The 113,110-nt window shown below is 67.0% G+C and carries 106 protein-coding genes and 1 tRNA gene (1 of these 107 cut by a window edge); 52 read left to right on the top strand and 55 right to left on the bottom strand.

What is annotated here, in order from left to right:
• The 4 genes from U1703_RS02145 to U1703_RS02160 form a co-directional block, all read left to right on the top strand.
• Positions 1–105, top strand: a 105-nt coding sequence (locus tag U1703_RS02145) for an integrase core domain-containing protein (protein ID WP_332784707.1), incomplete at its 5' end; no start/stop codon positions are given.
• A 314-nt stretch (positions 106–419) separates the two neighbouring features.
• Positions 420–1,148: a 4-hydroxy-tetrahydrodipicolinate reductase gene (gene dapB / locus U1703_RS02150; protein ID WP_332784411.1), complete on the top strand. Its 729-nt coding sequence runs from the start codon at positions 420–422 to the stop codon at positions 1,146–1,148.
• Between the two features lie 5 nt (positions 1,149–1,153).
• Positions 1,154–1,810, top strand: coding sequence for an endonuclease III (gene nth, locus U1703_RS02155; protein ID WP_332784412.1), 657 nt, complete (start codon positions 1,154–1,156; stop codon positions 1,808–1,810).
• 63 nt (positions 1,811–1,873) lie between these two features.
• Positions 1,874–1,950: transfer RNA gene (locus tag U1703_RS02160), tRNA-Arg, on the top strand.
• A 190-nt stretch (positions 1,951–2,140) separates the two neighbouring features.
• On the opposite strand, the gene U1703_RS02165 is transcribed toward U1703_RS02160, so the two are convergent.
• The 5 genes from U1703_RS02165 to U1703_RS02185 form a co-directional block, all read right to left on the bottom strand.
• Complete coding sequence (locus U1703_RS02165; RefSeq protein ID WP_332784413.1) at positions 2,141–2,971, bottom strand: 23S rRNA (adenine(2030)-N(6))-methyltransferase RlmJ; 831 nt, start codon at positions 2,969–2,971, stop codon at positions 2,141–2,143.
• Between the two features lie 172 nt (positions 2,972–3,143).
• Positions 3,144–3,713 (bottom strand): pseudouridine synthase, encoded by a 570-nt coding sequence (locus U1703_RS02170; RefSeq protein ID WP_320451741.1) that lies wholly within the window; start codon positions 3,711–3,713, stop codon positions 3,144–3,146.
• A 43-nt stretch (positions 3,714–3,756) separates the two neighbouring features.
• On the bottom strand, positions 3,757–5,019 hold the full coding sequence (locus U1703_RS02175) for a DUF3526 domain-containing protein (RefSeq protein WP_332784414.1): 1,263 nt from the start codon (positions 5,017–5,019) through the stop codon (positions 3,757–3,759).
• Positions 5,019–6,455 (bottom strand): ABC transporter permease, encoded by a 1,437-nt coding sequence (locus U1703_RS02180; RefSeq protein ID WP_332784415.1) that lies wholly within the window; start codon positions 6,453–6,455, stop codon positions 5,019–5,021. The genes U1703_RS02175 and U1703_RS02180 overlap by 1 nt, the downstream gene beginning before the upstream one ends.
• Positions 6,452–7,198 carry an ABC transporter ATP-binding protein gene (locus U1703_RS02185; RefSeq protein WP_332784416.1) on the bottom strand — a complete coding sequence of 249 codons (747 nt, stop codon included), beginning with the start codon at positions 7,196–7,198 and terminating at the stop codon, positions 6,452–6,454. The genes U1703_RS02180 and U1703_RS02185 overlap by 4 nt, the downstream gene beginning before the upstream one ends.
• Positions 7,199–7,324: 126 nt before the next feature.
• Here U1703_RS02185 and U1703_RS02190 point away from each other — a divergent pair, with 126 nt between their 5' ends.
• Positions 7,325–9,433 carry a TonB-dependent siderophore receptor gene (locus U1703_RS02190; RefSeq protein ID WP_332784417.1) on the top strand — a complete coding sequence of 703 codons (2,109 nt, stop codon included), beginning with the start codon at positions 7,325–7,327 and terminating at the stop codon, positions 9,431–9,433.
• A complete protein-coding gene (locus tag U1703_RS02195; RefSeq protein WP_332784418.1) occupies positions 9,430–11,346 on the top strand; it encodes a TonB-dependent receptor in 1,917 nt (638 codons plus the stop codon). The genes U1703_RS02190 and U1703_RS02195 overlap by 4 nt, the downstream gene beginning before the upstream one ends.
• 33 nt (positions 11,347–11,379) lie before the next feature.
• On the opposite strand, the gene U1703_RS02200 is transcribed toward U1703_RS02195, so the two are convergent.
• Both U1703_RS02200 and U1703_RS02205 read right to left on the bottom strand, forming a co-directional pair.
• A complete protein-coding gene (locus U1703_RS02200) occupies positions 11,380–11,847 on the bottom strand; it encodes an Lrp/AsnC family transcriptional regulator (protein WP_332784419.1) in 468 nt (155 codons plus the stop codon).
• A gap of 59 nt (positions 11,848–11,906) precedes the next feature.
• Positions 11,907–13,127, bottom strand: a complete 1,221-nt coding sequence (locus U1703_RS02205) for a methionine gamma-lyase (RefSeq protein WP_332784420.1) — start codon at positions 13,125–13,127, stop codon at positions 11,907–11,909.
• Positions 13,128–13,468: 341 nt separating this feature from the next.
• Here U1703_RS02205 and ptsP point away from each other — a divergent pair, with 341 nt between their 5' ends.
• The 7 genes from ptsP to U1703_RS02240 all read left to right on the top strand — a co-directional run bounded on the left by ptsP (position 13,469) and on the right by U1703_RS02240 (position 23,778).
• Positions 13,469–15,742, top strand: a complete 2,274-nt coding sequence (ptsP, locus tag U1703_RS02210) for a phosphoenolpyruvate--protein phosphotransferase (protein WP_332784421.1) — start codon at positions 13,469–13,471, stop codon at positions 15,740–15,742.
• 91 nt (positions 15,743–15,833) lie between these two features.
• Positions 15,834–16,781, top strand: a complete 948-nt coding sequence (locus tag U1703_RS02215; protein ID WP_320451750.1) for a helix-turn-helix domain-containing protein — start codon at positions 15,834–15,836, stop codon at positions 16,779–16,781.
• A 93-nt stretch (positions 16,782–16,874) separates the two neighbouring features.
• Positions 16,875–17,822, top strand: a complete 948-nt coding sequence (locus tag U1703_RS02220; RefSeq protein WP_332784422.1) for a tetratricopeptide repeat protein — start codon at positions 16,875–16,877, stop codon at positions 17,820–17,822.
• Positions 17,823–18,041: 219 nt separating this feature from the next.
• Complete coding sequence (tilS, locus tag U1703_RS02225; RefSeq protein ID WP_332784423.1) at positions 18,042–19,034, top strand: tRNA lysidine(34) synthetase TilS; 993 nt, start codon at positions 18,042–18,044, stop codon at positions 19,032–19,034.
• A gap of 123 nt (positions 19,035–19,157) precedes the next feature.
• The gene (gene ftsH, locus U1703_RS02230) at positions 19,158–21,125 is read left to right on the top strand and encodes an ATP-dependent zinc metalloprotease FtsH (RefSeq protein ID WP_320451753.1); all 1,968 of its coding nucleotides are present in this window, start codon (positions 19,158–19,160) and stop codon (positions 21,123–21,125) included.
• Positions 21,126–22,225: 1,100 nt separating this feature from the next.
• On the top strand, positions 22,226–23,122 hold the full coding sequence (locus tag U1703_RS02235) for a dienelactone hydrolase family protein (protein ID WP_332784424.1): 897 nt from the start codon (positions 22,226–22,228) through the stop codon (positions 23,120–23,122).
• Between the two features lie 32 nt (positions 23,123–23,154).
• On the top strand, positions 23,155–23,778 hold the full coding sequence (locus tag U1703_RS02240; protein ID WP_332784425.1) for a glutathione S-transferase family protein: 624 nt from the start codon (positions 23,155–23,157) through the stop codon (positions 23,776–23,778).
• Positions 23,779–23,814: 36 nt separating this feature from the next.
• On the opposite strand, the gene U1703_RS02245 is transcribed toward U1703_RS02240, so the two are convergent.
• From U1703_RS02245 to pgi, 3 genes are all read right to left on the bottom strand, one after another.
• The gene (locus tag U1703_RS02245; RefSeq protein WP_320451757.1) at positions 23,815–23,982 is read right to left on the bottom strand and encodes a hypothetical protein; all 168 of its coding nucleotides are present in this window, start codon (positions 23,980–23,982) and stop codon (positions 23,815–23,817) included.
• A gap of 165 nt (positions 23,983–24,147) precedes the next feature.
• Positions 24,148–25,497, bottom strand: coding sequence for a glutathione-disulfide reductase (gene gor / locus U1703_RS02250; protein ID WP_332784426.1), 1,350 nt, complete (start codon positions 25,495–25,497; stop codon positions 24,148–24,150).
• A gap of 229 nt (positions 25,498–25,726) precedes the next feature.
• On the bottom strand, positions 25,727–27,220 hold the full coding sequence (pgi, locus tag U1703_RS02255; RefSeq protein WP_332784708.1) for a glucose-6-phosphate isomerase: 1,494 nt from the start codon (positions 27,218–27,220) through the stop codon (positions 25,727–25,729).
• 203 nt (positions 27,221–27,423) lie between these two features.
• Between pgi and U1703_RS02260 the strand changes: the two genes are divergently transcribed.
• Positions 27,424–28,296 (top strand): energy transducer TonB, encoded by an 873-nt coding sequence (locus U1703_RS02260; protein WP_332784427.1) that lies wholly within the window; start codon positions 27,424–27,426, stop codon positions 28,294–28,296.
• Between the two features lie 42 nt (positions 28,297–28,338).
• Here the strand turns inward: U1703_RS02260 and U1703_RS02265 are convergent, their stop codons facing one another.
• Complete coding sequence (locus U1703_RS02265; protein ID WP_332784428.1) at positions 28,339–28,944, bottom strand: GNAT family N-acetyltransferase; 606 nt, start codon at positions 28,942–28,944, stop codon at positions 28,339–28,341.
• Positions 28,945–29,100: 156 nt separating this feature from the next.
• On the bottom strand, positions 29,101–31,065 hold the full coding sequence (sppA, locus tag U1703_RS02270; protein ID WP_332784429.1) for a signal peptide peptidase SppA: 1,965 nt from the start codon (positions 31,063–31,065) through the stop codon (positions 29,101–29,103).
• Between the two features lie 222 nt (positions 31,066–31,287).
• Here sppA and groES point away from each other — a divergent pair, with 222 nt between their 5' ends.
• Complete coding sequence (gene groES, locus U1703_RS02275; RefSeq protein WP_332784430.1) at positions 31,288–31,575, top strand: co-chaperone GroES; 288 nt, start codon at positions 31,288–31,290, stop codon at positions 31,573–31,575.
• A 58-nt stretch (positions 31,576–31,633) separates the two neighbouring features.
• Complete coding sequence (gene groL / locus U1703_RS02280; RefSeq protein ID WP_320451763.1) at positions 31,634–33,274, top strand: chaperonin GroEL; 1,641 nt, start codon at positions 31,634–31,636, stop codon at positions 33,272–33,274.
• A 573-nt stretch (positions 33,275–33,847) separates the two neighbouring features.
• Here groL and U1703_RS02285 read toward each other — a convergent pair.
• Genes U1703_RS02285 through U1703_RS02295 form a run of 3 tightly spaced genes read right to left on the bottom strand, consistent with a single transcriptional unit; the run spans position 33,848 to position 35,852 of the window.
• A complete protein-coding gene (locus U1703_RS02285) occupies positions 33,848–34,606 on the bottom strand; it encodes a DsbA family protein (protein WP_332784431.1) in 759 nt (252 codons plus the stop codon).
• A 29-nt stretch (positions 34,607–34,635) separates the two neighbouring features.
• On the bottom strand, positions 34,636–35,337 hold the full coding sequence (locus U1703_RS02290; RefSeq protein WP_332784709.1) for a DsbA family protein: 702 nt from the start codon (positions 35,335–35,337) through the stop codon (positions 34,636–34,638).
• Positions 35,337–35,852, bottom strand: a complete 516-nt coding sequence (locus U1703_RS02295; protein WP_320451765.1) for a DUF721 domain-containing protein — start codon at positions 35,850–35,852, stop codon at positions 35,337–35,339. The genes U1703_RS02290 and U1703_RS02295 overlap by 1 nt, the downstream gene beginning before the upstream one ends.
• A 26-nt stretch (positions 35,853–35,878) precedes the next feature.
• Between U1703_RS02295 and mutY the strand changes: the two genes are divergently transcribed.
• Genes mutY through nudC form a run of 3 tightly spaced genes read left to right on the top strand, consistent with a single transcriptional unit; the run spans position 35,879 to position 39,107 of the window.
• Entirely contained in the window at positions 35,879–36,928 is a 1,050-nt protein-coding gene (mutY, locus tag U1703_RS02300) for an A/G-specific adenine glycosylase (RefSeq protein WP_332784432.1), read from the top strand.
• 8 nt (positions 36,929–36,936) lie between these two features.
• On the top strand, positions 36,937–38,253 hold the full coding sequence (locus U1703_RS02305; RefSeq protein WP_443025755.1) for a serine hydrolase domain-containing protein: 1,317 nt from the start codon (positions 36,937–36,939) through the stop codon (positions 38,251–38,253).
• A gap of 2 nt (positions 38,254–38,255) precedes the next feature.
• Positions 38,256–39,107, top strand: a complete 852-nt coding sequence (nudC, locus tag U1703_RS02310; protein WP_443025756.1) for an NAD(+) diphosphatase — start codon at positions 38,256–38,258, stop codon at positions 39,105–39,107.
• Positions 39,108–39,230: 123 nt separating this feature from the next.
• Here nudC and U1703_RS02315 read toward each other — a convergent pair whose 3' ends face one another.
• The gene (locus U1703_RS02315; protein WP_332784435.1) at positions 39,231–40,121 is read right to left on the bottom strand and encodes a prephenate dehydratase; all 891 of its coding nucleotides are present in this window, start codon (positions 40,119–40,121) and stop codon (positions 39,231–39,233) included.
• Between the two features lie 127 nt (positions 40,122–40,248).
• On the opposite strand from U1703_RS02315, the gene U1703_RS02320 reads away from it, so the two are divergent.
• The 4 genes from U1703_RS02320 to U1703_RS02335 all read left to right on the top strand — a co-directional run bounded on the left by U1703_RS02320 (position 40,249) and on the right by U1703_RS02335 (position 43,997).
• Complete coding sequence (locus U1703_RS02320; protein WP_332784436.1) at positions 40,249–40,959, top strand: c-type cytochrome; 711 nt, start codon at positions 40,249–40,251, stop codon at positions 40,957–40,959.
• Between the two features lie 8 nt (positions 40,960–40,967).
• Positions 40,968–42,008 carry an NAD(P)H-dependent flavin oxidoreductase gene (locus U1703_RS02325; protein ID WP_332784437.1) on the top strand — a complete coding sequence of 347 codons (1,041 nt, stop codon included), beginning with the start codon at positions 40,968–40,970 and terminating at the stop codon, positions 42,006–42,008.
• 43 nt (positions 42,009–42,051) lie between these two features.
• On the top strand, positions 42,052–43,113 hold the full coding sequence (locus tag U1703_RS02330; protein WP_332784438.1) for a sialidase family protein: 1,062 nt from the start codon (positions 42,052–42,054) through the stop codon (positions 43,111–43,113).
• A gap of 65 nt (positions 43,114–43,178) precedes the next feature.
• Positions 43,179–43,997, top strand: a complete 819-nt coding sequence (locus tag U1703_RS02335) for a shikimate 5-dehydrogenase (RefSeq protein WP_332784439.1) — start codon at positions 43,179–43,181, stop codon at positions 43,995–43,997.
• Between the two features lie 21 nt (positions 43,998–44,018).
• On the opposite strand, the gene U1703_RS02340 is transcribed toward U1703_RS02335, so the two are convergent.
• Positions 44,019–44,420, bottom strand: a complete 402-nt coding sequence (locus U1703_RS02340; RefSeq protein ID WP_332784440.1) for an EVE domain-containing protein — start codon at positions 44,418–44,420, stop codon at positions 44,019–44,021.
• Positions 44,421–44,570: 150 nt separating this feature from the next.
• On the opposite strand from U1703_RS02340, the gene U1703_RS02345 reads away from it, so the two are divergent.
• Entirely contained in the window at positions 44,571–44,957 is a 387-nt protein-coding gene (locus tag U1703_RS02345; RefSeq protein WP_320451775.1) for a hypothetical protein, read from the top strand.
• An 83-nt stretch (positions 44,958–45,040) separates the two neighbouring features.
• Positions 45,041–45,319 carry a DUF3297 family protein gene (locus tag U1703_RS02350; RefSeq protein ID WP_332784441.1) on the top strand — a complete coding sequence of 93 codons (279 nt, stop codon included), beginning with the start codon at positions 45,041–45,043 and terminating at the stop codon, positions 45,317–45,319.
• A 230-nt stretch (positions 45,320–45,549) separates the two neighbouring features.
• Here U1703_RS02350 and U1703_RS02355 read toward each other — a convergent pair whose 3' ends face one another.
• The 4 genes from U1703_RS02355 to lipB form a co-directional block, all read right to left on the bottom strand.
• On the bottom strand, positions 45,550–47,412 hold the full coding sequence (locus U1703_RS02355; RefSeq protein WP_332784442.1) for an ABC-F family ATP-binding cassette domain-containing protein: 1,863 nt from the start codon (positions 47,410–47,412) through the stop codon (positions 45,550–45,552).
• 191 nt (positions 47,413–47,603) lie between these two features.
• Positions 47,604–48,311 carry a hypothetical protein gene (locus U1703_RS02360; RefSeq protein ID WP_320451778.1) on the bottom strand — a complete coding sequence of 236 codons (708 nt, stop codon included), beginning with the start codon at positions 48,309–48,311 and terminating at the stop codon, positions 47,604–47,606.
• Positions 48,312–48,537: 226 nt separating this feature from the next.
• Positions 48,538–48,810, bottom strand: a complete 273-nt coding sequence (locus U1703_RS02365) for a hypothetical protein (RefSeq protein ID WP_332784443.1) — start codon at positions 48,808–48,810, stop codon at positions 48,538–48,540.
• A 90-nt stretch (positions 48,811–48,900) separates the two neighbouring features.
• Positions 48,901–49,572, bottom strand: a complete 672-nt coding sequence (gene lipB / locus U1703_RS02370; RefSeq protein ID WP_332784710.1) for a lipoyl(octanoyl) transferase LipB — start codon at positions 49,570–49,572, stop codon at positions 48,901–48,903.
• A 167-nt stretch (positions 49,573–49,739) separates the two neighbouring features.
• Here lipB and U1703_RS02375 point away from each other — a divergent pair, with 167 nt between their 5' ends.
• Positions 49,740–50,588, top strand: coding sequence for a hypothetical protein (locus U1703_RS02375; RefSeq protein ID WP_332784444.1), 849 nt, complete (start codon positions 49,740–49,742; stop codon positions 50,586–50,588).
• Positions 50,588–51,334, top strand: coding sequence for a hypothetical protein (locus tag U1703_RS02380; RefSeq protein WP_332784445.1), 747 nt, complete (start codon positions 50,588–50,590; stop codon positions 51,332–51,334). The genes U1703_RS02375 and U1703_RS02380 overlap by 1 nt, the downstream gene beginning before the upstream one ends.
• Here the strand turns inward: U1703_RS02380 and U1703_RS02385 are convergent.
• The 7 genes from U1703_RS02385 to petA form a co-directional block, all read right to left on the bottom strand.
• Entirely contained in the window at positions 51,324–51,917 is a 594-nt protein-coding gene (locus U1703_RS02385; RefSeq protein ID WP_332784446.1) for a GNAT family N-acetyltransferase, read from the bottom strand. The genes U1703_RS02380 and U1703_RS02385 overlap by 11 nt on opposite strands.
• A 4-nt stretch (positions 51,918–51,921) precedes the next feature.
• Positions 51,922–52,782: an oxygen-dependent coproporphyrinogen oxidase gene (hemF, locus tag U1703_RS02390; RefSeq protein WP_332784711.1), complete on the bottom strand. Its 861-nt coding sequence runs from the start codon at positions 52,780–52,782 to the stop codon at positions 51,922–51,924.
• Between the two features lie 35 nt (positions 52,783–52,817).
• Entirely contained in the window at positions 52,818–53,273 is a 456-nt protein-coding gene (locus U1703_RS02395; RefSeq protein WP_332784447.1) for a tRNA (cytidine(34)-2'-O)-methyltransferase, read from the bottom strand.
• Positions 53,273–53,821: an adenine phosphoribosyltransferase gene (locus U1703_RS02400; RefSeq protein WP_332784448.1), complete on the bottom strand. Its 549-nt coding sequence runs from the start codon at positions 53,819–53,821 to the stop codon at positions 53,273–53,275. The genes U1703_RS02395 and U1703_RS02400 overlap by 1 nt, the downstream gene beginning before the upstream one ends.
• Before the next feature lie 148 nt (positions 53,822–53,969).
• Positions 53,970–54,818 (bottom strand): cytochrome c1, encoded by an 849-nt coding sequence (locus U1703_RS02405; protein ID WP_320451787.1) that lies wholly within the window; start codon positions 54,816–54,818, stop codon positions 53,970–53,972.
• Positions 54,819–54,844: 26 nt separating this feature from the next.
• On the bottom strand, positions 54,845–56,128 hold the full coding sequence (locus U1703_RS02410) for a cytochrome b (protein ID WP_332784449.1): 1,284 nt from the start codon (positions 56,126–56,128) through the stop codon (positions 54,845–54,847).
• Between the two features lie 14 nt (positions 56,129–56,142).
• Positions 56,143–56,736: a ubiquinol-cytochrome c reductase iron-sulfur subunit gene (gene petA, locus U1703_RS02415; protein ID WP_320451789.1), complete on the bottom strand. Its 594-nt coding sequence runs from the start codon at positions 56,734–56,736 to the stop codon at positions 56,143–56,145.
• A gap of 336 nt (positions 56,737–57,072) precedes the next feature.
• Between petA and U1703_RS02420 the strand changes: the two genes are divergently transcribed.
• Positions 57,073–57,579 (top strand): hypothetical protein, encoded by a 507-nt coding sequence (locus U1703_RS02420; protein WP_332784450.1) that lies wholly within the window; start codon positions 57,073–57,075, stop codon positions 57,577–57,579.
• 15 nt (positions 57,580–57,594) lie between these two features.
• Here U1703_RS02420 and U1703_RS02425 read toward each other — a convergent pair whose 3' ends face one another.
• The 8 genes from U1703_RS02425 to radC form a co-directional block, all read right to left on the bottom strand.
• Entirely contained in the window at positions 57,595–58,047 is a 453-nt protein-coding gene (locus tag U1703_RS02425; protein ID WP_320451791.1) for a MaoC family dehydratase, read from the bottom strand.
• A 10-nt stretch (positions 58,048–58,057) separates the two neighbouring features.
• Positions 58,058–59,359, bottom strand: coding sequence for an alkaline phosphatase family protein (locus U1703_RS02430; protein ID WP_332784451.1), 1,302 nt, complete (start codon positions 59,357–59,359; stop codon positions 58,058–58,060).
• A 268-nt stretch (positions 59,360–59,627) separates the two neighbouring features.
• Complete coding sequence (locus U1703_RS02435) at positions 59,628–60,020, bottom strand: BLUF domain-containing protein (RefSeq protein ID WP_332784452.1); 393 nt, start codon at positions 60,018–60,020, stop codon at positions 59,628–59,630.
• An 83-nt stretch (positions 60,021–60,103) separates the two neighbouring features.
• Entirely contained in the window at positions 60,104–61,204 is a 1,101-nt protein-coding gene (gene ychF, locus U1703_RS02440; RefSeq protein ID WP_320451794.1) for a redox-regulated ATPase YchF, read from the bottom strand.
• A 129-nt stretch (positions 61,205–61,333) separates the two neighbouring features.
• On the bottom strand, positions 61,334–61,528 hold the full coding sequence (locus U1703_RS02445; RefSeq protein ID WP_332784453.1) for a hypothetical protein: 195 nt from the start codon (positions 61,526–61,528) through the stop codon (positions 61,334–61,336).
• Positions 61,529–61,683: 155 nt separating this feature from the next.
• Positions 61,684–62,286, bottom strand: coding sequence for a TIGR02466 family protein (locus U1703_RS02450; RefSeq protein WP_332784454.1), 603 nt, complete (start codon positions 62,284–62,286; stop codon positions 61,684–61,686).
• On the bottom strand, positions 62,283–62,858 hold the full coding sequence (pth, locus tag U1703_RS02455; protein ID WP_320451797.1) for an aminoacyl-tRNA hydrolase: 576 nt from the start codon (positions 62,856–62,858) through the stop codon (positions 62,283–62,285). The genes U1703_RS02450 and pth overlap by 4 nt, the downstream gene beginning before the upstream one ends.
• Before the next feature lie 174 nt (positions 62,859–63,032).
• Positions 63,033–63,722 (bottom strand): RadC family protein, encoded by a 690-nt coding sequence (radC, locus tag U1703_RS02460; protein ID WP_332784455.1) that lies wholly within the window; start codon positions 63,720–63,722, stop codon positions 63,033–63,035.
• Positions 63,723–63,862: 140 nt separating this feature from the next.
• Here radC and U1703_RS02465 point away from each other — a divergent pair, with 140 nt between their 5' ends.
• From U1703_RS02465 to uvrC, 10 genes are all read left to right on the top strand, one after another.
• A complete protein-coding gene (locus U1703_RS02465; RefSeq protein WP_332784456.1) occupies positions 63,863–67,048 on the top strand; it encodes an intermembrane phospholipid transport YdbH family protein in 3,186 nt (1,061 codons plus the stop codon).
• Positions 67,049–67,077: 29 nt separating this feature from the next.
• The gene (locus U1703_RS02470) at positions 67,078–67,266 is read left to right on the top strand and encodes a YnbE family lipoprotein (protein WP_320451800.1); all 189 of its coding nucleotides are present in this window, start codon (positions 67,078–67,080) and stop codon (positions 67,264–67,266) included.
• A 2-nt stretch (positions 67,267–67,268) separates the two neighbouring features.
• Complete coding sequence (locus tag U1703_RS02475) at positions 67,269–67,649, top strand: YdbL family probable chaperone protein (RefSeq protein ID WP_332784457.1); 381 nt, start codon at positions 67,269–67,271, stop codon at positions 67,647–67,649.
• Positions 67,650–68,003: 354 nt separating this feature from the next.
• Positions 68,004–68,321 (top strand): AtpZ/AtpI family protein, encoded by a 318-nt coding sequence (locus U1703_RS02480; RefSeq protein WP_175311518.1) that lies wholly within the window; start codon positions 68,004–68,006, stop codon positions 68,319–68,321.
• A 33-nt stretch (positions 68,322–68,354) separates the two neighbouring features.
• A complete protein-coding gene (locus tag U1703_RS02485; protein ID WP_056431901.1) occupies positions 68,355–69,146 on the top strand; it encodes a F0F1 ATP synthase subunit A in 792 nt (263 codons plus the stop codon).
• 81 nt (positions 69,147–69,227) lie between these two features.
• Entirely contained in the window at positions 69,228–69,455 is a 228-nt protein-coding gene (locus U1703_RS02490) for a F0F1 ATP synthase subunit C (RefSeq protein ID WP_007406947.1), read from the top strand.
• Positions 69,456–69,514: 59 nt separating this feature from the next.
• Positions 69,515–70,009 (top strand): F0F1 ATP synthase subunit B family protein, encoded by a 495-nt coding sequence (locus U1703_RS02495; protein WP_332784458.1) that lies wholly within the window; start codon positions 69,515–69,517, stop codon positions 70,007–70,009.
• Positions 70,002–70,664 carry a F0F1 ATP synthase subunit B family protein gene (locus tag U1703_RS02500; protein WP_320451803.1) on the top strand — a complete coding sequence of 221 codons (663 nt, stop codon included), beginning with the start codon at positions 70,002–70,004 and terminating at the stop codon, positions 70,662–70,664. The genes U1703_RS02495 and U1703_RS02500 overlap by 8 nt, the downstream gene beginning before the upstream one ends.
• 299 nt (positions 70,665–70,963) lie before the next feature.
• A complete protein-coding gene (locus U1703_RS02505) occupies positions 70,964–71,284 on the top strand; it encodes a DMT family transporter (protein WP_056431693.1) in 321 nt (106 codons plus the stop codon).
• Positions 71,285–71,525: 241 nt separating this feature from the next.
• Positions 71,526–73,445, top strand: a complete 1,920-nt coding sequence (gene uvrC / locus U1703_RS02510; RefSeq protein ID WP_332784459.1) for an excinuclease ABC subunit UvrC — start codon at positions 71,526–71,528, stop codon at positions 73,443–73,445.
• Positions 73,446–73,535: 90 nt separating this feature from the next.
• Here the strand turns inward: uvrC and U1703_RS02515 are convergent, their stop codons facing one another.
• Positions 73,536–75,305: a methyl-accepting chemotaxis protein gene (locus tag U1703_RS02515; RefSeq protein ID WP_332784460.1), complete on the bottom strand. Its 1,770-nt coding sequence runs from the start codon at positions 75,303–75,305 to the stop codon at positions 73,536–73,538.
• 297 nt (positions 75,306–75,602) lie between these two features.
• Here U1703_RS02515 and recO point away from each other — a divergent pair, with 297 nt between their 5' ends.
• Genes recO through U1703_RS02530 form a run of 3 tightly spaced genes read left to right on the top strand, consistent with a single transcriptional unit; the run spans position 75,603 to position 78,538 of the window.
• Positions 75,603–76,334: a DNA repair protein RecO gene (gene recO, locus U1703_RS02520; protein WP_332784461.1), complete on the top strand. Its 732-nt coding sequence runs from the start codon at positions 75,603–75,605 to the stop codon at positions 76,332–76,334.
• A gap of 54 nt (positions 76,335–76,388) precedes the next feature.
• On the top strand, positions 76,389–77,432 hold the full coding sequence (leuB, locus tag U1703_RS02525; RefSeq protein WP_332784462.1) for a 3-isopropylmalate dehydrogenase: 1,044 nt from the start codon (positions 76,389–76,391) through the stop codon (positions 77,430–77,432).
• 5 nt (positions 77,433–77,437) lie between these two features.
• Complete coding sequence (locus U1703_RS02530) at positions 77,438–78,538, top strand: glycosyltransferase family 2 protein (protein WP_332784463.1); 1,101 nt, start codon at positions 77,438–77,440, stop codon at positions 78,536–78,538.
• Positions 78,539–78,583: 45 nt separating this feature from the next.
• Here U1703_RS02530 and U1703_RS02535 read toward each other — a convergent pair whose 3' ends face one another.
• On the bottom strand, positions 78,584–79,828 hold the full coding sequence (locus tag U1703_RS02535) for a phospholipid carrier-dependent glycosyltransferase (RefSeq protein ID WP_332784464.1): 1,245 nt from the start codon (positions 79,826–79,828) through the stop codon (positions 78,584–78,586).
• Between the two features lie 188 nt (positions 79,829–80,016).
• Here U1703_RS02535 and U1703_RS02540 point away from each other — a divergent pair, with 188 nt between their 5' ends.
• On the top strand, positions 80,017–81,351 hold the full coding sequence (locus U1703_RS02540; protein WP_332784465.1) for a methyl-accepting chemotaxis protein: 1,335 nt from the start codon (positions 80,017–80,019) through the stop codon (positions 81,349–81,351).
• Between the two features lie 176 nt (positions 81,352–81,527).
• Positions 81,528–83,387, top strand: a complete 1,860-nt coding sequence (locus U1703_RS02545; RefSeq protein WP_332784466.1) for a glycoside hydrolase family 35 protein — start codon at positions 81,528–81,530, stop codon at positions 83,385–83,387.
• Between the two features lie 141 nt (positions 83,388–83,528).
• Here U1703_RS02545 and U1703_RS02550 read toward each other — a convergent pair whose 3' ends face one another.
• Complete coding sequence (locus tag U1703_RS02550; protein ID WP_320451812.1) at positions 83,529–83,834, bottom strand: hypothetical protein; 306 nt, start codon at positions 83,832–83,834, stop codon at positions 83,529–83,531.
• A 137-nt stretch (positions 83,835–83,971) separates the two neighbouring features.
• On the opposite strand from U1703_RS02550, the gene U1703_RS02555 reads away from it, so the two are divergent.
• The 3 genes from U1703_RS02555 to U1703_RS02565 are packed head-to-tail and all read left to right on the top strand — an operon-like array spanning position 83,972 to position 86,363.
• The gene (locus tag U1703_RS02555; RefSeq protein WP_320451813.1) at positions 83,972–85,180 is read left to right on the top strand and encodes a trans-sulfuration enzyme family protein; all 1,209 of its coding nucleotides are present in this window, start codon (positions 83,972–83,974) and stop codon (positions 85,178–85,180) included.
• Positions 85,177–85,575, top strand: coding sequence for a Co2+/Mg2+ efflux facilitator ApaG/CorD (gene apaG, locus U1703_RS02560; protein WP_320451814.1), 399 nt, complete (start codon positions 85,177–85,179; stop codon positions 85,573–85,575). The genes U1703_RS02555 and apaG overlap by 4 nt, the downstream gene beginning before the upstream one ends.
• Positions 85,572–86,363 (top strand): LysR family transcriptional regulator, encoded by a 792-nt coding sequence (locus tag U1703_RS02565; RefSeq protein WP_320451815.1) that lies wholly within the window; start codon positions 85,572–85,574, stop codon positions 86,361–86,363. The genes apaG and U1703_RS02565 overlap by 4 nt, the downstream gene beginning before the upstream one ends.
• Before the next feature lie 214 nt (positions 86,364–86,577).
• Here the strand turns inward: U1703_RS02565 and hslO are convergent, their stop codons facing one another.
• The 5 genes from hslO to parE all read right to left on the bottom strand — a co-directional run bounded on the left by hslO (position 86,578) and on the right by parE (position 93,139).
• The gene (hslO, locus tag U1703_RS02570) at positions 86,578–87,492 is read right to left on the bottom strand and encodes an Hsp33 family molecular chaperone HslO (protein ID WP_332784467.1); all 915 of its coding nucleotides are present in this window, start codon (positions 87,490–87,492) and stop codon (positions 86,578–86,580) included.
• 117 nt (positions 87,493–87,609) lie between these two features.
• Entirely contained in the window at positions 87,610–88,533 is a 924-nt protein-coding gene (gene argF, locus U1703_RS02575) for an ornithine carbamoyltransferase (RefSeq protein WP_332784468.1), read from the bottom strand.
• Positions 88,534–88,584: 51 nt separating this feature from the next.
• Complete coding sequence (locus U1703_RS02580) at positions 88,585–89,775, bottom strand: aspartate aminotransferase family protein (protein WP_320451818.1); 1,191 nt, start codon at positions 89,773–89,775, stop codon at positions 88,585–88,587.
• 117 nt (positions 89,776–89,892) lie between these two features.
• A complete protein-coding gene (locus U1703_RS02585; protein ID WP_332784469.1) occupies positions 89,893–91,047 on the bottom strand; it encodes a hypothetical protein in 1,155 nt (384 codons plus the stop codon).
• Positions 91,048–91,159: 112 nt separating this feature from the next.
• Entirely contained in the window at positions 91,160–93,139 is a 1,980-nt protein-coding gene (gene parE / locus U1703_RS02590; protein WP_332784470.1) for a DNA topoisomerase IV subunit B, read from the bottom strand.
• A 152-nt stretch (positions 93,140–93,291) separates the two neighbouring features.
• Between parE and U1703_RS02595 the strand changes: the two genes are divergently transcribed.
• Complete coding sequence (locus tag U1703_RS02595; RefSeq protein ID WP_332784471.1) at positions 93,292–94,152, top strand: outer membrane protein; 861 nt, start codon at positions 93,292–93,294, stop codon at positions 94,150–94,152.
• Between the two features lie 195 nt (positions 94,153–94,347).
• Here U1703_RS02595 and U1703_RS02600 read toward each other — a convergent pair whose 3' ends face one another.
• Positions 94,348–94,998, bottom strand: a complete 651-nt coding sequence (locus U1703_RS02600; RefSeq protein WP_332784472.1) for a GcrA family cell cycle regulator — start codon at positions 94,996–94,998, stop codon at positions 94,348–94,350.
• Between the two features lie 87 nt (positions 94,999–95,085).
• Here U1703_RS02600 and U1703_RS02605 point away from each other — a divergent pair, with 87 nt between their 5' ends.
• The 3 genes from U1703_RS02605 to queE all read left to right on the top strand — a co-directional run bounded on the left by U1703_RS02605 (position 95,086) and on the right by queE (position 97,475).
• A complete protein-coding gene (locus U1703_RS02605) occupies positions 95,086–95,937 on the top strand; it encodes an ABC transporter permease (RefSeq protein ID WP_320451823.1) in 852 nt (283 codons plus the stop codon).
• 205 nt (positions 95,938–96,142) lie between these two features.
• A complete protein-coding gene (queC, locus tag U1703_RS02610) occupies positions 96,143–96,838 on the top strand; it encodes a 7-cyano-7-deazaguanine synthase QueC (RefSeq protein WP_320451824.1) in 696 nt (231 codons plus the stop codon).
• A gap of 4 nt (positions 96,839–96,842) precedes the next feature.
• Positions 96,843–97,475, top strand: coding sequence for a 7-carboxy-7-deazaguanine synthase (gene queE, locus U1703_RS02615; protein WP_332784473.1), 633 nt, complete (start codon positions 96,843–96,845; stop codon positions 97,473–97,475).
• Between the two features lie 131 nt (positions 97,476–97,606).
• Here the strand turns inward: queE and U1703_RS02620 are convergent, their stop codons facing one another.
• The 7 genes from U1703_RS02620 to U1703_RS02650 form a co-directional block, all read right to left on the bottom strand.
• The gene (locus U1703_RS02620) at positions 97,607–98,404 is read right to left on the bottom strand and encodes a LytR/AlgR family response regulator transcription factor (RefSeq protein ID WP_320451826.1); all 798 of its coding nucleotides are present in this window, start codon (positions 98,402–98,404) and stop codon (positions 97,607–97,609) included.
• Positions 98,401–99,534 carry a sensor histidine kinase gene (locus U1703_RS02625; protein WP_414712024.1) on the bottom strand — a complete coding sequence of 378 codons (1,134 nt, stop codon included), beginning with the start codon at positions 99,532–99,534 and terminating at the stop codon, positions 98,401–98,403. The genes U1703_RS02620 and U1703_RS02625 overlap by 4 nt, the downstream gene beginning before the upstream one ends.
• 132 nt (positions 99,535–99,666) lie before the next feature.
• On the bottom strand, positions 99,667–102,423 hold the full coding sequence (locus tag U1703_RS02630; protein WP_332784474.1) for a TonB-dependent receptor: 2,757 nt from the start codon (positions 102,421–102,423) through the stop codon (positions 99,667–99,669).
• Between the two features lie 318 nt (positions 102,424–102,741).
• A complete protein-coding gene (gene ligA / locus U1703_RS02635; protein WP_332784475.1) occupies positions 102,742–104,880 on the bottom strand; it encodes an NAD-dependent DNA ligase LigA in 2,139 nt (712 codons plus the stop codon).
• 73 nt (positions 104,881–104,953) lie between these two features.
• Entirely contained in the window at positions 104,954–105,187 is a 234-nt protein-coding gene (locus U1703_RS02640) for a hypothetical protein (protein ID WP_332784476.1), read from the bottom strand.
• Positions 105,188–105,274: 87 nt separating this feature from the next.
• Complete coding sequence (gene recN / locus U1703_RS02645; RefSeq protein ID WP_332784477.1) at positions 105,275–106,936, bottom strand: DNA repair protein RecN; 1,662 nt, start codon at positions 106,934–106,936, stop codon at positions 105,275–105,277.
• 217 nt (positions 106,937–107,153) lie between these two features.
• On the bottom strand, positions 107,154–108,092 hold the full coding sequence (locus U1703_RS02650) for an outer membrane protein assembly factor BamD (RefSeq protein ID WP_320451832.1): 939 nt from the start codon (positions 108,090–108,092) through the stop codon (positions 107,154–107,156).
• 207 nt (positions 108,093–108,299) lie between these two features.
• Between U1703_RS02650 and U1703_RS02655 the strand changes: the two genes are divergently transcribed.
• The gene (locus tag U1703_RS02655; protein WP_332784478.1) at positions 108,300–109,124 is read left to right on the top strand and encodes a class I mannose-6-phosphate isomerase; all 825 of its coding nucleotides are present in this window, start codon (positions 108,300–108,302) and stop codon (positions 109,122–109,124) included.
• A gap of 51 nt (positions 109,125–109,175) precedes the next feature.
• Here the strand turns inward: U1703_RS02655 and U1703_RS02660 are convergent, their stop codons facing one another.
• Positions 109,176–110,621, bottom strand: coding sequence for a S41 family peptidase (locus tag U1703_RS02660; protein WP_332784479.1), 1,446 nt, complete (start codon positions 110,619–110,621; stop codon positions 109,176–109,178).
• 227 nt (positions 110,622–110,848) lie between these two features.
• Between U1703_RS02660 and U1703_RS02665 the strand changes: the two genes are divergently transcribed.
• Complete coding sequence (locus tag U1703_RS02665; RefSeq protein ID WP_332784480.1) at positions 110,849–112,021, top strand: glycosyltransferase; 1,173 nt, start codon at positions 110,849–110,851, stop codon at positions 112,019–112,021.
• A gap of 36 nt (positions 112,022–112,057) precedes the next feature.
• Here the strand turns inward: U1703_RS02665 and U1703_RS02670 are convergent, their stop codons facing one another.
• Both U1703_RS02670 and secF read right to left on the bottom strand, forming a co-directional pair.
• Positions 112,058–112,441: an Mth938-like domain-containing protein gene (locus U1703_RS02670; protein WP_332784481.1), complete on the bottom strand. Its 384-nt coding sequence runs from the start codon at positions 112,439–112,441 to the stop codon at positions 112,058–112,060.
• Positions 112,442–112,451: 10 nt separating this feature from the next.
• A protein-coding gene (gene secF, locus U1703_RS02675) for a protein translocase subunit SecF (RefSeq protein ID WP_332784482.1) crosses the window boundary here: on the bottom strand, positions 112,452–113,110 show its 3' portion. It continues 322 nt past the right edge of the window; 659 of the gene's 981 nt are visible here — the last part of the coding sequence; the start codon falls outside the window, past its right edge — the gene reads right to left on this strand; it ends in the stop codon at positions 112,452–112,454.

Below are 113,110 nucleotides of genomic sequence, written 5' to 3' on the forward strand. Positions count from 1 at the left end.
GCCTGGCTGACCCACTACAACGAGGTCCACCCGCACAAGGCGCTGGGCTATCGCTCGCCCCGCGAGTACATCACGCAAACCCGCGAGGCCCCGTCAGGCATTTAGGGGGCAACAACACAGCGGCCTAAACAAAAGTCGTTATTTCTCAATGGCTTAGGAGGGTGGCGGCAAAATCCTCTTCTGGGCACCAGCGGTAGGTCGACAACGGCGGAAATTAGCCTGCCAGTCTGTCGGAGGCGGCTTTGGCTGCAATATGTGAGCCGACAAAGGGTATGCGTGTCGAAACGTCGTCACGTCCCACATCCAGCATTTGCATGATTTGCTCACCTGCCACGGCCGAGCCGGTTTTCCCCGAGCCATAACCTGTGTAATGGGGCGTCCATGAACACCCGCCCCCTCCCGTCGCCCAAGGCTCCCGCATGACCGCCATCGGCATCTACGGCAGCGCCGGGCGCATGGGGCGTGCCATCACGGACCTGATCGAGGGTGAGGGCGCAACGCTGGCGGGTGGGTGCGATTCGCGGGACGATCCCGATGCACTGGCCAAGGCGGTCGATGTGCTGGTCGACTTCTCGATCGCGGGGGCGCTGGACGTGCATCTGGCCGCCGCCCGCGCGGCGCGCACGCCGATCGTGATCGGCACCACCGGCCTGTCGCCTGCGCAACACGCCGCGATCGACGCCGCCGCGACGGAGATCGCGGTGCTCCAGACCGGCAATACCTCGCTCGGCATCACGCTGCTCGCCAATCTGGTGCGCGAGGCGGCGGCGCGGCTGGGCAGCGACTGGGACATCGAGATCACCGAGATGCATCACCGGCACAAGCTCGACGCGCCTTCCGGCACCGCGCTGCTGCTGGGGGAGGCGGCGGCGGCGGGACGGGGGCATCCGCTGTCCGAGTTGCGCGTCGATGGTCGCGCCGGGCTGGTCGGTGCGCGGACCGAGGGGACGATCGGTCTGGCGGCTTTGCGTGGCGGCTCGGTGATCGGCGATCATGAGGTGATCTTCGCGGGCGAGGGCGAGCGGGTGACGCTGGGCCATTTCGCGCAGGACCGCAGCATCTTCGCGCGCGGCGCGGTACGTGCGGCGCTGTGGCTCGCGGGGCAGGCGCCGGGGCGCTATCGCATGGGCGACGTGCTGGGCCTGTAAGAACCATGAAGAAGGCGGACGTCGTCGAATTCTACCACCGGCTGGCGGAGGCGAACCCGCATCCCGAGACCGAGCTGGAATTCCGTAATCCCTATACGCTGGTCGTCGCGGTCGCGCTGTCGGCGCAGGCGACGGATGTCGGCGTGAACAAGGCCACGCGCGCGCTGTTTGCCGAGGTCGACACGCCCCAGAAGATGCTGGAACTCGGCGAAGAGGGGCTCAAAGCCCATATCAGGACGATCGGCCTGTTCAACACCAAGGCCAAGAACGTCATCGCCCTGTCGCAGATGCTGGTCGACGATTATGGCGGCGAGGTGCCGCAGGAGCGTGCCGATCTGGAGCGGCTGCCCGGGGTGGGGCGCAAGACCGCCAATGTCGTCCTGAACGTCGCCTTCGGGCACGAGACCTTCGCAGTCGATACGCACATCTTCCGCGTGTGCAACCGCACCGGCCTGGCCAAGGGCAAGACGGTGCTGGCGGTCGAGCTGAAGCTGGACAAGGCGACCCCGGCACCGTTCCGGGTGCATGCCCATCACTGGCTGATCCTGCACGGCCGCTATGTCTGCAAGGCCAGGCGGCCCGAATGCTGGCGCTGCCCGGTCGTGGACCTGTGCGCCTATCGCCCCAAGACGCCCGCCCCGGCGGTCAAGGCGGCAGCGTAAAAATGCTGGCCGGATAAAAAGGACTGGCGTGGAAGAACGCGCGATGCTAGTCGGCCAGCCCACGCACCCGTAGCTCAGCTGGATAGAGCGCTGCCCTCCGAAGGCAGAGGCCACTGGTTCGAATCCAGTCGGGTGCACCATTTCCTTCCAGCTTTAAGTATCGCGCCATCCTGGCGTGGTGATCCGTGATGGGAGATCGCCGATTTGCTCGGCATCGGCCCGTCGATCGGCTTCAAGCGGCACGGTCGGGTTGGTGCTTCGGTTTGGCCCAGTCAAATATCCAGGACGGCATGTCCGCCCCGGAGCCTGAGTCCGGAATCGGGTTAACCTTCAATCGACGAGCCAATCCGCGGTGATCTCGCCGCGATGCCCTTCCGGCGCCAGGGTGGCGCGGAGGGCTTCCAGCAGGGGCGGCAATCCTTGCGTGAAGGCATAGGGTGGATTGACGATGAACAGGCCTGCGCCGTTGTAGATGGCGGGCTGATCTGCGTCATAGAGCCAATGCTCGACCGCCAGGAATTTCGGGATGCCGAGCCTGCGCAGATCATTCTTCCACCGCTGATGCGTCGCGCGGTCCTTCAGCGGATACCAGATGACGGTCACGCCATGCGCCCATTTGCGGTGCGCCGCGGCGAGGGTCGTCGTGATGCGGGCGCGTTCGTCGGTCTGCTCATAGGGGGGATCGACCACCAGCACGCCGCGCGGCGTGCGGGTGGGGAGCATCGCCAGCCAGAGTTCATAGGCATCACGCTCATGCACGGCGGCCGGCGTGCCGCGCATCGCGCCGCGTAGCGCATAGGCGTCCTCGGGATGCTTTTCGTTGACGATCAGCAGGTCCTGCTGGCGTAGGAGTTGCGCCAGGAACCGTGGCGATCCGGGGTAGAGGCGTGGCTCCGCCCCGACATTCACCGCCCGGATGGCGGCGCGATAGTCATCCAGCAAGGGATCCGCGTCGGCAAAGGCCCGCATCACCCCTTGCGCGGCTTCCCCAGTGCGCTGGGCCTGCTCGCCGCCAAGGTCATAGATTCCGCAGCCGGCATGGGTGTCGATCAGCGTCAACGCGCCCTGTTTCTGCTGCAAGGCGCGGACGAGCGCGATCAGCAGGCTGTGCTTGACGACATCGGCGCTGTTGCCGGCATGGAAGGAGTGGCGATAATTCATGGGAATTCCGAACTCTGCGGTTTGGCTTTTCTGCGGGCTATCGGGCGAGGAAGCCGCAAAGCCCCTCTGAGCGCCGCCTCACATCAGTTTGCGTGGTTGGCGGCAACCGGCCGGGAGTGAACTGATGATGCGCCGTCCCGCCAGCCTTTCCCCAACTCCCGACGAAACGGCGTCATCGGTTGCTGCCCTTGGCCAGGTGGGAAACCTCCTCGAACTGGCCCGGCGCGATCCCGGCGACGGACCAGTCGCCGATCGACCAGCGGACCAGGCGCAGCGTGGGCAGCCCGACCGCTGCGGTCATGCGCCGCACTTGCCGGTTGCGCCCTTCGCGGATGGTGATTTTCAGCCAGTTGTCGGGGATGGACTGACGCTGGCGGATAGGCGGATCGCGCAGCCACAGGTCCGGTGCGTCGATACGAGCGATATCGGCGGGCAGGGTCATGCCGTCCTTGAGTTCGACGCCCCGCCGCAAACGGTCCAGTTCCGGCTCCTGCGGATCGCCTTCGACCTGTACGAGATAGGTCTTGGGCATCTTGAAGCGGGGATCGGCAATGCGTGCCTGTAGTCGCCCGTCATCGCACAGCAGCAGCAGGCCCTCGCTGTCGCGATCGAGCCGCCCGGCGGGATAGACGCCCTTCACCGTAATGAAGTCCGACAAGGTCGAGCGAACCGTCGGCGATCCGCGATCGGTGAATTGCGACAGGACCCCGAAGGGTTTGTTGAACAGCAGCAGCCGGGCCATCCCGCCCCCATAGCGTTCGGTTGCGGCTATGTCTTGCGACGCATCACCGCTCGCCGCCCCCGGCCCCAAAACGGGGAGCCTTGGCGAAATCCGCGCGCGCGAACGGGCGGTCGCGGAAGATATAGGCATAGTAGAAATCGCGCAGCCGGTGATGGAAGGCGCGAATACGGTCCTGATAGGCGAGTTGTGCCGCCAGATCGGTATCGGCCAGCCGCGTCAGCAGTGCCTGCACGCCGACCGAGGGCAGGAGCCAACCCAGCGCATCGGCGGTCGCGGCGCGGCGCTCCAGGCCGTGGCGATAGGCCCTAACCCGACCGGCCACGCTTTCGTCGCCATTCTGATGGAAGGCGAAATACCATTTATAGTGGAAGGCCTCGGGCAAGGGCGGCGAGTTCGCCCATTCGGGGTGGCTGGCATAAAAGCGGCGCATCGTATCTTCGCGCGGGATTTCCCAGGCGTGATGGACATTCTCGCGCTGGGCCAGGGCGATCTTGGCGCCTTCGTCGACCGGAATGGCGCGGTTGATGACGACATTGGCGAGCGTCGGGATGACCAGCACGAGCACCAGCCATGATCCCGCCAGCGTCGCGGCATTGGCGGTCGATCCATGGCCCAGCCGTGAGACCAGCCCGGCCAGTCCGATCCAGAACAGCAGATACGCCCCCGTCACCGCCACCACGAGCAGGATCGCCCAGGCGGCCACCCCCGACAGTACCGCGCCGACCACGAACGGCAACGCCAGCGCCGCCAGCAGGAGCGCGAAGCGGAGCAGCCCGCGCCGCAGCCACAGCCGCCGCGCCCCCGGCAACGCGCCCAGCATCCGCGCGCGTCCCGCCTCCCGCTCGCCCGACTTCAGGTCGTGGAACAGGGCGATGACGAACAGCGGCGCAAGGAACACCAGCACGAAGGCGAAATCGAACCGCCCCGGCAGCGCGAGTTCGGGATTGAAGGTGTCGCCGTCATAGATCTGCGCCTCCAGCCCCAGTGCGCGGACGCGCAGGATATAGGGCGCGACGTCGCGCATCCCGATCGCCGCGAAGGCCAGCGGCGCGGGCGTGTCCCAGGTGGGGTGGAAGGTGTAATAGGCGGCGCTTCCGGCGTCTTTTTCACGATCGACGAAGGTGGCGATCGCCCCGACATCCTCGGCCTGCGCGGCGGCGACCGCGTCGATCGCGGCCCGCTGTCGCGCGATTTCGGCCATGCCGGCAGCGACGGCGGCTATGCTGAGCACGCCCAGCAGGACCAGCGCGATGCTCGCCATGCGCGACCGCAGCAACAGCCGCAGCTCATGCTTCCAGATCGCCATCACTTCGCTCCCAGTCGGCGGGTGGCAAGGGCCAGCGCGCCCATGGCCAGCACCAGCCAGCCCGACACGATCGCCAATCCCGGAAGGCTGGCGCGGACCAGCGTCGCGGCATCGGGCTGGACGAAGGCGAATTCGGGCATCCGCCGCCAATTGTCCGCGCCGATTCGCTTGCGCCGGTCGGCACCGGCATCCTTGGCGGTATCGTCGGCATAGCTGACCGCCTCGGCCTGCAAGCGGTTCAGCCGCTGGACGAGGGCATAGCGATAGGCCTCCGCCTGTTCGAGGAAGCGCCGGTGCCCGGCAAAGTCGGTGCCCGCCGCCGCCATCGACGCCTGGCGCAGGGCGATGGTCGGGCTGAGCAGGCCGGCACCGGTGACCAGCGCGTTCTGTCGCGCCTGGGTGGCGAAGCTGTCGGCGGCATAACGGTCGAACAACCGGCTGGTCATCGCCTCGCCGTCGAGCGCCAGCAGGCCCTTATAGTTGACCGGCAGATCCTCGATGCGGGTGACGCCATAGCGTTTCAGCACGTCCGCCTTGAACTTCGCGAAATGCGGGTCGTCGGGATTGTGGGTGTCGCCCATCTGGCGCAGGTCCCGGGCGATGGCGACATCGGTCTGCAGGCGGTTGGCGAGCGGATAGGCCGCGCTCGCCATATCGGGCGCGACGCGCGGCAGCAGCACGACGGTCACCGCCCACACCGCCAGCAGTGCCAGCAACGCATCGCGCCGCCGGCGGACCAGCATCGAGACCAGGATGATCACCACGACCCACAACGCCAGATAGGCGGCATAGGCCAGCGCGATCGCCGCCATCGGCCCGGCGAACGCCCCCGGCTGACCGGATATCAGGACGAAGCCGACCATCGCGGGCAGCCCGACGAGCAACGCCACGACGCCCAGCGCGGCGAGCTTGCCCAGCACGATCGCGCGCGCCGATGCCCCCTGCAACATCAGCGGTCGCAGTGTTCCCCCCTCGGTCTCGCGCGCGACGGCGCCGTATCCCAGGAAGATCAGCAGCAGCGGGGCCACCGCCTGAAGGACGAAGGCCGGGGTCAACTGGCCGAAGCGGACCAGTGCCGAGCTTTGCCGCACATCGCCGAAATTGCTGGTGTTCTGGCGATGCCCTTCGAGGAACATGGTGTTGCCGGTAAAGGCGTCGACCCCCGGATCGAACGCGGCCAGCGGCCCCAGCGGGCGGAAGATGAAATGGCCATAGTGGACGACGCGGTGCGGGTGGCGGTCTGGCTGCGCCTCGAACGCGTGGTTCGCCTCCGCCTGGTTGCGCGCGCGATTGTCGGCAATGCCCTGTTGATGTGTCCAGGACGTGATGACCGCGACCAGCGTCAGGACCAGCAGCAGCAGGATCGCGGTCACCGCGACGCGGTTGCGCCGCATCAGCCGCAATTCGTCGCGGGCGATCAGCGAGACGGCGCTCATGCCCCGGCCGCCCCCGCGAACCGGTCGTGCAGCGCCCGCACGTCGAACCGGTCCTTGCCCTCCGCCGCGACCTCCGCGACGATCCGTCCGCCCTCGAGGAAGCCGATGCGATCGGCGACATCGGCGGCGCTGAGCAGGTCGTGCGTCACCATCAGCACGGCGGTGCCACGCGCGCGGACCGCATGGAGCAGCGCGTTGAAGTCGGCGGTCGCACGCGGATCGAGGCCCGAGGTCGGCTCGTCGAGCAGCAGCACCGGCACCTCGCGCAACAGCGCCACCGCGATCGCGACCTTTTGGCGCATCCCCTTGGAAAAGCCGCCCAGCCGCTGGTCGAAGGCCCGCTCCTGCAGCCCCGCCGCCGCCAGGGCATCGGTGATCGCCGTCCGCTCGCGCGGGGTGCCCGACAATGCGAGCAGGTAATCGGCATTCTCGACCGCGCTCAGATGTTCGTAGAGCGCGACATTTTCCGGCAGATAGGCAATGCGCCGCCGCGCCGCATCAGGATCGGCCGCCGGGTCGATCCCGCCCACCCGCACGCGGCCGCCATCGACCCGGACGAAACCGAGCAGCGCCGACAAGGTGGTCGACTTGCCCGCGCCGTTGCCGCCGAGCAGCGCATAGATCTCACCCGCCGCCATCGACAGCGTCAGGCCGTCGAGCACGCGGTGTGCACCATAATGCAGGATCGCATCCTCCATGGAGATTTCGGGCGCGGCGGCGGGCATCGGGGATATCGTCGACATGCCGGGCTTCCTGCCCTCCGAGAGGCATGATCGTCAACAGTGATGATGTATCATAGCATTGACAGCGGCTACGCAATCGGTTTTGACCGCAAGGTAACAATATATCATTTGTTCGGGGGAACATTCATGACGATCTGCCTGCGCCGGTTCGGACCGGTCCTGATGCTCGTGCCGATGCTGATGGCAGCAAGCGCGTCGGCGAACGAGAAGGCGACCGATCCGGCACCGGCAACCGACGCGCAGTCGGATGAAATTCTGATCACCGGGTCACGCCAGGCCAATGCCAGCATCAACGGTCTTGCCATCGATCCGCATCTCCTGCCGCAGAATGTCCGGCTGCTCGATGATACGCTGATCGCGCAGACCGGCTTTACCGACCTGTCGCAGCTCTTCGATCTGGCGGGCGGCATGTCGCGGCAGAACAGTTTCGGCGGCGCCTGGGATGCCTATGCGATCCGGGGATTTTCCGGCGATATCAATCAGGGGCCGGACCTGCTGGTCAATCGCTTCAGCGCCAATCGCGGCTTCAATGCGCGCCGCGACGTGGCGACGGTCGAAAGCTTCCAGGTGCTGAAGGGCCCGGCCTCGGCGCTATCGGGCAAGGGCGAACCGGGCGGATCGATCAACATCGTGACCAAGGCCCCGCGCGACGTTTTTCATGCGGGCGGCGAGTTTGGCTATGCCAGCTTCGACACGTGGCGCGGCATGTTCGACGTGGGCGGTCCGGCGGCGGCCGGGCTGTCAGCACGGGTGATCGGCGTCTATCAGGACGGGGGCAGCTTCCGCGACTTCGTCCATAACGACCGGCTGCTGTTCGCGCCGTCGGTCGGCTGGCGGTTGAACGACCGGGTCCGGCTGCTCTACCAGCTCGAGTATAACCTGGTGCATTTCACCCATGATCGCGGGTTGGTAGCGGTGAACGGCGATGGGCGCGCCCTGCCGCGCAGCCGGTTCCTGGGCGAGCCCGATGACGGGCAGATGACCCAGCGCACGTCGCAGCATCAGGCGACCGCCTATATCGATCTCGGCCCCGGCGTCGCGCTGGAGGGCGGCGTCCAGTATCGCGACGGCGCGCTGCTGGGGCAGTCGACGCACAATAGCAGACTGGTCGGCACGCAGCTGTGGCGGCAGTTGCGCATCCACGATTATCGCTGGCAGGATCTGTCGGGGCGCATCGAACTGAGCGCCAATCGCACGCTGCTCGGCATCGGTCATCAGATGCGGGTCGGCGCCGACGCGTTCGGCTATGACCAGCGGCGCATCTTCTACCGGTTCAGCCCGACGGCGGCGCAGCCCTATGCCATTGACATCTTCAAGCCGGTCTATGGCCAGCCCAAGCCGGTCGCCCCGGTCAACCAGGATCTGCTCGAAAAGCTGAGCGGGCACAGCGTCTATGCGCAGGACCTGCTGACGCTCGACGATCGCTTCTCGCTGCTCCTCGGCATCCGCCATGACTGGGTTCGGCAGGACAATTTGAACTTCCGCAACGGCCGTACCGACCGCCAGCGCCCCCAGGCGACCTCCCCGCGCGCCGCCTTTACCTTCGCGCCCAGCGAGCATCTCTCGACCTATATCAGCTGGGGCCGGTCGTTCCGGTTCAACCAGGGTGTCGACGCCGTCGCCAACCCGTTCGCGCCGGAGCGCGGCGAGGCGTGGGAAGGCGGGGTCAAGATCGCGGCGCTGGACAAGAGGCTGACCGGCACCGTCTCGCTGTTCCGGATCACCAAGCACAACGTCCTGGTGAACGATCCGGCCAATTCCGGTTTTTCCATCGCCACCGGCGCGGCGCGCAGCCGGGGCGTGGAGGCCGACGTCAACTACCGCGCCGGAAACCGGCTGACCCTGACCGGCGTCTATGCCTATACCAACGCGCGGGTGACGCGCGACACGCGGCCGGGCCTGACCGGCAGCAGCCTGTCGAACATCCCGCGTCACAGCGGGGCCGCCTATGCCTTCTGGCAGTCGCGGGGCAGCGAACCGGGATCGGTCGGTATCGGGACGGGCGTGACCTATGTCGGCGAGCGGCCGGGCGATGACGTCGCCAGCGGTTTTCGCCTGCCGGGCTATACCACCGCGCGTCTCAACCTGTCCTATCAGGTGCGCCAAGGTGTATCGGCGCACCTGGACGGCGAGAATCTGTTCGACGCCTATTATCTCGAAAGCAGCTATTCGAACATATGGATCACGCCCGGCGCACCGCGCACGATCCGCGCCCGGATCGCCCTCGCGCTGTGAGACGCCTGGCCTGGGGGCTGGTGCTGGTCGCCGGTGGCTGGCACGCGCCCGCCGCCGCGCAGCGCACCGCCGAAAATACGGTGCGCGAGGCCGAGGATGGCTTCGGCAAGAGCGTGGGCAGCGAATCGATCGGCATCTATGCCAGTGGCGAAGTACGCGGGTTCAGCGCGACCGAGGCGGGCAACAACCGGATCGAGGGTGTCTATTGGGATCGCGCGGCAATCCTGAGCAGCGTCATCACGCGCGGATCGACGACCCGCGTCGGCCTCAGCGCCTTTGGCTATCCGCTGCCCGCGCCGACCGGGATCATCGACTATGACCTGCGTCGCGCCGGAACCAGGCCGGTCGTCAGCGTGCAGGTGAACAGCGGGGACTATCTGGGCACCGACCTGATCGTCGATGCCGCGATCCCGATCGGCGACCGCGTCGGCGTGAACCTCGATTTCGGCCTATATGATGATGAATATGTCAGCGGCGCCGGTGGCTGGTACGTCAGCTATGGCGGGATCGCGCGCGTACGCCCGGTCGACGATGTCGAACTGACCGGCTTCTATGGCGGCTACAGCTTTGGCGACGAGGAACAGGCGCCGACGATCTTCACCGTCGACGGCCGCGTGCCGCAGCGCATCGCGCGCCGCCGCTTCTTCGGACAAGATTGGGCCGACTGGGCGGGGCAGGCCTTCAATTATGGCGGGTTGGCCAAGGCGACGTTCGGTCCGTGGCAGGTCGCGGCCGGTGCCTTTCGCAGCCGTTTCGCGCGCGACGAATATCACACCGCCTTTTATCGCGGGGTGGATGCGAGCGGGGTCGGCCGTTCCTTCGTGCTGGCGGGGGAGGACCAGACGACCGCCTCGACCTCGGGCGAGTTGCGGGTCAGTCGCCTGATCGAGGAGGGCGCGCGTCGTCACCGGCTGCTCGCCTCGGTCCGGGCCCGCAATGTGGCGGCGCGCTATGGCGGGCTGGCCACCGTCGATTTCGGGCTGGCGACGATCGGCGTTCCCGTGGACGAGCCCCGGCCCTCGCTGGTGCCCGGCGAGCGCACGCGCGACGATGTACGTCAGACGAGCTATGCGATCGGATACGAAATCCGCTGGGCCCGGCGGCTCGAAGTCAATCTCGGGCTGACGCGGACCGATTATCGCAAGCTGGTCGCGGTGCCGGGCGCGCCGGTCGTCATCGAGCGCGACCGGCCCTGGCTGTGGAACGCCGCGCTCGCGCTGCTGCCGACCGATCGCCTGACGGTGTATGCCGCGACGACGCGGGGGCTGGAGGAAAGCGGCATCGCACCGGGCAATGCGGGCAACCCCGGCGCGGCGCTCCCCGCGCTGCGCACCCGGCAATATGAAGCGGGTGTCCGCTACGCCTTTTCCGGCGGCTGGCGCGCGACGGCGGCGGTGTTCGACATCGCCAAGCCCTATTTCGATCTCGACCGGCGTGACGGCCTGTTTCGCCAGCTGGGCACGGTCACGCATCGCGGGGCCGAGGCATCGCTGTCGGGCAGTCCGCTGGAAGGGCTGAGCCTGGTCGCCGGGACGGTATGGCTGCACCCCCGCGTAACGGGCCAGGCGGTCGACGACGGGCGGATCGGCGCGCGCCCGATCGGCCGCACGCCCCTGTTCGTCGATGCCAGCGCCGATTATCGCATCCCTGGGCTCGCCGGCTTTTCAATCGATGGTCATGCGACGTTCGAGGCGCGCCGGACCGCCAATGCCGCGAACACCGCGACGCTTCCGGCACGCGCGATCCTCGACCTGGGCACCCGTTATCGCAGCCGCATCGGCCGCGTGCCGACGTTGTTCCGGGTCCAGGTGCGCAACGTGGCGGATGTCTTTGGCTGGCGGGTATCGGGCGGCGGCGGATACACCCTGCTGCCGGGCCGACGCGTCACGGCCAGCGTCACCGCGGATATATGATTCGGTCGACCCTATACCTGCCGGAGCGCCCGGTCAGCCGCCGCGCCGGACGCCAGGGAAGACCGTGGAGCGTTTGACGATCCCATAGGCGAAGCTGGTGTCGATCGCGGCGATCCCGGCGATCGGGTGGAGTTTCGAGCGCACGAAATCCTCATAGTCCTTCAGCGAGGCGACCAGCACGCGCAGCAGATAGTCATCGCTGCCCGTCATGACATAGCAATCGAGCACCGCATCCATGCCGCCGATCGCCGCCTCGAACGCGGCGACGGTGGCGTCGTCATGCTTTTGCAGGCGGATGCGGACCAGCGCGGTGACGGGCAGGCCGTACGCCTCCTCGTCGATCACGGCGGTATAGCCGCGAATGACGCCCGCATTCTCCAGCATCCGCAACCGCCGCAGGCAGGGGGAGGGCGGCAGGTTGACCTGTTCCGACAGTTCCTGGTTGGTCAGGCGGCCATTGGCCTGCAACGCCGCGATGATCTGCCGATCCTTGTCGTCCAACGCCTGCCCTTTCCGTGATCGAGGATATGCCGCCTAACGTAAGACGGCGGCGTCTCCAATCAGGCGGCCCGCGCGGGCGTGGCGTCGTGCACCGGCATGGCCAGCGCCTGGTCCAGGTCGGCGATGATGTCGGCAACATCCTCGATCCCGACCGACAGGCGGATCAGCCCCTCGGGAATGCCGTGCGCGGCACGTTCCTCGGGCGTGTAGGTCGAATGGGTCATCGAGGCAGGGTGCTGGATCAGCGACTCGGTATCGCCCAGCGACACCGCGCGGCGGATCAGCGCCAGGCGGTTCATCATGCTGCGCCCCGCCGCCAGCCCCGCGACCAGCTCGAAGGCGATCATCGCGCCGAAGCCGGGCATTTGCCGCCTGGCTAGATCATGCTGGGGAAAGCTTTCCAGCCCTGGATAATGGACCTTCGCCACGCCCGGATGGGCATCGAGATAGCGGGCGACGGCGGCGGCATTGGCGCAATGCTCGGTCATGCGCAGCTTCAGCGTCTTGATCCCGCGCAGCAGCAGCATGGCGTTGAACGGCGACATGACCGCGCCGGTCAGGTCCTTCAATCCCTGCATCCGCACCTGCGCCATGTCCTCGGCCCGGCCGACCGCGATGCCGCCGACCAGGTCGCCATGCCCACCCAGATACTTGGTGGCCGAATGGACGACGATATCCGCGCCCAGCTCGATCGGCCGGGTCAGGATCGGGGTGGCATAGGTGTTGTCGACCACCAGCCGGACCCCGGCGGGCTTGGCGATGTGCGCGATGGCGGCGATGTCGACCAGGCGCATGTTCGGGTTGGCGGGCGTTTCGAAATAGATGATGCGCGTCGCCGGGGTGATCGCATCCGCGACGGCTTCGGTGTCGGTCATGTCGACATGGGTCACCGTGATCCCGAACCGCGCCAGGCCATCGCGCAGGAAGGCGAAGGTGCAGCCGTACAGCGTCTTGTCGGTCAGTACCGTGTCGCCGGGTGACAGGAAGGTCCACATGACCGCGCAGATCGCCCCCATGCCCGACGCCAGCGCCAGACCCGCCTCGGCATTTTCCAGACTGGCGCAACGCCGCTCGAGCAGGTCGAGGGTCGGGTTGGAGATGCGCGAATAGACATGGCCCGGCGCAGTTCCGGCAAACATGTCCGCGCCCGCCTCGACCGAATCGAACACGAAGGTGGAGGTCAGGTACATGGGCGGGGACAGCGCACCGTCATGGGCGGACGGGTCATATCCATGGTGAATGGCGCGCGTCGCCATCCGGGTGTTGCTCAGGTCCGCCATGCTTCCTCGCCTTTGTCGCTATGCCGCCAAGCATAGCGAGGTTGCGACGGCATTTCCGATCAAAGTCGGTGCGTAAGGGGTGCCGGTAAAGCAGATTCTGCCAATCTAGAGCAGACTAATGCAGGAACCTGCCAACAATGACCCGATGTCAATGACTGGCAACTCGGGGCCATTGGCCATGAGTGCTGAACTCTCGGGATGCAGGCCAGGTGCCACGGCGCGAGGCTGGCGGATATCCCGGCGGATCACCCGGTCCGCGAAACATGACAAAGGATGAAAAGGCACGGCTGTGCGATATTAGAGCATGACACCGCCGCACTCCGTCTGTTAGCCCTGTTGCCATGCCCGTTTCGGCCGCCGCCTCCGCCCGCGAGATCCTCGTTCGTCTGCACGACGTGATGGCGTCGCGCACCCCCGCCCAAGCCAAGCTTAACCAGGTGGTCCAGATCATCGGCGAGGCGATCGGCAGCGAGGTCTGCTCGATCTATCTGCTGCGCGAGGGCGTGCTGGAGCTGTTCGCGACGCGCGGCCTGGCCGAGGAGGCGGTGCACGTCACCAAGCTGGCGATGGGCGAAGGCCTTGTCGGCACCATCGCCGAGGATGTCGAGGTGCTGAACCTCGACGAAGCCGCCAGCCATCCCGACTTCGCCTACAAGCCCGAAACCGGCGAGGACCGCTTCCACAGCTTTGCGGGCGTGCCGATCATCCGGCGCGAGCGGGCGGTGGGCGTGCTGGCGGTCCAGCATAGCGAGCCGCGCAAATATGCCGATGTCGAGATCGAGGCGCTGCAGACCGTCGCCATGGTCCTGTCCGAGCTGATCGCCAATGCCGGGCTGATCGACGCGGCGGGCGCGGCGGGGGCCCGGCCGCAGATGACCGCGACGATCCGCCTGTCGGGCCAGAAGCTGGTCGAGGGGATGGGCAGTGGCTTTGCCGTCTATCACCAGCCGCGCATCTTCATCGAGCATACGGTGGCCGAGGATATCGATGCGGAGCGCCGCCGCGTCTATGCCGCGTTCGACAAGATGCGCGAACAGATCGACCGCATGGCGCGCGAGGCCGAGTTCGGCGTGGCGGGCGAGCATGTCGAGGTCATCGAGACCTACAAGATGTTCGCCTATGACGAGGGCTGGGCGCGCCGGATCAACGAGGCGATCGACAGCGGCCTGACCGCGGAGGCCGCGATCGAGCGGGTGCAGCAGCGCACGCGCCAGCGGATGCGCCAGATCGACGATCCGCTGCTCGCCGACCGGATGCACGACCTGGAGGACCTGTCCAACCGGCTGCTGCGCATCGTGTCGGGCCAGATGGGCACGGCAGCGCAGATGGGGCTGCGGCAGGACACGATCCTGCTCGCGCGCAACCTGGGTCCGGCCGAGCTGCTGGAGTATGACCGGCGGCGGCTGAAGGGCGTGATCCTGGAGGAAGGGTCGCTGACCGCGCATGTCATCATCGTCGCGCGCGCCATGGGCGTGCCGGTGCTGGGCCGGGTCAGCGATGTGCGCCGCCAGATCGCGGACGGCGACCAGTTGCTGCTCGACGTGGCGGAGGGCAGCGTTCTGGTCCGTCCGACCGCGGCGATGGAGGAGGCGTTCGAGGCCAAGCTGCAGCTTCGCCAGAAGCGGCGCGCGGCCTTTGCGGCGCTGCGCGACGTGCCGCCGGTGACGAAGGACGGACACCGCGTCACCCTGATGGTCAATGCCGGGCTGCGCGACGATGCCGCCGCGCTCGACACCACGGGTGCGGACGGGATCGGGCTGTTCCGCACCGAGTTCCAGTTCCTGGTTTCCGCCACCCTGCCGCAGCGCGAACGACAGCAGCGGCTGTACCGCGACGTCATGGAGGCGGCGGGCGACCGGCCGGTGGTGTTCCGCACCATCGACATCGGCGGCGACAAGGCTCTGCCCTATCTCAACACCGACCCCGGCGACGAGGAAAACCCGGCCATGGGCTGGCGCGCGCTGCGCCTGGCGCTGGAGCGCGACGGCCTGATGAAGGCGCAGGCGCGCGCGCTGATCGAGGCGGGGGCGGGACGCACCCTGAACATCATGTTCCCGATGGTGTCGGAGGCATGGGAGTTCGACGAGGCCAAGGCGCTGTTCGAGGCGCAGCGCGCCTGGCTGGGTTCGCGCGGGCGTCGCCTGCCGCTCGACGTCCGCTACGGCGCGATGCTCGAGGTGCCGGCGCTCGCCGAACAGCTCGACCTGATCCTGCCGAACGTCGATTTCCTGTCGATCGGCACCAACGACCTGACCCAGTTCCTGTTCGCCGCCGATCGTGCGAACCCGAAGCTGGCCGAACGCTATGACTGGCTGAGCCCGTCGATCCTGCGCTTCCTGCGCCGGGTGGTCGAGCCGGCCCACGCGGCGGGGGTGCCGATCGGCGTGTGCGGCGAGATGGGCGGCCGCCCGCTGGAGGCGATGGCGCTGATCGGCCTCGGCATCGACCGGCTGTCGATCACCCCGGCGGCGGTGGGCCCGGTCAAGGCCATGATCCGCTCGCTAGACCGCGCGGCGATCACCGCCGAGATGACGCGGCTGCTCGCCCATCCGGTGCGGGACATGCGCGGGGCGCTTGGTGCCTGGGCTGCGACGAATGGTGTGGAATTGGCCTGATCCAGGTCAGGGGTGCGCGTTGACTTGATCCCAGCCGTCTGAAAGAACGACCGCGATCATGGGGTGGGCCATGATCGCTTCGGAGTTGAGAATGGACGAGGTCAATCCCGGCCACGATGCCGCACCGGCGGCACCTGCCCGCGCCGGTGACGTCCTGCGCATGGCGCGCGAGGCGCAAGGGCTGTCGCTGGGCGATATCGGAGCGCGCACGCGTATCCCCAGCCGCCATCTCGCGGCGATCGAGGTTTCCGATTATCAGAGCCTGCCCTCGGCCACCTATGCGGTCGGTTTCGCCAAGGCCTATGCCCGCGCGGTCGGCGCCGACGAGGTCGCGATCGCGCAGTCGGTCCGTGCCGATGTCGACAAGCTGGGCCGCCGCGTCACCGAATATGTGCCGCAGGACATTGTCGACCCGTCGCGCGTGCCCTCGCGCGGGTTGGCGATCATCGGAATCGGGGTTGCGCTGGCGCTGCTGGTGCTGGCCGGGCTGTGGTACGGCACCGACCTGTTCCGCCGCGACCGCACCGCGCAGGAGGTGCCCGCCGCGACGCCGCTGACCAATGGCGACACGCCCGCTCCCGCCCCGACCGCCAGTCCGACGCCGGTCGCGGCGGGCAAGGTCGTGCTGACCGCCAATGGCGAGGTCTGGCTGCGTGTCTATGACGCCGACAACGTCACGCTGAAGATGGGCACGCTGAAGCCCGGCGAAAGCTATGAGGTCCCGGCCACCGCCAAGGGGCCGCTGCTGAATGTCGGTCGCCCGGACAAGCTGACCGTGACGGTCGGTGGCCAGGCGATCCCGCCGCTGGGCGACGGTTCGCGCGCCATCAAGGACGTGCCGCTCGACCCCGCCGCGATCGCGGCACGAATGTCGGGCGCACCGACCGCCACGTCGGCCGCGCCGCGCACCCCGTTGCGGGAGCGGCCCGTACGGCGCAGCAGCGCGACGAATACTAGCGAGGCGAGCGGCACCACGGCGCCGTCGGCCGCGCCTGCCGCAACGCCGACGCCCGCCACCACCGCCCCCGCCGATCTGTAAGGCGGGGCCGCTTTTAGGGCTGGAGACAGCCGGGGCGGCGCGTTAACCATTGCGCGTCGCTTGAACAACCAGCCCACCGGGGGGTGAGACCGAATGCGTAATCTGTTGCTGGCCGGGGTCGCGGTCGTGATGCTGCTGCCGACCGCCGCCATCGCCCAGTCCAATGTCGAGGGCCGTGTCGGCAAGCTGGAAAGCGAAATGCGCGCGGTCCAGCGCAAGGTGTTCCCGAACGGGGCAGGCGGCTATGTCCAGCCCGAGATCACCGCGCCGCAGGCCCAGGCGCAGACGCTGGGCGTGCCCGCCTCCAGCGCGCTGAGCGACCTGACCTCGCGCGTGACCTCGCTCGAGGAGCAGATGGCGAACCTGACCGGTCAGATCGAGCAGAATGGCTATCGCACCCGTCAGCTCCAGGAGCAGTTCGATGCGTATAGGCGCGGCGTCGAGACGCGGCTAAAGGCGCTGGAGGCAGGCCCCGCACCGATCGCCCCCGCCGGACAGAGCGCCCCGCTCGACACGCCTGCCCAGCCCGTGACCGGCACGACCCGTCCGACCAGAACCCCGGCGGCGCCGTCGGTCGTGACCGGCGATACCGCGACGACGATCCCGGCGGCGGCCGGTGGCGGTGCGGCGGTCGAGAAGCCGTCGACCGGCGATGCGGCGGAGGATGCCTATCTCTACGGCTACCGCCTGTGGCAGGCCAAGCGCTATCCCGAGGCGGAGGCCGCGCTGAAGAAGATGGTCGCGGACTATCCCAAGAGCCGCCGCGCCAGCTTCGCCCAGAACCTGCTGGGCCGCACCTATCTCGACTCGGGCAAGCCCAGCCTGGCCTCGATGGCATTCTACGAGAATTACAAGAAATTCCCGGACGGCGAGCGGGCGCCCGACAGTCTGCTGTATCTCGGCCAGGCGCTGACCAAGCTGAACAAGCCGACCGATGCCTGCAAGGTCTATGACGAACTCAGCGATGTGTACGGCGCCAAGCTGTCCGCCGCGATGAAGGGGCAGATCGCCAGCGGACGCACCGCGGCGAAGTGTCAGTAAAGAACCAGTCGCGGGTATCTCCCGCACTGCTCTACCCTCACCCTTCCGGTGCTGCGCACCTCCCTCCCTCTCCCAATGGGAGAGGGAAGGGGCCCGCCCGCGATAGCGGGTGGGAAGGGTGAGGGGGGTCCGCACGCCACTTGTCGAGCGCAAAACCTCTTGCACTGGTGCGGCGGAAGGGCCAGATCACCCGCATCCCTGACCAGTTTTGAGAGCATCATGGCCACCGATGCCACGGCCGACGATCAGATTGCGCGCTTTGCCGCCGATCTGACGCTTCTTTTCGATTACCGGGCCGATACGGCGCCCCTGTTGCTGGCGGTGTCCGGTGGGCCCGACAGCATGGCGATGCTGACGCTGGCCGTGTCCGCCTTGCCGGGGCGGATCGCAGTGGCGACGGTCGACCATGGCCTGCGTCCCGAGGCAGCCGACGAGGTGCGCATGGTGGCCGACCATTGCGCCGCGCTGGGCGTGCCACACCAGGGGCTTCACCCTGCGACGCCGATCGAGGGGGCGAGCCTCCAGTCGCAGGCGCGCGAGGCTCGCTACGCCCTTCTGGCCGCGCATGCCAGGGCGATCGGCGCGGCGGCGATCCTGACGGCGCATCATGCCGACGACCAGGCCGAGACGTTCCTGATGCGTGCGGCCCGGGGCGCGGGGCTGTCCGGCCTGTCGGGGGTGCGCGCCCGCACCGAGATTGCCGGGGCGGTGGTGCTGCGCCCGTTGCTCGACTGGCGCCGGGCCGAGCTGCGCCGGATCGTCCGCCGGGCCGAGGCACCGTTCGTCGACGATCCCGCCAATCACGATCCGCGCCACGACCGCACGCGCTTCCGCCAGTTGCTCGACGGGCATGAATGGCTGGGCGTCGCGCAACTGGCGCGCGCCGCGCAGCAACTGGCCGAGGCGGATACCGACCTTCGCGCGACGGTCGACTGGTTGTGGCACGAGCGTGTCCAGATCGACGAGGACAATGTCCGCATCCAGGCCGCCGACCTGCCGCGCGAGCTGGGGCGTCGGCTCGCCCGTCGCGCGATCGGCACCGTGCGCGCCGCCGCCGGGATCGAGGCCCCCGCCTGGAGCGAGGGCAGCAACATCGAAAAGCTGCTAGAAGCGCTCGGCCAGGGCAGCCGCGCCACCCATGCCGGGGTGATCGCCAGCGTTCGTTCCGGTGTCTGGCGCTTCCGCCCGGCCCCGCCGCGCAAGACGGGCTGACCCGGTCCTTCCCAGGCATGGCGCAGGGGGGATCCGATAAGACCCGATCACATTGATCGGTCTTGTTCCATTGCCATTAACCTCGTCATGCCTATCTTGGACGCTGAAAGGTATCCGGCACCTATGAACGACAACGACAAGCAGCAGAGCCCCGATCCCAATGGGGGCGGCAACCCCTGGATGAAGAGCCTGTTGATCTGGGTGGGCATCCTGATGGCGCTCGCCCTGTTCGTCAGCTTGTCGGGCGCGGGTTCGTCGGCGCAAACCGGCAACCAGATCGAATATTCGACCTTCCTGGACAAGGTCGACGAGGGAACGGTGAAGACCGCCGTGATCTCGCGCGATTCGATCACGGGCACGCTGTCGTCGGGCGAGAAGTTCAAGACCAGCCCGGTGCCCGATTCCCAGCTGATCCCGCGTCTGCGCCAGAAGGGCGTGACCTTTACGGCCAAGGCCGAGGAAGGTCCCTCGATCTGGATGCTGATGCTCTACAATTCGCTGCCGTTCGTGCTGTTCATCGGTATCGCCTTCTTCGTTTTGCGCCAGATGCAGAAGGGCGGCGGGGCCAGCGGCGCGATGGGTTTCGGCAAGAGCCGCGCGCGGATGCTGACCCAGAAGGAAGGCAAGGTTACCTTCGACGATGTGGCCGGCATCGACGAGGCACGCGAAGAGTTGCAGGAAATCGTCGAGTTCCTGAAGGACCCGTCGAAGTTTGCACGCCTCGGTGGCAAGATCCCGAAGGGTGCGCTGCTGGTCGGCTCGCCCGGCACCGGCAAGACGCTGCTCGCCCGTGCGATCGCGGGTGAGGCGGGTGTGCCCTTCTTCACCATTTCGGGTTCGGACTTTGTCGAGATGTTCGTCGGCGTCGGCGCGAGCCGCGTGCGTGACATGTTCGAGCAGGCCAAGAAGTCGGCGCCGTGCATCGTCTTCATCGACGAAATCGACGCGGTCGGCCGCCATCGCGGTGCGGGCCTGGGCAATGGCAATGACGAGCGCGAGCAGACGCTGAACCAGCTGCTGGTCGAGATGGATGGTTTCGAGGCCAATGAAGGCATCATCATCATCGCCGCGACCAACCGTCCCGACGTGCTCGACCCCGCGTTGCTGCGTCCCGGCCGCTTCGACCGGCAGGTCGTGGTGCCGCGCCCGGATATCGATGGCCGCGTGAAGATCCTCGAAGTCCATATGAAGAAGGTGCCGCTGGCCCCCGACGTCGACGCCCGCGTCATCGCGCGCGGCACGCCGGGCTTCTCGGGCGCGGATCTCGCCAACCTGGTCAACGAGGCGGCGCTGATGGCGGCGCGCAAGGGCAAGCGCCTGGTCGCCAGCGCCGAGTTCGAGGAAGCCAAGGACAAGGTCATGATGGGCGCGGAACGCCGCTCGATGGTCATGACCGACGACGAGAAGCGGATGACCGCCTATCACGAGGCGGGCCATGCGATCATCGCGCTGCACGAACCGGCGTCCGACCCGATCCACAAGGCGACGATCATCCCGCGCGGTCGCGCGCTGGGCATGGTGATGCGCCTGCCGGAACGCGACTCGTACAGCTATCACCGCGACAAGATGTACGCGAACCTGGCGGTCGCCATGGGCGGACGTGTCGCCGAGGAGATCATCTTCGGTTATGACAAGGTGTCGAGCGGGGCGAGCGGCGACATCCAATACGCCACGGGTCTGGCGCGCGACATGGTCACCAAATGGGGCATGTCGGACAAGGTCGGCCCGGTTGAATATGCCCAGCCGGAAGGCGAGAGCTTCCTGGGTTATTCGTCCAGCCAGCCGGTGCGCATGTCGAACCAGACCGCGCAGCTGATCGACGACGAGATCAAGTCGATCGTCGAAGGCGGCCTGCACCGTGCCAAGCACGTCCTGACCGAGCATGTCGACCAGCTCCACCTGCTGGCAGGCGCATTGCTCGAGTACGAGACGCTGTCGGGCGACGAGATCAAGAAGCTGATCGCGGGCGACGACATCGACCGGGAAGATCCCAAGACCAAGGCGGTTCCGATCGCCAAGGCGGGCACGTCGATCCCGAAGACCCGTCGTGGCAATGGCCCGTTCGGATCGCCGACTCCGCTGGGCGCCTGATCCTTAGGGGTTTGGATACGGAGGGCCGTCCCCGCGAGGGGGCGGCCCTTTCTGTTTTGTCAGGCCTCCGGCATTTGCTGGCGTTACGGACTTGACCAAGCGCGCGAACATTCCCCTCAACGTGACCAGGACGGCTACCGAACGGCGTTTCCGAACATCGCTTTTCGTGAACGAAGTGAGGCGGCCACTCCCCGATGCCTCCCTTGCTGCGAACTCCTGTCGCAATCCCCGGCGTCACACATGGCCGCTTCTCCCCGCATCGGGGTCATGTCGAGAGGTTCCGCCAACGAGGCGGGCTAAGCTCGTCAGAATTTGATCCACCTGATCCTAGAGCAAATCGACATTCATTTCATTCCTCCCCTGCAAGGGGAGATAGCAGGCCGAAGGCCTGACGGAGGGGGCGGCCTTGAGAGGTTGGTCAAACTTCGCGACCGGCGACACTCTTCCACCATGCTGCGCATGGTCCCCCTCCCCTTGCAGGGGAGGAATTTCGTGGAGAGGCCCGAATGTCGATCGACCCTGAATAGCGTCCTGCCACCCCGGCGAAGGCCGGGGTGGTGCTTCAGCAGACTCTCGATAGCGATCTCACCCGGCAGTCACGCCCGGCTGCCCTATCGAGGACAAGGCGTTCAGCTTCACCAAACGGCCGATAAATTCGTGCGCGAGGCGAGTGCGCCGTGCGGGGTTCTGGCCGGTATCGTGAAAGTCCTGAAAGCTCGGCGTCTCCGCCCAGATCGCGGCTTGCAGCCATCCGGGCGACTCCGATTGGTTCAGACGGCGTGCCAGCCCGCCCGCTGTTCGCCTCCACGATCAGCGTGGCGCGTGTCGTCAGATGGCTGCGCGGGTATTTGGCCCGTGGGAAGTGCACATGGCGGTCACCCGCTTGCCATCCGGGAAACGACATACGCCATCGACGTGACGTCGCCATGCAGCAGCGGGGAGGGGCGGCCTGCGCCCAACTCGAACATCATCATGGCGCGTGCCCCCTTCCGGTACAAGCGGGCCTATCCTATGCGCGCGCACCCACTTATGCTCCGGTCCAGGGTCGCCGAGCGACGGACCCGGCCACAGCCGGGCGGGCGGCCATGGAGGATGGCCGCATGACCCATGGTTCCGACACGGACACGCTGCACGATCGGGCGGTCCGCATCTATGACGCCTTTACCCATGAGCATCACGATCGCCGCACCCTGCTGCGCCAGATGACCGTGCTGGCCGGGTCGGCAGCGGCGGCCGAGACGCTGATCCTGGGATTGGCGGCCAGCCCGGCCGCGGCGGCGGTCACCGACCCGCATGATGCACGGCTGCGCATCGACCGGCGCGAGGGCATGGAGGGCGGGGCCCGCTCAGCAGCCTATGTCGCGGTGCCGAAGGGCGCGAAAAAGCGGCTCGGCACGGTGCTGGTCGTCCATGAGAATCGCGGGCTGACCCCGCATATCGAGGATGTGGCCCGCCGCCTGGCCCTGTCCGGGTTCCACGCCATCGCGCCCGACCTGCTGGCGCCGCAGGGCGGGACGCCGCCGGACGAGGACCGCGCCCGCACGATGATCGGCACGCTCGACTATGACCTGGCGCTGCGACAAGCGCGCGCGATGATGGCGCACGCCGCCACCGACAAGGCGGGGACGGGCAAGGTGGGCGCGGTCGGCTTTTGCTGGGGCGGAGCGTTCGTCAACCGGCTGGCGGTGGCGTCGGGCGCTGCACTGGCGGCGGGCGTCGCCTATTATGGCCCGGCACCCGACCCGGCCGAGGCGGCGAAGGTGCGCAGCCCGCTGATGCTGCATTATGCGGGCAAGGACGCGCGGGTGAACGCCACCGGCGAGCCCTGGGTCGCCGCGCTGAAAGCCGCCGGGCGGACGGTCGAGGCGTTTACCTATCCCGGCGTCGACCATGCCTTCAACAATGACAGCTCGGCCGCGCGCTACGACGCGGCCGCCGCCGCTTTGGCCTGGGAGCGGACTACGCGCTTCCTGCACCAATATCTCGACCGGGCCTGAGCCCGCACGTCTTCCTGCCGGAGATCGATCGCATGGCTACCGACCTGACGCTGTACACCAATCCCCAGTCGCGCGGACGTATCGCCCGCTGGATGCTGGAGGAGACCGGTGCCGCCTACGACACGGTCGTCCTGGATTATGGAACGACGATGGTCGCCGACGCATATCGTGCGATCAACCCGATGATGAAAGTCCCCGCCATCGTCCATCAGGGGCGGGTGGTGACTGAGACGGCGGCGATCTGCGCCTATCTTGCCGAGGCCTTTTCCGATGCCGAGCTGGCGCCAATGCCGGAGGAGCGGGCGGCCTATTACCGCTGGCTGTTCTTCGGCGCTGGCCCGCTGGAGGCGGCGGCGACCAATCGCGCGCTGGGGGTGACGGTCAGCGTCGAGCAGCAGCGTATGGCGGGCTATGGCGATTTCGATCGTGCGATCGGCGTGATCAGTGATGCGGTGGCGAACACCGCCTATATCGCGGGGGACCGGTTCACGGCGGCCGACGTCTATGTCGGATCGCAACTGATGTGGTTCACCCGGTTCGGGCTGGTGCCGAAGACCGACGCGATCATGGCCTATATCGGCCGGTTGCAGGACCGCCCGGCCCATTGTCGCGCCGCCGCCCTGGACGATGGCGCGCCCGGGAAAGACCCAGCCTGACGGGCGTCCGCCCGACGTGTCAGATACGTCCCCGGATCAGGCGGTCGGATGGCCGCCATTGCTGCGCTCCAGCGCCGCGCACAGCATATCGAGGCCAGCCGCGATATGGTTGCCCGCCAGCGGCATGTTCAGCTTGTCCGCCCCTTCCAACGCCGCGCGTGCGAAGGAGATCACCTGTTCGAATGTCACGGGCTGGTCGTTCATCGACGAATCCTAACTTACATTACGCTGTACTTGTTCACGTCGGATAGCTGCTGTCTAGCAAACAAGTCGTAAACCGCGATAATGTTTTTCGCGATATGAAATTTTGTTGCTGTCGATAAGCCCTGCCCCGCCTTGGGACGGTAAAGGCGGGGCAGGGCCGATCGATCAGCGCATCAGGACCAGTTCCTCGGCCATGGTCGGGTGCAGCGCTACGGTGGCATCGAACTGCGCCTTGGTCAGTCCGGCCTTCACCGCGACGGCGGCGGCTTGCAGGATTTCGGGCACGTCGGGGCCGATCATGTGCAGGCCCACGACCCGGCCGGTGTCGCCGTCGCACACCATCTTGTAGAGCGAACGCTCCTCGCGGCCCGCCAGGACGTTCTTCATCGGGCGGAAGTCCGACGTATAGACCTGGACCGAACCCAGCGTCTGGCGTGCCTGTGCCTCGGTCATGCCGACGCCCGCCATCGGCGGATGGCTGAAGACCGCCGCCGGGATGCAGTCGTAATCGACGCGGGTCGGCTTGCCCCCGAACACCGTGTCGGCAAAGGCCTGTCCCTCACGGATCGCGACGGGGGTCAGCTGGACCCGGTTGGTCACGTCACCCACCGCATAGATGCTGGGGCAGGTCGAGCGATTGTCCTCGTCCACCTTGATCGCGCCGTGATCGTCCAGCTCGACGCCCGCCGTCTCCAGCCCCAGGCCATGGGTGTTGGGCAGGCGGCCGGTCGCGAACATCACCATGTCGACGATCATCGGTTCGTGGTTGGACATCGACACCTTCAGGCAGCCATCGTCCATCTTCTCGATCCCCTCGAACGTCGCGTCGAAGCGGAACTCGATCCCCTTCATCATCGAGATCTGGAGCAGGCGGTCGCGGATCGTCAGGTCGTAGCCGCGCAGGATGTCCTTGCTGCGGTTGATCAGCGTGACGTGCGCGCCGAATTGGTGGAAGACACCGGCGAACTCGTTGGCGATATAGCCCGCGCCCGCGATCAGGACACGCTTGGGGATCGAATCGAGATGGAACGCCTCGTTCGAGGTGATGCCATGCTCGTGACCGGGGCAGGAGGGGACGGCGGGGTGTGCGCCGACCGCGATCAGGATCTTGTCGGCGGTCTTCTCGGTCCCATCGGCCAGGCGGACGCTGTGCGGGCCGGTGACGGTGGCGCGCTGGTCGATGATCTCGACATTGTGGCTCTCCAGCGTCTTCTTGTACGCGCCGTTCAGCCGGTCGACTTCCGACAGGACGTTGTCGCGCAACGTCTCCCAGGAAAATTCGCATTCGCTCGGCACCTGCCAGCCGAAGCGGCGGGCGTCCTTCAGATCCTCGGCGAAATGCGCGCCATAAACGAGCAGCTTCTTGGGCACGCAGCCACGAATGACGCAGGTGCCGCCGACCCGGTATTCCTCGGCCACCGCCACGCGCGCGCCATGCGCTGCGGCGACGCGCGATGCGCGCGTGCCGCCCGAGCCCGCCCCGATGACGAACAGGTCATAGTCATAGTCAGCCATGGGAACGGTATCTCCGGGGAATTGGGGCGACAGGCCCGCCTGAATGCACAACGGGGAACGCCGAGCCAAGTTCAGCGTCCCCCTGACAGTGATCGAAAACTCAAATTCCTCCCCTGTAAGGGGAGGGGGACCAGCGAAGCTGGTGGAGGGGTGTCGCCCTCTCGATGGCGGGACACCCCTCCGTCAGGCCTTCGGCCTACCACCTCCCCTGCCAGGGGAGGAATGACAGTTACTCGCCGAAGGCCCGCTTGATCAGGTCTTCGGTCGACGGGTCGAAGTCCTGTCCGCCCTGGTCGGCGGCCTTGGCCATTTCCTTGCCCAGCTCGACGCCGAACTGGTCGAAGCTGTTGATGCCCAGCAGCACGCCGTTCACGAACACGCGGTGCTCGTAAAAGGCGATCAGCGCGCCCAGCGTGCGCGGGTCGAGCGTGTCGAGCAGGATGGTCGAGGATGGACGATTGCCCGAATAGCTGCGCGCGGGGTCGTCGGTCTTCTTGCCCTTCATCAGCGCGGCACCCTGCGCGAAGGCATTGAGCAGCAGCTGGCGGTGGTGATCGTCGCTCAGGATGTCGCCCGGCTCGATCACCGCGATGAATTCGACCGGCACCAGGTGCGTGCCCTGGTGCAGAAGCTGGAACACCGCATGTTGCGCATCGGTGCCGACCCCACCCCAGGTGATGGCTGCGGTGGGACGGCCGACCGGCTGTCCGTCGACGGTCACGCCCTTGCCGTTCGACTCCATTTCCAGCTGCTGGAGATAGGAGGGCAGGAGGCGCAGCCGCTCGTCATAGGCGAACGGCGCACGCGTCTCGGCATGGCGGACCTGGGTGTAGTACAGGTCGGCAAAGGCGGCGAGCGCGGGGGCGTTCTGCGACAGGTCGGTCAGGCGGAAGTGGCGGTCCATCTCGGCCGCGCCCTCCAGCAGTTCTTCGAACGCGTCCCAGCCAAGGCCCAGCGCGGCGGGAAAGCCGATGGTCGACCACAGCGAGTAACGCCCACCGACCGACTCGGCGAAGGGCAGGATGCGGGTTTCGTCGATGCCCCATTCCACCGCCTTGTCCGGGCTGGCGGTCAGCGCGATGACGCGACCATAGGGGTCCTCCACGCCGTTCTCGGTCATCCATTGCAGCGCCGAGGTGGCGTTCAGCATCGTCTCGGTGGTGGTGAAGGTCTTGGAGGCGACGACCAGCAAAGTGGCGGCGGGGTCGAAGCGCTTGAACACCTCCTCCAGCGCGACGCCGTCGACATTGGACACGATCGCGACGTCATAACGGTCGCTGTCGCGGCCCAGTGCATCGACCAGCAGGTCGGGGCCCAGCGCCGAGCCGCCGATGCCGATGTGCAGGACATGGCGGATCGGCCCCAGCGCCTCGGCCTCGATCGCGTCGATCAGCGCGCGCATCCGGGCGTGGGACTGGCGCGCGGTGGCGACGCTCTCGGGATTGCCCTCTCCACGCTCGGCGGTGTGCTCGACCGCACGGCCCTCGGTGACGTTGACGACCTCGCCGCCGAACAGCGCGTCGCGCTTGGCGGCCAGCCCCTTGGCCTTGGCGAGGTCGGCGAAGGCGGCGACCGCTTCGGGCGTCAGATGGGTCTTGGACCAGTCGAAATGGATGCCCGCCACATCCAGGCTGAGCGAGGCCAGCCGGTTGGGATCATTCGCGAAAAGATCGAGAAGCGGGGTCTGCGGGAGCGATTCGATCGTCGACCAGTCGGCAGCCATGATGCCTGTTCCTTCCTTGCGCGTGCCCGGTGGGGCTTCGCTCATGGCGTTAGCCAAAGCGGGCGGGCAAAGCCAAGCCTTAGATTGGTATGGTGGGAATCGGGCGGGTCGCGTGGCGTTGAATTGCGTTTGCCTGATCCGCGACGGTCATGCCACCAATGGGTTCGGCGAAGGGAGAGTCGCCGAGTCGGGAGGAGGGAAGGATGCGCGTTCGGACGTTCGTGGCGAGCCTGGCAATGATGGCGGGTAATGTCGCACCGCAAGCGGCTATTGCGGCCGAGCCGCCGCCCGTTCTTGCCCCCTCGTCAAAATGGCAGGTCGATTATGCGCCGAACGAATGTCGCCTGATCCGCATCTTCGGAGAGGGCAAGGATCGCACCATCCTGCAACTCAGTCGCTATGATCCGGCCGACCGGCTGGAGATGCTGCTGGCGGGGCCGCATATTCCGGCGACGGACAAGCGGGTGCCGGTATCGGTCGCGACGTCCACCATGGCCGATGTGCCCGGCATCCAGGCCCAGGGATTCGCCAGCACGGGCCAGATCCCCGCGACGCTGCGCTTCCGACCGGACGACGACCTGCCCAAGGCGTTTCGCAGCGACGTCGCGGCAGGCAAGCCGACGATCATGCGGGTCAATTTCGTCAGGCGCTACGCGGCGCAGTTCGACCTGGGCCCGATGAAGGGTGCGCTGGCGGCGCTCGACCAATGTTCCGACGATCTCATCAAGTCCTGGGGACTCGATCCGGCGGCGCTGCGTCAGGCGACACGCGGTCCCCGGCCGGTCGGCAACATCGCCACCTGGTTCCGGCCGGAGGACTATCCCGCAGGCGCGGCGAATATCGGTATGGCCGGGGCCGTCATCATCCGGCTGCTGGTCGGCCCCGATGGCCGTATCCAGAATTGCGCGGTCACCAAGTCCGGCGGGGACAAGGTGTTTCAGGACGCCACATGCCAGGCGGCGACGAAGCGCGGCAGCTTCGAACCCGCGATCGGCGCGGATGGCAAGCCGATGGCTTCGGTCTGGGTGCAGCGGATCAACTGGGAGCCCGGCGCGCCGTTCTTCATCGTCCGCTGACGGCGGCCCGCCGGTCCGAACAGCGGTCGGGGCGTGGGCGGGTCAGCGATGCTTGCCCGCCACCGGATCGCGGACCACGCCGACATCGGCGAAACGCTTCGGCTCGGCGGGGTGGGGCTTGGGCTCGGCCAGTTCGCGCTGCCAGTAACCGACGTCGATCCAGCGGCCATGCTTGTGGCCGACCTCGCGAAAGACGCCCGCGCGGCGGAAGCCGACGGCTTCGTGCAGCTTGATCGAGCCGTCATTGGGCAGGGCGATCACGCCCATCGCCTGGGTGAAGCCCTGCGCGGTCAGCGTGTCGACCAGCGCCTCGTACAGCAGGCGACCAATGCCCGAGCGCTGCGATACGTCGGCAACGTAGATCGTCGTCTCGACCACCCAGCGATAGGCCTCGCGCTCGCGGAAGCGCGCGGCATAGGCATAGCCGATCACGGCTTCCTCCTGCGCCTCGCCATCGGCCCCGTCCTGACTGCGCAGTGTCGCCACGATCCAGGGATACAGCCCATCCGCGCCTTCCATCCGCAAACGCATCGTGTCGGAGTCGGGAGCCTGGGTCTCGAACGAGACGACGCCGGCCAGGACATGCGGGGCATAGATGGCCGCGATGGCGGCAGCGTCATCGGGGCGGGCGGCGCGGATGGCGATCATGCTGGAATGGAACTCCGAAAGGGATGGGCCTGCGTAGCGCGGGGATGCGCGGTTCGGGAAGGGCCAACTTTCTACGCCCATTTGCACGACACCCCTCCCTCCGTTCGCTCAGGCTGAACGGAGGGGAGGGAGTTCGGCCTCACTTCCTCGTGAAGGTTACAGGCCCAGTCGCGCGATCAGCAGGTCAAGCAAGCGTGCATCGCCCGCCTTCGCCATCGGACCCAGCCCGCCGCATTCCAGGCAACGCGCCTGGACCGAGCCGCCCTTGGCCAGCCGGGTCACGTCGCCCAGCGCGCGGGCGACGACGGCGCGGCGCTCGGCGGCGGCGATCGCGAAGACGTCGCCGCCCTGCTGGCCGTCATCGTCGCTCTCGAACCCTTCGGCCAGGAAGGCGGCGAAGCCCGGCTTCTTTTCCAGATATTCGGCATGGACCTTTGTCGGGTCCAGCTTGGCGCGGCGGGCGGCCTCGGCGATGGCGTCGGACAGGTTGCCGAAGCGGTCGACCAGGCCGATCTGGCGCGCGGTGCCGCCGTCCCACACACGACCCTGCGCGATGGTGTCGACCTTTTCGGGCGTCATGTGGCGCGACTGGGCGACGCGGGTCAGGAACTGGCGATAGCCGTTCTCGATCCCCGCCTGCAGGATGGTGTCGAGCATCGGCGTCGTCCCGCTCAGCACGTCGGGCTGGCCGGTCAGCGGCGTGGTCTTCACCCCGTCGGTGGTGATGCCGATCTTGGCCAGCGTGTTCTCGAAGGTCGGGATGATGCCGAAGATGCCGATCGAGCCGGTGATCGTGCCGGGTTCGGCGAAGATCATGTCGGCGGGCGTCGACACCCAGTAACCGCCCGAGGCCGCAAGGCCGCCCATCGACACGACGACGGGCAGCTTCTGGCGCTTGGCCTCCAGGATCGCCTGGCGGATCTGTTCGGACGCCAGCACCGAGCCGCCGGGCGAGGCGACGCGCACGACCAGCGCCTTCAGGTTCTTCTTGGCCAGCCCGTCGAGCAGCGCCTTCGACACGGTCTCGCCCGCGGCGGTGCCGGGGCCCGCCTCGCCATCGACGATGTCGCCCGCGATGGTCAATACGCCGATCGCATCGCCTGCGGTCGGCAGTGGGTTGGCCTTGACCCAGGCGGCATAGGAAATGGTGCGGAAGGAGCCGACGGGCTTGTTCGCCTCGGCACCGGCGATCTCGGCCACGCGCTTGCCGAAGGCCAGCTTGTCGCCCAGCTTGTCGACCAGGCCGGCCTTCAGATTGGCCTCGGCGATGTTGCCGTTCGCGGCCAGCACGGCGCGGTCGGGCTGGGTGAGGAAGGCGTCGATCTGCGCCTTGGGCCGCGCCTTGGCCACCGCCTCGCGCCACTGGGCGAACAGCGTGCCGTACAGCGCCTGTGCCGCCGCCCGCGCATCGGGGCTCTGGTCGGCGCGGATATAGGGCTCGACGAACGACTTGAACTTGCCGACGCGGTAGACATGGGTGGTGACGCCCAGCTTGTCGATCAGCCCCTTGTAATAGAGCTGGTTGCCGCCTGGCCCGGTGAACAGCGTGCCGCCCAGCGGATTGACCCAGATCTCGCTGGCGTTGGCGGCCAGCCGATAGGCACCGTCGGTATAGGCGGTGGCATAGGCCAGCACCGGCTTGCCGCCCTTGCGGAAGCGCGTCATCGCCTCGCCGATTTCCTGCAACGAGGCCGGATAGGCGCCGCCGAAGGAGTCGAGGTCGAGGACCAGCACCTTGACGCGGGCATCGTCGCGCGCGGTGTCGATCGCGCGCACCACGTCGCGCAGGCGATACTGGCGCGGCGTGTCGCCGCCGCTCGTCAACATGGCCAGCGGGGCGATCGCCTCGGGCTGTTCGACGATCGGACCGTCCAGTTTCAGGAGCAGCGCGCCGTCGGTGATCGCCTTGCTGCCCGGCCGCGCATTGAGCGCCGCGAAGATCAGCCCGAAGAACAGCAGCATCGCGACCAGGACCAGCAGGTCCTTGATGCCCACCAGCAGCCGCCATGCGCCGCGCACCAGCCGCCAGCCGCTGCGCTTGCCGGGCCTGCGCCCCGGTCGGCTGAAATCCTGGTCGAGCGGGGAGGCGGGCGGAAGAGCGTCTGCGCGAGCGTCGGTCATGTCCCATCGCTACCCCAGCCGCGAGGACTGGGCAATGGCCCGTATTAGGCAGCCAATACGCGGCATAAACGGGGATTTTGTTCCCGGATCGGGCGTGCGGCGCCAAATTTTTTAATGCCGGGTCGTTGACGCCCAGTGGCGCCGTTCACATATCCGGGGTGTTGGCACTCGCATGGCTCGAGTGCCAGAAAAGTGTAACATGCCAGATAAAGGGACATGGCAATGAACTTTCGTCCGTTGCACGACCGCGTTCTCGTCCGTCGCGTCGAGGCCGAGGAAAAGACGGCCGGTGGGATCATCATCCCGGACACCGCCAAGGAAAAGCCCCAGGAGGGCGAGGTCGTCGCCGCCGGTTCGGGCGCGAAGGCCGAAGACGGCAAGGTCACCCCGCTGGACGTGAAGGCGGGCGACCGCATCCTGTTCGGCAAGTGGTCCGGCACCGAGGTCAAGGTGAACGGTGAAGACCTGCTCATCATGAAGGAAACGGACATCCTCGGCATCATCGGCTGAGCGACCGGTCCTTCTTTTTCCGTTTTTCTGACAATTTCAGATTGAAAGGGTAGCCATCATGGCAGCCAAGGAAGTCAAGTTTTCGCGCGACGCGCGTGAGCGCATCATGAAGGGCGTCGACATCCTCGCCGATGCCGTCAAGGTCACGCTGGGCCCCAAGGGCCGCAACGTCGTGATCGACAAGTCGTTCGGTGCGCCCCGCATCACCAAGGACGGCGTTTCGGTCGCCAAGGAAATCGAACTCAAGGACAAGTTCGAGAACATGGGCGCCCAGATGGTGCGCGAAGTGGCGTCGAAGACCAACGACATCGCCGGTGACGGCACCACCACCGCGACCGTCCTGGCCCAGGCGATCGTCCGCGAGGGCATGAAGTCGGTCGCGGCCGGCATGAACCCGATGGACCTGAAGCGCGGCATCGACATCGCCGTCGCCAAGGTGACCGAGGACATCAAGGCCCGCTCGAAGCCCGTGTCGGGTTCGTCGGAAGTGGCGCAGGTCGGCATCATCTCGGCCAATGGCGACCGTGAAGTCGGCGAGAAGATCGCCGAAGCCATGGAAAAGGTCGGCAAGGAAGGCGTGATCACCGTCGAGGAAGCGAAGGGTCTCGATTTCGAGCTCGACGTCGTCGAGGGCATGCAGTTCGATCGCGGCTATCTGTCGCCCTACTTCATCACCAACCCGGAGAAGATGACGGTCGAACTCAACGACCCGTACATCCTGATCCACGAGAAGAAGCTGTCGAACCTGCAGGCGATGCTCCCGATCCTGGAAGCCGTCGTCCAGTCGGGCCGTCCGCTCCTGATCATCGCCGAGGACATCGAGGGCGAGGCTCTGGCTACGCTCGTCGTCAACAAGCTGCGCGGTGGCCTGAAGGTCGCAGCGGTCAAGGCACCGGGCTTCGGCGATCGTCGCAAGGCGATGCTGGAAGACATCGCCATCCTGACCGCGGGCGAGCTGATCTCGGAAGACCTGGGCATCAAGCTCGAGACCGTCACCGTCGGCATGCTGGGCACCGCCAAGCGCGTCACGATCGACAAGGACAACACCATCATCGTCGATGGTGCGGGTGATGCCGACGCGATCAAGGGCCGCACCGAGGCGATCCGTGCGCAGATCGAGAACACCACCAGCGACTATGACCGCGAGAAGCTCCAGGAGCGTCTGGCCAAGCTCGCTGGCGGCGTGGCCGTCATCAAGGTCGGCGGTGCGACCGAGGTCGAGGTCAAGGAGCGCAAGGACCGCGTCGACGACGCGCTGCACGCGACCCGCGCGGCCGTCGAAGAGGGCATCGTCCCCGGTGGTGGTACGGCGCTGCTGTACGCGACCAAGGCGCTCGACGGCGTCAAGGGCATCAACGACGACCAGACCCGTGGTATCGACATCGTCCGCAAGTCGCTGACCGCGCTGGTTCGCCAGATCGCTCAGAACGCCGGTCATGACGGCGCCGTCGTGTCGGGCAAGCTGCTCGACCAGGACGACACCTCGTTCGGCTTCAACGCGTCGACCGACACCTATGAGAACCTGGTCGCCGCCGGCGTGATCGACCCGACCAAGGTCGTGCGCACCGCGCTCCAGAACGCGGCGTCGGTCGCGGGCCTGCTGATCACCACGGAAGCCACCGTGGCCGAGCTGCCCGACGACAAGCCCGCCATGCCCGCCGGTGGCGGCATGGGCGGCATGGGCGGCATGGACTTCTAAGTCGGATATCGGCGACCGGCGGGGGGCGACCTCTGCCGGGAACCGGTCCGGCCTGTCCTTGCGGCACAGCCAAAGAAGAAGGGCCTGGGGAGCGATCCCCGGGCCCTTTTTGTGTTTCTGGTGATGGCGCGAGGAACGGCGATGACGGGAGGTAGCATTCAAGCGGTTTTGTTCCCCGGCGTTCGCCAGGGAACAGGAGGGGGCGTAGAACGAGACGACGGCGCCCGCGCCTGACACGTTGGGGTTGCCGTTCAGGGATCGTCTGCGCGACTCGCCATGAACGAGGGGGGCGTACTTCACTTTCGCTCGGGGCAAACGGCGTAGGAGCGCTTAATTGATGTCCGTTCCCCGGCGAAGGCCGGGGCCCAGTTTCGGTGCTGTTAGAGGGAGCATTGGACAAAGCGCGGGAGGCTCTTACCCGCTTTCGCTATGGCCTCCCATGCATCGCCCCGCGCGCCATCTAAAGTGCGGCAACTGGGCCCCGGCCTTCGCCGGGGAACAGGGGCGGCATAGAAAAAGGCGGCCGGACCTTCGCCCGACCGCCTCTCACGTAACCCAAAACCCTCGCGCCTTTTATGCGCCCGCGTTCTTCAGCGCCGCCTGGACGTCGCTCCAGCTGATCGCGCCCTTCAGCGGCTTGCCGTTCAGGATGAAGGTCGGCGTGCCGGTCACCGTGCCGTCCGCGCCGCGATCCTGGGTCTGCTTGGTCAGGCGGTCGATCTCCAGCATGTTGCCCAGGCACTCGCGCGCCTTGGCTTCGGGCAGGCCGCGCTGCTTGACGAAGTTGATCAGGTCCATCTGCTCGGCCATCGCCTTGATCGCATCGACCGGCTTGGCGTTCTGCAGCTGCTGCTGCATCGCGGGCGGCATCGCCTGGAGCTTGTCGTTGAAGCCCTGCTGCGACTGGTACATCTGCTCCAGCAGCGGGAAGAAGGTCTGTTCGCCAGCGCAGATGCCCAGCAGCGCGGGCGGCAGGTCCGGCGCGCCGTGGATCAGGAATTCGCGGAATTCCCAGCTGACCTTACCGGTCTTCACATAATTGTTGACCAGCGGCTCATATCCTTCGCGCGCGAAGGCGCCGCAGGCCGGGCACAGGCGCGAGCCATATTCGACCAGCTTGATGGGGGCATTGGGGTTGCCCATCACATAGCCCTCGGCCGTCTTGCTGACGACCTGGGTCCAGTCCTTGCCCGCAGGGGCGGCGACCGCGGCCACCGGCGCGGCGGCGGGGCCGGTGCTGTTGGCATCGCCATTGCCGTTGCCGCTACCGCAGGCGGCCAGCGCGAGCGGGGCGGACAGCGACAGGGCGAGGAGGAGAAGACGAGACGTCATCGACATATGCTCCGAGGAAAAAACGGGAATTAGCGCGAACCGGCCGCGCGCAACAGCGGCAACAGGCGATCCCAGCCGAAGACGCCCAGCGCCTGCTTGCCATTGATGAAGAAGCCCGGCGTGCCCTCGAACGATTCGGGTGCCGAACTGGTCATCGCGACGATCCGGTCGGTGGCGGCGCGGTCCGACAGGCAGGCGGCGATCTGTGCATCGCTCAGCCCCGCGCCCTTGCCGATCGCGGTCAGCCCGGCACCGTCGGCGATCGCGCGCATCTGCGCGGCCTGGGGATACATGCCGATCCGCTGGCCATTGGCCTGTTCGAAATCGAAAGCGCGCTGGCTCCAGTTCTTCTGCTGGGCGAACAGCGTCTCGGTCAGCCCGACGAACTTGCCCGCACCGCCACAGCGCGCGATCAGGGCGGCGGCCAGGTCGATACGGTTGAGCAGGTAATGGCGGATCTCGACGCTGGTCGAGCCCGAGCGTACGAACCGCCCTTTCAGCACCGGCGTCGCAGCGGCAACGAAGGCGGCGCAGTGCGGGCAGGTATAGCTGACATATTCGACCAGCTTCACCGGCGCATTGGGATTGCCGATGACATAGGCCCCGGCGGGCGTCTGGGTGATGTGGGTCGTCCAGTCGACCTTGGCCCGCGCCTGCGCGGCGTCGGCGGGCGACAGGGCGAAGGGGGTCAGCGAGAGGCCGAGCGCGGCCAGCGACAGGAAAAGACGCATCACGATACCTTGGGAAGGCCACGCGTCGCAGCGACACCCGCGGCAAGCGATTCGAGAACGGCGCGAAGCTCCGGGTCCGCGATCTGGCGCAAGCCGTCGCCCATTTCGGGGGGCACGGGCTGCGGCTTGGGCGGGGCGGGGCGGCGGGGTGCGGCCATGGGCAGTTCGCCCTGCCGGATCTGCAACCGCGCGACCGCCGGATAGCCGAAGAAGCGGTTCACCCGCTCGATGATCTCGGGCGCGATATGCTGCATCATCGGTGCATGGGCGCCGCGCACCACCAGGGTCAGCACGCCGTTCTGTTTCTCGCCCTGCGGAAAGCGGATCGACTCGGGCGCGCTGGCGGTCGACAGGCGCGGGCCGACGATATCGGGCCAGCGGCTGACGATCGCGCTCTGGACGAAACCAAAGCGGCGAAAGGCCGCGCCGCCGATCGCGGGCAGCAGTTCGGACACCGCGCGGGGGCGGTTGGAACGGGGGGGCGGCTCCTGGGGGGCGCGGACGCGCTTGCTCATATCGGGCTCCATGCCATAGCGGGCGGGTGGACGCCAAGCATTCATCATCGCCCGACTTTATCGCCGCCCGGCTGCTCGCCTGGTATGACCGGCATGCCCGCGACCTGCCCTGGCGCAGCAAGCCGGGGGAGGTGGCCGACCCGTACCGCGTCTGGCTGTCCGAGGTGATGCTGCAACAGACGACGGTGGCGGCAGTCACGCCCCGCTTCACCGCTTGGGTGGAGCGCTGGCCCGATGTGGCGAGCCTGGCGTCGGCGTCGGACGAGGACATCATGGCCGCCTGGGCGGGGCTGGGATACTATGCCCGCGCGCGCAATCTGGTGAAGGCGGCGCGTGCGGTGGTCGCCGAGCATGGCGGGCGCTTCCCCGCGACCGAGGCCGAGCTACGCGCGCTGCCGGGGCTGGGGGCCTATACGGCGGCGGCGGTGGCGGCGATCGCGTTCGGCGAGCGGGCGGTGGTGGTCGATGCCAATGTCGAGCGTGTGGTGGCGCGGCTGTTCGCGATCCGGACGCCATTGCCCGGCGCGCGCCCTGCGATCCGCGAGGCGACCGACCGCATCACGCCCGACGCCCGCGCAGGCGATTTCGCGCAGGCGATGATGGACCTGGGCTCCTCGATCTGCACGGTCAAGCGGCCGCAATGCCTGCTCTGCCCCATCGCCGACGATTGCCGCGCACGGGCGGAGGGTATTGCCGAGACGCTGCCCGCCAAGGCCCCGAAGAAGAAACGTCCCTATCGTCATGGCACCGTCTTCTGGATCGAGCGCGACGGCCGGGTCTGGCTGGTTCGCCGCCCCGACAAGGGGATGCTGGGCGGCATGCGCGCGCTGCCGACCGGGCCTTGGGTGGACGAGGGGCCGGGCCTGGAGGACGCACCGGGGCCGGGGCCCTGGACGATGCTGAACGAGACGGTCGTGCACGGCTTCACCCATTTCGAGCTGGAACTGGCGCTGGCACGAACCGATGGTTCGCCGGACGATTCGTGTCCGGGCGAGTGGTGGCCGATCGCCGATCTGGGAACCGCGGGCCTGCCCACCTTGTTCGCGCGGGCAGCCGATCTGTTGAAAAGGGCCTGATACCGATGATGCGCCATGTGATGATGACGGGCGGGGCGATGCTGTCCCTGCTGAGCGCCGCCGCCCCCGCGCAGCTTGCCGTGCCGAGCCGCGCAGTGGCGCCGCCGGCCGCGCTACCCGCGACGCAGGCCTTGTTCCAGACCTATGTCCGCAGCGGCAAGATGCCCGGCATCGTCGCGGCGATCGGGGTGGCGGGACAGCCGACGATGTTCGTTCAGGCCGGACGCACCGGTATCGCGCCCGACGCATCCGCTGTCGGTCCCGACACGCTGTGGCGCGTCTATTCGATGACCAAGCCGATCACCGCCATGGCCGCGATGATCCTGATCGAGGAGGGCAAGCTGAAGCTCGATCAGCCGCTGTCCGATATCTATCCGGCCTATAAGCAGATGCGGGTGCTGACCAACCCGCAGGCCTCGCTCGACAGCCGCCCGGCTACCCGGCCGATCACGATCCGCGAGTTGATGACCCATACGGCGGGCCTGGGATACAGCTTCACCGCCAAGGGCCCGCTGCTCAAGGAGTATGAGCGACTGGGGCTGATGCCCTATGCCGCCAATGCGCAGGTCGAGGCCAAGGTCCGCCCGACCCGTCCCACGACGCTCCAACAATTCGCCGAGCGCGCCGCCACCGCGCCGCTGATCGCCGAGCCGGGCACGCGGTGGAGCTATTCGATGGGCCTCGACGTGCTGGCGGCGGTGGTCGAAAAGGTGTCGGGCATGCCGTTCGAGCGGTTCGTTCAGACGCGCCTCTTTACCCCGCTCAAGATGACGTCGAGCTATTGGCAGGTCCCGGCCTCTGCGGCGAACCGGCTGGTCACCAACTACACCTTCCTGGGCGACACGATGGTGCCGGTCGACCCGGCCGCGACCTCGGTGTTCCGCCAGCCGCCCAGCTTTCCCTATGGCGGGGCGGGGCTGGTCATGTCGGCGCGCGATTATGACCGGTTCCTTCAGATGCTCCAGAATGGCGGCGAGGTGGACGGCGTTCGCGTGATGAAGCCCGAGACGGTGCGCATCGCCATGTCCAATCTGCTCCCCGAAGGCGTGACGTTCGGCGGCGTGGGCGGGACGACGGGCGGCGCGTCGGGTGAGGCGGCGATGGGTTTCGGCGCGGGCGGATCGGTGACGCTGGCCGATACGCCGGGCGGGCCGGGCAAGGGCACCTATGGCTGGGGCGGGGCGGCGGGCACCATCGCCTATGTCGATCCGACCCGGCATGTGCGCGGCGTCGTGATGGTCAATTACTTCCCCGCCGATCGCTATCCGCTGCGCCGCGATCTGGCGGCGACCCTGTATCAGGATCTGGGGCGGACGGCGAAGTGAGCATGCTGGGCTTTACCGGCGGGCGGCTCGATCGTGCCGATCCGCTGCGTCATGATCCGGCGGGGTTCGCAGGCGCGCTGGCCGATCCGGCGGCGCGGTTGCTGGTCCTGAACGACTATCAGCCGGAGATGGCGGAGGGACGCCTGCGCTGGACCACCATCGAGCCGGACGCGGTGCCGGAGGATCATGTCCTGCTGGGCATCGAGGACGGCATCCCGCATTTCGCGAGGATCACCGGCGAACCGGCGGTGGGGCGCTCGTTCGAGATGATCGCCGCGCTCCATGCGCTGGCGGCGGGCGAGGCGGCGACCTATGCCGCGGCGCGCTCGGTGCTCGACTGGCATGCGCGGCACGGTTTCTGTGCGAAGTGCGGGGCGGTGACCGCGCCGTTTCGTGCGGGTTGGGGGCGACACTGCGCGTCCTGTGGCACCGAGCATTTCCCGCGTGTCGATCCGGTCGTCATCATGATCGCCGAGCATGACGGCCGCGCACTGCTCGGTCGCCAGCCCGCTTTCCCGCCGGGGCGCTATTCGGCGCTGGCCGGGTTTCTGGAGCCGGGCGAATCGATCGAGGAAGCGGTCGCGCGCGAGCTGTTCGAGGAAGCGGGCGTGCGGGTGCGCAATGTCCGCTACATCGCCAGCCAGCCCTGGCCTTTTCCGTCATCGCTGATGATCGCCTGCGTCGCGGAGGCGGTGGACGACCGGTTGACCATCGATACGACCGAGTTGGAGGACGCGATCTGGGTATCGCGGGACGAGGTTCGCGCGGCGCTGGCGGGCGACGGCTCGCGCTTCGGCGTGCCGCCGGTCTATGCGATCGCGCACACGCTGCTGGAGGCGTGGGCCGCCCAATAACTCCTCCCCTGCAAGGGGAGGGGGACCATCCGAAGGATGGTGGAGGGGTGTCCCCGCTATCGAGAGGGTGACACCCCTCCGTGACGCTGCGCGTGCCACCTCCCCTTGCAGGGGAGGAATAGGTTACCCCCGCCGCCGTGCCTGGGGGTAGGTCCCCAGCATCCGCACCCATTTGCTGTGGAAGCCCAGTTCCTCGATCGCCCGGTCGAACGCCGGTTCGCCGGGGCGTCCCACCACGTCGCAGTAGAATTCGGTCGCCGCGAAGCTGCCGCCGCGCTGATAGCTTTCCAGCTTGGTCATGTTGACGCCGTTGGTCGCGAAACCGCCCATCGCCTTGTAGAGCGCGGCGGGGATGTTCTTCACTTCGAAGATCAGGCTGGTCATCCACGGCCCCTCGCCGACCGGCGGCTGGTTGCCGCGCGCCAGCACGACGAAGCGGGTCATGTTGCTGTCGCTGTCCGAAATATCCTCGGCCAGCAGGTTCAGCCCGTAGAGCCTGGCGGCGCTGGGCGGAGCGAGCGCGGCGGTGCGTGGATCGCCCATCTCCGCCACCCGTGCGGCGGCACCGGCGGTGTCGGCATAGGCGATCGGTCGCAACCCGTGCGCGCGCAGCCAGTGGCGGCACTGGCCCAGCGCCTGCGGATGGCTCATCGCCTCGACCAGTTCGTCACGCGTGCCCGTCGCCATCAGCGCGTGGCGGATCGACAGGAAATGCTCGCCGACGATCGCCAGCCCGGATTCGGGCAGCAGGAAGTGGATGTCGGCGACGCGGCCGTGCAGCGAGTTTTCGATCGGGATGATCGCCTGGTCGACCTTGCCCGTCTTCACCGCGTCCAGCGCATCGGCGAAATCGAAACAGGGCAGCGGCAGGCCGTCGGGGAATACCTCCATCGCGGCGACATGGCTGTTGGCGCCGGGCGCCCCCTGGAACGCGACGGCGCGTGTCGGCTCGGCCAGTGCGGCGGTCGTCATGCCTGCGACGATCGGGCGGGCGGGGGCGGCATAATTCTCCATGGCCCAGCGGCCTAGAGACGGCGGCGGGGCGGATCAAGGTGTGGCGTCCGACACAAAACTTGCCGTTCGCGAAAGCCGCACCTAAGGTCGGCGTTCAGGAGAGATATTGGCGGGGCAGCGAAACGCGATGGACCTAAAGACCAATACGATCGCGGGATGGGTGCTGGGCGCGGCAGGCGCGGCATTGGGCCTTTCGATCGTCGGAGGCATGATCTTCCACGAAGAACGTCCCGAAAAAATGGGCTATGCGATCGAAGGCGTGGAGGCCGAGGGTGCGGGCGGCGGTGCCGCCGAGGTGCCGATCGCCTCGCTGCTGCCCACGGCGGACGCGGCCAAGGGCGCCGAAGTCTTCAAGAAGTGCGCGGCGTGCCACACCATCAACCAAGGCGGCGCCAACGGCATCGGCCCCAACCTCTATGCGACGATGGGCGAGGCGATCGCGCAAGGCAAGGCGGGCTTTGCCTTCTCCGACGCGTTGAAGGGCGTCGGCGGCAACTGGGACTGGGACAAGATGAATGCGTGGCTGACCAGCCCCCGCAAATTCGCGCCCGGCACCAAGATGACCTTTGCCGGGCTGTCCAATCCGCAGGACCGAGCGAACGTGATCCTGTATCTCAACCAGCAGGGATCGAACCTGCCGCTGCCCGCGGCACCGGCGGCAAAGGCCGAACCGGCGGCGGGTGACGTACCGGCCAATGGTGCGGATGCGGCGGTGAACAAGGTGGCGGAGGACCCGCGCGCCGACACCGGCTCGATCGCCAATACCGGCACGCCCGCCAAGGGTGCACCCTCGGTCGATCCGCAGGCTGCGATCGAGGGGGCCAAGGCGCCACGCTAAGGTCCGTCATGCTGGACGGGCTGACCCTGGACGTGCCGCTATTGCAGGCACCGATGGCGGGGGTGTCGACCCCCGCCATGGCGGCGGCGGTCTGTAAGGCGGGTGGGCTGGGCGCGATCGCGCTGGGGGCGAACCGCCCCGACGCCGCCGCGGCGATGATCGCCGATACACGGGCGCGCACCGACCGCCCCTTTGCCGTCAATCTGTTCGTCCATGCGCCGCCGCGTCGCGATCCGGTGGGCGAGGCCGCCTGGTGCGACGCGCTGCGCCCTGCTTTCGCCGAACATGGTGCCAACCCGCCCGCGACGTTGCACGCCATCTATCCCAGCTTTCTCGACGATGAAGCGATGCTGGCCCTGCTGGTCGAGGCGCGACCGGCGGTGGTTAGCTTTCATTTCGGCCTGCCTCGCCCGGCACAGGTCGTCGCGCTGAAGGCGGCGGGATGCCGTCTGCTTGCCAGCGCCACGTCGCTTGTGGAGGGGCAAGCTGCCGAGCGGGCGGGAATGGACGCCATCGTCGCGCAAGGGCACGAGGCGGGCGGCCATCGCGGCCTGTTCGATCCCGATGCGCCAGACGACCAGCTGGGCACGCTGGCGCTGACCCGGCTGCTGGCGGTGCGGATGGCGGTGCCGGTGATCGCGGCGGGCGGGATCATGGACGGGGCGGGGATTTCGGCGGCGCTGGCGCTCGGTGCGGCGGCGGCGCAATTGGGGACGGCGTTCATCGCGTGCCCGGAAAGTGCGGCGGATGCGGCTTACCGTGCCGCGCTGCTGGGACCTGGGGCGGCGCATACGGTGATGACGCGCGCGATTTCGGGGCGTCCCGCGCGCTGCCTGGCCAACCGCTTCACCGCGCTGGCGGAGACTCTGGCGGGGCCGGTGCCGGATTATCCGGTCGCCTATGATGCGGGCAAGGCGCTGAACGCGGCGGCGAAGGCGCGTGGCGAGGCGGGGTATGGAGCGCAATGGGCGGGGCAGGGCGCACCGCTCGCCCGCGCGATGCCCGCCGCCGCGCTGGTCGCCACCATCGCTGGCGAGATGCGGCGATAGCGGCTATCCGCGCGGTCCCTGGTGGATGCAAAGGATGGGTATGATGCGGATCGTGATGGCGACGGCAATGGCGATCGTGGCGACGGCAAGCCCGGCGGCCGAACGACGCTCGCCGATCCTGCTGTCGGAGTTCGTTGATGCGGGCGCCCCCTATCCTCAGGCGCATGCCTCCACCCTGGTCCAGTTGCCGGACGGCACGCTGGCCGCCGCCTGGTTCGCGGGATCGGGTGAAAGCCGCCCCGATGTCCGCATCTGGTTCGCCCGTCGCGAGGCCGGGGGATGGAGCGCACCGCGCCCCGTCGCGGACGGCGTGGCGGCGGATGGACAGCGTCAACCCACCTGGAACCCCGTGCTGTTCCAGCCGCCCGGCCAGCCGCTGCACCTGTTCTACAAGGTCGGGCCGTCGCCGCGCGCATGGTGGGGCATGGTCATCCGGTCGAACGATGGCGGCCGTCACTGGAGCCGGCCCGAACGACTGCCCGACGGCGTGCTCGGGCCGATCAAGAACAAGCCGGTCATCGCCCCCGATGGTGCCTGGCTGTCGCCGTCCAGCCGCGAGGAGGGGACGGCGGAGGCCAATATCTGGTCGCTGCGCATCGAACGCAGCACCGACCGGGGCCGCAACTGGACCGTCACCCCCGCCATCGCCTCGCCCATGCATATCGAGGCGATCCAGCCGAGCATCCTGTTCCACAAGGACGGCAAGCTGGAGCTGGTCGCGCGGACGCGGCAAGGTGCGCTGGCGCAGAGCTGGTCGCGCGATGGCGGGGTAAGCTGGTCGCCGGTCGCGGCGATCGACCTGCCCAATCCCAATGCGGGCACCGATGCCGTGACCCTGGCCGATGGGCGACAGCTGATCGTGTACAACCATGCCGGACACGCACCGGGCACGCCGGGCGACGGCCCGCGCTGGCCGCTGAACATCGGACTGTCGGACGACGGCGTGCGCTGGCGCAACGTCCTGACGCTGGAGAGCAAGCCCATGCCCGACGGCTATGCCTATCCGGCGGTCATCCAGACGCGCGACGGGCTGGTGCATGTGACCTATACCTGGAACCGCCAGCATATCCGGCATGTGGTGATCGATCCGAAATTGCTGCGCTGATCGGGGGAAGCGGAGGGTCAAGGGCAGGGGATGCGCTGGCCGCCACCCTCCGCTAAACCCCTGGCATGACCACCAAGCCCCCCATCGGCCGCGATACGCGGCTTTGCATGTCGCTGTCGGCGCGGCCCGGCAATTTCGGTTCGCGGTTCCACAACCGGCTCTACGAGCTGACCGGCCTGGATTATGTCTACAAGTCGTTCAGCACGACCGATCTGGCGGCGGCGGTCGGGGGGATTCGTGCGCTGGGCATCCGGGGCTGCGCCATCTCGATGCCGTTTAAGGAGGCGGTGATCCCGATGCTCGACGGGCTCGCGGGATCGGCGGCGGCGATCGACAGCGTGAACACGATCGTCAACGATGACGGACGCCTGACCGGCTACAACACCGATTATGCCGCCGTCGTCGCACTGATCGCCGATATCGACCGGGCGACGCCCTTCTGCCTGCGGGGATCGGGCGGCATGGCCAAGGCGGTGGCGGCGGGCCTGCGCGACTCCGGGTTCGCGCACGGCACCATCGTCGCGCGCAACGAGGCAGCGGGACGCGGCCTGGCCGAGCTGTACGGCTATGACTGGGCCAGCGAGCCGCGCGAGGGGGCCGCATTGCTGATCAACGTGACGCCGATCGGCATGACCGGCGGCAATGCGGACGACCTCGCCTTTCCGGAGCGGCTGATCGACCGGGCGGATATTGCCTTCGACGTCGTGCAATATCCGCCCGAGACGCGCTTCCTGGCGGCGGCGCGGGCCCGCGGGAAGCGCATCATCACCGGCACCGAGGTCGCGACGATCCAGGCGCTGGAGCAGTTCATCCTGTACACCGGCGTCCGCCCGACCGCCGAGCAGGTCCGGGAAGCGGCGGATTACGCCCGAAGTCTGGGCTGATCCTCCCCCTGCCGGGGAGGATCAGGTTTCGGCCATCGCCATCAGCACCGCCCATTCCGCTTCGCCGACCGGCGATACGGATAACCGCGACTGGCGCAGCATCGGCAGGTCGGCCAGCCGCGCCTCGCCCTTCATCGCCGCCAGCGTCACGGCGCGTGCCAGCGGGCGATCGGGTGCGATCTGCACCGACACCCAGCGTCTGTCATCGCCGTCCTCCCTGGCGGCGCGGGTGATCGTCGCGATGCCGACCGCCGCCTTGTCCTTGCCGCTGTGATAGAACAGCGCATGGTCGCCCACCGCCATCGTGCGCAGGTGCTTGGCGGCGGCGGCGTTGCGTACGCCGTCCCATTCCGTCGCGCCGTCACGGACCAGATCGTCCCAGCCATAGCTGTCCGCCTCCGACTTCAGCAGCCAATAGGCCATATCCCGATACTCTCCCGCCATGCGCCTGAACGAGGACTAAACACCGCATTCCGCGTCCATTCAGCCCGATCGTGCCAAACAACGCAACACGGACGCCATGGGCGCGTTTTGCGATCAGCGGACCGGGCGTATGAGTATCGGAGGTTCGATATGAACGGGATTTTGAAGAAGCTGGGATTGGGGCTGGCCCTGGGCGCCACCGCGCTGACCGCGGCGGCGCCGGCCGAAGCGCAGCGCTGGGGTCGTGGCTGGGGCGGGGGCTATTACCACCGGGATCGCGGCGGAGATGCGGTGGCGGGCGCCCTGCTCGGCGGGATCGTCGGTCTGGGTGTCGGGGCGGCGATCGCCAGCAGCAATCGGCCGCGCTACGTCGATCGCGGTTATTATTACGATCGCGGCTATGACCCCTACTACGCACCGCCGCCCCCGCCGCCGGTGTATCAGTACGAGTATCGCGGCTATGCCCCGCGGTGCTGGAACGACTGGCGCTGGGACCCCTATTGGGGCCGCAACGTGCAGGTTCGGGTCTGCGACTAATCCCCAGGGCGGCGTCGGGAGTGATCCCGGCGCCGCTTTTCTTTTGCTTGGCAGGGTGGCCGACTCGGCGTTAAGGCCGGGGCATGACCGATACCGTTCCCGATCGCCTGTCCACCAACCCGGACAGCCCCTATTTCGACCAGGACCTCCTCTCGCGTGGGGTCGGCATCCGCTTCAAGGGTGCGGAGCGCCGCGATGTCGAGGAATATTGCATTTCCGAAGGCTGGATCCGCGTCGCGCTGGGCAAGAAGGTGGACCGTCACGGTCGCCCGCTGACCCTGAAGCTGAACGGTGAAGTCGAAGCGTGGATCGAAAATCCGGCCGATAGTGAAGACGCTGCCGAGGGTTCGGACGAAGCGTAATTCCATGTCCCACCCCGGCGAAGGCCGGGGTCCAGCCTCTGTGTGCGGGCAATAGCCTCCCACGCGGCGGCCAGCGCGCCATCGGCGTTATGGAAACTGGGCCCCGGCCTTCGCCGGGGAGCAGGTCGGTATTGAGGGATAAGTGCACCCCAACCGCCGTTCAGGCTGAGCAAAGTCGAAGGCCAAGGGCAACCCTCTCAGCCCTCCAACCTCGCCCATAGGCAAGCGGATTACGCCGCCTCCATCGCCTCGCCCGCTTCCATCCAGCGCACTTCCGCCTCGGCCAGCTTCTCGACCACCTCGGCCCGGCGCTTGTTCAGCTCGCCCATCGACAGCTTGGCATGGCGCGGTTCGGCGGCTTTGGGGTCGTTCATCGCCTTGTCCAGCGCCTCGCGTTCGCGGGTCAGCTTGGTCATCTCGTCCTCGATGCCGCGCAGCGTCTTCTTCATCGCATTGAAGCGTTCGCGCTGCTCGGCCGAGGCCTTCTTGCTGGCGGCCCGGTCCGCCTTGGACGCGGCGTCACCCTGGCCCGCATCGCCCTTCAGGACGAAGGCGATGTAATCGTCGAGCGACCCGTCGAATTCACGCGCGGTGCCGTTGTCGACCAGCACCAGCCGGTCGGCGGTCATCTCGAGCATGTGGCGGTCATGGCTGACCAGCACGACGGTGCCCTTGTACATGTTGAGCGCCTGGACCAGCGCTTCGCGTGCGTCGACGTCCAGGTGGTTGGTCGGCTCGTCGAGGATCAGCATATGCGGTGCGTCGCGGGTGATCAGCGCCAGCGCCAGCCGCGCACGCTCGCCGCCCGAAAGCTTGCCGACCTTGGTCGTCGCCTTGTCGCCCGAAAAGCCGAACCGGCCCAGCTGTCCGCGCACGGCCGCCGGGGTCGCCCCGCGCATGATGCGCGTCATATGCTCCAGCGGCGTGTCGTCGGTGTCGAGTTCCTCGACCTGATACTGGGTGAAGTATCCGACGCGCATCTTTCCGCTCGAATTCATGTCGCCTTCCATCGGCGTCAGCTGTGCGGCAAGCAGGCGGGCCAGCGTCGTCTTGCCGTTGCCGTTGCGGCCCAGCAGGGCGATCCGGTCGTCCGGGTCGATGCGCAGGTTCAACCGCTTCAGGATCGGCGTCTCGGCATAACCCACGCTCGCCAGGTCCAGCGTAATCAGCGGCGGGCGCAGCTGGTCGGGATCGGGGAAGTCGAAGGACAGCGACGGATCGTTCGCCATCTCGGCGATCGGCTGCATCTTGGACAGCATCTTGGCGCGGCTCTGCGCCTGCTTGGCGGTCGAGGCGCGGGCCGAGTTGCGCGCGATATAGTCCTGCAGCTTGGCGCGCTGCGCCTCCTGATTCGCCTTGGCCGCGGCAAGCTGCGCCATGCGTTCGGCGCGCTGGCGCTCGAACGAATCGTAACCGCCGGGGTACAGCGTCACCTTGCCGCCTTGCAGGTGCAGGATGTGGTCGACGACGTTGTTCAGGAAGTCGCGCTCGTGGCTGACCAGCAGGATGGTCGCGCGATAGGATTTCAGGAAATCCTCCAGCCACATCACCGCTTCCAGGTCGAGGTGGTTCGACGGTTCGTCGAGCAGCAGCACGTCCGGGGCCGAGAACAGCAAGGCGGCCAGCGCCACGCGCATCTTCCACCCGCCCGAATAGCTCGACAGCGGGCGCGCCTGCATCGCCTCGTCGAAGCCCAGGCCCTGCAGGATGCTGGAGGCCCGCGCAGGCGCGGTATAGGCGTCGATGGCGATCAGGCGCTCATAGATATCGCCCAGCTTTTCCGGATCGCTCTCGGTCTCGCTCCGCTCCATCAGGTCGGCGCGCTCGATATCGGCGGCCAGCACCGTTTCGAAGGGGGTGGCGGTGCCGTCCGGGGCTTCCTGCGCGATATAGCCGAGCTTGGCGCCCTTGGGCATCTCGCACGCGCCGTCATCGGCCTCGAGCTGGCCCGCGATCACGCGGACGAGCGTCGACTTGCCGGCGCCGTTGCGGCCGATGAGGCCGACACGGCTGCCGGGGGGGAGGGCCGCGGATGCGCCATCAAGGATCGTGCGGCCGCCCAGGCGCACGGTGATACCATTCAGATTGAGCATAGGCGGCGCGCCTAGCAAATTCTGGGGAGAAAGGGGAGAGGGCGTTTATCCTCCCCGGCACGGGGAGGGGGACCGCCGCGTAGCGGTGGTGGAGGGGGATTTCCACATAGGGCGTCCTTGGCGGCTCTGCCCCTCCACCATGCTTCGCATGGTCCCCCTCCCCAAGCACAGCTTGGGGAGGATTGAGTCGGTCAGCGTGCCGCCAGGCTGGTGGCGCCGGCGGGCGGCCAGTTCTGCGGGCCGCACTTCTTGACGACCCATTCGGCCTTCTTGTTCCAGCACAGCGTATCCAGGCGCGGCATGGTCGCGGCGAAATGCTCGCGGCCGATATAGCGCGGGAAACGCTGCTCGCCATAAGGGGTCAGGCTGTTGCGCAGCTGACGCATCCGGTCGACCGCCAGCTCGCCCAGATGGCCGCGTGGCGTGAAGATGGCCTGGTGCGCGATCTCCCCGGCCGTCTGGCAGAAGTTGAGCTGCGCCGCGACCGCCGCGAAGCTGGAATAGGTGCGCGTGCCATATTGGTCGAGCGCCATCTGGCCTGCGCGCGGCGTCTTGTTCGTCCGCTTGAAATAGTCGGAGAGCGTGTCGAACGCGCCCTTCAACTCGGCGTCGTGATCCTTCAGGATCGCATTATAGTTCGCGACGGTCGAGAGCATCGGTTCGAACTGGCATTGCAGCGCGGCCACGTTCAGCGCCGCCCGCATGTTCCACAACAGACCTGCGCGCAATTCCGCCGGAGTCGCGCCGGGCAGGGGCTGGCCGATACCCGGTTCGTCACCCTGGACGGGCTTTCCCTGGAAATTATAGGGCTGCAGGAAGAATTGTGCCGATGCGGGTGCCGCGGCACCCATCCCCCAAAACGCCGCGCCAGCGACCAGCGCGGTACGCACCACCTTCATTATATTCCGATCCTTCCCCCGGAGGGCCTTCGAGCGTCCCGAAACATAACGCTTTTTGGCCTTTTCCCCAAATGGAAATCGCGGCGTCTTGCCGATTGCGCGACGGGCGCGGTCGTTACGGGAAGGTAGTGAAAGTCCGGCGTTTCAAGGGCTTTGCCGCCCAAATGAAAAGGGCCGCCCGGTCGCCCGGACGGCCCTTTCCGATCGGGTGTGACCCCGACGATGATTACATCGCGTTCGATGCGTTCATCGACATGGTGTCGTTCGACATCATCATGTCGTTGCCCATCGTGTCGTTGGCCATCGTGCCACCGTTCATCGCGCCGTCGACGGCGGTCATGTTGTCGGTGGTCGTGGTGTCCATGCTCTCCGAAGCGTTCATTTCGGTGGTCATGTTCGCATCGGCAGTGTTCTCGGTCTTCGAGCCGCAAGCCGAAACCGCGAGCGCCGCGCCGGCGATGATCGAGCCCGTCAGGACCTTGGAGATGATTGCACGCATTGGAAGCTCCCTTGATATTATGGATTTGGAATGGCTTGCTGGCCCTATTACCCAAATCGGGGTGGACATTAATCGGATACCGCCCGGTCCTCAAGCCTCGTTTTGTCGCACCGCATCGAGACTTTCGAGGAAACCCGGAAATGTGAACGCAAGCGCCTCGTCAAAGGTTGCCAGGGAGTCGACACCGTTCAACGCAAAAAGGCTGGTGACCGGAAATTCGGGCAGCCCGCAGGGGACGATCCCCCCGAAATGGGACAGATCGGGCGCGATATTGATCGCAAAGCCGTGCAGCGTGGTCCAGCGCTTCACCCGCACGCCGATCGCGCCGATCTTGGCCTCCGGGCCGCCGTCGCGGGTCCAGATGCCAACGCGTCCGTCGACGCTGAAGGCGTGGACGCCCAGCCGCGCCAGCGCCGCGATCAGCCAGTCCTCCAGCCCGTGGACGAACCGCCGCACGTCGCGTCCGCGCTTGGTGAGGTCGAGGACCAGATAGCCGGTCCGCTGGCCGGGCCCATGATAGGTGTATTTGCCGCCACGCCCGGTCTGGAACACCGGAAAGCGCGGGTCGACCAGTTCGACCGGGTCCGCGCTGGTCCCGGCCGTATAGACGGGCGGATGTTCGAGCAGCCAGACGAGCTCGCGCGCTTCCCCTTGTGCGACGGCGGCGGCGCGCGCCTCCATCTCGGCGAGTGACTGGTCATAGGGGGTCAGGCCGGGGCTGATCCGCCATTCGATATCGGGCATGTCGGGGGTCTGGGTCACGGTGGCCCGTATCTGCGCCTCCGTCCCCCGCGATGCAAGTATCGGCCGCCCGACGGGGGCGTTCGGCACGTGGGGCATGGCACCGATGGTATTGGCGGGGCCAATCGTCTAGGCCGATGGTCCAGGTGAAACGGGACGGGTGGGGTGACCCGGCCAAGGGAGGAATGATGACCGTCAGGATCGGAACCGTGTGGGACAGCACGCAGCAGGTGCTGGCGGGCAGGACCGGAATGCTCGCGCCGATCGCGGCGATCGGCTTCGTCCTTCCCGCGTTGGTCCAGGTGCTGCTGCTGCCGCGCGAACCGGGCATATCCGTCGGGGTGGCCGGGGTCGTCATGACCTTCGTGTCGCTGGTGCTGGGGATCTGGGCGCAACTGGCGATCATGGCGGTCGCGACCCATCCGTCGACGACGACCGCCGATGCATCGCGCGCCGGGCTTCGTCGCCTGCTGGCGGTGCTCGGCGTGGCGATCGCGATGGGCGTTGTGTTCGCCATCGTCGTCCTGGTGCCGATCCTGGTGCTGGGCGCATCGGGCTATGACTTTGCCGCGGCGATGGCCGCCAACGGCGATCCCTCGAAACTGCCGCCGATGACGTCGGGCTCGGCGCTGTTCCTGATCGTCTATGGGCTGGTGGTCGGCGTCGCCTCGCTCTGGCTCGTGGCGCGGTTGATGCTGGTCTATGCGGTCGTCCTGAACGAACGGCGCGAATTGGGGGCGATCCGCCGCTCGATCGCGCTGACGCGGGGCATGACCTGGCGGCTGATCGGCGTGTTCGTCCTTTTCCTGATCGTCCTGACCGTCGCGACGAGCGCGGCGCAGGGGATCACCGGCGCGGTCCTGCGCCTGATGCTGGGGGCGGACGGCGCGCCGGTCGCGGTGACCGTGGCGACCTTGGTCGCGGCGGTGGTCAGCGCGGGCTTCATGACGCTGGCCTATGTCTTCGTCGCGCGGCTGTACGTCGCGGCGACGGGCGAGGAAGCGCGCCTGGCCGGGGATGGTTCGCCGTCGCTGTGATGAAACTGGATGTCATGGCGACGCTGCGCGATGCCTGGGGCCTGTTCCGCCGGGATCGCGACCTGCTGATCCGGCTGGCGGCGCCCTTCCTCTTCCTGCCCGCGCTGGCGCTGGGCCTGCTGGCGCCGCTTCCACCCCTGCCGCCGGAGGGTGGGGGCGAGCCGAGCATGCGGGCCATGGCGTGGATCGATTCGGTCAGCGCCTGGGCGGGCCAATATGGCGGCTGGTATTTCGCGGCCTATGCAATCGGGATGATCGGCACGGCGGCGGTGCTCGCGCTGGAACTGGGCGGCGGCTCGACCAATGTCGGCGAAGCGCTGGGTCGTGCGCTGAAGGCCGCGCCGCGTTTCCTGCTGGCGATGATCCTGGTCGGCATTCCAGTGGGGGCGGGCACGCTGCTCTATATCCTGCCGGGGCTGTACATTGCGGGCCGGCTGCTGCTGGTCGGGCCGGTGCTGTTCGCCGAGCGGCGGATGGCAGCGCTGGCCGCGATGGCGCGCTCGGTCAAGCTGACGCGCGGTGCGGGGCTCTCGATGGCGGCGTTGGCGTCCTGCACCTATCTGGGCGGGATCGTCGCGGGCCAGCCCTTCGTCGCGCTGGTCGAGGTCGTGAAGGGTGACGGCGGGGCGGGCAATCCGGTGGCGATCGCGCTGTTGCAGGCGGGCGCGGCGGCGGTGGCGATGGCCGCCGGGCTGGCCCAGGCGCTGATCTCGGTCGCCGCCTATCGTCGCCTGGTCAACCGGTAGGCGCCAGCTGCGGGATCTGCGGCGCGGCGTCTTCCGGCAACAGGCCGAGGCGGCGGGGGTCGGGAAACGTCTCCACCGCGCGCGAGACGGCGGTAAAGCCCTGCTTGCGGTAGAAGTTCAGCGCCGACGGGTGGTCGAGCGTGCAGGTATGCACCCACACCCGTTCGACCCCCGGCGTCCAGGCGCGCATCATGGCCTGCGCCATCAGCCAGCGGCCATGGCCACGCCCGGCCAGTTCGGGCACCAGCCCGAAATAGCCGATCTCGCACGCACCCGGCTGGCGATGGTCCAGCTCGAGCAGGCCGACCTCGATCCCCATCCGGTCGACGACCGCAAAGACCGAGACGGCGGGATCGTGGATGATCGCGGTCAGCGAAGCCTCGTCCATCACCAGCCGCGAGAACCACAGCCAGGGCGCGCCGACCCGTGCGAACAACGTCCGGTACTTCGCCGGATCGGGCCGCGCCCAGGCCGCCAGCGACAGCGGCGAGGCGGGCAGGGGGCGCGGGCGCGGGCGTTCACGCATTTCCAGCGTGGTGACGATGGTCGCGATCTCGGTCTGGTCGACGGGGGTCAGCGCCATGACCTTATTCCCAGGTCGCGAGCGGCGGCAGGCTCATCAGGATGGCGTCGATGTTGCCGCCGGTCTTCAACCCGAACAGCGTGCCGCGATCATAGACCAGGTTGAATTCGGCATAGCGGCCGCGCCACGCCAGCATCTGCGCGCGATCCGCCTCGGTGAAGGGCAGGCCCATGCGCCGCCGCACGATGCGCGGGTAGACGTCCAGGAACGCCTCGCCGACATCGCGGGTAAAGGCGAAGTCGGCGGCGAAATCGCCCTCCAGATGGTCGTAGAAGATGCCGCCGACGCCGCGATGCACCTGGCGATGGGGGATGTAGAAATAGTCGTCGGCCCATGCCTTGAACCGGAGGTAATGGCCCGCGTCATGCGCGTCGCAGGCCGCCTTCATCCGGGCATGGAAGTCGGCGGTATCCTCTTCGATGGGCAGCGGCGGGTTCAGGTCCGCGCCGCCGCCGAACCAGCGCTTGGTCGTGGTCAGGAAGCGGGTGTTCATGTGCACGGCGGGCACATGCGGGTTCGCCATGTGCGCGACCAGGCTGATCCCGGTCGCCACGAAGCGCGGGTCGTCGCCCGCACCATGGATCGTCTTGGCGAACGGCCCCTCGAAGGTGCCGCCGACGGTCGAGACGTTGACGCCGACCTTTTCGAACACGCGGCCCTTCATCACGCCGCGCACGCCGCCGCCGCCGGGCTCACCGCTGGGATCGGTGCGGTCCCAGGCGGTATAGTCGAAGGCGGCGTCCGATCCGGCCTCCCGCTCGATCGCCTCGAACTCGGCGCAGATCCGGTCGCGCAGGGACTCGAACCAAAGGCGGGCGGCGTCCTGCTCGGCGTCGAGCGCGATTTCGGGGATACGGCTGGTCATGTCGGCCGCGTTCTGGGCGGGCGCAGGGGGCAGGGTCAACCGGGTATTTGGTCCCAACCGGTTTGGCGCCGCGCCTCGGCCAGCAGGATGCCGCCGGTGATCGCGACGTTGAGCGAGCGGACGCCAAGCCGCATCGGCACGCGCACGCGAATGTCGGCGGCATGGTGCACCGCCTCCGGCACGCCCGCCCCTTCCGAGCCCAGCAGGATCACGTCGTCGGGGTGGAACACCATCTCGGGCAGCGGCACCGCGCCCAGTGTCGTGGCCAGCACGACCCGGCCGCGGCTCGCCGTGCGGAAGGCCTGCCAGTCGGCATGGCGCACCACCTGGGCCATGGTGGCATAGTCCATCGCCGAGCGGGCCAGCGCGCGGTCGGAATAGGGAAAGCCCATCGGCTCGATCAGGTCGACCGCGACGCCGAAACAGGTCGCCGTGCGGATCAGCGTGCCGACATTGCCCGCAATATCGGGCTCATACAGGGCAAGCCGCATCAGTGCCCCGGAAAGGATAGCAGCGCATCGACCGCGATGTCGTCCTGGCGCAGCGCATCGGCCCCGCCCAGATCGGGCAGGTCGACCAGGAACTGGGCCTGCTCGACCACGCCGCCCGCCTTGCGGATCAGCCGGACGGCGGCGCGTGCGGTGCCGCCGGTGGCGATCAGGTCGTCGACCAGCAGCACGCGCGCTCCGGGGACCAGCGCATCCTCGTGGATGGCGATCCGGTCCTGGCCATATTCCAGCGCATAATCCTCGGCGATGGTTGCACCGGGCAGCTTGCCGTCCTTGCGGATCAGCAGCACGCCCGCGTTCAGCGGCACCGCCAGCGCGGCGGCGAACAGGAATCCGCGCGCCTCGATGCCCGCGACCAGATCGACGTTCCCTCGCGTCGCGGCGGCCATCCGCTCGATCGCCTGCGCATAGCCCCTGGGGTCGAGCAGCAGGGTGGTGATGTCGCGGAACTGGATGCCGGGCTTGGGAAAGTCCGGGATGGTCCGGATCAGGGCTTTCAGGTCGTCATTGGCGCTCATGCGTCGCGTCATGGGCCTCTGGGGCGCGGCGGTAAAGGGGGGGCGAAGCTCCCTCAACGCCCGTTCGGCCTGAGCGGGGGGTGGGGACGTGTTACCCAAATAAAATGGGCGGCCTCCGTGTCGGAAGCCGCCCCAGGCGCTCGTACGGGCTTGCCCGATCTCAGTGTTTCACGTCGCGCCAGACATTCTGATACGCGCCCCATGCCAGGAAGCAGAAGATCAGGATGAAGATCACCGCGCCGATCCCGGCCGAATGGCGCGCCTCCAGCTTGGGCTCGGCGGTCCAGGTCAGGAAGGCGGCGACGTCCTTGGCCATCTGGTCGCGGGTGGCCAGCGTGCCGTCGGTATATTGCACCTGGCCGTCTTGGTTCAGCGGCGGCGGCATCGCGATGTTGAGGTTCGCGAAATACGGATTGTAGTGCAGACCCGTGGGCGTCTTGATGTCCGGGAACTTGCGCAGCAGCTCGGCGGGCTGGTTGCGATAGGCGTCGGGGCCGATCAGCGAATAGACGTAATTGGTGCCGTCATGCCGCGCCTTGGTCATCAGCGACAGGTCGGGCGGCAGCGCGTTGTTGTTGGCCGCGCGTGCCGCGACTTCGTTGGCGAAGGGCGAAGGGAAGCGGTCGGCGGGCACGTTCTTGCGCGTCGTCGCCTCGCCCGTCTCCGGGTTGATGCTCGGCTGTTCGATCGCCCATTGGTTGGCGATCGCCTTCACCTCGGCGTCGTTATAGCCCAGGTCCTTCAGGTCGCGGAACGCCACGAGACGCAGCGAGTGGCAGGCCGCGCAAACCTCCTTGTAGACCTGCAGCCCGCGCTGCAGCTGGCGGCGGTCGAAACGGCCCAATATGCCGTCGGAGGCCAGATGCGCCTGTTTGGGATGAAGGTGGAACTCCTCCTCGGCCGAGGGGGCTGGCGGATCGGAGACGAGCCCCGACACGCTGCCCCACAGCGCGATGGCGAGGACCAGGGTGAAGGCCGCCCCGACCAGGAATGCGATACCACGAACCATGTTCAGCTATCCTCTTTCGGTTCGGGTCAGGCCAGGGCCGACTTGGTGGGCGCGGTCCCGCCATGCTTGGACAGCACGGCTTCGGTGATCGAGTTGGGCAGCGGCGCGGGACGCTCCGTCCGGGCGATCCAGGGCAGGATCACCAGGAAATGAAGGAAGTAATAGGCCGCGGTGATCTGGCTGAGGATGATGAAGAACGGCGTCGCGGCCGATCCACCGCACCAGCCGAGCAACAACACGTCCACGACCAGCACCCAGAAGGCGATCCGCGCCTTGGGCCGGAAATTGTTCGACCGCACTGGCGAGCTGTCCAGCCAGGGGAGGAAGAACAGCAGCAGGATCGACCCGAACATCGCCAGCACGCCCCACAGCTTGGCGGGCAGGATGAAGTCAGCGGTGAAGGCGCGCAGGATCGCGTAGAAGGGCCAGAAATACCATTCGGGCACGATATGCGCTGGGGTCGAGAGCGGGTTGGCCGGCACGTAATTGTCCGGGTGGCCCAGATAGTTCGGGAAGAAGAACAGCAGCCCGGCGAAGACCAGCAGGAAGACGCCCAGCCCGACCGCGTCCTTGGCGGTGTAATAGGGGTGGAAGGGCACGGTATCCTGCTCGCCCTTCACGTCCACGCCGGTCGGGTTGTTCGAGCCGGGGATGTGCAGCGCCCAGATGTGCAGGATGATGACGCCCGCGATCACGAAGGGCAGCAGATAGTGGAGCGAGAAGAAGCGGTTGAGCGCGGCATTGTCCGGCGCGAAACCGCCCAGCAGCCAGATGCGGATGGTGTCGCCGACCAGCGGGATGGCCGAGAAGAAGCCGGTGATGACCTGCGCGCCCCAGAAGCTCATCTGCCCCCAGGGCAGCACATAGCCCATGAAGGCGGTGGCCATCATCAGCAGGAAGATGACGACGCCGAGCAGCCACACCATCTCGCGCGGGGCCTTGTACGATCCGTAATACAGGCCGCGGAAGATGTGGGTGTAGACGACGATGAAGAACATCGACGCGCCGTTGGCGTGGGCATAGCGCAGGAACCAGCCCGCATTCACGTCCCGCATGATGCTTTCGACCGAATCGAAGGCGACGCCCGCATTGGCGGCGTAGTGCATCGCCAGCACGACGCCGGTGATGATCTGGATGGCGAGCGCGGCACCCGCCAGCACGCCGAAATTCCAGAAGTAATTCAGGTTGCGCGGCACCGGATAGCCCGCGCCCACCGCGTTGTAGACGAGGCGCGGCACCGGCAGCTTCTCGTCCAGCCAGCGCATGAGCGGCTGTTTCGGTTGATAATGCTTGGCCCAGGGAAAGCTCATCTCTCGGGTCTCCCTTAAGCCGCCGCGCCGACCGTGACGGTCGTGTCGGTGTTGAACGTATAGTCGGGCACGTGCAGGTTCAGCGGCGCCGGACCCTTCCGGATGCGCGCCGCGGTATCATAGGCCGAGCCGTGGCAGGGGCAGAAATAGCCGCCATAGGGGCCTTTGTTCTCGCCCTCGCCCGCGCCCAGCGGCACGCAGCCCAGATGGGTGCACACGCCCAGCGTGATCAGCCAGTTCGTCTTGCCGGGCTTGGTCCGCTCCGCCAGCGTCTGCGGATCGCGCAGCTCGGACAGCGGCACGGCGTTGGCTTCGGCGATTTCCTTGGGTGTCAGGTTGCGTACGAACAGCGGCTGCTTGCGGAAGCTGGTCTTGATCGCCTGGCCCGGCTCGATCTTCGACAGGTCGACCTCGGTCGTCGATTGCGCGAGCACATCGGCCGACGGGTTCATCTGGTTGATCAGCGGCAGGACGATCGCCAGCGCGCCGACACCCGCGAAGGATACGGCCGCGACATTGATGAAGTCGCGGCGACGGGGATCATGGACCTCTTCATGGAATGGCTCCGGCGCCTCGCCGGGGGGTACGGTGTTCTCCGTCATCGCCATTCGTCCTGTCCCTCCACCTTCGCTCGCGTGCACCGTGGTACGCTTTGACGGTCGTGCCGGATTGTCCCCGGTCATGCGCCGCCTGTCACTCCCGCCCCATGAAGGACGGCCCGCCCTTGATGAACGGTGCGTCAGGTTAGCCTTGCTTGAGCCGCTTTGCCAATCCCCTTTGGGCCGCGCCTTCGCGACCGCTCGGCATGGGCGTTCAGCACGGGTGCAGGCGCAGGCGCGCAGGAACCATGGAATGATGCCCGGGTTGACCGGTGATGGATGCGGGAAAAGGCGGACCCCTGCCGCCGCGCCCGCAATGACAGCCCAGGGGTTTGGAGAGGGACGATGGTCCTCGGTCGGAAAACATGGGCGGCGGCGATGCTCGCCGGTCTGATGGCGCTGGGCGGATGTACCGACGGCTATGGCTATAGCGGGGTGTCGGTCGGTGCGGGCTATGGCGGCTATGCGCCGGGCTATTATGGCGGCGGCGGTTATGGTTACGCGCCGTCCTATTATGGCTGGTACGACGATTTCTATTATCCGGGCACCGGCGCCTTCGTCTACGATCGCTATCGCCGGGCCTATCCGTGGAACGACGGGCAGCGCGCCTATTGGGAAGGGCGGCGCGGGGCGTGGCACGGAGGCCCGATCCGCGACCAGTGGCGCGGCTGGGGCCGGGGCGGCTGGCGCGGAGAAGTGCCCGGTCGCGGCTGGCGCGGCAATAATGGCTGGCGCGGCAACGGCGTGGCCCGGCCCGCGCCGTCGGCACCGCGCGCCGAGGGCTGGCACGGCAATCGCGGGACGCCCGGCGGCTGGCGTGGCGGGCGAAGCGGCGGTCGCGGCCGCCGCTGATCCCCGCCGCGCCCCTTATCCCCGAGCCTGGCGCGTGGCGATCATGACGGTGGGACGCATCGTCATTACCGCCACGTCGTCCTGGTTCAGGACCGTCCAGCGGCTGATGACGAAGCCCATTTCCGGGCGGCTGGCCGAAGCGCGGGTTTCCAGCACCTCGGTTTCGCAATGGAGCGTATCGCCGGGATAGACGGGTTTCAGCCAGCGAAGCTCGTCCACGCCCGGCGAACCCAAACTCTGGAAGCCGGTTTCGCGGAAATGCGCGACGATCATCGCCATGGCCATCGACGCGGTATGCCACCCGCTGGCCGACAGCCGCCCGAAATGGGTCGCGGCGGCGGCTTCGTCGGACAGGTGAAAGGCCTGCGGGTCGAAGGCCCCGGCGAACGCCAGCACCGCGTCGCGCTCGACCCGGTATGATCCGAACCGTGCGACGTCGCCAACCGAGATATCCTCCAGATAGGTCATGAGTCTTCCCTTATCGTTTGAAGGCACGGGCGAAGGGCCGGTCGTTGCCGTCCAGCCCCTGGCCCGGTGGCAGGCCGATCAGGTCGCGCAGCAGCGGGGCGACCGCGACATTGTCGAACGGTGCCAGCTTCACACCCGGCCGAAACGCGGGGCCGTTGGCGATGAATAGCGCGGCCATGCTGGGATCGGCATTGTCATAGCCATGGGTGCCCCCGGCAAAGGGCTTTTCGGGCGGCTTGGCCGCGATCGTCCAGCCCGCCTCGGCCAGGCAGAAATAGGGCGCGATGCGCGGGTTGCGGCCGTAGTGGAAGCGCGCCGGAATCTCCCCCTTGCGCCAGCAGTCCAGATGGTCGCGGTGGCCGAGCAGCCTGGCCTCCAGCGCCGCCTCGCGACCCGGCTTGGCGCGGATCGATGCAAAGGGCCCATCCTCCTCCAGCGTATAGTCGGCCGGGTCGAGGAAGCGGTCGAGGACGATCATCCGATCGCTCGACGTGGCGACCATGCCATGGTCGGCGACGACGATCAGGTTGGCGGGCTGGTTCAACTCGGCCAGTCCGGCGATCAATCGTCCGATCGCCTGGTCGACCGATGCGATCGCGTGGTTCACCCCGGCCGAGTCGGGGCCGCCCTCATGACCCGCCGTATCGACCTCGTCGAAATACAGCGTCAGGAAGCGCGGGCGGCTGGCGGCGGGGCGGCGCAGCCAGTCGATGACCGAATCGACCCGCTGACGGTCGGTCACATTCTTGTTGTACTGCTGCCAGTCATGCGGATGCATGCCGTTCGTGGCATCGTGACCCTCGCCGATCGCGCCCCAGGCGACGTTCGAGCCGGGCCAGAACATCGTGGCGGTGGGAATTCCTGCGCGTTCGGCGGTGACCCAGATCGGCTCGGCCTCGTCCCACCAATAGGGTTGGTCCGACGACATGGTGAAGCGCTGGCCCGGATGCGCCGGATCGGTGAAGCTGTTGGCGACGATGCCGTGCCGGTCGGGCACGACGCCGGTCACCAGCGTCCAGTGGTTGGGAAAGGTCTTGGACGGAAAGGACGGGCGCATCGACGCACTCGCGCCCCCGGCGGCCAGACGCGCCAGGTTCGGCGACAGCCCGCGCTGCAGATAGGGTGCCCAGAACCCGTCGATCGACACCAGGATGGTGACCGGTGCCCGTGCTTCCTGCGCCGACACGTCGGCGACGGCACCCACTGGTGCTGGGGTGGCGGTGGCGATCGGCGATAGCGCGGGCGGGGTGTAGGGATAGGCACAGCCCGCGAGCAGGGCGAGCGCAAGGGCCGTCAGGGGGAGTCGGATCACGGGAAACGTTTCCTTTCGTCCCCGTCAGATAACGGGCCTGTGTGACGCTGGCGAGTATCCCTTTCAGGGAGCCGCCGGCGGCCGTGACTGGTCTTAGAACGCGATGGCATGAGGTTGATCCGTAGAAAGCCCCTCTCCTTCAGAGGAGGGGTTGGGGTGGGGCATCACCCCAAGGCTTGTCGTTTGTGGAAGCGCCCCACCCCCGGCCCCTCCCCTGAAGGGGACGGGTGGATCAAGCTGACGTCATCGTGCTCTAAATCGTGGCCCGTCAGTCGACCGGAAAATACTGCCGGATCTCCGGGGCGGCATTGCGCAGCAGGAAGCGGAGGCGTTCGGCGGCGGCGTCCGGCCGGTCGCCGGGCAGGCCCGCCATCGCCCATTCACCGAATTCGGGCGCGTCGATCAGCCGGTCGTCCAGGACGACGATGTCGGTATGGCGCGGATCGCGCCGGATCCGTTCGAGCGTCTCGACGACGCTGTCGACCGGCCCCTCGAGCAATTGGCGATATTGGTCGCCACCGATCCAGAGGATGCCAGAGATGCCGTCCATGCCGTTGTTTCGCCGGGATACCGCCAGGATCGCCTGGTGATCGGCGCGAACGTCATCGCCGACCGGACGGCTGCTATAGATAATGCGGCGGTACGAACTAACATGGATCATGGTAAAGCCGGGGGTAATACTCCGATCGCCCGATGCAAAGTCCAAATGCGCCGGTCGTCGTAAAGCGACCGGCGCATTCCGGATCAGACGTTGAAGCGGAACAGCATGACGTCGCCGTCCTGGACGACATATTCCTTGCCCTCCGCGCGCAGCTTGCCCGCATCGCGCGCGCCGGCCTCGCCCTTGCAGGCGATATAGTCGGGATAGGCGATCGTCTCGGCGCGGATGAAGCCGCGTTCGAAATCGCTGTGGATCTCGCCCGCCGCATTGGGGGCCTTGGCACCGCGATGCACGGTCCAGGCGCGTGCTTCCTTGGGGCCGACGGTGAAGAAGGTCAGCAGGTCGAGCAGCGCGTAACCAGCGCGGATCACGCGGGCCAGGCCGGTTTCCGAAAGGCCCAGCTCCGACAGGAACTCGCCGCGATCCTCAGGCGGCATGGTCGCGATATCGGCCTCGATCGCGGCGGACACGACGACGGCCTGCGCACCCTCGGCGGCGGCCTTTTCGAAGACGCGCGCCGAATGGGCATTGCCGTTCGCCGCGTTCGATTCCTCGACGTTGCAGACATAGAGGACCGGCTTGGCGGTCAGCAGCTGCGCCTGCGCGAAGACGCGCGCTTCCTCCTCGTCCTTCGGCTTGGTCAGGCGCGCGGGCTTGCCCTCGCGCAGCAGCTCCAGCGTCTGGCCGAGCACCGAGGCGGCGATCTTGGCTTCCTTGTCGCCCTGCTGGCCCTTCTTGATGAAGGCGGGGACGCGCTTTTCCAGGCTTTCGAGGTCCGAGAGCATCAGCTCGGTCTCGACCGTCTCGGCGTCGGCGATGGGATCGACCTTGCCCTCGACATGCGTGACGTCGCCGTCCTCGAAGCAGCGCAGGACGTGGACGATCGCATCCACCTCACGGATATTGCCGAGGAACTGGTTGCCCAGCCCTTCGCCCTTCGACGCGCCGCGCACGAGGCCGGCGATGTCGACAAAGGCCAGCTGAGTCTCGATGATCTTGGCCGAGCCTGCGACCTCGGCGAGTTGGTACAGGCGCGGATCGGGGACCGCGACGTTGCCGACATTGGGCTCGATCGTGCAGAACGGATAATTGGCGGCCTGCGCCGCCGCCGTTTCGGTCAGCGCATTGAAGAGGGTGGACTTGCCAACATTCGGCAGGCCGACGATGCCGCAGCGGAAACCCATGCGTCGCGTATCCTGTGGATCAAGGGGAAAGCGCCCCTCTAGCGACGATGCGGAAATTTCTCAACCGATGGTGGGAGGCGAGGGGGATGCGAACCCCTCGACCTCCGTTCGGCCTCGCGGCGGCAGGAGTTACGCCGCCCCGACCATCATCGCGGCAGCCCAGCCGAGCAGCAGCACGCCGAGCGCGGTGGAAAAGCCCATCATCACCAGGCCCATATAATGCAGCATCGGCGGATTGGCGCGCTGCGCCTTCTTGTTCCGGCCAAGCCCCGACAGGATGAAGCTCGCCAACATGCCAAAGGTGAAGACAGAAAATTCAAGCATCGGGAATAAGGTCCGGTTCGGGGTGCGTTCGCCTTTCCCCTAACCGATATAGGTTAATCGCACGATATCAGCGCGACGAAACGAGCCGAATCATCGATGAACCGCCGGAACTTTTCGGGCTGTCGCGTATCGGTGCCACATCGTCGCAACCTGCGTCAGCGATAGTTGAAGCTGACGCTGATCCGTTCGCCCTTGGCACCGTTGGGCACCACCTCGTGGCGCAGCCAGCTTTCCCATAGTAGAACGGTGCCCGGCTCGGGCGTGGCTGTGGCGAAGGTCGCCAGGTCGTCCGGGGCATCGGGGCGTCGGGGCGGCGCGGCCATCAGCATCGGCAGCCGCGGGTCCTCCAGCTTCAACGCGCCCGAGCCCTTGGGCATGGCGACATAGAGCGTGCCCGAGACGACCGAATGCGGGTGGATATGCGCCGAATGATGCCCGCCCGGCTTCAGGACGTTCACCCACAGGCTGTCGAGCTTCAGCTTGCGGCCGCCCAGGTCGAAGGCGCATTCCTCGGCAAAGCGCGCGACATGGCGGTCGAGCTTCTTCTTCAGGTCGGCAAAGACCGGGTCGCGGATCGGCAGGTCGTTGAGCGAGGCATAGCTGGTATAGCCGCGATAGCCATGCTCCTTGGACCAGCGCCGCCCGGCGCGGTCGTCCTCGGCCAGGGCCCAGCAGCTCTGCTCGATCTCGCCCAGCAGGTCGGCATCGTCCAGCTGGCCCTCGTATAGGAGCGAGGCGAAGAGGCGCCGCACGCTCATGCCGCGTCGCCCAGCCGAAGCGCGACATCGTTGACGAAACGCACGTCATCGCCCTCGGCCAGCCAATGCGCCTCACCCGCCACCGCGCCGAGCAGGTCGGACAGCGGATCGATCTCGGCCTTGGCGTAATTGCCGAGCACATAGCCGGTGACCCGGTCCTTGTGCCCCGGATGCCCGATGCCCAGCCGCACGCGGCGAAAGTCGGGGCCCAGATGCTGGTCGATCGAGCGCAACCCGTTATGCCCGGCGGTGCCACCGCCGGTCTTCACCTTGACGCGGAAGGGCGCGATGTCGAGCTCGTCGTGGAAGACGGTCAGCGCCTCGACGCCCAGCTTGTAGAAGCGCAGCGCGTCGCCGACGCTGCGTCCGCTTTCGTTCATGAAGGTGGCTGGTTTCAGCAGCAGGATCTTCTGGCCGCCGATCCGCCCTTCCTGGGTCCAGCCCTGGAATTGCTTCTTCACGGGGCCGAAATCATGCACCTCGGCAATGGCGTCCATCGCCATGAAGCCGACATTGTGGCGGTGCATCGCATATTGCGGCCCCGGATTGCCCAGCCCGGTCCAGACCTGCATGTGGTGTTCCTCGCTCACTTGAATGACCGGCCCCTAGCATCGGGGCGCCTCGGTTTCCAATGCGGGGTGAGGGAGGGGCGTGGGCTTCGACTTCGCTCAGCCTGAACGGATGTTGGGGAACCGGCCAAGCCTCCTCGCTCCGTTCATCCTGAGCGAGGTCGAAGGCCAAGGGAGTCAGATCAACCCCTGCGCCCGCAAACTCACATGCCCCGACGTCCCGATGATCAGATGGTCGTGCACCGCGATGCCCAGCCGCTTGCCCGCCTCGGCAATGCCCCGCGTCACGTCGATATCGGCCCGGCTGGGCGAGGGGTCGCCGCTGGGGTGGTTGTGGACCAGGATCACCGCCGCCGATCCGAATTCCAGCGCGCGGCGGATCACCTCGCGGATATAGACCGGTGCCTGGTCGATCGAACCCTCGCCCATCAGCTCGTCGCGGATCAGCATGTTGCGGGTGTTCAGGTGCAGGACCCGGAACCGTTCCACCCCGTGATGCGCCATGTCGGCGTGGAGATAGTCGAGCAGCGCCTGCCAGTTGGACAGGACCGGACGCTTCGCCGCCTCCGCCTGGACCAGTCGCAGGGCGCAGGCCTGGACGATCTTCAACGTCGCCGCCGCCGTCTCGCCCACCCCGTCGATGCGTTGCAGCGCGACCGGATCGGCGGTCAGCACGCCGCCGATATCGTGAAATTCACGCAGCAGCGCCTTGGCGATCGGTTTGGTGTCGCGGCGCGGAATGGCGGTCATCAGGAGACATTCTATCAGTTCATGATCGAGCAATCCGCCGCCGCCCAACAATCGCTCGCGCAGCCGCCCGCGATGCCCGGCCTGGTCGATTGCCTGTAGGTCGCCGTCCTTGGCCATGTCCCTGCTCCCCCGTGCTGGTCCACCGTACCGAGCCAGCATAGGACAGGCGGCGGGAACTGTCGCCGGGGCTTGTGCGATTGCGTGGCGCGGGGCCCCGCGGCTATGACGCGGATCAGGACGGGAGACGAACGATCGGGGTGAAGGGCGCGAGCGAGGATAGTCGGACGCCCGGTCGCCTGCCACGGCGTGTCGGGCGCCTGCAGCGCATCCTGATCGCCATCGCCCTGATCCTGCTGGCCGCGCTGCTGATCCTGTGGGTCGAGCGCAAGCCGCTGGCGGGCGATGTGCTCGACCGCGAACTGGCCCGGCGCGGGGTGCCCGCCCGCTATACCATCTCCGACCTGGGCTTCGGGCGACAGCGGCTGACCAACGTCGTCATCGGCGATCCCCGCCGCCCCGATCTGGTCGCCGACTGGCTGGAGACGCGGACGCGCATCGGCCTGTCGGGCCCGGTGGTGACGGGCGTGCGCGCGGGCAGGGTGCGCCTGCGCGGGCGACTGGTCGACGGGCAGGTCCGGCTGGGTGCGCTCGACAAGCTGATGGGGCCGTCCTCGGGCAAGCCTTTCGCCTTGCCCGCGCTGGATGTCGATGTGGCGAATGGCGGCATCCAGCTGGAAACGCCCTATGGGCTGGTCGGGCTCAGCCTGTCGGGGCGCGGCGTGCTGAACGACGGGTTCAGCGGACGGCTGGGCGCGGTGGCGCCGCGTCTGGCGGTCGGCAACTGCGTCATGGCCGGGCTGGCCGCGCCGCTGCGCATCCGGGTGGTGCGCGAACGCCCGACGCTCAGTGGGCCGTTGCGGCTGTCGGCCCTGCGCTGTGGCGAGGTCGCCGGGCGCGACCTGGCCGCGCGGGTCGACGTCACCCTCCAGCCCGCGCTCGACCAGTGGAACGGCACCGCCACGCTGGAGGGCGGTGCATTGCGGCATCCGGTGGCGGCGACCGCCGCGCTCAGTGGGCAAATCACCTTTGCGGGCAAGGCGGCGGCGACCAGCGGTCGGCTGAACCTCGCGGCGCGCACCGTCACGACGCGTTATGGACGTGCCGACCGGTTGGCGATCGATGGCCGCTATCTGGTCGGGCAGGCGCTGCGCTTCGACGGCGATGTACGCATGGGCGGTGCGCGGGTCGCGCCTGCGCTGCTCGGGCGCATGGACGGCTGGGCGCGCGCGGCGGCCAATACGCCGATCGGCCCGGTCGCGGCGGCGGTCGCACAGGCCGTCCAGCGCAGCGGACGCGGTTTCGCCGTCGACCTGAAGCTCGCGCTCGACCGCGAGGCCGCGCCGCGCAGCACCGGCTTTGCCCTGCGCGTACCGAGCCTGACCCTGGCCGCCAACAGTGGCGGACGGGTCGCGCTGGGCGGCGGCGACGGGCTGCTTGTCGATTCGCGCGGTGTCCGGTTCGATACCGCGCTGGCGATGGGCGGCGGCGGCCTGCCCACGATCCGCGCGACCCTTCGCCAGGCCGCGCCGCGTGCGCCGGTGCGGGGCACCGCGACGATGGCGCGTTACGCGGGGGGTGATGCGGCGCTGGCGTTCGACCGGCTGGTCTTTTCCGCCGCCGCCGATGGCGCGACGGCGGTGACGAGCCGCGTGTCGCTGTCGGGACCGATCAGCGGCGGGCGGATCGACGGACTCGTCCTGCCGATCGCCGCGCGCTGGGATGGCGGGCGGCGGCTGGTGATCAACCCGGATTGCCAGCCGCTGGCGATCGACCGGCTGGCGCTGTCCGGCCTGCGGCTGGCGCGGGTGGCGACGCGCCTCTGTCCGCTGAACGGCGCGCTGGTCCGCCTGGACGGCGCACGGCTGGGCGGCGGTGCGCAACTGGGCGCGACGATGCTGACCGGCACGATCGGCAGCAGCCCGCTGAGCCTGACGGCGGCGAGCACCCGCTTCGCGCTGGCGGATCGCGCCTTCACCCTGACCGACGTGAAGAGCCGGATCGGCCGCCCCGAATCGCCGACCCGGATCGACGCTGCGACCCTGTCGGGTCGAATCACGCCGCAGGGGATTGCGGGCCAGTTCACCGGCGGCGCGGGACAGGTGGGGCAGGTGCCGCTGTTGCTCGGCGAAGCGACGGGCGACTGGCGACTGGCCGGGGGTGTGCTGAGCCTGACCGGCGCGCTCCAGGTGCGCGATGCGCGCGCCGATTCGCCGCGTTTCCTCCCCATGGCGGCGCGCGACGTCACGCTGACGCTGGCGGGCAGCCGGATCGAGGCCAAAGGCACGCTTTACGAACCGAGCAAGTCGGTCAAGGTCGCCGACCTCACCATCACCCATGCGCTCGACAAGGGGGCGGGCGATGCGCTGCTCGACGTGCCGGGCATCGTCTTCACCAAGGAGTTCCAGCCCGATCTGCTGACCCCGGTCACCAAGGGCGTGATCGAGGATGTGCGCGGGCCGATCAACGGGCGTGGGCAAATCGCGTGGGATGCGAACGGCGTCCGCTCGACCGGGCGATTCGGCACGACCGGCATCGACCTGGCCGCCGCGCTCGGCCCGGTCGGTGGTATCGTCGGCACGATCGACTTCACCGACCTGCTGGCCCTGGAAAGCGCACCCGGACAGGTGGCGACGATCAAGACGATCAATCCGGGCATCCAGGTGACGAACGGCGTCGTCCGGTATCAGACCCTGTCCGGCGCGCGGGTGAAGGTGGAGAGTGGGCGCTGGCCGTTCGCGGGCGGCATGTTGACCCTCGACCCGACGCTGCTCGACTTCTCGCAGCCGGTCGAACGGCGCATGACCTTCCATGTCGAAGGGGCCGCCGCCGACCAGTTCCTGCTCCAGTTCGACTTTCAGAACCTGAACGCCACCGGCGTCTTCGACGGCACCCTGCCGATGATCTTCGACGAGCGCGGCGGGCGGATCGAGGGCGGGCGGCTGGTGGTGCGGCCGGGCGGGGGCAGCATCGCCTATCTGGGCGAGCTCAGTCAGAAGAATCTGGGCGTCTGGGGAAATCTGGCGTTCGGGGCGTTGCGCTCGCTCAACTACCGGTCCTTGCGGATCGACATGAACGGGCCGCTGGCGGGCGAGATGGTGACGGACGTTCGCTTCGCCGGGATCAGCCAGGGCAAGGGCGCCAAGTCCAACTTCATCATCCGGCGGCTCCAGCGCCTGCCCTTCATCTTCAACGTCCGGATCAAGGCGCCCTTCCGCGGGCTGCTCGATTCGGCGCAGTCCTTCTACGATCCGCGCCGCCTGATCCAGCGCAACCTGCCCGCCTTGCTGGACGAGCAGAACAAGCGCGCCGCGCCGCCCGCGACGTCGCCCGCCAAACCCGCCGCCACCCCCATTCAGCCAGCCGCAAGCGAGACCGTGCCATGACCGTAACAGGATTGAAAATGCTGGGAAGGATGCCGATCTTGGATGCGACACGATGGATGCCGGTCGCGCTGGCACTGGCGAGCGGGGGATGCGTCAACATCTCCGCGCCGGAGAAGCCGATCGAGATCAATCTGAACATCAATGTGACGCAGGAAGTGGTATATCGCCTGGATGGCGAGGCCAAATCGCTGATCCAGCAGAATCCGGGGATATTCTAATCATGAAGGCAAAGACGGTGATCCTGGCGCTTGGTGCGGTGGCCCTGCTGGGCGTGTCGGGCATGGCGATGGCGCAGCGCGATCCGGCCTATGCGGCGGCGCGCGCGGCGGGGCAGGTCGGCGAGCAGCCCGACGGCTATCTCGGCATCGTCGGCGCCGCGACCGGCGAACTCCGCACGCTGGTCAACAGCATCAACATCCAGCGCAAGGCCGCCTATACCCAGAAGGCCCAGGCCAGCGGCGCGACCGTCGAACAGATGGCCTTCACCAGCGGCTGCAACCTGATCGCCCAGACGGTCAGCGGCGAGAAGTACAAGACGCCCGAAGGCGTGTGGAAGACCCGCACGGGGGCGCCGCCGGAACGCGCCCCCGCCTGCGTCTAACCTCTTCGGACTCCCCTCCCGCAGGCGGGAGGGGCTGGGGGAGGGGACCCTGCCGGCGTTCGAGCGAGCGGTTGGAAGAGCGGACCGGATTACCCCGATCAATACTCGGCATGGCCAGCGGAAAGCGCCAGGCCTCCCCCAACCCCTCCCGCCTGCGGGAGGGGAGTAGAAGGTGAGGAACAAGGGTGTGCCTGTCACTCCCCGGCAACAACCCTTAACGCATCTGTCATAACCCTTTCCCCAGGCGGTTGACTTGGGCAGGTACGCTTTCTAAACGGGCCTCGCCTTGGCGGGGTCGCTCGCCGTTTGCGCGCATTCTCCCCTTCGGTGACGAAATCAGGTGAGGGTGGCTGCGTGGCGGAGAAGGAACCCGGACAGGACTTTGGCGATGCGGACGATCCGCGTCTGGCCGCGCTGGATCAGCGATTGGCTAAGGCGAAAGCGGAAGGCGCAGCGCGGCAGGGGGTGAAGGTGGATGCCGACAGGGGATATTCCCAGGGCAGCCGCGTGATCTCTGCGCTGATCGGAAGTCTTGTCGGCAGTGCGTTGATCGGCTGGCTTTTTGACCGCTGGTTCGGCACCGCACCCTGGGCCTTGATCGTGATGCTGTTCCTGGGGATCGGCGTGGCGTTCAGGCAGATTATTCGGATTTCTGGCGAACGCCCGGAGTAACCGGGCGTTCGTCATATGTGGGAACGAAGCAGCGTGGCGGCAGAATCGGGCGGCAAGATTGATCCGATGCACCAGTTCCTGATCGAGCCGGTGCTCGGTCAGCACTGGGTGGTCGGCGGCTACGACCTTTCCTTCACCAATTCCGCTCTGTGGATGGTGGCGACGCTGGTCGCGCTGTGGGTGTTCATGATCGGCGGCATGAAGCGCGATCTGGTCCCCGGGCGCTGGCAGGCAGCGGTCGAGGGGTTCACCGGCTTCGTGAATTCGATGCTGACGTCGAACATCGGCCCCGAGGGCAAGCGCTTCCTGCCCTACGTCTTCTCGCTGTTCATGTTCATCCTGTTCGCCAACGTGCTGGGCCTGCTGCCCTTCGGCGTGGTGCCGGGTGTCCATCCCTTCACCGTGACCAGCCATGTGACCGTCACCGGCGTGCTCGCGCTGATCTCGTTCGCCATCGTGCTGATCGTCGGCTTCGGTCGCCACGGCTTCCACTTCTTCGCGCTGTTCGTGCCGCACGGCACGCCCAAGCTGATGATTCCGCTGATCTTCGTGGTCGAGCTGATGAGCTTCCTGGTGCGCCCCTTTTCGCTCGGTCTGCGACTGTTCGTTGCGATGACCGCGGGGCACATCCTGCTGAAGGTTCTCGCCGCCTTCGTCATCAACGGCATCAACATGGGCCCCGGCTATGCCGCGCTGATCACCCTGCCGAGCTTCCTGCTGATGATCGGCATCACGCTTCTCGAACTGCTGGTCGCCGCGATCCAGGCCTATGTCTTCGCGCTGCTGACCTCGGTCTATCTGAACGACGCCGTCAACCTGCACTGATCCGGTAACGCCGGATCGGGCGGGCGGACGCGCCGCCGACTTGAATACCCAAACGACCCTTTTTGAACTGGAGTGATTGAAATGGACGCAGAAGCCGCGAAGCTGATCGGTGCCGGTCTGGCCGCTATCGGCATGGGCATCGCCTCGCTCGGCGTGGGCAACGTGTTCGCCAAGTTCCTCGAAGGCGCGCTGCGCAATCCGGGCGCGGCGGACAGCCAGCAGGGCCGCCTGTTTATCGGTTTCGCCGGTGCCGAGCTTCTGGGCCTGCTCGCCTTCGTGACGATGATCATCCTGGTGTTCGTCGCCTAATCATTCGGATCGGCCGGGCGGCGATTTTGCTGCCCGGTTGATATGGCAACGAGGACTCCATGCCCCAGATAGCACAGATCAGTGCGACCTATGCGTCGCAGATCTTCTGGCTCCTGATCACCTTCGGCCTGCTCTATTTTGTGGTCGGTCGTGGGATGGTGCCCAAGATTCAGGCGACCGTCGACGCTCGCGAAGCCCGTATCGCCGGTGATCTGGCGGCGGCGGAGGCCGCGCGTGCCGAGGCCGACCGGGTCGAGGCGGCATGGCGGGCCGAGATGGACGCCGCCCGTGTCGCCGCGATGGCCGAGACCAACGCCGCCAAGGCGCGGGCGACCCACGCTTTCGAGGCGCAGGTCAAGGCGGCCGATGCCGACCTGGCCGAGCGTCTGGGTCATCACGACCTGGCGATCGCCAATGCCAAGGTCGAGGCGATGGCCAATCTTCAGACCGTGGCGGCCGATGCCGCGCGCGATCTCGTCGCCAAGCTTTCCGGCGTCCACGTGGGCGAGGATGCGGCGGCCGACGCGGTGCGAAAGGTGAGCGCGCATGGCTAATCAATCCGCGAACGGCGCGCTGACCAACGCTGATGCGCTGGTCGCGCAGAATCTGGCCGATGCGGCCTCGGCCGAGGGCATGACCCAGAAGCCCATCCGCGAAGGTGATGGCCTGACCGGCAACACCGTCGTGGCCGCCGAGGTCGAGCACCACGCCGCCAGCCCGACCGCGCTGGGCTTCGATTCGACCGGCTGGGTGGCGCTTGCCGCGCTGGTCGTGCTGATCGGCATGCTGGTGAAGAAGGTGCCTGCGATGATCGGTCGTTCGCTCGACCAGAAGATCGCCGGTATCCGCACCCAGCTCGACGAAGCGACCAAGCTGCGTCAGGAAGCCGAAACGCTGAAGGCCGAGTATGAGGCCAAGGCGAAGGCCGCCCATGCCGATGCCGAGGCGATGCGCGCCCAGGCCCAGCATGAAGCGGGTCAGCTGCTCAGCAAGGCCAAGGCCGATGCCGAGGCGCTGATGGAGCGTCGCGCCAAGATGGCCGAGGACAAGATCGCCGCCGCCGAGCGCACCGCGATCGCCGAAGTCCGCGCCCGCGCGGCCGAGGCTGCCGCCAAGGCCGCCGGTCTGCTGATCGCCGAGCACCATTCGGCGGATGCCGACCGGGCGATGATCGACCGCACCATTTCGGGGCTCGGTCGCCCCAACTGATCGGCCTGTTGGCCGGAGACAGGACCGCGCTTCGGGAAGCCGAGGCGCGGTTCGGTCGTTTTGGGGAGCCTTCCCCAGACTCCGTTCAGGCTGAGCCAAGTCGAAGCCCACGCCCTGGCCTGTCCCAGCGCGGAGGAGACGGATTCCCTTGCTTCGACTTCGCTCGGCCTGAACGCAAGTTGGGTATTTGATCCAACCTTGCCCATAACCCCGTCACCACGGGGCCGCATCGCCGTCTCTTCCGGGTTTCCGGCGACGATGCCCATATCGCCGAGCCCGTGACAAAGGAGATACTTCCGATGGCATGGGTCATTCTGGGCATTGCCGTGATTACCGAGATTTGCTGGGCGCTCAGCCTGAAATGGGCGGCGACCGTCGCCACCTGGCAGGCATCGAGCGTGCCGATCGTCCTCAGCTTCGTGAATATGGGCCTGCTGGCGCTGGCCATGCGTGGGCTACCGGCGGGGACCGCCTATGCCGTGTGGACGGGCCTTGGCGCGGTGGGTGTCGTGATCGGCGGCGCCATCGTGTTCGGCGACAAGATTGCGCCGATCCAGGCGGGCTTTATGGTCCTGACCGTGATCGGCGTGATGGGCACCAAGCTGTTCGCACAGGGCTGAGCCCTATTCCTCTCCTGTAAGGGGAGGGGGGCCAGCGAAGCTGGTGGAGGGGTGTCCCGCTGGTGGTTACACCCCTCCGCCAGTCCTTCGGACTGCCACCTCCCCTTGCAGGGGAGGAAATAGCGTTACATCATCCTGGGCTCTGCGCGCACAAAAAACCTTCGTATCTTCGCGGTTTTGCCTGAACCAAAGCCACCGCACAGGGTAGCGATCCGGACCCTGCGCTCCTAAATCGGGCGCAATGTCCGAGCCTCCCGTCGACCGCTTCAACGAAGAGAAATCCACCTTCACCCTGCGCGGGGCCGATGCGCCCGATCTGAACGCAGGTGTGGCCGCGATCCGCAACGTGCTGGCCACGCTGCCGCTGCGGCCGGGCGTCTATCGGATGCAGGATGCGCGCGGCGACGTCCTTTATATCGGCAAGGCACGCGCGCTGAAGAACCGCGTCGCCAACTATACCCAGGTCGACCGGCTGCCCAAGCGGTTGCAGCGCATGGTGTCGCAGACCCGGTCGATGACCATCGTCACGACCAACAACGAGGCCGAGGCGCTGCTGCTCGAGGCGCAGTTGATCAAGCGCTATCGCCCCGCCTTCAACGTCCTGTTGCGCGACGACAAGAGCTTCCCGTTCATCCTGTTGCGCCACGACCATGACTTTCCGCGCATCCAGAAGCATCGCGGCGCGCGGCGTGCGGTGGGCAATTACTACGGCCCCTTCGCCAGTGCGGGCAGCGTCAACAACACGCTGAACGCGCTGCAAAAGCTGTTCCTGCTGCGGTCGTGCACCGACAGCTTCTTCAAGGGACGCGACCGGCCGTGCCTGCTCTATCAGATCAAGCGCTGCTCGGCCCCGTGCGTTGGCCGGATCGACGAAGCCGCCTATGCCGAGCTGGTCGCCGACGCCAAGAATTTCCTCGGCGGCAAGTCGACCCAAGTGCAGGCCAAGCTGGGCAAGCAGATGCAGGACGCGGCCGAGGCGATGGACTTCGAGCTGGCCGCGATCCTGCGCGACCGGTTGAAGGCGCTGACCTTCATCCAGGGCACGCAGGCGATCAACGCCGAAGGGGTGGGCGACGCCGACATCTTCGCACTGGCCAATCGCGAGGGGGTGATGGGCATCCAGGCCTTCTTCATCCGCGGCGGCCAGAATTGGGGGCATCGCAGTTTCTTCCCGGCGCATACCAACGATGTGCCGGAAGAGGAGGTGCTGACCAGCTTCCTCAGCCAATTCTACGAGGAGGTGCCCCCCGCCAAGACGATCCTGCTCGACCGCGACCTGCCCGAAGGCGAATTGCTGACCGAGGCATTGGGCGAGCGTGCCGGGTATAAGGTGCAGTTGGCGGTGCCGCAGCGGGGCGATCGCCGCCGCCTGCTGGACCAGGCCAAGCGCAACGCGGTCGAGGCGCTCGACCGGCGTCTGGCCGAGTCGACGACGCAGGCCCGGCTGCTGTGCGAGGTCGCCGAATTCTTCGACCTGTCCGAACCGCCGCAGCGGATCGAGGTCTATGACAACAGTCATATCCAGGGCACCAACGCGCTGGGCGCGATGGTCGTGGCGGGGCCGGAGGGTTTCCAGAAGGGCCAGTATCGCAAGTTCAACATCAAGGGGAACGAGGCGGCGACCAACGACGATTTCGGCATGATGCGCGAAGTCTTCCGCCGCCGCTTCGCCCGCCAGCTGGAGGAAACGCCGGACCGCGACGACGCCACCTGGCCCGATCTGGTCCTGATCGACGGCGGGCGCGGCCAGCTCAACGCGGCCAAGGCGGTGCTGGAGGATCTGGGCATCGAGGATGTCTGCCTGGTCGGCGTCGCCAAGGGCCCGCATCACGGCCGCGAAGGGCGCGAGGTCTTCCACATGATGGACGGCAGCGAGCGGATGCTGCCGGTCAATGCGCCGTTGCTGTTCTACCTCCAGCGGCTACGCGACGAGGTGCACCGCTTCGTGATCGGCGCGCACCGCGACAAGCGCGCCAAGGCGATGGGCGCGAGTCCGCTGGACGAAGTGCCCGGCATCGGCCCGGCGCGGAAGAAGGCGTTGCTGATGCACTTCGGGACCGGCCGGGCGGTGCGCAACGCCAGCCTGGAAGACTTGCAGAAAGCGCCGGGGGTCAGCCAGGCGGTCGCACAGCAGGTCTATGATTTCTATCATAGCCGGTGACGGCATTTCCCCTCTGGCCAGCTTGACCATGCCGGGTCCTCGTGTCGTCCAGCCCCAATGGTCATTTCGGGAAGGACCTGTGCAGGGAACTCATGCGGTGCCAGCCGTGATGTGAGCGTGGTTTTCGGCCGTCTTGCTGCCCAGGCGGAGAATTTGCAGGCGACTTTCGTCGATCAGGTCGCGAATTTCGCCCGCGGCTTCCCCGGCCTGATGGGCCAGGACGCGAACCTCGGCGGCAACGACCGCGAAACCACGTCCGGCGTCGGCCGCACGGGCGGCTTCCACCGAGGCGTTCAGGGCGAGCAGGTTGGTCATCCGGGCGATGTCGTCCAGTTTGCCGACGATGTCGGAAACGCGCGACAACATGGTCTGCATCGCGTCGGAGGTTTCGACCACGGTTCGGCGGCGCGGCGTCATATCGACCGCGCACATCAGGATCTTTTCCGGCTCTCCTCCAAGATTGTTGATGGCGGAGAACATGCCATCGAGCCACAACTCATCCTGACCAGAGCCGGGCCAGACGAACTCGCTTCGCACCTGTTCGCCTTTGACAATTCTCGCGATGGTCTCGGCGGGCAGCAGACGCGCCAGCGGCACCGGCGACCTGCCCTTGAAAAACGAGTTCAATGACTGGCACGCACCGTCCAGGCTCCATTCGACGATCGCGGTCGAGGCGCTGATCGCCGCCAGCGTCTCGTTGAATTGAAGCGAGCGGACCTTCGTTTCGGTGATGTTCGCCTGGATCGAGACGAACTTCTCGATTTTCCCCTTCGCATCGCGGATCGGATTGATGGCGAGCGATATCCAATAGGGTTCGCCAAGGCGGTTATAGTTCAGGATCTCTTCGTAGAACGGCTCACCGGCAGACAGGCATGTGCGAATCCGGTCCACCGTATCCGTGTCGGTATAGGCCCCCTGCAAGATGGATCCGGGATTCTTGCCCCGTACGTCGGCCAGGCGATAGCCGGTCATGCGTTCGAAGCCGTCATTGACATAGATGATACGCCGTTGCGCATCGGTGATGACGACCGAATTGTCGGTGTTGTTGGCGACAAGCGACAGCAGGTTGAACTTGCGCCGTTCCCTGACGCGTTCGGTAATGTCGGTCGCGTATTTGACCACTTTGAACGGGCGACCATCCGGGTCGAGGATGGGTGTGTAAGAGGCCTGCAGCCATAGCGGCTTCCCGTCGCGCGTGACCCGGCAAAACTCGCCCGCCATGCACGTGCCGGCCTGAAGCGATTTCCAGAAGCTGATATAGGCCGGGTCGTCCCGCTCTTCGGGGCGAACGAACATGCGATGATGACGGCCGACAATCTCTTCGAGGGGATAGCCGACCGCGTCGCAGAATATGGCGTTGGCGGACAGGATATGACCGTCCGGCGTAAAGCTGATGACGGCCTGGGTCAGGCCGATGGCCGCGATCTGCCCCGCATGATCGGCGCTGATCAGCTTGCTTTCCGTGATGTCGTTGGCAAACTTGATGATTTTGAACGGCTTGCCGTTCGCGTCCATGATGGGATTATAGGCGCCGTGGATCCATACCTCGCGGCCACCCTTTGCCAATCTCTTGAATTCCGCCGCGAAATATTCGCCGCGGTTCAGCCTTTGCCAGAATTCGCCGTATTTCGCACTGGCCGCTTCGGACGGTTCGAGAAACATGCGGTGGTGACGGCCAACGATCTCGTCCAACCGGTATCCCATGACCGCGAGGAAATTCTCGTTGGCGTCGAGAATCGTCCCATCCAGGCTGAACTCAATGACCGCCTGCGAACGCCGGATGGCGGAAATCTCAGGAACATCGACGACTTCGGCTGAGCCATCGTCCCGCTTTTTCGACCAACCGAACGGCATACGCATCCTCACACACACGGCACTGAACCTAATCCATGTGAAGATGCCCGATCGGGACTAATTATAATTTAACCGAGAGCGCTTTTGTCCCTTGCTGGCGGCAGGCTGTCGTCAAGATACTGTTTACATGCAGGTTATTTTTTTCGGCTGTCCGACCAGGATGCGCCCCTGGGCCGGTATCGGAAAATCCGTCGATCCCTTGCCTCCTTCACTTCTTCATGATGCCATTTGCCGCCGGATTTGCGGGGAGATGCCCAGGTGGGCGCATGGCATCGCGCTCCAATCCGCCCTACATCGTGCCCCATGCACCGTGTTGCCCCCGCCATCATCCTGTCGGTCCGGCCGCATGGCGAGCATGGGGCGATCGTGCGGGCGTTGACTCGTGAGGATGGCGTGCAGCCGGGCTATGTCCGGGGCGGGCGGTCGCGGGGGCTGCGGCCCATCCTGCAACCGGGTAACGGGATCGTCGGCGAGTGGCGGGCGCGGACCGCCGAGCAGCTCGCCGCGCTGACCATCGAGCCGGGGCACAGCCGCGCGGGGCTTCACGGCGAACCGCTGGCCGCCGCCGGGATCGAGTGGTTATGCGCGTTGACCGCCGCAACGCTACCGGAGGAGCAGCCTTATCCCGTACTGTACGACGCGCTCGACGCGGTGCTGACCGCGATCGAGTCGGCGCCTTCCGCGCGGGGTTGGGCCGGGGCATTGGTGCGGTACGAGCTGCTGCTGCTGGGGCAACTGGGCTTCGGCCTCGATCTCGACCGGTGCACCGTGACCGGCGCGACCACCGATCTGGCGTTCGTCAGCCCCAAGAGCGGGGCGGCGGTGTCGGCGGGGTCGGCGTTCGGATATGAGGCGCGGCTGTTCCCGCTTCCCGGCTTCTTGAGCGGGGGCGGGGCGGCCGACTGGCCCGATATCCTGGCCGCCGGGCGGATTACCGCGCATTTCCTGGCGCGTGATCTGTTGGTCGGATTGCGCAATGATCCGATGCCCGCGCGTGCGCGGCTTTTCGATCGGTTCAAAAGGGCGGTTGCGTGATGCCGGTCCGCTAAGGCAAAGGGCGCGTCGAAATCAGGTGAAAAGGGGCCAGCCATGGCATTGATCGCGATCCTCGCCGGTGACGGCATCGGCCCGGAAGTGACGACGGAAGCGCGGCGTGTGCTGGAGATGCTGGACCTGGGCCTGACCTTCGAGGAGGCCAAGGTCGGCGGGGCGGCCTATGAGGCGGCCGGGCATCCGTTGCCGCCCGAGACGCTGGCGGTGGCGGAGCGCGCCGACGCGCTGCTGTTCGGCGCGGTGGGCGATCCGCGTTTCGACAATCTGGAACGCGCGCATCGCCCGGAACAGGCGATCCTGGGCCTGCGCAAGGCGTTCGGGCTGTTCGCCAACCTGCGCCCCGCGCGCCTGTTCGAGGGGCTGGAGGATGCCAGCTCGCTGCGTCCCGACATCGCGCGGCGCATCGACATGGTGATCGTGCGCGAGCTGACCGGCGACGTCTATTTCGGGGCCAAGGGCCGCGGCACCACCGAGGCGGGCCTGCGCGAGGGCCATGACCTGATGCGCTATGACGAACAAGAAGTGGCCCGGATCGCCCGCGTCGGTTTCGAGACCGCGATGCGCCGCCGCCGCCGGTTGCTGTCGGTCGACAAGGCCAATGTGCTGGAAACCTCGCAGCTGTGGCGCGACGTGGTGGTCGAGGTGGCGAAGGACTATCCGGACGTCGCGCTCGAACATATGTATGTCGACAATTGCGCGATGCAGCTGGTGCGCGATCCGGGCCAGTTCGACGTGATCCTGACCGGCAATCTGTTCGGCGACATCCTGTCCGACCAGGCATCGATGTGTGCAGGGTCGATCGGGATGCTGCCCTCCGCCGCGCTGGGTGCGACCGGCAAGGGGCTGTACGAGCCGATTCATGGCTCGGCCCCCGACATTACGGGCCAGGGCAAGGCCAATCCCTGTGCGGCGATCCTGTCGTCGGCGATGATGCTGCGCCACTCGCTGGGTGAGCCTGAAGCCGCCGATCGCATCGACGCGGCGGTGGCGTGCGCGATCCGTGACGGCGCGCGGACCGGCGACCTGGGTGGCAGCCTGTCGACCCGCGCCATGGCCGACGCGATCCTCGAACGGCTCTGACACCGGTGAGCGCGCTCCTCGAACTTGCGGTCGTCATCCCGACCTTCAACGAGCGCGCCAATGTGCCCGTGCTCATCGCCAAGCTCGACCAAGCGCTGGTCGGGCGGCGGTGGGAGGCGATCTTCGTCGACGACAACAGCCCCGACGGCACGGCGGACGCCGCGCGCGAGCTGGGCAAGGTCGATCCTCGCGTCCGGGTGATCCAGCGCATCGGGCGGCGCGGGCTTTCCTCGGCCTGTATCGAGGGGATGTGCGCCACCGCCGCGCCGATGGTGGCGGTGATCGACGGCGATCTGCAGCATGACGAGACGCTGCTGCCGAAGATGCTCGACCGGTTGCAGGCGGAAGCCGATCTCGACATCGTCGTCGGTTCGCGCTTCGTCGATGGCGGCGGGACGGGCGACTGGGACCGTGACCGGGTGGCCAAGTCGGCCTTTGCGACCAGGCTGTCGCAGCGGGTGCTGAACGTGAACCTGTCCGACCCGATGAGCGGCTTCTTCATGGTCCGCACCGATGTGGCGCGGGCGACGGTGCCGCATCTGTCGGGCATCGGGTTCAAGATCCTGCTCGACATCATGAGCGCGTCGCCGCGCCCGCTTCGTGCCGCCGAAATGCCCTATGTCTTCCGCCTGCGGACCGAGGGCGAGTCGAAGCTCGATCACGTCGTGGCGATGGAATATCTGATCGCTCTGTACGATCGCCGGTTCGGCAAGGTCGTACCGGTGCGCTTCGCGATGTTCTCGGCGATCGGCGTGTTGGGCGTCGGCGTGCACATGGCGGTGCTCAGCCTGTTCTTCGTGGCGCTGGGCACCAGCTTCCTGGCCAGCCAGATCGTCGCGGTAACGGCGGCGATGACGTTCAACTTCTTCCTGAACAACGCGCTGACCTATCGCGATCGGCGTTTGACGGGTTTCCGGCCGCTGCTCGACGGCTGGGTGTCGTTCTGTCTGGTCTGTGCGGTCGGGGCGATCGCCAATGTCGGCGTCGCGGCCTTCCTGCACGATGCGCGGGCGAACGAATGGGCGGTATCGGCGCTGATCGGCGTGCTGGTCGGCGCGGTGTGGAATTATGCGCTGTCGTCGCGGTTCGTCTGGGGTCGGTACTGAGATAGAGATGAGGGCGGAGCGTGAGCGAGGCGCACGCCCCAACTCTCACCGCCAATCGCCAAACCACGTCCACCGCGCGAACGACCCCGGCCCCGCCAGCGCGCCTGCGGTCAGGATCGGATGGAAATAGACGAACAGGCATATCGCACCGACCAGATAGGCCTCGTCCCAATCGCGCAGCCTGGCCCGCCACCGGTCGATCGCCACGGCAAGCGCGACCGACAGCCAGATCGCGGGTAGGAAATAATAATAATAGAAACCCAGCGACTTGGGGATGATCGCCCACACCCCGAAGCCGCCGATCCACAAGCCCGCCGCCACGCCCAGCCGGATCTCGCGCGTGCGCAGCCACCCCAGCGCACAGGCCGCCACCGCGATCAGCCCGCCCCACATCACCGCCGGATTGCCGAGCAGGAAGATGCCGCGCTGCGCACCGTCGGCGACCTCATAGAAATACCAGATCGGCCGCCCGATCATCGGCCAGCTCCACCAGGTCGACTGATAGGTGTGCGGCGGCAGGATCTGGGTCTGCCGCGCATACATCTCCAGTTGAAAGGGCAACAGCCGCGCCCAGGTCATCGGTTCGTGCGCGTAGAAGAAGGCGGGGGCGAAGGTCGCCAGATACGCAGGCACCGCCACCAGGCCGAGCAGTCCCCATGCCGACCACCATCGCAGGCCCGGCCAGCGGCTGGCGTCGTCGCGCTTCATCAGGACGAAGCCGATCGCGGCATAGCCGAGATAGGGCACCGCCGCCCACTTCACCCCGACCGCCAGTCCCAGCAACAGCGCGCCGAGCGCCCATCGCCAGCGGCTCTGGGTGGCCGTCCCCCGCATCGCCCACGCCATGGCCGCGACCGCCAGCACGACGAACGCCGCCATGAACCCGTCGAGCATCGCGATGCGCGCCTGCACCAGGACCATGAAGTTGACGAGCGTCAGCAGCCCCGCGATCGCCGCGGTGCGCGTGCGGCGGGTCATCAGCCAGGCGATGGCGAACACGCCCCCGACGATCGCCGTGCCCGCCAGCGTCGACAGCGCCCGCCAGCCGAGCGGCGTATCGCCGAACATCATCATGCCCAGCGCGATCAGCGCCTTGCCGAGCAGCGGATGCTCGATATTCACCGGTCCGTCGAGCGCCAGCAGGGTATGTGCGGCGGGGACGTAATGCACCTCGTCGAACACCAGCTTGTGCGGGGTGGTCAACCGCCAGCAGAACAGCGCCTGCGCGGCGACCAGCAAAGCCAGCAGGGCCGGAATCGGGTGGCGAAACGGGGCGAGCAGGCGGCGCATGGCCCGGTCATGACCGGGCGGAGCGGGGGGCACAAACGGTTTTTCCGCAACGGGCCGATGCGACGGGGCGTGCCCCTAACCCATCCTTCAGACTTGGCGGTTACGCCCGCCGATCACGGATGAGGATGGCGCGCCGACGCGCCCTGGTGCCGGGCAAGCCCAGCCATGCAGATAGGCGGATCGATATCATGGGATTGTTTGGAAAGAAGCAGGCGAATGTCGCGGATCGACTGGCGATCGCGGTATTCGAAAAGTCGCCCGATGCCATGATGCTGCTTTCCGGCGGGTCGTTCATCGCGGGCAATGCCGCGGCGGAGCGGGTCTATGATCGTCCGATGCGAGAGGTGCTGGGCCACAGCCCGATCGAATTCTCCGCCCCCTGCCAGGCCGATGGCCGTTCCAGCGAGGAGCATGTCGGCGAGCGCGTCGAACAGGCATTGCGGGAGGGCTTTGCCCGGTTCGAATGGCTGAACATCGATCGTCGCGGCCAGATCGAGCGTTTCCTGGTCACGCTGATCCCGGCGCATGTCGTCACGCCGCAGGACGTGCTGGTCCTGATCCAAGACATGGGCGATACGATGGCGATGGTGAACCAGCTGGGCGACGGTCTGTCGCGCCTGGCCAATGGCGACCTGACGCGCCGGATCGACAAGCCCTTTCGCGACGATTACGAACCGCTGCGCCTGCACTTCAACGAGACCGCGCAGATGCTGGGCGACTCGATCCAGGCGATCGACGGCTCGTCGCGTCGGGTTCACAATGCCGCGCAGGAAATCGGCAAGGCGGCGGGTGACCTGTCGCGCCGGACCGAGCATCAGGCCGCTTCGCTGGAGGAAACCGCCGCTGCGATGCGCGAGGTGACCGGCGCGATCCAGGAAAGCGCCCAGATCAGCAATCGCGCCGCCCAGGTCGCGGCTTCGGCGCAAGAGAATGCCGCGCAGAGTGGCGTGGTCGTCCAGCGTGCGATCGACGCGATGGGCGGGATCGAGCGGACGTCGAACGAAATCTCCGCGATCATCGGCGTCATCGACGGCATCGCGTTCCAGACGAATCTGCTGGCGCTGAACGCCGGGGTCGAAGCGGCGCGGGCGGGGGACGCGGGCAAGGGCTTTGCCGTCGTCGCCTCCGAAGTCCGCGCGCTGGCGCAGCGCTCGGCCGATGCCGCCAAGGACGTGAAGAGCCGTATCGGCGCTTCCGACGCGCAGATCCGCGCCGGGGTGCAGGAAGTCGACGCCGCCGGATCGACGCTGCAACGCATTGCCGCGCAGGTGGGGGAAATGGCGACGCTGATCGGCGACATGGCCACCGCCTCCGAGCAGCAGGCCAGCAGCGCGTCGCAGATCACGATCGCGATCGGCGAACTCGATTCGGTGACCCAGCAGAACGCCGCGATGGTCGAGGAAGCCACCGCCGCCGTCCGAGAATTGGCAGGCGAGGCGGGCGTGATGAGCGATCAGGTCGGCCGCTTCCGCCTGTCCGGTCACTCCGGCGCGATGGCGCAGCCGATGTGGAAGGCGGCCTGACGAGGGGGAGGGAGGGCCGCCTCGTGGCCTGCCGACGATGACGGTCGGCACGGCAATCCCATTGGTCAGACAATTTGACGAACCCATTTCCCCGTGGCACCCATGGCAAAAGGGCAAGGGCGGGCAATGATCGTCAGACATCTCGTCCCGCCATGTCCGAATGACGGGAGAGTGACGTGACGCGAGCGGTTCGATCGATCTTGTGTGGAATTCTGGCGGCTTCGGCGCTGTCGCCGCTGTCGGCGCAAAGCCCGCTTGCCAATGACGGGCCGCCCCGGACCTTCTCGGTGCAGGGCAAGGGCTTCCTGCGCAATGGCCAGCCGCATCAGGTGATCTCGGGCGAGATGCACTATGTCCGCATCCCCCGTGCCTATTGGCGCGACCGGCTGCGCAAGGCCAAGGCGATGGGGCTGAACACCATCACCACCTATGCCTTCTGGAACGCGCATGAGCCGCGTCCCGGCACTTATGATTTCAGTGGCCAGAACGACATCGTCGCCTTCATCCGCGATGCGCAGGCCGAGGGGCTGGACGTGATCCTGCGCCCCGGCCCCTATGTCTGTGCCGAGTGGGAGTTGGGCGGCTATCCGTCCTGGCTGCTCAAGGATCGCAAGCTCGTCCTGCGCTCGACCGATCCCCAATATACCGCCGCGGTCGATCGCTGGCTGATGCGGCTGGGGCAGGAGGTCAAGCCGCTGCTGCTGAAGAATGGCGGGCCGATCGTCGCGGTGCAGTTGGAAAACGAATATGGCGCGTTCGGCGACGACCAGGCGTATTTGCGCGGACTCGAGGCGAGCTACAAGCGGGCCGGGTTCGCCGACGGCATCCTGTTCACCTCGAACCAGGGCGGCGACCTGGCCAAGGGCTCGCTGCCCAACCTGCCGTCGGTCGTGAATTTCGGTTCGGGCGGCGCGCAAAGCTCGGTCGCCAAGCTGGAGGCGTATCGCCCGGACGGCCTGCGCATGGTCGGCGAATATTGGGCGGGCTGGTTCGACAAATGGGGCGAGGAGCATCACGAGACGGACGGCAGGAAAGAGGCCGAGGAAATGGCCTATATGCTCAAGCGCGGCTATTCCATCTCGCTCTACATGGTGCATGGCGGCACCACTTTCGGCTGGATGAACGGCGCGGACTCGCACACCGGCAAGGACTATCATCCCGACACGACCAGCTATGACTATGACGCGCCGATCGATGAGGCGGGCAATCCACGCTACAAGTATAATTTGATCGCTGCCGCCATCGCCGATGTGACCGGCAAGCCCGCCGCACCCACGCCCGCGCCGACGGTGGCGACGACCTTCCCGGTATCGGCGGTACGGCGTAGCGCGTCGCTGTGGGACAATCTGCCGACGCCGGTGCGCGCGGCCGCGCCGATGACGTTCGAGGAACTCGACCAGAATTACGGCTATGTCCTCTACCGCGTGACCGTGCCGGCGGGCGCGGCCGGGCCGCTGACCCTGAAGGGCATGCACAGCTATGCGCAGGTCTATCTCGACAAGACGCTGGTCGGCACGCTTGACCGGCGGCTGGATCAGGAAACGGTCGATCTGCCCCCGCGCACCCGGCCGACAGTGGTCAACATCCTGGTCGAGAATACCGGCCGGGTGAATTATTCCCACGCGATCCGCACCGAGCAGACCGGGCTGACCGGGGCGGTGACGCTGGCGGGCGCGCCGTTGACCGATTGGCAGATGTTCCGCCTGCCGATGGACAATCTGGCCAGGCTGAAGCTGTCGGCGAGCCCGTGCACCGGGCCCTGCTTCTACGAGGCGGAGATGACGGTGGCCAAGCCTGACGACACCTATCTCGACATGCGCGGCGCGCATAAGGGGCAGTTGTGGCTGAACGACCATAATCTGGGTCGCTTCTGGGGGATCGGGCCGGTGCACACGCTCTACACGCCCGCGCCGTGGCTGAAGGCGGGCGCGAACCGCATCCTGTTCTTCGACCTGACCGGCGATGCCAGCGACAGGCTGACCACGGTCGCCAAGCCGATCTATGGCAAGGTCACCAACCACCGCGAGGCGCAGTAATTGGAAATCCTCCCTGGCACGGGGAGGGGGAGCGCTGCGAAGCAGTGGTGGAGGGGGCTTGCCGCCAAGGACATCCCATGAGGAAGCCCCCCTCCGTCAGCACTATGCGCTGCCACCTCCCCGTACCGGGGAGGATATATATCAGCGTACCGCCGCCGCCTGATTGTCGATAACGGCCTCGCGCTGCTCCGGGCTCATGGCGGCGGCGTTGACGTCGGCGGCCTTGATCGCGTCGGCACGGTCCTCGGCATAGTCGCGGGTCTTCTCGGCCTGCTTGTCGAGCATCTTGGCCTGGTTGCGCAGCGCATCCGCCTGGTCTTCCATGCCGTCGGCGCGGTTGTCGGCGGCCTTCTCGACATTTTCGGCCAGCTTGTCGGTCCCCTTGCCGCCACAGGCCGACAGCGACACCAGGCTGGCGGCCATCAGCAGGCCGATACGGATCTTCATGCATATTCTCCCTGTTCGGTTTGGATGCCGATAACCGGGCGTCACGTTGTTTCGTTCCGCCACGGTAACGGCTACACTTGGCCATCGGCGTCGGAATATCCTTGAACCCCGCCCCCCGGACCGGCAAATGAACGCGCATGAAGCGCAAGACTGGCCAGGACCGTTCGATCACTTCCCAATGGCGCCCCGCGACGCAGGCCGTGCGCGGCGGCACCGCGCGGTCGGAATATGGCGAAACCTCCGAAGCACTCTTCCTGACCTCGGGCTATTGCTACGACCGGGCGGGCGATGCGGCGGCGCGGTTCGCGGGCGAGCAGGAGGGGATGACCTATTCCCGCCTGCAGAACCCGACCGTCGAGATGCTGGAACAGCGCATCGCCCTGCTGGAGGGTGCCGAGGCGTGCCGCACCATGGCGTCGGGCATGGCGGCGATGACCGCGGTGCTGCTGTGCCAGTTGCAGGCGGGTGACCATCTGGTCGGCGGGCGTGCGGCGTTCGGATCGTGCCGCTGGCTGACCGACACGCTGCTCCCCAAGTTCGGCATCGCCACCACGGTCGTCGACGCCCGCGACCCGCAGGCGTTCCTGGACGCGGTGAAGCCCGAGACGAAGGTCTTCTTCTTCGAGACCCCCGCCAACCCGACCATGGACGTCGCCGACCTGGAGGCGATCTGCGCCATCGCGCGCGAGCGTGGCATCACCACCGTCGTCGACAACGCCTTTGCGACGCCTGCACTCCAGCGGCCGATGGATTTCGGCGCGGACGTGACCGCCTATTCCGCCACCAAGATGATGGACGGGCAGGGTCGCGTATTGGCGGGCGCGGTGTGCGGGACCGAGGATTTCATCAACAACACGCTGCTGCCCTTTACCCGCAACACCGGCCCGACGCTGTCCGCGTTCAACGCCTGGGTGGTGTTGAAGGGGCTGGAGACGCTGGACCTGCGTATCCATCGCCAGTCGGAATCGGCGCTGAAGGTCGCGACCTTCCTGGAGGGCCGCGTGCCGCGCGTCCTGTGCCCCGCGCTGCCCAGCCATCCGCAGCACGAACTCGCCATGCGCCAGATGAAGGCGGGCGGCAGCATCTTCGCGCTGGAACTGGATGGCGGCCGCGAACAGGCGCACGGCCTGCTCGACGCGCTGGAGCTGATCGATATCTCGAACAATATCGGCGACTCGCGCTCGCTGATGACGCATCCCGCCTCGACCACCCATGCCGGGGTCGCCGAGGAGAAGCGGATCGAGATGGGCATCGGCGAGGGGATGCTGCGCCTGAACATCGGACTGGAAGATCCCGACGACCTGATCGACGATCTCGACCAGGCCTTGCGCGTCGTGGGTCTGTGAAGGCGCTCTTTCCCCATGCGCTGACCAGCGGGCCGGTGACGATCCGCGTGTCGGTCAGCTATCTGCCCGAACAGTCCGAGCCGCAGCGCGGGCGCTGGTTCTGGGCCTATCATGTCCGCATCGAGAATGAGGGCGACCAGCCGGTCCAGTTGCTCACCCGCCGCTGGATCATCACCGATGGACGCGGCGCGCGCCATTCGGTCGAGGGCGAAGGCGTGGTCGGCGAGCAGCCGGTGATCCAGCCGGGCGCGTCCTACGACTATGTGTCGGGCTGTCCGCTGGCGACGACCAGCGGCGCGATGCAGGGCAGCTATCGCATGGTCGGCGCGGACGGCGTGACCTTCGACGCGGCCATCCCGCATTTCGCGCTGATCGCCCCGGCGGTGGAATCGTGAAGCGCACGCACCTGCCGCTCAACGGCCTGCGCGTGCTGGACGCCGCCGCGCGCCATCTGAGCTTCACGCGCGCCGCCGATGAGCTGGCGGTGACCCCGGCAGCGGTCGGGCAGCAGATTCGCGCGCTGGAGGATACGCTGGGCGTCGTCCTGTTCCGCCGCACGACGCGCGGGCTGGAGCTGACCCCGGAAGCGGAGGCGGGGCTTGCCCCCTTGCGCGCAGGCTTCCTGCAATTCGAGGATGCGGTGCGCGCCATGCAGGCGGGCCAGTCTTCCAAGTCGCTGACCATCGCTGCGCCACGCGACGTGACCGAGAAGTGGCTGATGCCGCGCCTGGCGGCGATCGCGGCGGGGGACCCCGATCTGCGCTTCTCGCTGATCGCATCGGACGAGGGGCTGGACTTTACCGAGGCCAATCTCGACCTTGCCATACGCTGGGGTGATGGCCCCGGCGGGTTGGAGGGTGAAGCGATCGAATCGGATGGCATGATCCCGATCGGCGCGCCCGGCGGTTCTGGCGACGCACCCCTGATCGCCTGGCCGGGCGCGCCGGAGGAGGGCGCCCCGCTGGTCCGCGTCACCGATGCGGGCCTGGCGATCGACGCGGTGGCCGCCGGACTGGGCCGCGCTATCGTGCCGCAACTGCTTGCCGAACGCGATCTGGCCGAGGGGCGGGTGGTCGCCACCGGTGAGGCGGTGCCGTCGCGCATGGGGTACTGGCTGGTCGCCCCGCTGCCGCAATGGCGCCAGCAAAAGGTCAAGGCGCTGGTCGAGGCGCTGGGCGGGTAGTCCATAATACATTGCGTACCCCGGCGCGGGCCGGGGCCCAGTTGCACAGCGGCTGGGGGTGCTGGCGTGCGCTACGTGACAGGCAAACACGATCAGCGGCGATGCCTGCTACGCGTAGAGCCGCCCCATCTCGAACATCCCGAACCTGGACCCCGGCCTTCGCCGGGGAACAGGAACCGGTCCAGTCCGCCCCGTACCGGGGAGTATCTTACGGTCAGGCCACCGGTTCGGCGTCGAAGGGCACCGGGAATTTCTTCGCGCAGAACGCACAGTCGATCTGGATCAGGCCATCGGCATCCGCCATCTCGCGCCGTTCGTCGATCGAGAACTTGGTGATCACGCTGGCGATATACTCGGCCGAGCAGCGGCACCCCCGCACGATGGCGGGCGATTCCGACACGCGGACATTCTGCTCCTCGTTAAACAGCCGCCACACCAGCGTCTCCAGCGGCAGTGCGGCGTCGGCCAGTTCCTCAACCTGCATCGTCTCGCCCAGCGCCTGGACATGCTCCCATTCGGGATGGTCGAGCTTGACGTGCAGCCGCTCGCGGCCTTCCTCGCCCTCGGGCAAATGCTGCAGGAACAGGCCGCCCGCGACCGTGCGACCGTCAGGCCCCTTGGCGATGCCGACGCGCAGCAGGCTGGGGATCTGTTCGGACTGGGTGAAATAGCTCTCGGCGGCGGCCGACAGCGTCTCGCCGTCCAGTGGCACGATGCCCTGATACCGCTCGCCCGTCACCGCCAAGTCGAAGGTGATCGCCAAATAGCCCTGGCCGAACAGCGCGAACAGCGTCGGTTCGGCAGGCAGCTCGGCCAGCCGGTCCTCGTCATACTGGATATAGCCGCGCAACTCGCCGCCGCGATAATCGCAGACCAGCAGCCGGATCACGCCGCTGTCGCTGCGCGTCTGGATCGTCAGCTGGCCGTTGGTATCCTTCAGCGTCGCGCCCATCAGCGCGGTCAGGGTCAGCGCCTCGGCCAGCAGCCGCTCGATCGCGGGCGGATAGGCATGCGACGTCAGGATCTCGTCCAGCACGGGCCCAAGCCGCACCATCCGTCCACGTGCATGTTGCTGCGGGATGGTGAACGCGATCGCGCGGTCGAGGTCGGGCAGGGTGATGTCGGTCATGGTCGTGCCTCTACGCACCGGAGAGCGTCCGGGCGATATGATGCCGGTGCGGCGGGAAAAGAGAAAAGGCCGACGAACCCGCCGGCCTTTCCATAGATAGTATGGGGCGGGCCGCGATCAACCGATCTGGCCGAAGCACCAGCGCAGCACCGACTTCTGGGCGTGGAGCCGGTTCTCCGCCTCCGGCCAGATCAGCGACTGCGGGCCGTCGATCACGTCCGAGGTCACTTCCTCGTCGCGGTGCGCGGGGAGGCAGTGGAGGAACTTCGCATCCGGCTTGGCCAGCGCCATCAGCTCGGCATTGACCTGATAGGGCATCATCGCCGCCAGCTTTTCCTCGGCATGAGCCTGACCCATCGAGATCCAGGTGTCGGTCACGACGATGTCCGCGCCCTCGACCGCGGCGCGCGGATCGGTGGTGCAGGTCGCACGGCCCTGCCCCAACGCCAGCGTGGCCGCTTCGGGATGATAGCCATCGGGGCAGGCGGCCACCACGTCGAAGCCGAGCAGCCCGCCCGCCTCGACGATCGAATGCAGCACATTGTTACCGTCGCCCAGCCACGCGACCTTCAGGCCCGACAGGGTCTTGCCCGCCTCGATCACGGTCAGCAGGTCGGCCATGATCTGGCAGGGGTGCGACAGGTCGGTCAAGCCGTTGATGACCGGCACGCTGGCATAATGTGCCATTTCCTCGACCTTGGCATGGTCGTCGGTGCGGATCATGATCGCATCGGTATAGCCCGACAGGATGCGCGCGGTGTCGGCGATCGTCTCGCCGCGACCCAGTTGCATGGTGCCCGCATCGAGCACGATCGAGGTGCCGCCGAGCTGGCGGATCGCCATGTCGAAGCTGACACGGGTGCGGGTCGAGTTCTTCTCGAACACCATGGCGAGCGTGTGGCCGGCGAGCGGGGCGTCGGCATCGACGCGGCCCTTCGGAAAACCGGCGCGGGCAGTCTTGCGGGCTTGCGCGTCCTGCAAAATGGCGGTCACACCCTCGGGACCGGCGTCGGCGAGGTTCAGGAAGTGGCGGATCGTCATGGGTCGGTACTCCGTCCCCCGGCGGACGGTGCCGCCGGGGTGGCAAAGATATCAATCGTCGGCGGCGGGGACGTAGACGCGCGCGGCGTCCGACAGCTTCGTCGCGAACTCGGTGATGTGGCTTTCGTCGATCACCAGCGGCGGCAGGATGCGGATGACGTTCTCGCCCGCCGCGACCAGCAGCAACCCGTGATGGTCACGGCAATGCGCCACGAAACGACGGCTGTCGCTCTTCATCTTCAGGCCCTGCATCAGGCCATGGCCGCGCACTTCCTCGAACAGATGGTCGAAGTTCGGGATCATCTGCTCCAGCGTCGAGCGCAGGCGCTGGCCCATCGCCTCGACATGCTCGAGGAAGCCCGGCTCCTGGATCACGTCCAGCACCGCTTCACCGGCGGCCATGCTCAGCGGGTTGCCGCCATAGGTCGAGCCGTGCGTGCCCGCGACCATGCCCTTGGCGGCTTCCTCGGTCGCCAAGCACGCGCCCAGCGGGAAGCCGCCGCCGATCCCCTTGGCGACCGCCATGATGTCGGGCTTCACGCCGTACAGCTCATGCGCGAAGAACTTGCCGGTACGACCATAGCCGCACTGCACCTCGTCCAGCACCAGCAGCAGGCCATGCTCGTCGCATGCCTTGCGCAGACCCTGGAGGAATTCCATGCTGGCCGGACGCAGGCCGCCTTCGCCCTGGATCGGCTCGACCAGGAAACCGGCGGTGTTCTCGTCGATCAGCGCCAGCGCGGCTTCCAGATCGTCGAACGGGGCATAGGCGAAGCCCGGCAGCAGCGGCTCGAACCCGTCACGCATCTTCGGCTGGTTGGTCGCCGAGATCGCGCCCAGCGTCCGGCCGTGGAACGCGTTGTTGAACGTGATCAGCGTGTGACGCTGCGGATTGCCGTTGGCGAAGTGATAGCGGCGCGCGGTCTTGATCGCGCACTCGACCGCTTCGGCACCCGAATTGGTGAAGAACACCGTGTCGGCAAAGGTCGAATCGACCAGCCGCTGCGCGAAATGCTCGCCTTGCGGGCTGCCGTACAGGTTCGACACGTGCATCAGCGTCGCGGCCTGGTTCGCGATCGCCTCGACCAGCTTGGGGTGGCCATGGCCCAGCGCGTTGACCGCGATGCCCGCAGCAAAGTCCAGATATTGCTGGCCGTCTTCACCATAAAGGTAGACGCCCTCGCCTCGGACCGGACGCACCCCGCACCGTGGGTAGACGGGCATCAGGGCGGTGATGGTCACGGGGTGTCTCCTTCAAACAGCAAAGGGCGGCACAGGTGGCCGCCCTTCCTGGTCATACGGGCTATTGCTCGCCGTCGTCAACGCATGGGGATGCACGCTGCCAATGCGCCGCGGCACCTATCGATTAGGAATGGCAGCCGTCAGATCGGTCGTGTTAATTTCACGGGTAGGCGAACGGCGGGGCATTCGTGAACCGGAGTCGGCGATGAGTGGAGATACGAAGCTGTACCGTTCCAGATGCAGCATTCCCCCGTCGCCGGCCTTGGCCCGGCGTGGTGTATACCGGCGTTCGGCCAGCGCCTTGGTTATGGCCTCGACCCAGATCGGACGGACTGTTTGGGTGACGGTTATCGGGGTAACGTCGGTGACGCGGCCGTCAGGCATGACGCGAAAGCTGATATCAGCATAGGCGGGCGCCTCTTCCCCGGCGGCAGAGCCGAAGGGCATCCGGCTGGTATCGATCATCGGGGCGTAGACAAGCATCTGCTGTCCATCGTCGCCCAATTCCATCTCAGGTGCCAGCCGCGCGGCGATCGATGCCCGGTCTTGCTCGGGTACAATCTGGATTTGCAGAGCACGAGCGGCATTGCGGAACGGCAGCATGTCCGATCCCTCCAACTTCATGATGCGCGTCACCGCCGCCATTGCACGATTGCGGTAGGGCGGCTGTTCGGCCGCGACCGCCGTCAACAAGATAGCCGACCGTAGATAGGCCATGCCGGTCGAGGCTTTCAGCCCCGCCTTCCCGGCCTCTCGCGCCACCCAGTCGTAATGCTGTAACGCTCCGTTGAGGCGTCCCTCGCGCGCCAGTTCGTCGCCGACCTCCAGTCGTTGAGCGAAAATGGCGGGCGAGGCGGCAGGAAGGCCGGCGCGGAGGGCATAGACCGCGTCCGCCGCATTGACGCGGGGGTTGATCGCAATGCCGTTCAACCGAGTGATCCGGCTCAACGCGCGGTGTAGTCTGGCGACATCATAGGGGAGAGAACTTGCCTGATTGGCGTTACGATGCCGTGCAGCCAGCAATGTTTTGCGACTGCCCTTATAGTCGCCGCTCATAAACTGGACTTCCGCATAAGCGAGCGATTTGGCGATGTCCTCCTTCGACGGACATTTCGTTGCCAGACACTTTTCAAGCGCTTCTCGAGTAGAGGGCAAGCTTTTGCCGGTCACCACGACCGTGGCATCCATCTCGGCCGGTTGATTCGGGTGCAATTCGGGGCGGGGCGGGGGAGGCGGCGATTGTACTTGAAGGGTAAAAGCCAGCAAAAGCATAAGGACAGTCCCCTGCGACCTATGTCATCATGAAAGAGTGGCGTGACTTGAAATGCCGGATGGGAAAGCGAAGATCCTTTCAAACTTTAATCTTGTTTGCAAGTCTCCAGCCTCAAGCGTCGATCACCTCTTCGTCCAGCCGCGCCGCATTTTCCTGGATGAAGGCGAAGCGGTGCGCCGGGTTGTTGCCCATCAGCCGGTCGACCAGGTCCTTCACGCCCGCACGTTCCTCATATTCCTGGGGCAGAGTGATGCGGATCAGGCTGCGGCTGGCGGGGTCCATGGTGGTTTCGCGCAGCTGGCCGGGGTTCATCTCGCCCAGGCCCTTGAAGCGGGCGACGTCGACCTTCTTGCCCTTGAACGCCGTGCGCTCCAGCTGGGCGCGGTGGGCGTCGTCGCGGGCGTAGAGCGACTTGGCACCGACCGTCAGGCGATAAAGCGGCGGCTGGGCCAGATACAGGTGCCCGCGACGGACAAGGTCGGGCATTTCCTGGAAGAAGAAGGTCATCAGCAGCGTGGCGATATGCGCGCCGTCGACATCGGCGTCGGTCATGATGACGATCTTTTCGTAGCGCAGCTGGGTCGGATCGCAATCCTTGCGCGTGCCGCAACCCATGGCCAGGGTCAGGTCGGCGATTTCCTGGTTCTGCAGGATCTTCGCCGAGGTCGCCGAGGCCACGTTCAGGATCTTGCCACGGATGGGCAGGATCGCCTGCGTCTTGCGGTCGCGCGCCTGCTTGGCCGAGCCGCCCGCCGAGTCGCCCTCGACGATGAACAGCTCGGTGCCTTCCGGGCTGTCGGCCGAACAGTCGGTCAGCTTGCCGGGCAGGCGCAGCTTGCGCGCAGAGGTCGCGGTCTTGCGCTTGACCTCACGCTCGGCCTTGCGACGCAGCCGCTCGTCCATCCGGTCGAGCACATAGCCGAGCAACGCCTTGCCGCGATCCATGTTCGCCGACAGATAATGGTCGAAATGGTCGCGCACCGCCTTTTCGACCAGGCCCGCTGCCTCCGGGCTGGTCAGTCGATCCTTGGTCTGGCTCTGGAATTGCGGTTCGCGGATGAAGACCGAGAGCATCAGTTCGGAGCCGACCATGACGTCGTCGGCGGTGATATCCTTGGCCTTTTTCTGGTTCACCAGCTCGCCGAATGCGCGCAGGCCGCGCACGAGCGCCTGGCGCAGGCCCTGTTCATGGGTGCCGCCATCGGGGGTCGGGATGGTGTTGCAATACCAGCTATAGCTGCCGTCGCTCCAGAGCGGCCAGGCAACCGCCCATTCGACGCGGCCCTGCTCGCCGGGGAAATCCTGGTTGCCGGAGAAGAAATCGGCGGTGGCGCATTCCCGGCCGCCAATCTGCTCCTTGAGATGGTCGGCCAGGCCGCCGGGAAACTGGAAGACCGCGTCCGCCGGCGTGTCGTCGGTGATCAGCTCGGGCGCGCAGTGCCAGCGTATCTCGACGCCCGCGAACAGATAGGCCTTGGAGCGGACCAGCTTGTGCAGCCGCGCGGGCTTGAAGTTCAGCTCGGGCCCGAAAATCTCGGTGTCGGGGGTGAAGGCCACGCTGGTGCCCCGCCGGTTGGGGGCCGCGCCAACCGTCTCCAGCGCACCCAGCGTTTGCCCTCGCGCGAAACGCTGGCGATAGAGGATGCGCTCGCGCGCCACTTCGACCACCGTGTCCGACGACAGCGCGTTGACCACCGAGATGCCGACGCCGTGCAGACCGCCGGAGGTCGCATAGGCCTTGCCGGTGAACTTGCCGCCCGAATGGAGCGTCGAGAGGATGACCTCCAGCGCCGACTTGTCCGGGAATTTGGGATGCGGATCGACCGGAATGCCGCGCCCATTGTCGACGATGGTCAGGCGATTGCCCGGCTCTAGCTTGACCTCGATCCGGTTGGCATGGCCCGCCACCGCTTCGTCCATGGCGTTGTCGAGCACTTCGGCGGCCAGATGGTGGAGCGCGCGCTCGTCGGTGCCGCCGATATACATACCCGGGCGGCGACGCACCGGCTCCAGCCCCTCCAGCACCTCGATCGAGGAGGCGTCATAGGCGGGTTGGGGACGGGCACCGCCCGCGAACAGGTCATTGGACATAACGGGAACTATAGGCGGTGCGGGGCGCTTGCGCCAGCGCTCTGGCGCGTTGCGCAAATGCAACAAAGCTTTGCCGATATTCTAACGTGGGATATTTTCACCGACCCGGACCGTTACCGCGATACCTTTATGCCAAGGGTACGGGAGTGATAATGATGAAATTCTGGATGGCGGGGGCCATGGCCTCGGCGTTGATCGCCGCGCCTGCGATGGCGCAGGACAGCAGCTATGCCGGCGAGGACGCTGCGCCTTTCTCCGGCGTCTATGTCGGCGGCAGCTTCGGCTATGACGTGCAGCCCAACGACGTTGGCTCGCGGTTCCTGTTCGACCGCAACCTCGACGGCCGCTTCGGCGACGTGGTGACGACCTCGACCGGTGCCAACGCCTTCTCGCCGGGCTTTTGCAACGGCCGTGCGCGCAGCACCCTGTCGCCGCAGAACGCCGCGACGGGCTGTGACAACGACAAGGACGGCATCGCCTATTATGGCCGCGTCGGGATCGATCATCAGGCGGGCAACATCGTGTACGGTGCGGTCGGCGAGTTCGGTAAGTCGGAAATCACCGACAGCGTCTCGGCCTTCTCGACCACCCCGGCCTGGTACACCTTCACGCGCAGCATCGACTGGGAAGCCTCGGTCCGTGGTCGCCTGGGCTATGCGGCGAACAACACGCTGTTCTACGGCACGTTCGGCGGCGGCTATGCCCGCATCAACCGTGAGTTCGCGACCTCGAACGGTGCCAACGCCTTTGCCCTCAGCGGCAAGCGCAACCAGTTCGGTTTCCTCGGCGGCGGCGGTATCGAACAGAAGATCGGGCGCAACTTCTCGATCGGCATGGAATATATGTACCACCAGTATCAGGACGACGACACGCGCGTCCGCGTGACCCAGGGTTCGGCGCCCGCGACGAACCCGTTCGTGCTGGCCCCCAACACGGCCGGTACGGATCTCCGTCGCTCGGACGACAAGTTCCGCTGGCATTCGCTGCGCGCGACGGCGGCGTTCCGCTTCTGATGCGAGCCGCGCCCCGTCGCTTGAGAAGAGCGGCGGGGCGGGCGCTCCGACTTCGCTCGGCGTGAACGGCGGCGGTGGCTCATGGCTCGCCCTCCGTCCGGCCCGAGCGACGTCGAAGACCAGGGCATTAGGCCAGCCACGAAAAAGCCCGCCGGTCGCGAAACCGGCGGGCTTTTTCGATTCGTCCGAACCCGATCAGCGAACGCGCGGGCCGCCGAAGGGCAGGGGCGGCGGCGGACGGCGGTCGCGGCGCGGCAGCTGTGCCTGATAGGCATGGCCGCAATGCGCGACGCAGTAGGGGAAGCCCGGATTGACCTTGTCGCCGCAGAAGTGGAAGTCCGGCTCGCCCGGATGGCCGATCGGCCACTTGCAGATGCGATCGTTCAGCTCGAGCAGCGAGGTCTTGCCCGCCATCTCGGGGCTGGGCTTGGCCGGGACCAGGCGACGCGGCGGGGCGGGCGAGGGCGGAGGCTGCTGCTCGCCGGGCGACTGGCGGACAAAGCCGCCGGGGCCGACCGAGCGCAGGATCGGCTGCGGCTCGCGCACCGGTGCGGCTTCGACTTCGGTTTCCGGTTCGTCCTCGACCTCGGGCTCGGCGCGAATCGGTTCGGGCTCCGGTTCCGGCGCGGGAGGGGGCGGCGGCGGCGCCGCGACGACCGGCTCGGCGGCGGGGGCAGGCTCGCTGGCCTTTACCGGCGACGGGCGCGCCTGAAGGCCCAGGCGGTGCGCCTTGCCGATCACCGCATTGCGGCTGACCCCGCCCAGTGCTTCGGCGATCTGGCTGGCGGTCTGTCCCGCCTCCCACATCGTCCTGAGCGTATCGATCCGCTCATCGGTCCACGACATTCGAAACCTTTCCTTACTTCATCATCGCAACCGCCGATCATCGTACCGGGTTGCGGGCGGCCACGGCAACGGTTACGCGCTATGGCGATGAGCAGCCAGCCCCCTATCGGCGAAATTCCCTCGGCGGTGCGTGCCGCCCCCGGTGAGCCCGTTATCCGGAACATCAACTGGGGCGGCCTCAAGACCCTCTATATCAAGGAGGTGCGCCGGTTCTTCAAGGTGCAGCTCCAGACGATCTGGGCTCCGTCGGTCACGACGCTGCTTTATCTCATCATTTTCACCACCGCGCTGGGTGGCCGCCATGCCGTCCCGGTCGCGGGCGCGCAGGTGCCGTTCGCCGATTTCATCGCGCCGGGCCTGATCGTCATGGGCATGATGAACAATGCCTTTGCGAATGCCAGCTTCTCGCTGCTGGTCGGCAAGATCCAGGGCACGATCGTCGACTACCTCATGCCGCCGCTGTCGACCGCAGAGTTGCTGGCCGCGCTGGTCGGCGGGGCGGTGACGCGTGCGGTGCTGGTCGGGGTGACCGTCTGGGCGGCGATGGCGATCTGGCCGGGCGTGCATGTGACGCCGCATGCGCTGTTCGCGGTGCTGTGGTTCGGCCTGCTGGGTTCGATCTTCCTGGCGTTGCTGGGCGTGCTGACCTCGATCTGGGCGGAGAAGTTCGATCACGCCGCGGCCGTCACCAATTTCGTGGTCGTGCCGCTGTCGCTGCTGTCGGGCACCTTCTATTCGGTCGACGGCCTGGCCCCGGCCTTCCGCGCGATCAGTCACGCCAACCCGTTCTTCTACGTCATTTCGGGCTTTCGTTACGGCTTTCTGGGCCTGGCCGACTCGCCGGTGACGCTGGGCGGGTTCGTCGTGCTGGGCATCGACATCGCCATGGCCGTCCTCTGCTATGTGCTGCTGCGCAAGGGCTGGAAGCTGAAGAACTGAAACGGATCAGGTTTTTCCGGTTTTTTAACCGACCCGCTGCTAAGGCGGGTTTCTGCTTTCAGTAGCGGAAATCTCCCTCGTCCGGGTCATCAGCATGCCCGGCCAGGTCCTTGGCGGGGCTGATCTTTCGGCCCCGCCGTTTCTTGCCCCGCCATAACCCCGGCATTGCAACGGCGCGCCAATGGGCGTAGCGATCGCCCCCATCATGACATCTTCTGCTCCCATGGCGGTCGTGCTCGTTTCGGGCGGGCTGGACTCGATGATTTCCGCTGCTTCGGCCAAGGCCGCCGGCTACCGCGTGCTCGCGCTGTCGGTGGATTATAACCAGCGGCACAAGGTCGAGCTCGCCGCCGCCGCGCGCGTCGCCGAGTCGCTGGGCGCCGAGCGTCACATCGTCCTGCCGATCGACCTGTCCGCGTTCGGTGGATCCGCGCTGACCGCCGATATCGACGTGCCCAAGGACGGCGTCCAGCCGGGCATTCCCGTCACCTATGTCCCCGCCCGCAATACGATCTTCCTCAGCCTGGCGCTGGGCTGGGCCGAGGCGGCGGGCGCGCGCGACCTGTTCATCGGGGTCAACGCGCTCGACTATTCGGGCTATCCCGACTGCCGCCCCGAGTTCATCGCCGCCTTTGAGGGGCTGGCCGAGATCGCGACCAAGGCGGGCGTCGAGGGGCAGCCCTTCAAGATCCACGCGCCGCTCCAGCATATGACCAAGGCTGATATCGTTCGCGAAGGCACGCGGCTGGGCGTCGACATGGGGCTGAGCTGGTCCTGCTATGACCCGACGCCCGAGGGGCTGCACTGTGGCGAATGCGACAGCTGCCGCCTGCGCTCCAAGGGGTTCGAGGAAGCGGGCATTCCCGATCCGACCGCCTATGCGGTCAAGCCGCAGGACTGAGGCGGTGAGCTACGCCGTCAAGGAGATGTTCCTGACCCTTCAGGGTGAGGGCGTGCAGGCCGGGCGGCGCGCGGTGTTCGTGCGCTTCGCCGGGTGCAACCTGTGGTCGGGGCGCGAGCAGGACCGGGCGAACGCGATCTGCCGTTTCTGCGACACCGATTTCGTCGGAGTCGACGGCCTGGGCGGCGGGCGTTTTGCCGATGCAGGCGCGCTGGTCGCGGCGGTCGAGGGTTTCTGGGGCGGATCGCGGGACGAGCGTTTCGTCGTGCTGACCGGGGGTGAGCCGATGCTCCAGGTCGACGACGCGCTGGTCGATGCGCTGCACGCGGCGGGCTTCTTCATCGCGATCGAGAGCAACGGCACGATCGCGGCGCATCCGCGCATCGACTGGGTGTGCATCAGCCCCAAGGCCGGATCGGACGTCGTCCAGCGTTCGGGCCAGGAACTGAAGCTGGTCTGGCCCCAGGCGGGGATCGATCCCGCCGAGGTCGAGAACTGGGATTTTGCGAATCACCTGCTCCAGCCGCTCGACGACCCGCAGGCGGAGGCGAATCGCGAGGCGTGTATCGCCATGGTGATGGAGCGCCCGCGCTGGCGGCTGACGCTCCAGACGCACAAGATGCTGGGGTTGCGGTAAAATCCCTTCCTCCCCTGCAAGGGGAGGTGGCAGGCCGTTAGGCCTGACGGAGGGGTGTCCTGCTCTCGATAGGGTGACACCCCTCCACCAGCTTCGCTGGTCCCCCTCCCCTTAAAGGGGAGGAACATTTCTCAGTGAACGAACCGCGCGACCACGTCGCGGTAGCTGCGCGAAACCTTCACCTGCGCGCCCGATTCGAGCAGCAGGAAACATTCGCCATTGGTGTGCGGCTTGACCTGCTTGACCAGGTCGAGATTGACGATGGTCGAGCGGTGCACCCGCTGGAACCGACGCGGATCGAGCCGCTTTTCCAAGTCCTTCATCGTCTCGCGCAGCACCAGCGAGTTGTCGCCGGTATTGATGACCATGTAATCGCCCGCCGCCTCGATCATCTCGATCGTGTCGACATCGACGCGGAAAATCTGGCCGCGGTCCTTGATGTTGATCAGCTTCTCGAACCGGCTCGACGCCACTTCACCGCCTTCGCTCAGGTCCGTGACCGCGTCGGGCGCATGTTCGGCGAGCACTTCCTTCAGCTTCTCGACCTCACCCGCGCCGCGCTTCTCGTTCAGGCGCTGGCGCACGCGGTCCAGCGTATCGGCCAGGCGCGCTTCCTCGACCGGCTTCATCAGGTAATCGACCGCCTGCGCCTCGAACGCGCGCAGGGCGTGGTCGGAATAGGCGGTGACGAAGACGAACAACGGTGGTTCGACCTCCATCAGGCCCTGGATCACCGAGAAACCGTCGAAACCCGGCATCTGGATGTCGAGGAAGACGAGGTCGGGCTTGTGCGTCTTGATCGCGCGGATCGCCTCGCGCCCGTTCGAGCAACGCTCGATAATCTCGACGTCGTCGTGCGCCTGGAGACGGATCTCCAGTCCCTGGATCGCCAGGGGCTCGTCGTCGACGAGGATGGTACGGATGGTCATGCGGCCTCTCTGTTCACATTCTCAAGCTGGAAGGGGATCTCGATCTCGACCGAGAATCCGCCAGCCGGCGCGGAGCGGGATTCGAAACGGTGGTCCGGGCCATAGGCCTGGGCCAGCCGTTCGCGGATATTGGACAGTCCAACGCCGGTCGAAACGCTTGAGGAATGACGGATTTCGTGCAAGCCGGGGCCGGTGTCGGATACGGCGATCCGCACCCGTTGCCCGACCAGTCGCACATCGACCCGGATTTCCGCGCCTTCTTCCTGTGGCGTGACGGCGTATTTGATAGCGTTCTCGACCAGCGGTTGCAGCAGCAGCGAGGGCAGGCGCGCCCGCTCGGCCCGCGGGTCGATCTCGAAACTGGGACGCAGGCGATCTTCGAAGCGCATCTTTTCGATTTCGAGATAGAGTTTCAGTGTTTCAACCTCTTGCGCCACGGTCACATGCGCCGTGGGCTCATTCGCCAGCGTGTAGCGCAGGAAGGCTGACAGCCGGCTTAACATCGCGTTCGCCCGCTCGGTCTGTTTCAGCAGCACCAGCGTCGAAATCGAGTTCAGCGTGTTGAACAGGAAATGCGGGTTCAGCTGATAGCGCAACATCGCCAGTTGCGCGGTCGAGGCCTGGAGCTCCAGCGCGCGCATCTCGTCGATCTGGCTCTCGACGATCAGATAATAGTTGATCGCGAAGTACAGCGCCGACCAGCCCGCCAGCACCTCGAAGGTGATGAACAGGTTGCCGAGCAGCAGCGAGACGGTGACCCCCGGCTGGGTCGTGGTGATGAACGAAAAGGAAAAGGCGTTGAGCGCGGCGTAGAGGAAGGTCGCGGCGGCCAGCGTCGCCAGCGTCAGGAACACCCCCATCAGCCGCGGTAGCCGCCGGTAATAGCCGTACAGCGTCGAGAGCAGCAGGGTGATGCAATAACCCAGGATCGCCTCGATGATGATCGGGATGATCTTCTCGAGCGAAAAGCCGTTGGACACGCCCACCACCGAGCGCTGGACCAGATAGCCCGACCAGCCGACCGCCTGCAGCGTCCAGAAGGCACGGGCCTTGTTCTCGAAAAACGGCCGGACCGAGGGTTTGTCGGTGGCGGCGGAGGACGCGTACGGGGTCGCGACGGGCGAATGCATGGCCATGGCCGGGCGACACCTACACGGCCTGAGGGGGAAGGGCAAAGTCTGCCGCAGGGCAAAAAGAAAGGGCCGCCCTTCCCGAAGGAAGGGCGGCCCCGAACCGATCCGGCGTGAAAGCCGGGCCGAATCTTAGAACTGGGTGTTCAGCGACACGATCAGCGCGCGTGGCGAACCGATCTGCACGAACGGCAGCGACGAGACGACATTGGCCGTCTGCCCCGCCTGACCCATGCCGCCGACATAGAAGGTGTTGAACACGTTCTGCAGGTTCACCTGGATATAGGTCTTGTTGGTGCCGATGCCGGTCCAGCCGAGCGCGATCCGCGCGTCCAGATCGACGGTCGTGTAGCCCGGCGCATAGGCGCCGTAGGTCTGGTACTGAATGCCGCGCGTGCCGGTGAAGGACGCAGGCACGTTGCTGACCGTCGGGCAGACACTGTTGATCAGCGCCACGGTGCAGGCGAACTGCGGCAGGTTCTGGTCGTTCAGGTAACGACGACCGGTCCGCTTGGCCTGGATGCCGAGATCGACGGGGCCGAGCGTCGCCTGAGCGCGACCACCGAAGGTGTAGACCGGTGCACCCGACTCCCGCTTGCCAGCAGTCAGCGCATAAACCGGGGCACCGGGGCCCGAGCAGTTCGAGGTGGTGTTCGCGGCGGTCAGCGTGGTCGGGCAGCGACCCAGCACGACGTCGTTCTTGATCTCCGACTTCAGGTACGAACCGAAGACGTAGAGCATGACGTCGTCGACCGGACGATAGGCGATCGAGCCATCGATGCCGTACTTATCGACGCGGCCCAGGTTGCGATAGATCGTCTGCTGCGTATCGACGTCATAGGCCGAGGCCAGACGGTTGCTGAACTTGGTGTACCAGAGGCCCAGCTGCGCCTGAATGCGGCTGGTGGTGTAGCGGGCGCCCAGGTCGAAGTTGTCCGAGAATTCGGGCTTCGGATTGGCCGCCTCGGTGTTCGCCGGATAGTATAGCGTCTGGTAAAGATTGTCGGTGCCCGGAACCTGGAAACCGCGCGAGTAATTCGCGAAGACCGAGGCATTGCTGTCGAGGCGATAGGTGAAGCCCGCGCTCGGCAGGACGCGGTTGTAGCGCAGGACGCGCTGCTGCGGCGCCGCAAAGCCGGTCACCGTGTTGGTGGTGGCGTTGTACGAATACGGGTTCGCGGCCGCATAGGCGGCGTTGGCCGCATCGTTGCCACGACCCAGGCAGTCGACATTGCCGCTGCCCGAGGTGACGAAGCAGAAGTTGTTCAGGTCGCGCTTGAACCACGGTGCGCGGATGCCCGCCTGGATGGTCAGCGTGTCGTCGAAGAACTTGCCGGTATATTCGCCCGACAGCTGATCCAGGATCGCGAACGACTGGCGGTCACGCTTCTGGACCACCGAGCCATTGACGGCGAGGATCGGGTTGTTGACCGGGAAGACGTCGAACGGCCGGCCGTTCAGCTGGAGATAGCCCAGCTCGCCGGTCTGACGGTGACGCGCATATTCGTGCGTGTAGGCGACACGGATCGTCTGGCCACGCGCGATGTCGTAGCGCAGCGACGAGATGAGGCCGTAGCGGCGCGTAACCGTCTGGCTGGGGGCGAGCAGGGTGACGCCGCCATTGGTCGTGGTGCTGCCGACGGTGGTGGTGCGATCGAGCACGTCGCCGTCACCGTTCAGGTCGCGGCCAAAATAATAGTTGTTACCGATGAAGCCGTAGAAGGTCTGGCCGTTGCGGGCGGTAAAGGCGCCTTCCTGACCGCGCACCGTGCCGCCGCCATTGGCCTTGGTGTACTGGAAATACGGGTCGGCCGACAGGACGAGGTTATCGGCCAGCGTGAAGCGCGAGTTGACGCGGATATTGGCGGTGTTCGACGGGTTGTAACGCTCGTCGAAGGTGGTGCCGCAGCTGTTGGGCACGTCGTTGACGCCTGCCGAGGGCGTATCGATCTGGCAGCGCGCGACATTGTAGGGCAGTTCGTCGCGGCTGTTGGGGAAGCGGTTGCTCGAACCGGTGCCCGCCGTGCGGACCGCGCCGGTCACCAGCGTCGGAGCAGCGGCGTTCGGGCCGGTGCCGCCGGTCGAGGTGAAGACGTTGGTGTCGTTGCGCAGCGGGGCCGAACCGAAGAAGTTGTTGCGCAGCTGATTGTAATGGCCCGACACGGCGATGAAGTCGCCGTTGCTGCCGACCGGCTGATAGACCTTGGCGTTGTACTGCTGCTTGTCGATCTTGCCGAAGTTGTTGAACACCACGTCGTTGGTGGCGTTGCTGCCCGCGATCCAGGCCTTAGTGCCCCAGGGGGTGAAGACGCCGGTGTTCACCACGCCGAATACGCGGAAGAAGCTGTAGTCGCCGACCGAGCCGACCATGCGCGCACCGAAATTGTCGGTCGGGATCAGGCTGCGATAATTGACGGTCGAACCGGTCGCGCCGGGGGTGGGCGAGTCCACGTCGGTGGTGCCCAGGTTGACGTTGACCTGCTCGATCAGTTCGGGGTCGAGCTGCTGGTTCGAGTAGATCGCATAGTTGCCGGTGTCGTTCAGCGGAATGCCGTCGAAGGTCTGGCTGATGCGGGTCGAGTCGAAGCCGCGGATGGTCAGCGTGCCGCCGGCCGAACCGAACGGGTCGTTGTTCTGGAAGCTGACGCCCGGCAGGTTGTTGATGATTTCGTTGACGCTCTGGCCCGGGGTCTGGCGGCTGATGAACTGCTGCGTCAGCACCGCCTTGTTGCGGGTGGTGTCGACGGTCTTGACGCCGCCCACGCTGTCATTGCGATTGCCGGTGACGACGACTTCTTCGGCATCCACCGAGCCGGTCGACTGCGCCGATGCTGCGGCCGGAATGGCGAGCGCAACGATGGCCGCGCCCAGGAAAAGCGAATTACGCATAAGTGATAGGTCCCCTTTTCGCGCGCGAAGCGGCGCGGTCCGGCCGTTTTTCGGCTCGGTTGAGCGTGCCCCTGCGCTACGAACATTGCCGTTATGTTACAAAGTTCATGGCGGTGACAGGGGGGGCTTCACTCATTCGTCAAGCGTTGCAGTTTGGCAACGGTAATGGGAGCGGTATCGGCGCTATCGCCTTCATTCGGTTCCGGAATTTGCGCATCGTCCGCCTGCATGGGGGGGCGGCGGACGGTGGCGTGAGTCCCGCCGGGCCATACGGGCCGGGACCGGGATCATGACGATGCCGTCACGATCCCGCCATCCTCAACTCGCCGCGACCAGTGCGTTCCAGTCGGCTTCGTTGATCACCCGGATGCCCAGGTCCTGCGCCTTTTTCAGCTTCGATCCGGCACCCGGTCCGGCGATCAGAAGGTCGGTCTTGGCCGATACCGAGCCAGAGACGCGGGCGCCCAGCGCCTCGGCCTGCGCCTTGGCCTCGTCGCGCGACAGGGTTTCGAGCGTGCCGGTGAAGACCAGTGTCTTGCCGGTCACCTCCGATTCGCGGGTCTGGTGGACGGTGTCGGCGGGCGTGACTTCGCTCAGCAGGTCGTCGACGACGGCGCGGTTATGCTCCTCGACGAAGAAGTCGAGGAGGGCGTCGGCGACTTCGGGGCCGATCTGCGGCGTGTCGATCGCGGCGACGATGGCGCGCTGGCGGCGGAGTTCGAACTTGCGCTCGGGTTCCCCCAGGGCAGGGACGGTTTCGGCACGGACCTGGAGCGCGGCATCGATCATCGCGCGGAAACCGGCCATCGAGACGAAGCGGCGGGCCAGGTCACGCGCGGTGATCTCGCCGACATGGCGGATGCCCAGCGCAAAGAGGAAGCGGTCGAGCGAGATGTCGCGCCGCGCGTCGATGGCGGCGAGCAGTTTGTCGACCACCAGTTCGGACATGCGCTCGCGCTGGATCAGCGCCTCGCGATGCCGGTGCAGACGGAAGATGTCGGCGGGCGAGGCGATCAGGCCGTCGCGGAAGAATTCCTCGACGCGCACCAGCCCCAGGCCGGTAATGTCGAAGGCATGGCGCGAGACGAAGTGGATCAGGCGCTCCACCCGCTGCGCCGGGCAGATCAAGCCGCCGGTGCAGCGGATGACGACCTCGCCCTCCTCGCGCGTGGCGAGGCTGCCGCATTCGGGGCAGTGGTCGGGGAAGACGAAGGGTTCGCGCGCCACGTCGCGGGTCAGGTTCTCCACTATCTGCGGAATGACGTCGCCCGCGCGTTGCAGGACCACGCGGTCGCCGGGACGAACGCCCAGCCGCTCGATCTCGTCGGCATTGTGCAGTGTCGCGTTGGTCACGACGACGCCGCCGACCGTCACCGGCTCCAGCCGAGCGACCGGGGTGAGGGCGCCGGTGCGGCCGACCTGGATGTCGATTTTCTCCAGCGTGGTCTGGGCGCGCTCGGCGGGGAATTTGTGCGCGATCGCCCAGCGCGGCGTGCGCCCGACAATGCCGAGTCGCGCCTGCCAGTCGAGCCGGTCGACCTTGTAGACCACGCCGTCGATATCGAAGGGCAGGTCGGCGCGCTGCGTCTCGATGGTGCGATAGATGGCCAGCGCGGCGGCGGCGTCGGGCACGCGGGCAAAGGCGTCGGCGATGGGAAATCCCCAGCGCCGCCAAGCCTCGACCATGTCATATTGCGTCTCGACCGGGACCGCGCTCGCCTCGCCCCAGCCATGGGCAAGGAAGCGCAAGGGGCGCCCGGCCGTGATGGCGGGGTTCTTCTGGCGAAGCGATCCGGCGGCCGCGTTGCGCGGATTGGCGAACTGGCGCGCCTCCTTGCCGGTTTCGGCCGCTTCCTGCGCCAGCCGTGCGTTGAGCGCGGCGAAATCGGCCTTGCTCATATAGACTTCGCCGCGCACCTCGAACACGTTCGGCGCGTCAGCGGGCAGGGTCTGGGGAATGTCGGCGATGGTGCGGACATTCTCGGTCACGTCCTCGCCGATCGCGCCATCGCCGCGCGTCAGCGCCTGGACCAGGCGTCCGTCGACATAACGCAGCGAGCAGGACAGGCCATCGATCTTGGGCTCGGCGGTCAAGGAGACAGGCTCGTCCTCGGCCAGCTTCAGGTAGCGGCGGACGCGGCCGACAAACTCCTCGACCTCCTCGTCGGTGAAGGCGTTGTCGAGGCTGGTCATCGGCCGCGCGTGCGGCACTTTGGCCAGATGCGCGGCGGGGGCGGCGCCGACCTGGGTATTGGGCGAGTCGGCGCGGATCAGGTGCGGGAAGGCGGCCTCGATCGCGGTGTTGCGGCGGACCAGCGCGTCATAATCGGCGTCCGAAATCTCGGGCGCGTCTTCGGTATGATAAAGGCGGTTGTGAAGGGCGATCTCGCGGGCGAGGCTATTGAGCTCGGCGGCGGCTTCGAGATCGGTTTGCGGCAGGGGAAGCGGGGATGTCACGCGGCCCGTGCTAGTCCAGCCCCGGTCACGGGATCAAGATGGCCCGCGCGCCGATCGGCGCGGGCGAGTCGGATCAAGGCTGGGGGGCGATAGGGGTTACGGAGAAGGACAGGGGCACCATACCCATGGCGGCCTGATCCTCGGCCCCCTTCTCGGCAAGAAGCGCCCGCGCCTGGTCGAGATAGATCGCCACATGCTGCAATTCCAGCCGATCGGCCAACGCAATGCACGACTGCACACGCTCCATCAGCGTGATCATATCGTTTGTGGCGTCGGGCAGGGAAGCGGCGGTCAATTTGTTCAACATCGGATACGTCCTGCAAACAGGCGTTAGAACGCGTTAACCATCCGCTCCTTGGTATCACTTACAAAATCTTTTTCCAATGTCTGGCTGTCATGGCTCCAGCAACCGATCGGCTTGGGCACGCGCTTCGTCGGTGATCGTCGCACCCGACAGCATCCGGGCGATTTCCTCACGCCGTTCGACCGCGCTCAGGCCACGAACCCCGGTGCGGGTGACGGTGCCGTCATGGCTCTTGGCGATCAGCAGATGCGCCGCGCCGCGTGCCGCGACCTGCGGGCTGTGGGTAACGACCAGCAACTGCGTCCGCTCCGCAAGCCGATGAAGGCGGTCGCCGATCGCCGAGGCTACCGCACCGCCGACGCCGCGGTCGATTTCGTCGAAGACCATCGTCGATGCGCCGCCTTCCTCCGCCAGCGCGACCTTCAGCGCCAAAAGGAAACGTGACAATTCGCCGCCGCTGGCGATCTTCATCAGCGGTGCGAAGGGGGCGCCGGGATTGGTCGAGATTTCGAACTCGACCCGGTCCTTGCCCGCCGCCGACCAGCCCGAGGGTTCGAGCGGCGCGACGATCGTTCGGAAACGCGCGGCATCGAGCTTCAGCGGGGCGAGTTCGCCCTTTACCGCCCGGTCCAGCCGCTCGGCGGCGGCGATGCGCGCGCTCGACACTTTGGCGGCGGCCTGGTCGAAGGCGGCACGCGCACTGGCGACTGCCGCCTCCAGCCGCCCGATTCCTTCCTCGCCCGCGTCGAGGCGCTCGAGTCGCCCGCGCAACTGTTCGGTCAGATCGGCCAGATCGTCGGGCTGGACGCGATGCTTGCGCGCCATGCCGCGCAGCTCGAACAGCCGTGCCTCGTCCTCTTCCAGCGCACGCGGGTCATAAGCGAGTTCGCGCTGCGCCTCGACCAGCCGATCCTCGGCCAGCGACGCCTCGATCACCGCGCGGTCGATGGCGGCGAGGGCCTCGGCGAGCGCGGGATGGTCCTCGCCGATCCGCTCGAGCACGCGGGCCGCCTGGCGCAGTCCGGCCAGCGCACCGTCCGATCCTTGCAGATGCTCGTCGATCGCACCCAGTTCGTCGGCGATCTTTTCCGATCGCTGCATGGTGCGGCGGCGATCGGCCAGCGCTTCTTCCTCGCCCGGTTCGGCGGCGAGCTTGGTGAGTTCGGCGACCGCATGTTCCAGCCACTCGCGATCGCGGGCCGCCGTCTCGATCTCGTCGCGCGCGGCGCTCAGGGCGGCCTCCGCCTCACGGAACCGGGTCCAGGCGGCGGCGACCGTGCTTGCATCGACCCGTCCGAAGCTGTCGAGCATCGTCCGGTGGCCGCGCGGGTTCAGCAGGCCGCGATCGTCATGCTGGCCGTGGATTTCGACCAAGAAGGGCGCGATCTCGCGCAGCAGCGCGGCAGAGGCGGGCTGGTTGTTGACGAAGCCACGGCTGCCGCCATCGGCCTTGACCTGGCGGCGTACGATCAACGGCTCGCCCACCTCGATCTCAATTCCCGCGTCGTCGAGGATCGCGGCGAGGCGGCTGTCGGGGGCGGGGGGCTCGAAACTGGCGGTGACGATCGCCTGGCCGGCACCATGCCGCACCAGCCCGCTGTCGCCACGCCCGCCCAGCGCCAGGCCCAGCGCATCGAGCAGGATCGACTTGCCCGCCCCGGTCTCGCCCGTCAGGACGCCCAGGCCACGGCCGAAATCGAGGTCGAGCGCCTCGATCAGGACGACATCACGAATGGACAGCGCGGTCAGCATAGGCCGCGATATAAAGCGAAACGCCGCGCGATGTTATCCCCCCGCGGCGAAAATGATCCCGATTTGTTCGGGGGGGGGTATCTATTCCTCCCCTGCAAGGGGAGGGGGACCAGCAAAGCTGGTGGAGGGGGGTCGCCACACAGGACATGCCTTGTGGAAGCCCCCCTCCGTCAGGCCTGCGGCCTGCCACCTCCCCGTACCGGGGAGGATAAGGTGTTTAACCCGTCGGCGAGCTGTTGTTGCCGGTCGGGGTCGGACGGCCCGGCGCGGCAGCGCTGGGCGTGACGGTGCCGCCACCGCCGCCCGGCAGGCCGACATTGACCGAACCCGGTGTGCCGGTCGGCACCACGGGCTGGCCTGGCTGGATCGCGGGAATCGGCTCCACCGGATATTCGCGCATCAGCTTGTAGGCGCGATTGTACCAGTCGGTGCCCGGATAGTTGGCGCCCAGCACGGCGGCCGACCGCTCGGCCTCCGGACGTACGCCCAGCGCCAGATAGGTTTCGGTCAGACGCATCAGCGCCTCGGGCGTGTGGCTGGTCGTCTGATATTTGTCGATGACCGTACGGAAGCGCATCGACGCGGCCAGCCACTGGTGGCGGTCCTCGTAGAAGCGGCCGATCTCCATCTCCTTGCCCGCCAGATGATCGTTGACCAGATCGACCTTCAACCGCGCATCGGCGGCATAGCGGGTGTTGGGATAGCGGCGCATCAGCTCGCCCAGCGCGTCGAGCGCCTGGCGGGTGATCTTCTGGTCGCGGGTCACGTCCTGGATCTGCTCATAATAGCCGAGCGCGATCAGGTAATAGGCATAGGGGGCGTCGCGGTTGCCGGGGTGGACTGCCAGGAAGCGCTGCGCCGACTGGATCGACTGGGTATATTCGCGACCCAGATAATAGCTGAACGCACTCATCAGCTGCGCGCGGCGGGCCCAGACCGAATAGGGGTGCTGTCGCTCCACCTCGTCGAAGAGCAGCGCGGCCTCCTTGTAGCGGCGCTGGTCGAGCCGGTTCTTGGCGGCCGTGTACAGCGTGCCGACGTCGCGCGCGACATAGGGCAGGTCGGTGCGGGTACGGTTGCGGGCACAACCCGCGATCGGAAGGGCCAAAGCGGCGATGAGCGCCAGCGACAGCGCACGGGAACGGGGGTTACGCATCGCGCATGTCCTTAGCGCAGGCGAACGGCCGGGAACAGTCCCTCCGCACATATGGTTGGCGAGCGGTCGGCGCTGGCAATTCCGGGGTCGAACGACTTGCCATCGGCGCGGCGATCGCGGCATGGACGGCAGCGAAGGTGCCGGGGTGGAACGCCGCCCCGTACCAACGGTTTCACCGTCGCCCGATCGTGAAGGAATCCCTGAATCATGCCCGCCACGCTGCTCCACACCCACCGCGTCGAAAAGCCCTGGGGCCGCCACACGCTCTATCCGGGGTTCGAGGATGTCGCGCCGGGTGGCGCGCCGATCGGCGAGGTCTGGTTCCAGGAACCCGGCGACACCTCGCCTGACCTGCTCATCAAATATCTGTTCACCAGCGAGAAGCTGTCGGTGCAGGTCCACCCCGATGACGAACAGGCGCATGCCCGTGGCCTGCCGCGCGGCAAGGACGAATGCTGGACGATCCTGACCGCCGAGCCCGATTCGACCATCGCACTGGGCCCCAAGGCGACGATGACCAAGGAACAGCTGCGCAGCGACGCGCGCGACGGTTCGGTCGAGGCGGATCTCGACTGGGTGCCGGTGAAAGAAGGCGACTTCTATTACGCCCCTTCGGGCACGATCCACGCGATCGGCGCCGGGCTGACCGTGATCGAAGTGCAGCAGAACAGCGAGACGACCTATCGCCTGTACGATTATGGCAGCGACCGCGAACTGCATCTGGAGGACGGCGTCGACGTCGCGCATCTGACTCCGTACCAGCCGATCGTGTCGCCGGGCGCAGCAGGCGAGGGCCGCGACATCCTGGTCGAAGGGCCCAAGTTCGTGCTGGAACGCTGGGCGGCGGGCGATCATGCCGTGGCGCTGCCCGAGGGCAAGACCGCCTGGCTGATCCCGATCACCGGTTCGGGCAAGGTCGCGGATGTCGACTTCCGCGCAGGCCAGTGCGTGACCGTCACGGGTCGTGAGACCGTCACGCTGTCGGCGGACGGCGATGCGCTATTCGCCTATGCGGGTACGCAGCGGCTGTAAGAGGCGTCTGGCCCTCTCTCCCCGATCCTGGGAGAGAGGGCTTACGGAATCTTAGAACAATCCCGGCACGTCGCGCTGCGCGGCGGTCGGGCGGTCGGGCTGGACCAGCTTGCGCAGATCGTCGTTGCGGAAGGCCTGTGCCGAGGCGGTCGCGGTGATCGGGGTGCAGCTCTTGCCCTGCAGAAAGTCGAGCGCGGCGCGGGTCGAGGCTTCCTGCGGATCGCCCATCTTGCGGGTCAGGTCGTCCGCCGCGCGACAGCTCGCGGGAACGACGCCTGCCAGGCCGCTATAGTAATCGCCCTGCCGGTTCGCATTCTGGATCGCGATTGCGATGATGCGCAGGCGGTCGTCGCACTGCGCGTTGTCCCGCGCGATCTGCCCCACCGGCTTGCCATAGGTGTTGGTGCCGATCAGCCCGGTGTTGCTTCCCATATAGGGCAGGGTCCGGTTGAGCACGAGTTCGCTGGCCGAGGCGGTCGCGCCGGTGCCGATAAAGGCGATCCGGGTCGGCGTGATCGACTGCGACTGGGGTGAGAAATAGGTCGTCTGGTTGTTCGCCGACTTGCTGGCGCGATAGGCGGTATAGCCCATCACGTCGGACGACTGGCGCGCGCCGCCCAGCAGGTTGTTGAACAGGTCGGCGATATCGACGCTGCCGCCGCCGTTGTAGCGCAGGTCGACCACGACCTGGGTAATGCCCTGCTGCTTGAAGGTCGCGAAGGCGGCGCGCAACTGCGGGTCCGCGGTGCTGATGAAGGTGCGCAGGTTGATATAGCCATAGCGCTGGCCATTGTCGGTAATGACCTGCGCGCCGTAATTGGGCGACACCGGCTGGAGCGAATAGTCCGACTTGGCGAGCTGCACCGTACGGACCGCACCCGACGGATCGGACACGCGCAGGAAGCGCGTCGTGCCCGCCGTGCTCGGCCCGAGCGCGTTGGACAGGCCGTTATTGGGATCGGCGGCGACGATGTCGGCAATGGTGCGGATATTGTCGGCGGTGGTGCCGATGCCCAGGATCGCCGTACCCCGGTCGATCCCGGCGGCGAGTGCCGCGCCGCCCTCGAACGACTCGGCGATCTGCAGCTTCGTCTGCCCCGCATCCGCCGTCAGCCGGAAGCCGAACCCCGCCGATGCGCCCGAGCTGTAATAGGCATTCTCTTCGGCGATCGAGGTGATGTAGGTGAAATAGCGATCCTTGCGCTGCGCCCGCGCCGTCGCAGTTAGCGCGTCGATATAGTCGCTGACCGTCGTATAGGGCGAGGGGTCGAGCGAGGCGGGCAGCGTCTCGGGGAAGAGATACCATTCGTTCAACTGCGCGGCGGCCCAGTTCTGGCGATTGCGCAGCGAGCAGGCCGATTCGGTCGTGCCGGTCGTCGTCCCGCCGCCCGGATTGGTTGCGGCGCCACCACCGCTGCCGCCGCCATCGCCGCCGCCACAACCCGCCAGCGTCGCACCCAGTGCCAACACGGCACCCAGACGTCCGAATCGCGCCATCACATCCACCCCCCGAAGTCGACGGCAGATTAGCCGCCACATTCGATTGTGTCAGGCGCGATCTGTCGCATGCATGAACGGCCATGCGCGATGCCGTCATGATCCTTGTCGCAAAGGGGTGATATGTGGCCAGATGCCGACCATGGAGGCGACATCTTAACCAGATCGTTCCGAAATCGGATTCAATGGCGGCAAGCCGTGGGCGCGCGGCGGGAGTATCGAATGTCATGCTGAACGTTCTGACCCTGTCGAGCCTGTTTCCCGATGCGACGCGGCCCAATTTCGGCATCTTCGTCGAACGCCAGACCGCGGCGCTGGCGATGCGGCCGGGGGTGGCGGTGCGTGTCGTCGCGCCGATCGGCCTGCCGGTCTGGCCGCTGGCCGGGTCGTCGCGTTTCAAGGCGCAAGCCGCGCTGCCGCTCCGGGAGGACTGGTCGGGCCTCGACGTCTCGCGACCGCGCTTTACCACATTGCCGGGGACGGGGGCACGGTTTCATGTCCCGGCGATGCGGCGGGCACTCGTCCCCGTGCTCGACCGGCTTCGCGACGAGCAGCGGTTCGACGTGATCGACGCATCCTTCTTCTTTCCCGACGGTCCGGCGGCGGTCGCGCTGGGGCGGCGCTACGGCGTGCCAGTATCGATCAAGGCGCGTGGTGCCGATATCCATCATTGGGGCCATGCGCCCGCCACCCGGCGACAGGTGGCGCAGGCGGCGGCGCAGGCCGATGGCTTGCTTGCGGTCAGTGACGCGATGGCGGAGGATGTCGCCGCGCTCGGTGTCTCGCGCCACCGCATCCGCGTCCATCATACCGGGGTCGACCAGGCCCGGTTCCAGCCGATCGACCGCCTGACCGCCCGCGCGGCGCTGGGCATCACCGGACCGATGGTGGTGTCGCTGGGTGCGCTGATCCCGCGCAAGGGGCACGGTGTCGTCATCGACGCGGTGGCGCGCCTGCCCGGCGTCACGCTGGTCATCATCGGCGAAGGAGCGGACCGCGCCGCCCTGGCCGCGCGTGCCGAGCGACTGGGGGTGGCGGACCGGGTCAGGCTGGTCGGCGGCATAGCCCATGCCGCACTGCCCGAATGGCTGGGGGCCGCCGACGTGATGGCGCTGGCCTCGGTATCGGAAGGGCTGGCCAATGCCTGGGTCGAATCGATGGCCTGCGGGACGCCGGTCGTGATCACGCCCGCGGGCGGGGCGGCCGATGTGGTGACCAGCCGGGCGGCGGGACGCATCGCGCAGGCGGATGCCGACGCTTTCGCCACGGCGATCCGCGACCTGCTTGACCAGCCGCCCGACCCCTGGACGACGCGGGCGGCGGTGCGCGACTTCACTTGGCCCGCCAATGCGGCGGCGCTGCATTCGCATCTGGCGGAACTGGTCGGGCGGGGGCGGTAGGCCCATATCGTTCATCCCCTTGCAGGGGAGGAACGCTCAGGCGTCGAGCGGGTAGAGCGCGGCGGCCAGCTTGCGGCCTTCGCCGCGCAGCACGCCCCAGGCGCGGGCGGCGGCGCGGCTGTCCATCACCTCCACCCCCACACCCCGCGCCTCGAGCGCCGCGACCATGGCGGCGGGCGCACGGCGCAGGCTCGCGCCGGTGCCGAGCAGCAGGAACTCCGGCGCCTCGTCGACCAGCGCGGCCACCGCCTCGGCGGTCAGTGCCTCGAAGGGCGGGGGGCTCCAGGGTTCGTGCCAGTCCGGCGCCAGCAGCAGTGCCGGATAGGCGATTTCGCCCACCCGAAAGCCCGTGGCGGCAAAGCCACGGACGATCGGGCCGGGCGCGGTCGGATCGCGCGTGATGCGGATCGAGTCGCTCATTGCGGGCGGCTCAGCTCTCGCGCGGGGTGATGCGCTCGGCGTCGGCCACCTTGCGCTTGTCGGTGGTGCCCGGCTTCTCGCGGTTCGGCTCGGCACGCAGGCCCAGCGAGATCAGCAGCGAGGACGACACGTAGATCGACGAATAGGTGCCGACCACGATGCCCAGGATCATCGCCGCGGTGAAACCGCGCAGCACATGGCCGCCCAGCAGCAGCAGCGCGATCAGCGCCAGCAGGATCGTGACCGAGGTCATGACCGTGCGCGGCAGCGTCTCGTTCACCGACAGGTTGATGATCTCGCGCATGTCCATCTTGCGATAGCGGCGCATATTCTCGCGGATGCGGTCGTCGATGACGATCTTGTCGTTGATCGAATAGCCGATGATGGTCAGGAACGCCGCGATGATCGTCAGGTCCAGCTCGAACTGGGTGATCGCGAAGAAGCCCAGCGTGACGAGAAGATCGTGGACGATGGCGACGATGGTCGACACGCCGAACTGCCATTCGAAGCGGAAGATCGCGAACAGGCCGATGCCCAGGATCGCCAGCACCACCGCCAGCACGCCGTGCTTGATCAGTTCGTCGGACACCTTGCCCGACACCGTGTCGTAACGGGTGAAGGTCGCGCCGGGGAATTGCTGGCCCAGCGCGGTCTCGACCTTGCGCACGA

The sequence above is a fragment of the Sphingomonas flavida genome (genome assembly GCF_036663655.1).
Lineage (GTDB): Bacteria > Pseudomonadota > Alphaproteobacteria > Sphingomonadales > Sphingomonadaceae > Sphingomonas.

Excerpts from the sequence above, each read along its gene's own strand:
- dapB (WP_332784411.1), top strand. The coding sequence starts at position 420 with ATGACCGCCATCGGCATCTACGGCAGCGCCGGGCGCATGGGGCGTGCC.
- nth (WP_332784412.1), top strand. The coding sequence starts at position 1,154 with ATGAAGAAGGCGGACGTCGTCGAATTCTACCACCGGCTGGCGGAGGCG.
- U1703_RS02165 (WP_332784413.1), bottom strand. The coding sequence starts at position 2,971 with ATGAATTATCGCCACTCCTTCCATGCCGGCAACAGCGCCGATGTCGTC.
- U1703_RS02170 (WP_320451741.1), bottom strand. The coding sequence starts at position 3,713 with ATGGCCCGGCTGCTGCTGTTCAACAAACCCTTCGGGGTCCTGTCGCAA.
- U1703_RS02175 (WP_332784414.1), bottom strand. The coding sequence starts at position 5,019 with ATGGCGATCTGGAAGCATGAGCTGCGGCTGTTGCTGCGGTCGCGCATG.
- U1703_RS02180 (WP_332784415.1), bottom strand. The coding sequence starts at position 6,455 with ATGAGCGCCGTCTCGCTGATCGCCCGCGACGAATTGCGGCTGATGCGG.
- U1703_RS02185 (WP_332784416.1), bottom strand. The coding sequence starts at position 7,198 with ATGTCGACGATATCCCCGATGCCCGCCGCCGCGCCCGAAATCTCCATG.
- U1703_RS02190 (WP_332784417.1), top strand. The coding sequence starts at position 7,325 with ATGACGATCTGCCTGCGCCGGTTCGGACCGGTCCTGATGCTCGTGCCG.
- U1703_RS02205 (WP_332784420.1), bottom strand. The coding sequence starts at position 13,127 with ATGGCGGACCTGAGCAACACCCGGATGGCGACGCGCGCCATTCACCAT.
- ptsP (WP_332784421.1), top strand. The coding sequence starts at position 13,469 with ATGCCCGTTTCGGCCGCCGCCTCCGCCCGCGAGATCCTCGTTCGTCTG.
- U1703_RS02215 (WP_320451750.1), top strand. The coding sequence starts at position 15,834 with ATGGACGAGGTCAATCCCGGCCACGATGCCGCACCGGCGGCACCTGCC.
- U1703_RS02220 (WP_332784422.1), top strand. The coding sequence starts at position 16,875 with ATGCGTAATCTGTTGCTGGCCGGGGTCGCGGTCGTGATGCTGCTGCCG.
- tilS (WP_332784423.1), top strand. The coding sequence starts at position 18,042 with ATGGCCACCGATGCCACGGCCGACGATCAGATTGCGCGCTTTGCCGCC.
- ftsH (WP_320451753.1), top strand. The coding sequence starts at position 19,158 with ATGAACGACAACGACAAGCAGCAGAGCCCCGATCCCAATGGGGGCGGC.
- U1703_RS02235 (WP_332784424.1), top strand. The coding sequence starts at position 22,226 with ATGACCCATGGTTCCGACACGGACACGCTGCACGATCGGGCGGTCCGC.
- U1703_RS02240 (WP_332784425.1), top strand. The coding sequence starts at position 23,155 with ATGGCTACCGACCTGACGCTGTACACCAATCCCCAGTCGCGCGGACGT.
- U1703_RS02245 (WP_320451757.1), bottom strand. The coding sequence starts at position 23,982 with ATGAACGACCAGCCCGTGACATTCGAACAGGTGATCTCCTTCGCACGC.
- gor (WP_332784426.1), bottom strand. The coding sequence starts at position 25,497 with ATGGCTGACTATGACTATGACCTGTTCGTCATCGGGGCGGGCTCGGGC.
- pgi (WP_332784708.1), bottom strand. The coding sequence starts at position 27,220 with ATGGCTGCCGACTGGTCGACGATCGAATCGCTCCCGCAGACCCCGCTT.
- U1703_RS02260 (WP_332784427.1), top strand. The coding sequence starts at position 27,424 with ATGCGCGTTCGGACGTTCGTGGCGAGCCTGGCAATGATGGCGGGTAAT.
- U1703_RS02265 (WP_332784428.1), bottom strand. The coding sequence starts at position 28,944 with ATGATCGCCATCCGCGCCGCCCGCCCCGATGACGCTGCCGCCATCGCG.
- sppA (WP_332784429.1), bottom strand. The coding sequence starts at position 31,065 with ATGACCGACGCTCGCGCAGACGCTCTTCCGCCCGCCTCCCCGCTCGAC.
- groES (WP_332784430.1), top strand. The coding sequence starts at position 31,288 with ATGAACTTTCGTCCGTTGCACGACCGCGTTCTCGTCCGTCGCGTCGAG.
- groL (WP_320451763.1), top strand. The coding sequence starts at position 31,634 with ATGGCAGCCAAGGAAGTCAAGTTTTCGCGCGACGCGCGTGAGCGCATC.
- U1703_RS02285 (WP_332784431.1), bottom strand. The coding sequence starts at position 34,606 with ATGACGTCTCGTCTTCTCCTCCTCGCCCTGTCGCTGTCCGCCCCGCTC.
- U1703_RS02290 (WP_332784709.1), bottom strand. The coding sequence starts at position 35,337 with ATGCGTCTTTTCCTGTCGCTGGCCGCGCTCGGCCTCTCGCTGACCCCC.
- U1703_RS02295 (WP_320451765.1), bottom strand. The coding sequence starts at position 35,852 with ATGAGCAAGCGCGTCCGCGCCCCCCAGGAGCCGCCCCCCCGTTCCAAC.
- U1703_RS02305 (WP_443025755.1), top strand. The coding sequence starts at position 36,937 with ATGCGCCATGTGATGATGACGGGCGGGGCGATGCTGTCCCTGCTGAGC.
- nudC (WP_443025756.1), top strand. The coding sequence starts at position 38,256 with ATGCTGGGCTTTACCGGCGGGCGGCTCGATCGTGCCGATCCGCTGCGT.
- U1703_RS02315 (WP_332784435.1), bottom strand. The coding sequence starts at position 40,121 with ATGGAGAATTATGCCGCCCCCGCCCGCCCGATCGTCGCAGGCATGACG.
- U1703_RS02320 (WP_332784436.1), top strand. The coding sequence starts at position 40,249 with ATGGACCTAAAGACCAATACGATCGCGGGATGGGTGCTGGGCGCGGCA.
- U1703_RS02325 (WP_332784437.1), top strand. The coding sequence starts at position 40,968 with ATGCTGGACGGGCTGACCCTGGACGTGCCGCTATTGCAGGCACCGATG.
- U1703_RS02330 (WP_332784438.1), top strand. The coding sequence starts at position 42,052 with ATGCGGATCGTGATGGCGACGGCAATGGCGATCGTGGCGACGGCAAGC.
- U1703_RS02335 (WP_332784439.1), top strand. The coding sequence starts at position 43,179 with ATGACCACCAAGCCCCCCATCGGCCGCGATACGCGGCTTTGCATGTCG.
- U1703_RS02340 (WP_332784440.1), bottom strand. The coding sequence starts at position 44,420 with ATGGCCTATTGGCTGCTGAAGTCGGAGGCGGACAGCTATGGCTGGGAC.
- U1703_RS02345 (WP_320451775.1), top strand. The coding sequence starts at position 44,571 with ATGAACGGGATTTTGAAGAAGCTGGGATTGGGGCTGGCCCTGGGCGCC.
- U1703_RS02350 (WP_332784441.1), top strand. The coding sequence starts at position 45,041 with ATGACCGATACCGTTCCCGATCGCCTGTCCACCAACCCGGACAGCCCC.
- U1703_RS02355 (WP_332784442.1), bottom strand. The coding sequence starts at position 47,412 with ATGCTCAATCTGAATGGTATCACCGTGCGCCTGGGCGGCCGCACGATC.
- U1703_RS02360 (WP_320451778.1), bottom strand. The coding sequence starts at position 48,311 with ATGAAGGTGGTGCGTACCGCGCTGGTCGCTGGCGCGGCGTTTTGGGGG.
- U1703_RS02365 (WP_332784443.1), bottom strand. The coding sequence starts at position 48,810 with ATGCGTGCAATCATCTCCAAGGTCCTGACGGGCTCGATCATCGCCGGC.
- U1703_RS02375 (WP_332784444.1), top strand. The coding sequence starts at position 49,740 with ATGACCGTCAGGATCGGAACCGTGTGGGACAGCACGCAGCAGGTGCTG.
- U1703_RS02380 (WP_332784445.1), top strand. The coding sequence starts at position 50,588 with ATGAAACTGGATGTCATGGCGACGCTGCGCGATGCCTGGGGCCTGTTC.
- U1703_RS02385 (WP_332784446.1), bottom strand. The coding sequence starts at position 51,917 with ATGGCGCTGACCCCCGTCGACCAGACCGAGATCGCGACCATCGTCACC.
- hemF (WP_332784711.1), bottom strand. The coding sequence starts at position 52,782 with ATGACCAGCCGTATCCCCGAAATCGCGCTCGACGCCGAGCAGGACGCC.
- U1703_RS02395 (WP_332784447.1), bottom strand. The coding sequence starts at position 53,273 with ATGCGGCTTGCCCTGTATGAGCCCGATATTGCGGGCAATGTCGGCACG.
- U1703_RS02400 (WP_332784448.1), bottom strand. The coding sequence starts at position 53,821 with ATGACGCGACGCATGAGCGCCAATGACGACCTGAAAGCCCTGATCCGG.
- U1703_RS02405 (WP_320451787.1), bottom strand. The coding sequence starts at position 54,818 with ATGGTTCGTGGTATCGCATTCCTGGTCGGGGCGGCCTTCACCCTGGTC.
- U1703_RS02410 (WP_332784449.1), bottom strand. The coding sequence starts at position 56,128 with ATGAGCTTTCCCTGGGCCAAGCATTATCAACCGAAACAGCCGCTCATG.
- petA (WP_320451789.1), bottom strand. The coding sequence starts at position 56,736 with ATGGCGATGACGGAGAACACCGTACCCCCCGGCGAGGCGCCGGAGCCA.
- U1703_RS02420 (WP_332784450.1), top strand. The coding sequence starts at position 57,073 with ATGGTCCTCGGTCGGAAAACATGGGCGGCGGCGATGCTCGCCGGTCTG.
- U1703_RS02425 (WP_320451791.1), bottom strand. The coding sequence starts at position 58,047 with ATGACCTATCTGGAGGATATCTCGGTTGGCGACGTCGCACGGTTCGGA.
- U1703_RS02435 (WP_332784452.1), bottom strand. The coding sequence starts at position 60,020 with ATGATCCATGTTAGTTCGTACCGCCGCATTATCTATAGCAGCCGTCCG.
- ychF (WP_320451794.1), bottom strand. The coding sequence starts at position 61,204 with ATGGGTTTCCGCTGCGGCATCGTCGGCCTGCCGAATGTTGGCAAGTCC.
- U1703_RS02445 (WP_332784453.1), bottom strand. The coding sequence starts at position 61,528 with ATGCTTGAATTTTCTGTCTTCACCTTTGGCATGTTGGCGAGCTTCATC.
- U1703_RS02450 (WP_332784454.1), bottom strand. The coding sequence starts at position 62,286 with ATGAGCGTGCGGCGCCTCTTCGCCTCGCTCCTATACGAGGGCCAGCTG.
- pth (WP_320451797.1), bottom strand. The coding sequence starts at position 62,858 with ATGCAGGTCTGGACCGGGCTGGGCAATCCGGGGCCGCAATATGCGATG.
- radC (WP_332784455.1), bottom strand. The coding sequence starts at position 63,722 with ATGGCCAAGGACGGCGACCTACAGGCAATCGACCAGGCCGGGCATCGC.
- U1703_RS02470 (WP_320451800.1), top strand. The coding sequence starts at position 67,078 with ATGCCGATCTTGGATGCGACACGATGGATGCCGGTCGCGCTGGCACTG.
- U1703_RS02475 (WP_332784457.1), top strand. The coding sequence starts at position 67,269 with ATGAAGGCAAAGACGGTGATCCTGGCGCTTGGTGCGGTGGCCCTGCTG.
- U1703_RS02490 (WP_007406947.1), top strand. The coding sequence starts at position 69,228 with ATGGACGCAGAAGCCGCGAAGCTGATCGGTGCCGGTCTGGCCGCTATC.
- U1703_RS02495 (WP_332784458.1), top strand. The coding sequence starts at position 69,515 with ATGCCCCAGATAGCACAGATCAGTGCGACCTATGCGTCGCAGATCTTC.
- U1703_RS02500 (WP_320451803.1), top strand. The coding sequence starts at position 70,002 with ATGGCTAATCAATCCGCGAACGGCGCGCTGACCAACGCTGATGCGCTG.
- U1703_RS02505 (WP_056431693.1), top strand. The coding sequence starts at position 70,964 with ATGGCATGGGTCATTCTGGGCATTGCCGTGATTACCGAGATTTGCTGG.
- uvrC (WP_332784459.1), top strand. The coding sequence starts at position 71,526 with ATGTCCGAGCCTCCCGTCGACCGCTTCAACGAAGAGAAATCCACCTTC.
- U1703_RS02515 (WP_332784460.1), bottom strand. The coding sequence starts at position 75,305 with ATGCGTATGCCGTTCGGTTGGTCGAAAAAGCGGGACGATGGCTCAGCC.
- recO (WP_332784461.1), top strand. The coding sequence starts at position 75,603 with ATGCACCGTGTTGCCCCCGCCATCATCCTGTCGGTCCGGCCGCATGGC.
- leuB (WP_332784462.1), top strand. The coding sequence starts at position 76,389 with ATGGCATTGATCGCGATCCTCGCCGGTGACGGCATCGGCCCGGAAGTG.
- U1703_RS02535 (WP_332784464.1), bottom strand. The coding sequence starts at position 79,828 with ATGCGCCGCCTGCTCGCCCCGTTTCGCCACCCGATTCCGGCCCTGCTG.
- U1703_RS02540 (WP_332784465.1), top strand. The coding sequence starts at position 80,017 with ATGGGATTGTTTGGAAAGAAGCAGGCGAATGTCGCGGATCGACTGGCG.
- U1703_RS02550 (WP_320451812.1), bottom strand. The coding sequence starts at position 83,834 with ATGAAGATCCGTATCGGCCTGCTGATGGCCGCCAGCCTGGTGTCGCTG.
- U1703_RS02555 (WP_320451813.1), top strand. The coding sequence starts at position 83,972 with ATGAAGCGCAAGACTGGCCAGGACCGTTCGATCACTTCCCAATGGCGC.
- hslO (WP_332784467.1), bottom strand. The coding sequence starts at position 87,492 with ATGACCGACATCACCCTGCCCGACCTCGACCGCGCGATCGCGTTCACC.
- argF (WP_332784468.1), bottom strand. The coding sequence starts at position 88,533 with ATGACGATCCGCCACTTCCTGAACCTCGCCGACGCCGGTCCCGAGGGT.
- U1703_RS02585 (WP_332784469.1), bottom strand. The coding sequence starts at position 91,047 with ATGCTTTTGCTGGCTTTTACCCTTCAAGTACAATCGCCGCCTCCCCCG.
- parE (WP_332784470.1), bottom strand. The coding sequence starts at position 93,139 with ATGTCCAATGACCTGTTCGCGGGCGGTGCCCGTCCCCAACCCGCCTAT.
- U1703_RS02595 (WP_332784471.1), top strand. The coding sequence starts at position 93,292 with ATGATGAAATTCTGGATGGCGGGGGCCATGGCCTCGGCGTTGATCGCC.
- U1703_RS02600 (WP_332784472.1), bottom strand. The coding sequence starts at position 94,998 with ATGTCGTGGACCGATGAGCGGATCGATACGCTCAGGACGATGTGGGAG.
- U1703_RS02605 (WP_320451823.1), top strand. The coding sequence starts at position 95,086 with ATGAGCAGCCAGCCCCCTATCGGCGAAATTCCCTCGGCGGTGCGTGCC.
- queC (WP_320451824.1), top strand. The coding sequence starts at position 96,143 with ATGACATCTTCTGCTCCCATGGCGGTCGTGCTCGTTTCGGGCGGGCTG.
- U1703_RS02620 (WP_320451826.1), bottom strand. The coding sequence starts at position 98,404 with ATGACCATCCGTACCATCCTCGTCGACGACGAGCCCCTGGCGATCCAG.
- U1703_RS02625 (WP_414712024.1), bottom strand. The coding sequence starts at position 99,534 with ATGCATTCGCCCGTCGCGACCCCGTACGCGTCCTCCGCCGCCACCGAC.
- U1703_RS02630 (WP_332784474.1), bottom strand. The coding sequence starts at position 102,423 with ATGCGTAATTCGCTTTTCCTGGGCGCGGCCATCGTTGCGCTCGCCATT.
- U1703_RS02640 (WP_332784476.1), bottom strand. The coding sequence starts at position 105,187 with ATGTTGAACAAATTGACCGCCGCTTCCCTGCCCGACGCCACAAACGAT.
- recN (WP_332784477.1), bottom strand. The coding sequence starts at position 106,936 with ATGCTGACCGCGCTGTCCATTCGTGATGTCGTCCTGATCGAGGCGCTC.
- U1703_RS02650 (WP_320451832.1), bottom strand. The coding sequence starts at position 108,092 with ATGCGTAACCCCCGTTCCCGTGCGCTGTCGCTGGCGCTCATCGCCGCT.
- U1703_RS02655 (WP_332784478.1), top strand. The coding sequence starts at position 108,300 with ATGCCCGCCACGCTGCTCCACACCCACCGCGTCGAAAAGCCCTGGGGC.
- U1703_RS02660 (WP_332784479.1), bottom strand. The coding sequence starts at position 110,621 with ATGGCGCGATTCGGACGTCTGGGTGCCGTGTTGGCACTGGGTGCGACG.
- U1703_RS02665 (WP_332784480.1), top strand. The coding sequence starts at position 110,849 with ATGCTGAACGTTCTGACCCTGTCGAGCCTGTTTCCCGATGCGACGCGG.
- U1703_RS02670 (WP_332784481.1), bottom strand. The coding sequence starts at position 112,441 with ATGAGCGACTCGATCCGCATCACGCGCGATCCGACCGCGCCCGGCCCG.